General features: G+C 41.5%; 83 protein-coding genes, 2 tRNA genes, 1 pseudogene and 2 CRISPR repeat arrays (1 of these 88 running past the window's edge). Of the genes and pseudogenes, 37 read left to right on the top strand and 49 right to left on the bottom strand.

Annotated elements, in window-relative coordinates; all coding sequences use genetic code 11:
* On the top strand, window positions 1-739 hold the 3' portion of the coding sequence (locus tag G563_RS0125510; RefSeq protein ID WP_028667822.1) for an alpha/beta fold hydrolase. The gene continues 35 nt to the left of window position 1, outside the view; the window shows 739 of its 774 coding nt (coding positions 36-774); its start codon lies off the left edge, out of view; the stop codon is at window positions 737-739.
* A 129-nt stretch (window positions 740-868) separates the two neighbouring features.
* The gene (locus G563_RS0125515; RefSeq protein ID WP_028667823.1) at window positions 869-1,696 is read left to right on the top strand and encodes a lysophospholipid acyltransferase family protein; all 828 of its coding nucleotides are present in this window, start codon (window positions 869-871) and stop codon (window positions 1,694-1,696) included.
* A 2-nt stretch (window positions 1,697-1,698) separates the two neighbouring features.
* On the opposite strand, the gene G563_RS0125520 is transcribed toward G563_RS0125515, so the two are convergent.
* The 5 genes from G563_RS0125520 to eno all read right to left on the bottom strand — a co-directional run bounded on the left by G563_RS0125520 (window position 1,699) and on the right by eno (window position 6,269).
* Window positions 1,699-2,262, bottom strand: coding sequence for a hypothetical protein (locus tag G563_RS0125520; protein WP_028667824.1), 564 nt, complete (start codon window positions 2,260-2,262; stop codon window positions 1,699-1,701).
* A gap of 70 nt (window positions 2,263-2,332) precedes the next feature.
* Window positions 2,333-3,868, bottom strand: coding sequence for a 2,3-bisphosphoglycerate-independent phosphoglycerate mutase (gpmI, locus tag G563_RS0125525; protein WP_028667825.1), 1,536 nt, complete (start codon window positions 3,866-3,868; stop codon window positions 2,333-2,335).
* A gap of 176 nt (window positions 3,869-4,044) precedes the next feature.
* Window positions 4,045-4,533, bottom strand: a complete 489-nt coding sequence (locus G563_RS0125530; RefSeq protein ID WP_028667826.1) for a low molecular weight protein-tyrosine-phosphatase — start codon at window positions 4,531-4,533, stop codon at window positions 4,045-4,047.
* A 50-nt stretch (window positions 4,534-4,583) separates the two neighbouring features.
* Window positions 4,584-4,889: an FtsB family cell division protein gene (locus G563_RS0125535; RefSeq protein ID WP_028667827.1), complete on the bottom strand. Its 306-nt coding sequence runs from the start codon at window positions 4,887-4,889 to the stop codon at window positions 4,584-4,586.
* Between the two features lie 102 nt (window positions 4,890-4,991).
* Window positions 4,992-6,269: a phosphopyruvate hydratase gene (gene eno / locus G563_RS0125540; RefSeq protein WP_028667828.1), complete on the bottom strand. Its 1,278-nt coding sequence runs from the start codon at window positions 6,267-6,269 to the stop codon at window positions 4,992-4,994.
* 388 nt (window positions 6,270-6,657) lie between these two features.
* On the opposite strand from eno, the gene G563_RS0125545 reads away from it, so the two are divergent.
* Window positions 6,658-7,317: a hypothetical protein gene (locus G563_RS0125545; RefSeq protein ID WP_028667829.1), complete on the top strand. Its 660-nt coding sequence runs from the start codon at window positions 6,658-6,660 to the stop codon at window positions 7,315-7,317.
* Here the strand turns inward: G563_RS0125545 and G563_RS0125550 are convergent.
* The 6 genes from G563_RS0125550 to G563_RS0125575 form a co-directional block, all read right to left on the bottom strand.
* Window positions 7,314-8,471, bottom strand: coding sequence for a pyridoxal phosphate-dependent aminotransferase (locus G563_RS0125550; RefSeq protein ID WP_028667830.1), 1,158 nt, complete (start codon window positions 8,469-8,471; stop codon window positions 7,314-7,316). The genes G563_RS0125545 and G563_RS0125550 overlap by 4 nt on opposite strands.
* 61 nt (window positions 8,472-8,532) lie before the next feature.
* Window positions 8,533-9,690, bottom strand: coding sequence for a site-2 protease family protein (locus G563_RS0125555; RefSeq protein WP_028667831.1), 1,158 nt, complete (start codon window positions 9,688-9,690; stop codon window positions 8,533-8,535).
* A gap of 6 nt (window positions 9,691-9,696) precedes the next feature.
* Entirely contained in the window at window positions 9,697-10,323 is a 627-nt protein-coding gene (locus G563_RS0125560) for an HAD family hydrolase (protein WP_028667832.1), read from the bottom strand.
* Entirely contained in the window at window positions 10,324-11,277 is a 954-nt protein-coding gene (locus G563_RS0125565) for an acetyl-CoA carboxylase carboxyltransferase subunit alpha (RefSeq protein ID WP_028667833.1), read from the bottom strand.
* Window positions 11,278-11,289: 12 nt separating this feature from the next.
* Window positions 11,290-12,732 (bottom strand): MBL fold metallo-hydrolase RNA specificity domain-containing protein, encoded by a 1,443-nt coding sequence (locus G563_RS0125570; RefSeq protein ID WP_028667834.1) that lies wholly within the window; start codon window positions 12,730-12,732, stop codon window positions 11,290-11,292.
* Window positions 12,733-12,918: 186 nt separating this feature from the next.
* Complete coding sequence (locus G563_RS0125575) at window positions 12,919-13,395, bottom strand: Lrp/AsnC ligand binding domain-containing protein (protein WP_037328210.1); 477 nt, start codon at window positions 13,393-13,395, stop codon at window positions 12,919-12,921.
* A 628-nt stretch (window positions 13,396-14,023) separates the two neighbouring features.
* Here G563_RS0125575 and G563_RS0125580 point away from each other — a divergent pair.
* From G563_RS0125580 to G563_RS0125600, 5 genes are all read left to right on the top strand, one after another.
* Window positions 14,024-15,259, top strand: a complete 1,236-nt coding sequence (locus G563_RS0125580; RefSeq protein WP_037328212.1) for a DUF819 family protein — start codon at window positions 14,024-14,026, stop codon at window positions 15,257-15,259.
* A 512-nt stretch (window positions 15,260-15,771) separates the two neighbouring features.
* Window positions 15,772-16,644: a helix-turn-helix domain-containing protein gene (locus G563_RS37255; RefSeq protein WP_028667837.1), complete on the top strand. Its 873-nt coding sequence runs from the start codon at window positions 15,772-15,774 to the stop codon at window positions 16,642-16,644.
* A gap of 417 nt (window positions 16,645-17,061) precedes the next feature.
* Window positions 17,062-17,274 carry a hypothetical protein gene (locus G563_RS35885; protein ID WP_051211202.1) on the top strand — a complete coding sequence of 71 codons (213 nt, stop codon included), beginning with the start codon at window positions 17,062-17,064 and terminating at the stop codon, window positions 17,272-17,274.
* A 61-nt stretch (window positions 17,275-17,335) separates the two neighbouring features.
* Window positions 17,336-17,560 (top strand): hypothetical protein, encoded by a 225-nt coding sequence (locus tag G563_RS0125595; protein WP_028667838.1) that lies wholly within the window; start codon window positions 17,336-17,338, stop codon window positions 17,558-17,560.
* 369 nt (window positions 17,561-17,929) lie between these two features.
* Window positions 17,930-18,793: a hypothetical protein gene (locus G563_RS0125600; protein ID WP_028667839.1), complete on the top strand. Its 864-nt coding sequence runs from the start codon at window positions 17,930-17,932 to the stop codon at window positions 18,791-18,793.
* A 66-nt stretch (window positions 18,794-18,859) separates the two neighbouring features.
* Here G563_RS0125600 and G563_RS0125605 read toward each other — a convergent pair whose 3' ends face one another.
* Both G563_RS0125605 and G563_RS0125610 read right to left on the bottom strand, forming a co-directional pair.
* Window positions 18,860-19,285, bottom strand: a complete 426-nt coding sequence (locus tag G563_RS0125605) for a hypothetical protein (RefSeq protein WP_028667840.1) — start codon at window positions 19,283-19,285, stop codon at window positions 18,860-18,862.
* A 496-nt stretch (window positions 19,286-19,781) separates the two neighbouring features.
* Window positions 19,782-19,855, bottom strand: a tRNA-Arg gene (locus G563_RS0125610).
* A gap of 138 nt (window positions 19,856-19,993) precedes the next feature.
* Between G563_RS0125610 and G563_RS0125615 the strand changes: the two genes are divergently transcribed.
* Window positions 19,994-21,157: a galactokinase gene (locus G563_RS0125615; protein ID WP_028667841.1), complete on the top strand. Its 1,164-nt coding sequence runs from the start codon at window positions 19,994-19,996 to the stop codon at window positions 21,155-21,157.
* A gap of 40 nt (window positions 21,158-21,197) precedes the next feature.
* Window positions 21,198-22,832, top strand: a complete 1,635-nt coding sequence (locus tag G563_RS0125620) for a glycerol-3-phosphate dehydrogenase/oxidase (RefSeq protein ID WP_028667842.1) — start codon at window positions 21,198-21,200, stop codon at window positions 22,830-22,832.
* Window positions 22,833-22,838: 6 nt separating this feature from the next.
* Here the strand turns inward: G563_RS0125620 and G563_RS0125625 are convergent, their stop codons facing one another.
* The gene (locus G563_RS0125625; RefSeq protein WP_028667843.1) at window positions 22,839-23,681 is read right to left on the bottom strand and encodes a sugar phosphate isomerase/epimerase family protein; all 843 of its coding nucleotides are present in this window, start codon (window positions 23,679-23,681) and stop codon (window positions 22,839-22,841) included.
* 118 nt (window positions 23,682-23,799) lie between these two features.
* Between G563_RS0125625 and G563_RS0125630 the strand changes: the two genes are divergently transcribed.
* Window positions 23,800-24,126, top strand: a complete 327-nt coding sequence (locus tag G563_RS0125630; protein WP_028667844.1) for a heavy metal-binding domain-containing protein — start codon at window positions 23,800-23,802, stop codon at window positions 24,124-24,126.
* Window positions 24,127-24,173: 47 nt separating this feature from the next.
* Here the strand turns inward: G563_RS0125630 and G563_RS0125635 are convergent, their stop codons facing one another.
* Complete coding sequence (locus G563_RS0125635; protein WP_028667845.1) at window positions 24,174-24,671, bottom strand: phosphoribosyltransferase family protein; 498 nt, start codon at window positions 24,669-24,671, stop codon at window positions 24,174-24,176.
* Between the two features lie 119 nt (window positions 24,672-24,790).
* Between G563_RS0125635 and G563_RS0125640 the strand changes: the two genes are divergently transcribed.
* Window positions 24,791-25,210, top strand: a complete 420-nt coding sequence (locus G563_RS0125640) for a DUF4783 domain-containing protein (protein ID WP_229598565.1) — start codon at window positions 24,791-24,793, stop codon at window positions 25,208-25,210.
* A 42-nt stretch (window positions 25,211-25,252) separates the two neighbouring features.
* Here G563_RS0125640 and G563_RS35890 read toward each other — a convergent pair whose 3' ends face one another.
* Window positions 25,253-26,074 (bottom strand): LolA family protein, encoded by an 822-nt coding sequence (locus G563_RS35890; RefSeq protein WP_037328215.1) that lies wholly within the window; start codon window positions 26,072-26,074, stop codon window positions 25,253-25,255.
* 78 nt (window positions 26,075-26,152) lie between these two features.
* Here G563_RS35890 and G563_RS0125650 point away from each other — a divergent pair, with 78 nt between their 5' ends.
* Window positions 26,153-27,043, top strand: a complete 891-nt coding sequence (locus G563_RS0125650) for a 1-aminocyclopropane-1-carboxylate deaminase/D-cysteine desulfhydrase (RefSeq protein WP_084650981.1) — start codon at window positions 26,153-26,155, stop codon at window positions 27,041-27,043.
* Between the two features lie 56 nt (window positions 27,044-27,099).
* On the opposite strand, the gene G563_RS0125655 is transcribed toward G563_RS0125650, so the two are convergent.
* From G563_RS0125655 to rpsT, 4 genes are all read right to left on the bottom strand, one after another.
* The gene (locus tag G563_RS0125655) at window positions 27,100-27,639 is read right to left on the bottom strand and encodes a DUF6580 family putative transport protein (protein WP_028667848.1); all 540 of its coding nucleotides are present in this window, start codon (window positions 27,637-27,639) and stop codon (window positions 27,100-27,102) included.
* A 203-nt stretch (window positions 27,640-27,842) separates the two neighbouring features.
* Window positions 27,843-28,667: a purine-nucleoside phosphorylase gene (locus G563_RS0125660; RefSeq protein ID WP_037328217.1), complete on the bottom strand. Its 825-nt coding sequence runs from the start codon at window positions 28,665-28,667 to the stop codon at window positions 27,843-27,845.
* 102 nt (window positions 28,668-28,769) lie between these two features.
* Entirely contained in the window at window positions 28,770-30,035 is a 1,266-nt protein-coding gene (locus G563_RS0125665; protein WP_028667850.1) for a beta-propeller fold lactonase family protein, read from the bottom strand.
* 238 nt (window positions 30,036-30,273) lie between these two features.
* Window positions 30,274-30,540 carry a 30S ribosomal protein S20 gene (rpsT, locus tag G563_RS0125670; RefSeq protein ID WP_028667851.1) on the bottom strand — a complete coding sequence of 89 codons (267 nt, stop codon included), beginning with the start codon at window positions 30,538-30,540 and terminating at the stop codon, window positions 30,274-30,276.
* 788 nt (window positions 30,541-31,328) lie between these two features.
* Between rpsT and G563_RS0125675 the strand changes: the two genes are divergently transcribed.
* The 5 genes and pseudogenes from G563_RS0125675 to G563_RS37260 all read left to right on the top strand — a co-directional run.
* Complete coding sequence (locus G563_RS0125675) at window positions 31,329-34,346, top strand: tetratricopeptide repeat protein (protein WP_028667852.1); 3,018 nt, start codon at window positions 31,329-31,331, stop codon at window positions 34,344-34,346.
* Between the two features lie 41 nt (window positions 34,347-34,387).
* Window positions 34,388-36,043 (top strand): TonB-dependent receptor, encoded by a 1,656-nt coding sequence (locus tag G563_RS0125680; protein ID WP_028667853.1) that lies wholly within the window; start codon window positions 34,388-34,390, stop codon window positions 36,041-36,043.
* Between the two features lie 131 nt (window positions 36,044-36,174).
* Window positions 36,175-37,269 carry an HU domain-containing protein gene (locus tag G563_RS0125685; protein WP_028667854.1) on the top strand — a complete coding sequence of 365 codons (1,095 nt, stop codon included), beginning with the start codon at window positions 36,175-36,177 and terminating at the stop codon, window positions 37,267-37,269.
* A 113-nt stretch (window positions 37,270-37,382) separates the two neighbouring features.
* Entirely contained in the window at window positions 37,383-38,312 is a 930-nt protein-coding gene (locus G563_RS0125690) for an energy transducer TonB (protein ID WP_310586568.1), read from the top strand.
* A gap of 92 nt (window positions 38,313-38,404) precedes the next feature.
* Window positions 38,405-39,622 (top strand): annotated as a pseudogene (locus tag G563_RS37260) (bifunctional folylpolyglutamate synthase/dihydrofolate synthase); the annotation flags it as partial.
* Window positions 39,623-39,679: 57 nt separating this feature from the next.
* A CRISPR array of direct repeats spans window positions 39,680-40,641; the repeat unit is 30 nt; unit sequence GTTTCAATTCCTAAATGGTACGATTAAAGC.
* 296 nt (window positions 40,642-40,937) lie between these two features.
* Here the strand turns inward: G563_RS37260 and G563_RS0125700 are convergent.
* A complete protein-coding gene (locus G563_RS0125700) occupies window positions 40,938-42,311 on the bottom strand; it encodes a Gfo/Idh/MocA family protein (protein WP_028667857.1) in 1,374 nt (457 codons plus the stop codon).
* Between the two features lie 193 nt (window positions 42,312-42,504).
* On the opposite strand from G563_RS0125700, the gene trmB reads away from it, so the two are divergent.
* A complete protein-coding gene (trmB, locus tag G563_RS0125705) occupies window positions 42,505-43,179 on the top strand; it encodes a tRNA (guanosine(46)-N7)-methyltransferase TrmB (RefSeq protein WP_028667858.1) in 675 nt (224 codons plus the stop codon).
* A 185-nt stretch (window positions 43,180-43,364) separates the two neighbouring features.
* Here trmB and gap read toward each other — a convergent pair whose 3' ends face one another.
* Window positions 43,365-44,378 (bottom strand): type I glyceraldehyde-3-phosphate dehydrogenase, encoded by a 1,014-nt coding sequence (gene gap / locus G563_RS0125710; RefSeq protein WP_028667859.1) that lies wholly within the window; start codon window positions 44,376-44,378, stop codon window positions 43,365-43,367.
* 606 nt (window positions 44,379-44,984) lie between these two features.
* On the opposite strand from gap, the gene G563_RS0125715 reads away from it, so the two are divergent.
* From G563_RS0125715 to G563_RS0125725, 3 genes are all read left to right on the top strand, one after another.
* Window positions 44,985-45,797 carry a 2,3,4,5-tetrahydropyridine-2,6-dicarboxylate N-succinyltransferase gene (locus tag G563_RS0125715; RefSeq protein ID WP_028667860.1) on the top strand — a complete coding sequence of 271 codons (813 nt, stop codon included), beginning with the start codon at window positions 44,985-44,987 and terminating at the stop codon, window positions 45,795-45,797.
* A 501-nt stretch (window positions 45,798-46,298) separates the two neighbouring features.
* Window positions 46,299-46,838, top strand: a complete 540-nt coding sequence (locus tag G563_RS0125720; protein WP_028667861.1) for a helix-turn-helix transcriptional regulator — start codon at window positions 46,299-46,301, stop codon at window positions 46,836-46,838.
* 560 nt (window positions 46,839-47,398) lie between these two features.
* Window positions 47,399-47,677 carry a hypothetical protein gene (locus G563_RS0125725; protein ID WP_028667862.1) on the top strand — a complete coding sequence of 93 codons (279 nt, stop codon included), beginning with the start codon at window positions 47,399-47,401 and terminating at the stop codon, window positions 47,675-47,677.
* A gap of 527 nt (window positions 47,678-48,204) precedes the next feature.
* Here G563_RS0125725 and G563_RS0125735 read toward each other — a convergent pair.
* From G563_RS0125735 to G563_RS0125755, 5 genes are all read right to left on the bottom strand, one after another.
* Entirely contained in the window at window positions 48,205-49,644 is a 1,440-nt protein-coding gene (locus tag G563_RS0125735; RefSeq protein ID WP_028667863.1) for a tetratricopeptide repeat protein, read from the bottom strand.
* Window positions 49,645-49,809: 165 nt separating this feature from the next.
* Window positions 49,810-52,317 carry a DNA gyrase subunit A gene (gene gyrA / locus G563_RS0125740; protein WP_028667864.1) on the bottom strand — a complete coding sequence of 836 codons (2,508 nt, stop codon included), beginning with the start codon at window positions 52,315-52,317 and terminating at the stop codon, window positions 49,810-49,812.
* 57 nt (window positions 52,318-52,374) lie between these two features.
* Complete coding sequence (locus G563_RS0125745) at window positions 52,375-52,599, bottom strand: hypothetical protein (RefSeq protein WP_028667865.1); 225 nt, start codon at window positions 52,597-52,599, stop codon at window positions 52,375-52,377.
* Window positions 52,600-52,732: 133 nt separating this feature from the next.
* A tRNA-Thr gene (locus tag G563_RS0125750) sits at window positions 52,733-52,808 on the bottom strand.
* Between the two features lie 78 nt (window positions 52,809-52,886).
* Window positions 52,887-54,764: a DUF349 domain-containing protein gene (locus tag G563_RS0125755; protein ID WP_028667866.1), complete on the bottom strand. Its 1,878-nt coding sequence runs from the start codon at window positions 54,762-54,764 to the stop codon at window positions 52,887-52,889.
* A gap of 82 nt (window positions 54,765-54,846) precedes the next feature.
* On the opposite strand from G563_RS0125755, the gene pdxH reads away from it, so the two are divergent.
* Both pdxH and G563_RS0125765 read left to right on the top strand, forming a co-directional pair.
* Entirely contained in the window at window positions 54,847-55,491 is a 645-nt protein-coding gene (gene pdxH, locus G563_RS0125760) for a pyridoxamine 5'-phosphate oxidase (protein WP_028667867.1), read from the top strand.
* Between the two features lie 161 nt (window positions 55,492-55,652).
* Window positions 55,653-56,591 (top strand): NYN domain-containing protein, encoded by a 939-nt coding sequence (locus tag G563_RS0125765; protein ID WP_028667868.1) that lies wholly within the window; start codon window positions 55,653-55,655, stop codon window positions 56,589-56,591.
* Window positions 56,592-56,680: 89 nt separating this feature from the next.
* On the opposite strand, the gene G563_RS0125770 is transcribed toward G563_RS0125765, so the two are convergent.
* On the bottom strand, window positions 56,681-57,859 hold the full coding sequence (locus G563_RS0125770; RefSeq protein WP_028667869.1) for an AGE family epimerase/isomerase: 1,179 nt from the start codon (window positions 57,857-57,859) through the stop codon (window positions 56,681-56,683).
* 72 nt (window positions 57,860-57,931) lie between these two features.
* Complete coding sequence (locus G563_RS0125775) at window positions 57,932-58,900, bottom strand: zinc dependent phospholipase C family protein (RefSeq protein ID WP_229598566.1); 969 nt, start codon at window positions 58,898-58,900, stop codon at window positions 57,932-57,934.
* 413 nt (window positions 58,901-59,313) lie between these two features.
* Between G563_RS0125775 and G563_RS0125785 the strand changes: the two genes are divergently transcribed.
* On the top strand, window positions 59,314-59,712 hold the full coding sequence (locus G563_RS0125785; RefSeq protein WP_028667871.1) for a Dabb family protein: 399 nt from the start codon (window positions 59,314-59,316) through the stop codon (window positions 59,710-59,712).
* Window positions 59,713-59,796: 84 nt separating this feature from the next.
* Here the strand turns inward: G563_RS0125785 and G563_RS0125790 are convergent, their stop codons facing one another.
* Both G563_RS0125790 and G563_RS0125795 read right to left on the bottom strand, forming a co-directional pair.
* Window positions 59,797-60,594, bottom strand: a complete 798-nt coding sequence (locus tag G563_RS0125790) for an anti-sigma factor (RefSeq protein WP_051211204.1) — start codon at window positions 60,592-60,594, stop codon at window positions 59,797-59,799.
* Complete coding sequence (locus tag G563_RS0125795; RefSeq protein ID WP_028667873.1) at window positions 60,591-61,130, bottom strand: RNA polymerase sigma factor; 540 nt, start codon at window positions 61,128-61,130, stop codon at window positions 60,591-60,593. The genes G563_RS0125790 and G563_RS0125795 overlap by 4 nt, the downstream gene beginning before the upstream one ends.
* A gap of 169 nt (window positions 61,131-61,299) precedes the next feature.
* Between G563_RS0125795 and G563_RS0125800 the strand changes: the two genes are divergently transcribed.
* Window positions 61,300-61,731: a heavy-metal-associated domain-containing protein gene (locus G563_RS0125800; protein WP_169579810.1), complete on the top strand. Its 432-nt coding sequence runs from the start codon at window positions 61,300-61,302 to the stop codon at window positions 61,729-61,731.
* Window positions 61,732-61,806: 75 nt separating this feature from the next.
* The gene (locus G563_RS0125805; protein WP_037328220.1) at window positions 61,807-62,271 is read left to right on the top strand and encodes a group I truncated hemoglobin; all 465 of its coding nucleotides are present in this window, start codon (window positions 61,807-61,809) and stop codon (window positions 62,269-62,271) included.
* Window positions 62,272-62,409: 138 nt separating this feature from the next.
* Here G563_RS0125805 and G563_RS0125810 read toward each other — a convergent pair whose 3' ends face one another.
* Window positions 62,410-63,600, bottom strand: a complete 1,191-nt coding sequence (locus G563_RS0125810; RefSeq protein WP_028667876.1) for a class I SAM-dependent rRNA methyltransferase — start codon at window positions 63,598-63,600, stop codon at window positions 62,410-62,412.
* A gap of 118 nt (window positions 63,601-63,718) precedes the next feature.
* On the opposite strand from G563_RS0125810, the gene G563_RS0125815 reads away from it, so the two are divergent.
* A complete protein-coding gene (locus tag G563_RS0125815; RefSeq protein WP_028667877.1) occupies window positions 63,719-64,555 on the top strand; it encodes a sugar phosphate isomerase/epimerase family protein in 837 nt (278 codons plus the stop codon).
* A 9-nt stretch (window positions 64,556-64,564) separates the two neighbouring features.
* On the opposite strand, the gene G563_RS35895 is transcribed toward G563_RS0125815, so the two are convergent.
* The 4 genes from G563_RS35895 to G563_RS0125835 all read right to left on the bottom strand — a co-directional run bounded on the left by G563_RS35895 (window position 64,565) and on the right by G563_RS0125835 (window position 69,809).
* Complete coding sequence (locus tag G563_RS35895) at window positions 64,565-65,227, bottom strand: SanA/YdcF family protein (RefSeq protein WP_051211205.1); 663 nt, start codon at window positions 65,225-65,227, stop codon at window positions 64,565-64,567.
* Window positions 65,228-65,395: 168 nt separating this feature from the next.
* Window positions 65,396-68,032 carry a DNA gyrase/topoisomerase IV subunit A gene (locus G563_RS35900; RefSeq protein ID WP_037328221.1) on the bottom strand — a complete coding sequence of 879 codons (2,637 nt, stop codon included), beginning with the start codon at window positions 68,030-68,032 and terminating at the stop codon, window positions 65,396-65,398.
* A 118-nt stretch (window positions 68,033-68,150) separates the two neighbouring features.
* Window positions 68,151-69,038: an oxygen-dependent coproporphyrinogen oxidase gene (gene hemF / locus G563_RS0125830; protein ID WP_028667879.1), complete on the bottom strand. Its 888-nt coding sequence runs from the start codon at window positions 69,036-69,038 to the stop codon at window positions 68,151-68,153.
* A 51-nt stretch (window positions 69,039-69,089) separates the two neighbouring features.
* Window positions 69,090-69,809 carry a tRNA1(Val) (adenine(37)-N6)-methyltransferase gene (locus tag G563_RS0125835; protein WP_028667880.1) on the bottom strand — a complete coding sequence of 240 codons (720 nt, stop codon included), beginning with the start codon at window positions 69,807-69,809 and terminating at the stop codon, window positions 69,090-69,092.
* Window positions 69,810-70,004: 195 nt separating this feature from the next.
* Here G563_RS0125835 and G563_RS0125845 point away from each other — a divergent pair, with 195 nt between their 5' ends.
* Both G563_RS0125845 and G563_RS0125850 read left to right on the top strand, forming a co-directional pair.
* Window positions 70,005-70,799: a HipA family kinase gene (locus tag G563_RS0125845; protein WP_051211206.1), complete on the top strand. Its 795-nt coding sequence runs from the start codon at window positions 70,005-70,007 to the stop codon at window positions 70,797-70,799.
* A complete protein-coding gene (locus G563_RS0125850) occupies window positions 70,777-71,160 on the top strand; it encodes a DUF3037 domain-containing protein (protein ID WP_028667883.1) in 384 nt (127 codons plus the stop codon). The genes G563_RS0125845 and G563_RS0125850 overlap by 23 nt, the downstream gene beginning before the upstream one ends.
* A gap of 57 nt (window positions 71,161-71,217) precedes the next feature.
* On the opposite strand, the gene G563_RS0125855 is transcribed toward G563_RS0125850, so the two are convergent.
* Window positions 71,218-71,943 (bottom strand): LOG family protein, encoded by a 726-nt coding sequence (locus G563_RS0125855; RefSeq protein ID WP_028667884.1) that lies wholly within the window; start codon window positions 71,941-71,943, stop codon window positions 71,218-71,220.
* A 172-nt stretch (window positions 71,944-72,115) separates the two neighbouring features.
* On the opposite strand from G563_RS0125855, the gene rpiB reads away from it, so the two are divergent.
* On the top strand, window positions 72,116-72,550 hold the full coding sequence (gene rpiB / locus G563_RS0125860; protein WP_028667885.1) for a ribose 5-phosphate isomerase B: 435 nt from the start codon (window positions 72,116-72,118) through the stop codon (window positions 72,548-72,550).
* On the opposite strand, the gene G563_RS0125865 is transcribed toward rpiB, so the two are convergent.
* On the bottom strand, window positions 72,547-73,782 hold the full coding sequence (locus tag G563_RS0125865; RefSeq protein WP_028667886.1) for a spore maturation protein: 1,236 nt from the start codon (window positions 73,780-73,782) through the stop codon (window positions 72,547-72,549). The genes rpiB and G563_RS0125865 overlap by 4 nt on opposite strands.
* 152 nt (window positions 73,783-73,934) lie before the next feature.
* Window positions 73,935-74,957: a hypothetical protein gene (locus tag G563_RS35905; protein ID WP_051211207.1), complete on the bottom strand. Its 1,023-nt coding sequence runs from the start codon at window positions 74,955-74,957 to the stop codon at window positions 73,935-73,937.
* A 196-nt stretch (window positions 74,958-75,153) separates the two neighbouring features.
* Between G563_RS35905 and G563_RS35910 the strand changes: the two genes are divergently transcribed.
* Complete coding sequence (locus tag G563_RS35910; RefSeq protein ID WP_037328223.1) at window positions 75,154-75,876, top strand: DUF4290 domain-containing protein; 723 nt, start codon at window positions 75,154-75,156, stop codon at window positions 75,874-75,876.
* A 70-nt stretch (window positions 75,877-75,946) separates the two neighbouring features.
* Window positions 75,947-77,191 carry a pyridoxal phosphate-dependent aminotransferase gene (locus G563_RS0125885; protein WP_028667887.1) on the top strand — a complete coding sequence of 415 codons (1,245 nt, stop codon included), beginning with the start codon at window positions 75,947-75,949 and terminating at the stop codon, window positions 77,189-77,191.
* Between the two features lie 90 nt (window positions 77,192-77,281).
* On the opposite strand, the gene lon is transcribed toward G563_RS0125885, so the two are convergent.
* The 3 genes from lon to G563_RS0125900 all read right to left on the bottom strand — a co-directional run bounded on the left by lon (window position 77,282) and on the right by G563_RS0125900 (window position 82,192).
* A complete protein-coding gene (lon, locus tag G563_RS0125890; protein WP_028667888.1) occupies window positions 77,282-79,777 on the bottom strand; it encodes an endopeptidase La in 2,496 nt (831 codons plus the stop codon).
* 360 nt (window positions 79,778-80,137) lie between these two features.
* The gene (groL, locus tag G563_RS0125895) at window positions 80,138-81,778 is read right to left on the bottom strand and encodes a chaperonin GroEL (protein ID WP_028667889.1); all 1,641 of its coding nucleotides are present in this window, start codon (window positions 81,776-81,778) and stop codon (window positions 80,138-80,140) included.
* Between the two features lie 123 nt (window positions 81,779-81,901).
* The gene (locus tag G563_RS0125900) at window positions 81,902-82,192 is read right to left on the bottom strand and encodes a co-chaperone GroES (protein WP_028667890.1); all 291 of its coding nucleotides are present in this window, start codon (window positions 82,190-82,192) and stop codon (window positions 81,902-81,904) included.
* Between the two features lie 331 nt (window positions 82,193-82,523).
* Here G563_RS0125900 and G563_RS0125905 point away from each other — a divergent pair, with 331 nt between their 5' ends.
* Window positions 82,524-83,243 carry a hypothetical protein gene (locus G563_RS0125905; RefSeq protein ID WP_028667891.1) on the top strand — a complete coding sequence of 240 codons (720 nt, stop codon included), beginning with the start codon at window positions 82,524-82,526 and terminating at the stop codon, window positions 83,241-83,243.
* Window positions 83,244-83,248: 5 nt separating this feature from the next.
* On the opposite strand, the gene G563_RS0125910 is transcribed toward G563_RS0125905, so the two are convergent.
* Window positions 83,249-83,881 (bottom strand): ribonuclease H1 domain-containing protein, encoded by a 633-nt coding sequence (locus G563_RS0125910; RefSeq protein ID WP_028667892.1) that lies wholly within the window; start codon window positions 83,879-83,881, stop codon window positions 83,249-83,251.
* A 184-nt stretch (window positions 83,882-84,065) separates the two neighbouring features.
* On the opposite strand from G563_RS0125910, the gene G563_RS0125920 reads away from it, so the two are divergent.
* Window positions 84,066-85,097, top strand: coding sequence for a DUF6807 domain-containing protein (locus G563_RS0125920; protein WP_037328227.1), 1,032 nt, complete (start codon window positions 84,066-84,068; stop codon window positions 85,095-85,097).
* A 68-nt stretch (window positions 85,098-85,165) separates the two neighbouring features.
* Here the strand turns inward: G563_RS0125920 and G563_RS0125925 are convergent, their stop codons facing one another.
* Both G563_RS0125925 and G563_RS0125930 read right to left on the bottom strand, forming a co-directional pair.
* Window positions 85,166-85,564, bottom strand: coding sequence for a hypothetical protein (locus G563_RS0125925; protein WP_028667894.1), 399 nt, complete (start codon window positions 85,562-85,564; stop codon window positions 85,166-85,168).
* Between the two features lie 131 nt (window positions 85,565-85,695).
* Complete coding sequence (locus G563_RS0125930; RefSeq protein WP_229598567.1) at window positions 85,696-86,055, bottom strand: hypothetical protein; 360 nt, start codon at window positions 86,053-86,055, stop codon at window positions 85,696-85,698.
* Between the two features lie 191 nt (window positions 86,056-86,246).
* On the opposite strand from G563_RS0125930, the gene G563_RS0125935 reads away from it, so the two are divergent.
* Both G563_RS0125935 and G563_RS0125940 read left to right on the top strand, forming a co-directional pair.
* Window positions 86,247-86,573, top strand: coding sequence for a single-stranded DNA-binding protein (locus G563_RS0125935; protein ID WP_037328228.1), 327 nt, complete (start codon window positions 86,247-86,249; stop codon window positions 86,571-86,573).
* Between the two features lie 314 nt (window positions 86,574-86,887).
* The gene (locus G563_RS0125940) at window positions 86,888-87,796 is read left to right on the top strand and encodes a sugar phosphate isomerase/epimerase family protein (RefSeq protein ID WP_028667897.1); all 909 of its coding nucleotides are present in this window, start codon (window positions 86,888-86,890) and stop codon (window positions 87,794-87,796) included.
* A gap of 93 nt (window positions 87,797-87,889) precedes the next feature.
* Here G563_RS0125940 and G563_RS0125945 read toward each other — a convergent pair whose 3' ends face one another.
* The 4 genes from G563_RS0125945 to G563_RS0125960 form a co-directional block, all read right to left on the bottom strand.
* Window positions 87,890-88,975: a thioredoxin family protein gene (locus G563_RS0125945; protein WP_028667898.1), complete on the bottom strand. Its 1,086-nt coding sequence runs from the start codon at window positions 88,973-88,975 to the stop codon at window positions 87,890-87,892.
* A gap of 196 nt (window positions 88,976-89,171) precedes the next feature.
* Complete coding sequence (locus tag G563_RS0125950; protein WP_028667899.1) at window positions 89,172-89,885, bottom strand: outer membrane lipoprotein-sorting protein; 714 nt, start codon at window positions 89,883-89,885, stop codon at window positions 89,172-89,174.
* Window positions 89,886-89,941: 56 nt separating this feature from the next.
* Window positions 89,942-90,718 (bottom strand): tryptophan synthase subunit alpha, encoded by a 777-nt coding sequence (trpA, locus tag G563_RS0125955; RefSeq protein ID WP_028667900.1) that lies wholly within the window; start codon window positions 90,716-90,718, stop codon window positions 89,942-89,944.
* 139 nt (window positions 90,719-90,857) lie between these two features.
* Window positions 90,858-91,343: a peptide deformylase gene (locus G563_RS0125960; protein ID WP_028667901.1), complete on the bottom strand. Its 486-nt coding sequence runs from the start codon at window positions 91,341-91,343 to the stop codon at window positions 90,858-90,860.
* A 133-nt stretch (window positions 91,344-91,476) separates the two neighbouring features.
* Window positions 91,477-93,096: direct repeats of the CRISPR family, unit length 30 nt; unit sequence GTTTCAATTCCTAAATGGTACAATTAAAAG.
* Window position 93,097: the final 1 nt, after the last annotated feature.

Consider the following 93,097-nt stretch of genomic DNA (forward strand, 5'->3'; position numbering starts at 1 on the left):
ATACATCGATGAAGGGCAAGGAGAGGTACTGTTGCTTCTGCATGGCTTGTTTGGTGCTCTCAGCAACTGGGATGGGGTAATTGACCATTTCAAGAAAGATTACCGCATTATCATTCCTATGCTTCCCATTTATGAAATGAATCCTAGGGAAGCTGGTTTGGAAGCTTTGGTAGCTTTTACGGAAGGGTTTGTAGCTTCGCAACAACTAAGTGATATGACGCTCATTGGCAATTCGCTCGGTGGGCATATTGCGATTTTGTACACTCTCACGCATCCTGAGCAAGTCAAACGTTTGGTACTGACGGGTAGCTCTGGCTTGTTTGAAAACGGCATGGGAGGCTCTTATCCTAAGCGGGGGAGTTATGAATACATTTCTGAGCGCGTAGCTTATACATTTTATGACCCCAAAGTAGCCACTAAAGAGCTGATTGATGAAGTGTTTGAAACTACATCAAGTATCCCAAAATGTATGAGTATCGTAGGGATAGCCAAATCGGCTCAGCGAAACAATGTGGCAAAAGACCTTCACAAAATTCAAGCACCCACATTGTTGGTGTGGGGACTCAATGATACAATCACCCCGCCACATGTAGGGCATGAGTTCAATCGATTGATTTCTAATTCGGAATTATATTTCATTGACAAATGTTGTCATGCTCCCATGATGGAGCATCCTGAGCGTTTCAATGTATTGTTGGAACGGTTTTTAGTGAAACACGCTATTGCAGAGTTGGCATAGTGAGTAGGTCAAAGTTTGTACGACTTGGGTTCAAGCTTTGACTACTTTTTGTTAAGAAATTCCTATCTCTTGTAATTCTACGAGCTTCTATTACTTTTACATCCTTTAAAGTATCTATAGCTTGTAATGATGACATTTCGTCGCCCGCCTTCTCGGTTTAGTTTTCTTCCTAAATGGCTCGCTTTTCTGGATTTCATGGGGATATTTGAGCGAGACCCTTTTGGCAACTCCCTGTTTATCAAGCGTATCTTAATTTCGGTCATTGGTTGGTTTACGTATTGGCGCTTTACGGTGGTCAACAAAATGCAAATCGAAGGTATCGAGCATCTCGAAAATCTTCCTGAAAATGGGGTATTGTTTTTGTCAAATCATCAGACCTATTTTGCAGACGTCATTTCTTTCTATCATATTTTTTCAAGTGTAAAGTGGGGTTTTAAAAGTACGATTGTGCCGCCTCTGTATTTGTTGGCTCCAAGAGCGCGTAGTTATTATGTAGCTGCCAGCGAGACAATGAAAGCCGGAATTGTTCCTAAGCTTTTTGGATTAGGAGGGGCCCTGACGGTGGAGCGCTCGTGGCGTGCCGAAGGAAAAAATGTAAAACGTGAACGCGACGCCTCGGCGGGCAATAAAGTGGCCGAAGCATTGGATCACGGATGGGTGGTGAGTTTTCCGCAAGGTACAACCAGCCCCTACGCGCCTATCCGAAAAGGTACGGCGCATTTAGTCCTTGAAAATCAGCCGATTGTTATTCCTGTGGTCATCAATGGTTTTCGAAGGGCTTTTGACAAAAAAGGCCTGCGTTTCAAGAAACGCAATACCGTCTTAAGCGTAAGATTCAAAGCCCCGATTGTGTTTGATGAGTCGATGTCGGTCGAGGATATTGTCGAAAAAATACGGAGAGAAATAGAACAGGAAATTCCTGAAAAAATGGTTTGGATGAAAAAAGAAGGCGAGTAGGATTATTTGATTTCACCCTTCACCGAAAATGTTTTCTTGTCTGTCAACGTCAAATGTTGAAATCCGCTTATTTCGTAAGTTTTGATTAGCCAAATACCTTCGGGGCGCATGGCACAAGTAAGCAATAGCTTTTTTTCTGACTCAAAAAGTTGATTTTCTTCTTTCAACGTAGCTTCCACAAAGGAGGGTTTTTTAGAAACACCATCAAGGGTGATTTTCAACAACTTAACGGGTAAGTTTTCGCCTTGCTTGAGGGTATATACATAGGTGCTAGCTGTGGGCTGAGAAATATTATAGCTTAATTGATAAGCCTGTTTGTTGAGGTCAGCTTTCAGAAATAGTTCTAGTTCTTTGGCCCAATCAATATGAGTACTGTTGACGACTTCTTTGTCTGCTCCGACCGTCATCTGCTTGCTAACTAGGGGTTTACGTTTGTTTAGCTCGACTATTTGCTGGTCAATAAAACCTTTCAGGTCAAAATAAGAAAGTGCAGAGGTAGTTTCGGCAGGGTTGGTACAACCGAAAGACCCTATCAAAATCAAAATAATAAAAAGTAGTTGTCTCATAAAAAAAGTGCTTCTTGGATTTAACCAGAGAAGCACTCGAAAAGTTCTAAAATTAGATATGTTGTATAGACTACAGCAGACTTTCTCCGGTCATTTCTTGGGGTTGTGCTACGTCCATGAGTGCCAAGATCGTGGGGGCGATGTCGGCTAGTTTGCCATCTTTGGGCTGTCCTTTATACTCATTTCCCACAAATATACAGGGGACTAAATTGGTACTATGGGCGGTATTAGGCGTGCCATCGTCGTTGCGCATATAGTCCGAATTTCCGTGGTCGGCAATAATAATAGACGTATAGCCATGCGCCATTCCAGCCGTAGCAACAGCTTCGGTACATTGGTCGACGGTTTCGCAGGCTTTTACGACTGCCTCAAACACACCCGTATGTCCTACCATATCGGGATTTGCAAAATTGAGACAGATAAAATCGGCAGTTTCGGCTTCTATTTCGGGCAAAATGGCGTTTCTAATGTCAAACGCGGCCATTTCGGGTTTTAAATCGTAGGTTTTTACATCCTTAGGTGAAGGGCACAAAAGCCTTTTTTCACCTTCAAAAGGCACTTCCCGACCTCCCGAAAAGAAAAATGTTACGTGAGGATATTTTTCGGTTTCGGCAATACGGATTTGGGTCTTGCCGGCATTGGCCAATACTTCGCCGAGGGTATTGGAAAGATTGTCTTTGTCATAAATAACTTTGACTCCTACGAAAGCATCGTCGTAATTGGTCATTGTTAGATAATAAAGACTTAGTTTGTGGGTATTTTGCTCAGGGAAATCCTGCTGAGTGAGCATTTCTGTGATTTCGCGACCACGGTCGGTACGGAAATTGAAACAAAGTACCACATCTCCTTCTTCAATTGTGGCTATTGGCGTGCCATCTTGATTCACGGCCACGATAGGCTCAATAAATTCGTCAGTAATATCCGCATTATAAGAAGCTTGCACACTCTCAAGCAATTGGCTAGGGGCTACTTGTGTACCCTCTCCTCTGACCATCGCGTTGTAGGCTTTGGCGACGCGTTCCCAGCGTTTGTCGCGATCCATGGCATAAAAACGCCCGGTGATACTGGCAATTTTTCCGGTCGTTTTAGCGAGGTGTTGTTCCAAATCGGTCAAAAAGCCTAAGCCACTTTTGGGGTCGCAGTCGCGTCCATCTGTAAAAGCGTGCACGTATACATCGCTTAGGCCAGCATTTTGGGCAGCTGTACAAAGCCCTTTTAAGTGATTGATATGAGAGTGAACACCGCCGTCAGAAACTAGCCCGATAAAGTGTACTTTTTTGCCAGCGTTTTTGGCGTAGTTGAAAGCTTCTACCAAAGTAGGTTCTTGCGCAAGGGTGCCATTTTCGACGGCAAGGTTGATTTTTACTAAATCTTGGTATACGATACGACCCGCACCGAGGTTAGTATGACCTACTTCTGAGTTGCCCATTTGTCCGTCGGGCAAGCCCACGGCCAAGCCACTCGCTTCTAGTTTGCTATGAGGGTATTGTTGTAAGATACGATCATAAAAAGGAGTATTGGCAGCGATTACGGCGGAGCGATTTTCTTCGCCAGCTTTGGCAATACCCCATCCGTCCATGATGATTAAAATGACTTTTTGACTCATATTGTGGGTTTATTTTAAACTTCTAAAATTAAGTAAGCAATGTTAATAATGAGCAGCGATAATTAACCGCACTGGCGGTTTCGTGTGCGTAAGAGCTTAATAACGAGTGTTTTATTGTTTATTATTTTCTTTATATCAACAATTTTTTAAACGATTATAGTCTCAGATTTTCAAAATTATAAATGATGTTCTTTAATCAGGTATTCTAAAAAATTCTCTCCGCAACGTAGCACAATCTGATACACATTTTCAAAGGCCGTAATGTCGTCATAGTATGGATCAGGAACATGAGGGCTATCGGCCTGTTCATCAAAATCACGGTAAAGAAATACCCGTCCCTCTTCGGGATAAAAGCCCGTAGAGCGATAACTCTGCGTCTGAATATACTCTAAATTGGATTCATCCATAGCGATGATGTAATCGAAGTTAGCAAAATCGTCGCTAGAAAGTTTGCGCGCTTGGTGGGTAAGTGGGATGCCGTAGTCGGCAGCAACGCGGCGTGAGCGGCGGTCGGGGAGAGAGCCTATATGATAACCATGCGTACCCGCCGAATCGCAGGCAATTTTGGCAGAAAGCCCTTTTTTTTCTATTAAATCTCTGAATGTACCTTCGGCAAGGGGAGAACGGCAAATATTACCTAAACAAACAAATAAGACATTAATCATACCGATGTTGGTATCGATTGTGGTGGTATAAACATCCAACAATCTGTGGGTTACTTTTCAAATGGCTCCCCTTTGGCATCCACAAGTACAAACACATCCTCGCTGTCTTTTTTCATAAAATATTTTTCGCGAGCGTATTTTTCCATGAGCTTGTCGCTACCTAGGGTAGAAGCTTGTTCTTTTTTCAAGGACTCTATTTGGTCTTGGTAATATTCTTTTTGACTTTTGAGCTCTTGTAGTTTAAACCAGTTGCCAATTTGGTCTGGAATGCTGTTGAGCTCAAAAAAGCCTAACCATGCAAACAACATTACTAAACTTGTAAAATAGAAGTTTCTGAACAAACGAAGGTATTTCATAGGTTTAGTTTTGTTTGAGCAGGAAGAAAAAAGTAAACTTACTCTTTAAAATATAACTATGTATTAGCAGTTGGCTCAAGCCAACTGCTAATGAGACAATCCTTAAAAGTTTTTGCCAGGGAAGTAGGCTGTTTCGCCAAGTTCTTCCTCAATGCGTAACAATTGGTTGTATTTGGCCATACGGTCAGAGCGCGAAGCCGAACCAGTTTTGATTTGACCCGTATTAAGTGCTACGGCCAAGTCAGCGATGGTGCTATCTTCGGTTTCGCCTGAGCGGTGGCTCATGATGTTTTTGTAGCTATTGCGTTTTGCTAAGCTTACAGTATCGATAGTTTCGGTCAATGACCCGATTTGGTTCACTTTTACCAATACCGCGTTGGCTACTTGTTGTTCGATACCCATTTGGAGGCGTTTAACGTTGGTCACAAACAAGTCGTCACCTACGAGTTGGCATTTTTTGCCGATAGCCTCAGTGTGTAGTTTCCAACCTGCCCAATCGTCTTCAGCCATACCGTCTTCGATGGAGATAATGGGGTATTTGTTTACCCAATCCGTCCAGAAATCAGCCATTTGGGCAGACGTCAATTCCTCTTTGCTTGATTTCTTGAATACATAACGGCCTTTTTCTTCGTTCCAAAGTTCAGATACGGCAGCATCCATGGCGATAAAGATATCTTCGCCTGGGCGGTATCCTGCTTTTTCGATAGCCGTTAGGATGGTTTCAAGCGCTTCTACGTTCGATTGGATGTTGGGAGCAAAACCACCTTCATCTCCTACGTTGGTAGAGTATCCTTTCGATTTCAACACACCTTTCAATGCATGGAATACTTCCGTACCCATGCGTAGGGCTTGAGAGAAAGTTTCGGCGTTGGTCGGCATTACCATAAACTCCTGGAAGTCAATAGCATTGTCGGCGTGAGCGCCACCGTTCATGATATTCATCATAGGAACAGGAAGGGTGTTGGCATTTACGCCACCTACGTAGCGGAACAATGACAACCCAGCTTCTTGAGCAGCAGCTTTAGCTACGGCGAGCGATACACCCAAGATGGCGTTGGCTCCTAATTTACCTTTATTGGCAGTACCATCAAGCTCAATCATGATTTTGTCAATCTGATTTTGCTCATATACAGAAAGTCCTAATAATTCGGGATAAATAATTTCATTGACGTTTTGAACGGCTTTCAAAACACCTTTGCCCAAATACACGCTCTTGTCATCGTCGCGGAGTTCGACTGCTTCGTGAATGCCGGTAGAAGCGCCTGAAGGTACGGCAGCGCGACCCATGAAGCCATTTTCGGTGCGAACTTCAACTTCTACGGTAGGGTTACCGCGTGAGTCGAGAATTTGACGGGCATGTACCGATTGGATTGTACTCATCTTGTCAGGTAGGTTTTGTTTAATAATTTGAAAATAAGACGTTGACTGGTAGTCGTTTGAAGTACAAAGTAAATCAAAAAAAGCGGGAGCTAAAAAGAAAGCTATTTTTTTAATTGAGCACTTGAAAAAGATAGGGATAGTAGAAGCAGTATCAAGGATATTTTTTTAGTGATTGAGGTAAATATAATAATAGTACAATTATATTTTTTTGAGAGTTTATTGTTGAAAACAAATAATGTTCTATAATTTACACAAATCGTTGATTTTTGTATTGTATTTGTTGATATATTTGAAATATTAGTTTGATTTGCTGATAGTATATATTGTTTTTTCTAATATTATTATTGGCAAAATTATATTTTACACACTTCATCCATTATTAGTTAACATGAAAAAAATTTTACTAAGCATGAGCTTAGTGGGCTGTATGTTTATGGCTCATGCTCAAAGCCGAAATGATTGGTTTAAAGGAGAAATCCTGCTGACTAGTGGCGAACGTTTGGAAGGTAGTTTGGTGTATGCCAACGACGTAGAAGCTGTATCCGTCAAATTGCCAGGAGGTATTCAAAAATCATTTGGAAACACACAACTCCAATCTTTTGAGTTTTGGGATACAAAAAATCAGCGACTTCGCCGTTTTAAGACCAATACTTTACCAGAAAACGGTCGTGTGGCGGTCGTGGAAGTGGTATTGGAGGGAGATATTGAAGTAGTGAGATGCTTCAAAACGAACAAAAAAAACTATGCTCGGTCATTTTACAATCATTTGCCTCTTCAAGAGACGGAGCATAGCTTTTATCGATATTATGTGCACGACGGGGTCAGCCTTACGACTTTAGAGCATTTTTTAAAAAAGAAATATCGCCACAAATCAGCCCATTGGCGAGGTGAGCTTGAGTTGTTTAGAGTCAGAAACGACTTGAACAATGGGGTCTCAAGCTGGTTAAAAACTTTATCTTTCTTCAATACTTTGCAAGAAGATTGGAGGTGGCAACAAAAGCCCGTCCTGCTTAGGGATTCTTTGCAGTGGGCGCGGCAGGTTTATTAGAGTGCTAACCGATCAACTGCCTGCCAAATTCTTTCGGCTGGCATGCAAAGTGACAAGCGAATATATCTTTGTCCTTTGGGGCCAAAAATAAAGCCCGGAGCGATAAAAATATGCTTTTGGTACAGTAAGTCATCTACGAGTTTTTCAGCAGATGTCACTTCTTCAGGAAGCTTGGCCCACAAAAACATGCCTTCTTGGCTTTGATCATAAGTACAATTCAAAGCTTTCAAAAAAGCCTTGGCCGCGTCCAAACGGCTTCGATACACGTTGTTTTGAGCAATGTGCCATTCGTCAGCGTTTTGGAGAGCAGCTACGGCGGCTTGTTGAATTCCCAAAAACATACCAGAGTCTACGTTACTCTTGATAGTGAGGATGGCGTCTATGTAGTCTTTGGCTGCCGATAGCCATCCCACACGCCATCCCGCCATATTGTGAGACTTCGACATAGAATTGAGCTCGATGGCTACCTCGTTGGCTCCTTCAACAGACAGCAGACTAATGGGGGGCTTTTGGTTGAGAATGAGGCTATAAGGATTGTCGTGGCAAAGCAAAATGCGATGCTCTAGGGCAAACTTAACCGCTCTTTCGAATAACTCACGAGTGGCAGGGGCTCCTGTGGGCATATGAGGATAATTGAGCCAAATGATTTTGGTTTTGGGAGTGACCAAGGATTTCATGGCTTCCCAGTCGGGCTGCCATTGTTGGTTTTCCAAAAGAGGGTATTCAATTACTTTGGCTCCTACCATCTCACTTACGGCGCGGTAGGCTGGATAGCCTAGTTCGGGCACAAGTACTTCATCATCAGTATCTAAGAAGGTAAGGCTGATATGCGTGATTCCTTCTTTAGAGCCGATGAGGGGTAAAATCTCAGATTCGGGATTGAGGGCTACGCCATAGACCCGGGCGTACCATTGGGCAATGCCTTGTCGAAGTGCCGGAATTCCTTTATAGGCTTGATAGCCGTGGCTATTGGCAAGAGAAGCGGAGTCGGTGAGTGCTTTGATTGTCGCTTCGGAGGGAGCTTGGTCTGGGTTACCAATCCCCATATTGATGACATCATGGCCGGCTGCAATAAGTTTGCGGACTTCGGCGAGTTTGACCGAGAAATAATATTCTTGGGCTTGAGTGGCGCGTTGAGCGAGTTGGATAATCATTGACTAAATACTGGAACCTGAAAGAGTACAATAGGAAGAAAACCACCCAAACGTACCCATCTTATAATACAACAAACGGTTTGGGACTAAAACAAAGCACAAAGATAATGAGCGAAATCCAACCTAAAATTTGGCGCGTAAGATTTAGGGGTTTGGCATCGTCGGTAGGAGGGTGATAAACGCCCAAAATACGCCCTAATAAAAACCCAAACACTAAAAATCCTGAATAGCCTTCTGCTTGAGGGAAAGCTAACGAAATACCTAACTGAACCGTAACAGACAACAATGCTAACATCCAACTAGTGAGGGAGTTGGATTCGGAAATACGACTAAAGCAGATTTGTAAAAATAAAATGTACAGCCCTAAATAACCCACTTTTTGCCAGAAAATCTCGTCATCGGCAATCGCAAACTCTTCAGGATGATAGACTCCCAAACCAGCGTAGGTAATAAAAATAAAAAATAAAACGGGTGCTACAATTTTAAACTTTTTGCCCCCAATCAGCCCATAAAGTACGTGACCCCCGTCGAGTTGGCCGATTGGAATCAGATTGAGCGAGGTGAAAAACAACGCTAAGTATCCCGCTAAGATAAGAGGATAGTGGATGATTTCTTGAGGGGGAGGGAGGCGAGTGGGGTCTGCTACATAATTTTTAAAGAAAGAAAAGAGCAGATTATCTCCCAGCAGAATATTGCCACTCATATTTTGATTGGCATAGACTACGCGCGCAAATCCCATTCCAAATTTTTTGTATTCGGGATGAATTTTGAAGATATAATCTAAAGTGGGGAGGTTGGCAAAACCGTACCAAAGTACGCCTACTGCTACCACAAAGCCAGCCAAAGGGCCTGCAATCCCAATATCAAAATATTTTTGACGCGAACGGATGAATTCTTTGATGCGAATAAAAGCACCTAAGGTACCGATGGTCTGTCCAAACCCTAGCCACAAAGGAATATAAAAGGGAAGCGTGACGCGAACCTTGTGTTTTTTGGCGGCAAAATAATGACCAAATTCGTGGACTGTCAAAATCCCCAAAAAAGGAATAGAAAATTGAAATCCTTGCCAGAAGTGTTCCCAACCTAGCGGATTTTCAATTTTAAAAAAAGGCAAATCAAATGGGCGTCCAAACATCCACTCTGCCCCCGATAAAGAAGTGGTAATGAGCGTTGTAATAAACAACAGGAGTTGGATGATATGAATGCGTTTGATGTTCATGCTGTGTTAGAAATCGCGTAAGTATTCAATCATCGAAATAGGTTTTTGGACATGAATCGTCTGAATACCGCAAGTAGCGGCTGCTTTGATATTGTCAGCATTATCATCCAAAAATAAGGTTTCATGCGCTGCCAAACGTGCCTGTGCCAGCACCTCCTCATAAATGGCGGGGGTGGGTTTCATGATGCCCATTTCGTAAGAAAGAAAAAGTTTTTCGAAAAGAGAATCGAGTTTTTCGATACCAACCGTACGATAAAGGATTCGGTTTACTTCTTCGACGTGAATAGAACTTGTGTTGCTCAACAAAAACAAACGGTAGCCTTTTTGGGCGAGTTCTTGGAGTTTTTGGATGCGTTGGGGAGGAATGTCGAGCAAAAGTGAGTTCCATGCTTGGTCGATGGTCTCATCGCTCCAAGTATGTTGCTGGAGAAGTTCTCGGATATAGTCCCTAAACTGAACGGCGGATAGCTGTCCAGTTTCAAATTTTTTAAATACTTCGTTTTGATGAATGAGCCCTTGAATTTCGTTCAAGGGCTTTTGGGTCAAAGAAGCAAATGACTGAGCGGCGAGTGGTACATCAATATTGATGATGACATCGCCGAGGTCGAATATGATATTTTTGATATGTTTCATTTACTCAATAAAAACACCCATTGAACAAAACTTATCAATTCGTTGATTGATACGCTCCTCAGGGCTTAGTTTTTGAAGTTCGTTGATATGCTCCAAAATTACTTTTTTGAGGGTGCTAGCCATCGCTTTGTGATCAAGGTGAGCACCACCTAATGGCTCTGGTACAATACCATCTACCAAGCCCGCTTCTTCCATGTCTTTGGCGGTGATTTTCATCGCTTCGGCGGCTTGCTCTTTAAAATTCCAGCTACGCCACAAAATTGTAGAACAGTTTTCGGGAGAAATGACGGAATACCAAGTGTTTTCGAGCATCAGCACACGGTCTCCGATGGCAATTCCTAACGCACCTCCCGAAGCACCTTCACCGATTACGATACAAATCACCGGTACTTTGAGCATAAACATCTCCTTAAGGTTGCGAGCAATGGCCTCGCCTTGGCCGCGTTCTTCGGCCTCAAGCCCCGGAAATGCGCCAGGGGTGTCGATGAGGGTCACGATAGGCTTATTAAATTTCTCAGCCAATTTCATCAGGCGAAGGGCTTTGCGATAGCCTTCTGGATTGGCCATACCAAAGTTGCGTTGCTGGCGTTGCTTGGTATTACGACCTTTTTGCTGGCCAATAATCAAAAGATTTTGCCCATCAATGTTACAAAAACCTCCCACCATAGCGGGGTCGTCGCGTACGGTACGGTCGCCGTGAAGTTCAATAAACTCCTCACACATAAGCTCAATGTAATCGAGCGTGTAAGGGCGGTCTGGATGGCGCGAAAGCTGTACCCGCTGCCATCGAGTGAGGTTTTGGCTTATATCTTGCCTCAATTGTACGATGCTAGTTTCGAGTCTAACGACGGCCTCCGATACATCCACTTGGGTAGTTTCAGCTAGTTTCTTAAGCTCTATAAGCTTGGATTCAAGGTCAGCCACAGGTTTTTCAAAATCTAAATAGGTTGGCATAGCGTAAATTGCTTACAATTCAAAAGTTTGTCCTTTTACAGGAATCTCAACATTTTCGTACCCCATAGAAGTCAAAGTATTTTTAAATGCTTCCATGCTTGGGGCTTCTCCGTGCACGAGAAATATTTTTTTCAGGGTTGTGGGAGATTGTTGTTGTACAAATCTGACGAGGTCATCGCGGTCTCCGTGGCCGCTAAATACGTCAATTTTTTCGATATTGGCCAATACTTGTTCGTCTTTCCCACGAATACGTATCGTAGTTTGGCCGTTGAGAAGGCGCCATCCGAGGGTACCTTCGGCACAGTAGCCTATCAGCAAAATAGTACAGTAAGGATTACTAATGTTCTGAGCTACATGGTATTCGACGCGTCCGCCACGTACCATTCCCGAAGAGGAAATGATAATACACGGCTCTGTGTGGTTTGATACAGATCGACTGGCATCGGTACTTTCAAGATAGATTAAATTTTCGAAATCAAACAAGGTTTCGTTGTCTTCATAAAACTCTCGCGCTTCTCGGTTTAGCATTCGAATGTTGCGCTGATACACCCGAGAACTTTCAAAGGCCAACGGACTATCAGCAAACACTTTGATGGGAGGGAGATGATTGTCAGTGTAGATTTTGTTGAGGGTGTACAAAAGTGCTTGCGTACGTCCCACGCTAAAAGAGGGAATAATAAGACGTCCGGGAATATCGATGCAAGTACGGCGAATGACATCTTCTAAGGCTAATTCGGGAGTGGTTTTGAGATCATGGAGGCGATCTCCATAAGTACTTTCACACACCAAATAATCTACTTGCGACAATGTGCCGGGATCATTGAGTAGGGGATAGCCCTGCCGTCCAATGTCGCCCGAAAAGCCAATCACTTTTTTTTGCCCTTTCTCCCAAGTTTCTACCAAAATATGAGCAGCACCCAATAAATGTCCCGCTGGCACAAAAGTCACAAAACAATCGTCGGCAACTTTAAATCTTCTATTAAACGCTAGTGGTACAAAATTTTCAAGCGCTTCCTTTACTTGTTTTTCGAGATACAGATCTTTAGGAAGGTCTTTCTTTTTTTTGCCTTTTTTACGCTTAGGCCCATTGGCGTTGTTGATTTCGTTGAGGCGTTTTTGATTGAGAATCGCCGCATCTTTAAGCAAAATCGCCGTCAATGAGTAAGTAGAGTCCGTACAGAGGATTTGCCCTTCATAGCCGTCGCGGTATAGGTTGGGGATATTGCCTGAGTGGTCAATGTGGGCGTGGGTCAACAAAACCAAATTGATACTGGAAGCTTCGAAGGGAAAAAGCGCGTTAGGAAAAGGTGTTTCTGTTTCGTTTTGAAGACGTTTGCGGTCGCCACTTTCAAAGTCTGAGCCACAATCTACCAAAATTCGATAATCGTTGTCCAATTCTAGGAGGTACATGCTGCCTGTAACCTGTTGAGCAGCACCCCAAAATGTTAATTTCATATATATTGCTCGCTCCTTGTCCCAAAGGGGGTTATTACATTCCTCTAACGAAGGGACTCAACCAAAGGTTTATAATGTTTGAAGAATGATTGTTACAAAAGTATCAAAAATGATGATATATACCACATTTGGGACATTTATTGAAGCAACAGAAAGCTATTTTGGTAGGATTTTGATTGAGTAAAGTTACTCAGTCAAAGGCACTGAGCGGGCAATACGCTCTTCGAGAGAAATGAAGGTTTCGGTACGTTGGATACCGCCTACTTTTTGGATTTTGTCGTGTAATACTTGGCGGAGATGTTCGGTATCGCGGCAGACTATTTTGGCAAAAATACTATAAATTCCCGTAGTATAATGAATATTGACCACTTCAGGGATACGTTCGAGTTCAATGGCTACTTCTTCGTAAAGTGAACTTTTGTCCAAATAAATCCCTAAAAAAGCGCTTATATCCCAACCTAAGCGGGTTTGGTCAACTAATAATTGAGCTCCTTTGACAATGCCAAGTTGCTCAAGTTTTTTCATACGTACATGTACAGTACCGCCTGATACGTTCACTCTTTTCCCAATTTCGGTGTAAGCCAAATGCGCATCTTCTAACAAAAGTGCCAGAATTTTGAGGTCTGTACTGTCAATTTTGTCAATTTCTAAATTTCGGTCCATGATGAAGTGATAAAATTGAATTTTATTCAACAAAAGTCGTGTTTTATTAAATAAAATCAAAATTTTTAAAATTTTTGCTATGAAATTTGCAATGAAAGATGAAAAGCATTAGTTTTGCATCGTCAATACTACTCACACGAAGTATTTAATAAGTAATGTTGAGTAGGTTTTAGTGACAAAGTTCTTTTATACTGTAGGATGATGAAACTTGGCAGCCATGCCCTCCTGTCTCGGGGGTGGTGACCACAGGATAAACACGATATAATGCCGGCACTCTAGTCGACTGGGGTAGACCACCAAACTTTGTATCGCGGCTAACTGCACCGTGGGCGGTTCGAATCCCCCTCCTACAGCAAGATACTTAAGGATAGCTTGTTGGACGATTTCGCACTGCGAACTATTGAATCTAACAAGTTATCCTTTTAAAATATCCCAAGAGGTAGCGTCGATGACACAACCTCAAAAAATAAAGAAACTATTTGGTTTTTAGTTTGTTGATGAAGTGTAATTGCGACACGCAGGCTCAACTTGAGGCCTGTGTGTTTTTTTTATAAGCTCCAAAACTATAAAATCTAGGAAAGATTGCCTTGATTTGTAGGTCTATCCCTATTTTTCTAAATCTATTTCTATGATTTTTACGTCTGACGCCGTTGTTTTGGGGCTTTTAATGATTACCCTCGCCATTATTTTTTATACTGCTTCTCTTGAGCATCCTTTCTGGAAAAAACTTTATACAATCGTCCCCCCTTTATTGCTTTGTTATTTCATTCCGGGTCTTTATAATTCGTTTGGAATTATTTCGGGCGAAAAATCCAAATTATACCCCGTTGTTTCTCAATATCTACTGCCGGCTTGTTTGGTCTACTTTACGCTTGGCATGGATTTTAAAGCAGTGCTGAGATTAGGCCCCAAGGCACTCATTGTATTTTTTGCGGGTACACTTGGAGTGATGTTGGGTGGTCCTATTGCGGTTGCTATAGTCAAAAGCGTAGCTCCAGAGGTAGTAGGTGGGCAAGGGCCTGAAGCTGTGTGGCGGGGGCTATCGACGATTGCAGGCAGCTGGATAGGAGGCGGTGCCAATCAAACTGCTCTCAAAGAGATATTTCAACCCAGCGACCGCCTGTTTTCGCAGGTGATTGCAGTAGATGTTATCGTGGCTGAGATTTGGATGGCAGTACTTATCTACGGTGCCGGGCAAGCGAGTAAGATTGATACTTTTTTTAAAGCAGATGCCTCTTCTATTGAAGAATTAAAACATAAACTAGAGAATGAACAAAAAGTATCACAGCGCTTGCTCACGCTCAAAGATTTGGTATTGATAGGAGCGGTAGGGTTTGGGGCTACGGGGTTCGCGCACTTTTTTGCCGATTTTATGGCTCCGTGGATTAAGGAGCATTATCCTTCTCTCGAAAAACTAAGCCTTACCTCCAGCTTCTTTTGGGTCGTATCTACAGTGACGTTGATTGGTATTCTGCTTTCTTTTACGCGTTTACGCCAACTTGAGTTTGCGGGAGCTTCCAAAATAGGGAGCCTTTTCTTGTATATTTTGGTCGCAACTATTGGGATGAAAATGGACATTTTTGCAGTTGCCGAAAATCCTGGGCTGTTTGCGGTCGGTATCGTTTGGATGGCGACGCACGTGATTATTACACTAGGTGTTGCCAAGCTTGTCAATGCTCCTTTCTTTTTTACTGCCGTAGGTTCACAAGCCAATGTAGGCGGGGCGGCTTCGGCTCCCGTAGTGGCGGCTGCTTTTCACCCTTCTTTGGCATCTGTAGGGGTTTTGTTATCTATACTAGGATATGCCGTAGGTACTTATGGCGGGTACCTGACTGGCTTGATGATGCAGTGGATTGTGGAATAAAAACCATGTAAAATAAATATTTTGAAGAGTAGATAATCGACATATTATACTTTTCAAAATATTATACCAAAGCATATATTACCTATAACCTGACCAACCTATCTATTTCTATGAAAATTACTACGTATATCTATTCTGACCATTATTACATTTTAAGTACTGCTTTGTGAGCCAACTTCGCCACCGCTAGCTCACTTTCGATTTTTCTATTCTAAAAACCATGGCTAATCAAGCAAACCTGTGAGGGTTTTTAGCAACGTATATATATATGCTTGAGGAAAAAATTAGCTTGCTTTGGCGTTCTGATTATTAGTACTTAGTGGGCTTTTTTGGAGCTGCCTATTTGCTCATCTTATGCACCTTGCATTTTGTAAGTTTTTCATTATGAGGGCTTTGTTGGTTTTTCTGAATTGCCAAGCGGGTACTTATTAATTTGCTATTCAGCATTTTTATTTTTAGCTTACTTCTTTTGATATTATGTCTAACCATCCACACATTTACTCTATTACACCATGGACAATGCTAACCCTCGCCTTGCGTTTCATCAGAACCAAAACCCTTATTATGACCCTATTGTAGTTAATCGAGAGGTGGTAGAAGCTCATTCTTCTCTCAATTGTATTCCTATTTTTGAAGGATTCTATCTGCATTGTCCGTTGGCGGCTATTCAGATTTCTAAAAAAGATATTTGTTTGGTGATAGATAATGTTTTTTGTTCGGCGGCTGATACAGATCTTTGGACGATAGATTCTGTTCCTATTTCGTTGATTTCAATCGCGGTGCCTTGGGAGTGGGCGTATACGAGGTATCCTCTCGAAGTTTTTTATAGTATCAGAGAAAAGTTAAGCCTAGAACTTACCCTGACAACGCTCAGTTTTAGTAGACAAGATTTGCATAACTTGTTGAATATTAGTTTTTTGCAGGACTCTCTGTGCGACAAAGGATTAGCTAAAAAACAAATGATAGGAAGTCTATTGGATGGTTTTTTTGCGGATTATTTACCTGAACTGTTTTTTACGCGAAAAAACGTGGTTGTCGAAGCGAGCACACAAGATGATGAAAAACTTGTCCAACTCTACGACAAGTATATCGCCCAACCTCTGATAAAACTCCCTTCGCTTGAAGACATAGCAGATGAGGCAGGCATGAGTGTGTCAAAATTAAAGAAAGCATTTAAAGCCAAATACGGAAGGCCCGTATTTGAATGTCATACCGAAATAAAACTCAACTATGCGCTGGATTTACTCCAAAATGGATATAAAGTAGAGGACGTGTCAAAACTTTTGGGATATAGTCAACCAATTAAATTCATTAATGTTTTCAAACGATGGTTTCATATCACTCCCGGCAAAGTAAAGAAAAATGTCTCTTCAGACTCAGAATAAGCTTTAAACACAAAAGAGCCTCCTCATAAAATGGAGAGGCTCAAAAAGTCATTACCACTACTTTAATAAGTTAGACAAATATACCAAAAGTATAATTATTTATCAAAATTTTTTTATTTTAAGGTTAAAATAAAAACAATACTTACAGTTTTCTGTGCCACGACTATGAAAGGACAGGCTGCTACGCCACTGACCCGAAGTACTTTTAAAGCCTTTTGCCTGGGTCTTGAGCACAGCGAAAACGGAGGTTTCAATCCTTGTTCTAATGGAAAGTGCTTTTAAAGAGCATATTCACTACAACTACGACTTTCTTGAATCTAATCCTGAATTCTTACAAACATTTTATACTCCCAAAACTTGGTCTCATAATCAAAGTTTCATAACTTGTTAAATAAATGACTCGTAACGTTATTGGGAATGAAACTTACGTTAACATTTTATCCGAAATATCAGCCAAGTATCACGCTTACTGTGGTATATGTTCCTGAGCTCGATAATGCTGGAATGCGTCCTTACTTACATGTATCTAGTAACACCGCTTATGTAGACTGGGAAAACTTTAAAATATTTAATAATACAGACATTAAAGCCAAAAAGGAAGCTTTTCAGCGTCTGCAAAGGATTGATTAAAGGGGGCGCAACAGACGCCCTCATTGTATTTTGAGCCATTTTAAACCATTCTAACCATTCTATGGATAACTCTTTAGGATATTTTCTTGTTGATTTCCTTTATGAAAGTAATGAGGGAAGTGATTCGATTGTAGTATCGCAGGTTGTAAAAAAAGATGATAACTGGGGAAATTTAGTGAAAAATGCCCCCGTCGTGGAGAATTATAGATGTGTGGGTTTTTTTGCAGATATGATTCCCGTAGATTATGATCCTACAAAACATTCGATACTGAAAAAAAAACTTTAACTTATTCTCCAAAAACTTGCTTTCTGAAGTCGTCGTTTTCTTTGGGTGTAGCCGAAAGTAGGCAGTTCGCGATGTGTTTTAGGCTATTGATATTGTATTCTATATTTTTCAAGCTAATGAATAACTAATGTTTGGTTTGTTATAGAGTGTAAGTGTCTGTTTGCCAATATTTTGATATTGGTTTTCGATTGCTTCTTGTAAAATTGTTTATATGATAACTGATTAATTAGAATAGTTATTTGGGGGTTCTAGGAGCTTAGTGGAAAGAAAAAATGAGCCGAGCTCCTTGAACCTTGGCTAGATTTCGATTGCAGTAGTGAGTTTAATTTTGGTGATTTTGTTGATAACACATTGTTTAATTTGTAATATATGACTTTAATAGTTGCCCATAGGAAAAATGGAGACATTACGCTTAGTTCAGATTCAAGAATATGTTTTGGTTTAGACGACGAGTGTTTCGATTTTGGCATAAAAATTTTCTCGTTTGATGTAATTATCCGGAATGGTGGGATAGGGTATTTAGTTGATGGTAGAATTGAAAATTATATTCATCCTTCTATACCTAATATAGATGAATTTCGAAAATATAGTTTAGGAATAGGTGTAGCAGGAAGTGCGGTATTTGCTTATACGATTAAAGAGTTTATAAGTTCTAAACTCAATATTTTATTTCCTATGGGTGACCATAGTGATTTATCTATGGTGGGTGTCATGGAACTTATTAGACATTCCTATCAATTTGTTACTGTTGAGCTTAGGAATGTGCTAGGTTCTCGTGCTAAAAGCAATTTTGTAGTTACTGGATATTGCCATGTTGAGCAAAAGCAAAGAGCATTTTGTTTTTATATTGAAGAGCCTAATGTAGGTAGGGCAAAATTTCTTTATAAAGAAATTCTCCAGAAAGATGGGACAGAGTGTTTTGGTTCTGGGAAAGATATTGCTGAAGAAATATTAAAAGCAAAGCAAGGGATTAAACCTTTAAGATTAGTAAGGGAGGTAATAGAGTCAAAGAAAGACCCAAGAGTTGGAGGGGGAGTACAGCATGGAGGGTTTTTAAAAGAGGGGAAGTGTTTTAGTGTACTTGGGGTCTACGATATAGAACATACGCCCTTAGCTACAGATGATAACGAGTTTAGTCCTGTTTTTGAAAGAGCAAATCCAATACATCTAGACCCGTTACAATATCCTTTTATAAGAACGGGAGGTACTTATGTGGGATTAGATCACGAGTGAGTTATCAAAAATCTACTTTAAGATTATTGAATTCTGTCTTTAGATAAACTTTCAAAAATTTTCAAATTAGAAACCTGAATAATTTGTTACTTTTAGGTCATTTTCAATGCAAAAGTTCAGAAATGTTTTTATTTCATCTCTATAAAATTCATGTTCTGGATGTAGGTTGATGAAAGATTCAATGGCGATTAAAACTTTATCTGCTGAATGATATTCAGGAGTGTAATCATTTGTTTCGAAATCTTCGCCATATTCTTCTTTCATTGATGCTAATTGTTCGTCGTCTAAGTCATAGTCACCACCCACTGAATCCTCTCCATTTAATAAAAAATCAAAAGCATTTTCTTCTAAATTTGAGTCGAGTGCCAATTGTCTGACTTCTTTTTCGTCTGCAACGTTGATAAATTCTCTGAAAAAATCAATTTCGGGCATAGAGGGAGCATTTTTAATTTCCCTGTTTTCTGGGCTTTTATAAGTCAAATACAATTCCATTGGTTACTGTTTTTAGTTTTAAAATTAGTGGTTTTTCAGGTGGTCAAAATAATTATTGCCTGAAAATCCACCGAATATGTTCTTTCTACGATTTTCACTTAAACTATCTCATTTTCAAAGTCTCATTGACTAACTCTATTTCGATGCGATCGTCATTGTACCTAATATTCTAAATAAGCCGTGAAGGTGTCACCTTGGTCAAAATGAAATGGATGGATGCTAGAGGCTAGGGTACTTCAATCTTCATAAGAAACTATACCCGCGAAAGTAGAAAAAAGCAAAACACCAAAAAATACCGTAAAACCAGTATTTTACCGCTTGATAACTTTTTTGTAAAAAAATACACTTCTTCTTCAGTAGGTGGTCAATTATGGATTATTGGGATTCGTTGGCCAATCAAAGGGGAGATGTACTACCAAAAAAACACAAAAAGTGCCTTAAAACCAAGTTTAAGGCACTTTTTTGTAGTAGGACGTATCAGGACGTGACATCCGGGTGATCCCGTTTGGACTCGAACCAAAGACCGACAGATTAGAAATCTGTTGCTCTATCCAACTGAGCTACGGGACCCAACGCTTAACGTGGCGCAAAAGTAAGGTTTTTGTTTAGTTTTAACAACATTCTTTTAAAAAATTGTAATTGCCTTCACAAACTCCCTATTTTTGCAGTCTTAGTGCTGTACATGATTTTACTTTAATCTTATCGCGAGTGAATATCTATCCCGACAAAATAACTGACGTATTCCAAGCCATTTACGCCAAAAATCCCACCCTTATCGTACGTGCTCCGGGTCGTATCAATCTCATCGGCGAGCATACTGACTACAACGACGGTTTTGTGCTTCCGGCGGCTATCGACAAAGCCATCTATTTTGCTATCCGAGCACGCCCCGACCGCCTTTGTAAGCTGTACGCCGCCGATTTGGAACAAGCCTATGAGTTTTCGTTGGATAATGTCCAAAAGTCTTCCGTTAGTTGGGCCAACTACCTCATTGGCATGGTGAGCGAGCTTTCAGCGGCGGGGTTGACGATTCCCTCAGGTTTTGAGGTGGCTTTTGGGGGCGATGTACCCAACGGCGCTGGGCTTTCGTCGTCAGCAGCCGTGGAGAGTGGTATGGGCTATGCCTTGAGTGAGTTATTTGGCTTGAATATCAGTCGGTTAGATTTGGCTTTGACGGCACAGTTGGCCGAGCATCATTTTGCGGGGCTACAGTGCGGCATTATGGACATGTTTGCGTCGATTCATGGTAAGGAGCAATCAGTGATTCGACTCGACTGCCGTGATTTGAGCTATGAGTATTTTCCGTTTGATTTGACAAACTATCGCATTGTACTTTGCAACTCGGGCGTGAAACATACTTTGGCGGAGTCGGCCTACAATACTCGCCGTCAGGAGTGTGAGGAAGGGGTGGCGATTTTAAAAAACTTTTATCCCAGCATTCGGAGCCTAAGAGAGGTAAGTTTAGCCCAAGTAGAAGCTCATCGCGACGATTTGCCTGATAATGTCTACCGTCGTTGCCGTTATGTCACTGGCGAAATCGAACGCGTGGTGGCGGCTTGTGAAGATTTACAACGCGGTGATTTGGGTGCCTTTGGACAAAAAATGTACGAAACCCACGCGGGATTGAGCCAAGATTACGAAGTGAGCTGCGTAGAACTGGATTTTTTGGTCGAGGCCGCTCAAACCTTAGAGGGAGTGATAGGTGCCCGAATGATGGGGGGCGGATTTGGGGGATGTTCGATCAATATCGTCAATACCGAAAAGGTAGAAGATTTTATTGAAGCTATCTCTACGGCTTATCTTAATCAATATCATCGTCCGCTGGTAAGTTATGTAGTAACGATTACCAATGGAGTCGAAAAAATAGGGTAACTTCGCCCGTCTATCGCTAATTACAGTTGATTAATAATATATGAAACGCTCCCTGAATCTCCAGAGATTACAAAATGAAACGTTCGATATCTGTATCATAGGTGGAGGGGCAAGCGGAACGGGCTGCGCGTTGGATGCGGCCTTGCGAGGATTGAAGGTGGCACTGATCGAAAAACAGGATTTTGCGTCTGAGACTTCGTCCAAATCTACCAAGCTCATCCACGGAGGGGTTCGGTATTTGGAACAAGCATTTAAGAACTTTGATTTTGCGCAACTCAAACAAGTACGGCATGGGTTGGAAGAGCGGCAGATTGTGCTCCAAAATGCGCCCCACTTAGCTCGCCCCTTGCCTTTGCTCACGCCGGTGTTTAGTTGGTGGGAGGGGCTTTACTTTAGCATTGGGCTACGGATGTACGATTTTTTTGCCAAAGGCGATGCCTTGCCCAAAAGCCGTTGGTTGAGTAAAAAGGAAACCCTACTGCGAATGCCTTCTTTGGATGCCAAAAAACTTCATAGTGCGGTTTTGTATTTTGATGGTCAGCTTGATGATGCTCGTTACTGCTTGGCCTTGGCACATGCAGCCGATGAAGCGGGAGTGGCTATCGTGAATTATACTGAATTGCTTGATTTTGAAAGAGACAATGCAGGTAAACTTACCACTGCGGTAGTCAAACCGCTAGAGTCTGACTCGTCTTTTGGAATCAAAGCCAAGATTTTTGTCAATTGTACGGGAGCGTTTGCGGATTTTGTGCGACTCAAAGCCAATCCTACGCTTTCTCATCGGATTCGTCCCAGCAAAGGCGTACACGTAGTGTTGCCCTACGAAGTCCTGAAAAGCAATGATGCCATGCTCATTCCCAAAACGAGCGACGGGCGGGTGGTATTTGCGATTCCGTTTGAGGGCCAATTGCTCTTGGGTACTACCGATACCGATTACAAAAATCTAGAGGCAGAGCCTATTTTAGAAGACCAAGAGGTTGATTTCCTTTTGGATACGTTGGCTCCTTATCTGGCCAAACGCCCTGACAAAAGCCAAGTAAAAGCGGGTTTTGGTGGGTTGCGACCTTTGTTGGCCGCGGGTGATTCTAAATCTACCAAAAAACTTGTCCGAGACCATGAAGTGGAGCACGATGAGCATTCTAATTTGGTGAGCTTGCTGGGAGGTAAATGGACTACTTATCGGTACATGGCCAAAGATACTATTGACAAAACCTGCGAATTGTTGAGGCTAGAACGCCCCTGCCAAACGGCCAATCATGTGCTAGTAGGAGGGGAGGATTATGCGTTTGAGGATTGGAAAACAATCCAAATGGTATATCGATTGGCCAAGGACATCTCCAAACATTTGATTCGAAAATACGGAAGTCGGGCGCATAAGGTGGCACGTCTGACGCAAGAAAATATCCGATGGTCACAACGCTTGGTCGAAAAGTATCCCTTCATCCAAGCCGAAGTGATCTATCAAGTAAGAGAGGAAATGGCGCTCACAATACGCGACGTGCTGGCTCGTAGGATGCGTCTCGAAATCATGGATTGGGAAGCTGCTCAAGAAGCTATCCAAGTAGTTGCTGATTTGATGGCGCAGGAACTTGGCTGGACGCCTGCCCAAAAAGAAAGTCAAGTGGCGGATTATTACCAACAGATAGCTTTTTTTGTGAATACAGCGGTTAAATAAAATAGCCTATTTGAGTTTTTGAAGAAAAGCTAAACTCTGAGGAACTTGCGTTTCGGAGCGAGAGGACTCATCTTCGATGATTGCGTACTCGACACCGATTTTAGAAGCTACTTTCATGATAGAGCTGATGTCGATGTCGCCCGTACCAAGGGTGACATTGGTTTCGACGTCGGTTCGCCCATTTTGATTGCCAACTGTCCCGATTTTTCGGTCTTTTAAGTGTAGCAGTGGAAAGCGATTGGGATATTTTTTGAGCATCGCTACGGGGTCTTGTCCTGGGTGTTTAATCCAGTACGTATCCATTTCAAAGTTTACGTATTGGGGGTCTAGTTTTTGGGCTAATTCGTCAAACAGCGTACTTTTTCCATAAGGACGAAATTCATATCCATGAGGATGATAGCAGAACGTAATGCCTTGTTCGCGTAAGATTTTGCCAGCCTTGTTAAAAACCTCCGTGGCTTTCTGAACGTGTCCTATGTTAAAATCATCGCCTTCGTGCGGAATCCAAAAACAAACTACGTACTTCACACCCAGAGCTTTGGCGTCTTTGGCTACTTTTTCGGGCTGAGTAGCTAAGTCCGCAAAATCTGCCCCACTTCCTATGGGAGTAAGATTAAATTGTTGGAGGAGAGCCAAAAATTCTGGGATAGTTTTGCCGTAAGTTCCCGCTAATTCTACGTATTTTACACCCATTGTATTTAATTTAGCCAGTGTAGTAGGTACATCTTTGGCCAATTGTGTTCTGAAACTGTACAATTGTACGGCTATTTTGGGGGCTTGTGCATTACTCATATAAAAGGCAGAGAGCAGGATACCGAGTATAAATGTACGGATGAGGCGCATATTCATGGATAAATTTTCAGTGTTGGTACATTACAAAGACCGTTGTTCCTGTTTTCTATCGAACAATGCCCCGATATAAATAATATTGCGACGACTTTAAACCATTCTCATTCGCTAAACTCTCATGCTTATCACAACTACTAACAACATCGAAGGGAAAAAAATTTTGCAGTATATCGGCTTGGTCAACGGCGAGGCAATCATTGGTGCTAATTTAGTCAAAGACTTTTTTGCAGGTGTCAGAGATGTCGTTGGCGGTCGATCGGGAGCCTACGAGCAGGGATTGCGCGAAGCCAAAAGCATTGCACTCAAAGAGATGATTGAGCAAGCTCAACGTTTGGGAGCTAACGCTATCATTGGGGTAGACCTTGATTATCAAACAATAGGAGGTAATGGTTCTATGCTGATGGTCAGTGCCAATGGTACCGCTATTATTTTTGAAGAGCCCTGAAAAAATCTTCACATAGAGGGAGAGACGTATAAGGCTCTCCCCTTTTTCTAACTCAAGTATACTCCGATTTCGTCGCCAGTGAGTTTGACATGGATGTGCTCACTGAGGGTGGTACTCAGCGAATACCCTACATAGTCAGCCGAAATAGGAAAAGAGTGATGCCCACGATTGACCATCACCGCCACTTGTAGGCGCTTGAGCGCGACTCCCAAAAAAGGCGCTAAGCTATAAGCTAGGGTTCGTCCCGTATTTAAGACGTCGTCGACTACCACAATCGCCTTTCCGGCAAGCATTGTTTTGTCGATGTTGAATTGAATAGGAGCCGTATGAGGATGTTCTTTGTTGAGGTTAATGAGCATCAGAGTCACTTCCATTTGGGAAATACCTTCAATAAATGAGCGAAGTAAACGGGCCATTTCATAACCTTCTCCCGTAATTCCGGCCAAAATAATGTGTTTTTCTTCAAAGTTGCGTTCATAAATCTCAAACGCAATTCGCTTGATTTTTTGCAATGTTTGTTTGTGGGTAAGAATGGCTTGCTGCACAGGTTCTGTTATTTATAGTAGCTAGATGAGATGGGCTCACAATTTTAAAAAAAATCGCGAGTTTGGCACAATTTTAGCCAACAACTATTTGAAATCAAACACTAAATGGTTATTTCCTCATGAGAATCTTTCAAAAAATATGCTTGACGTTGATAATCAGCGGAACTCTATGTAGCTTCATGGGAGGGAGTACTGCACGAGACGTCGAAATTGCAGAAAAAATCAAAGGCTCCTTTAAGAATGGGAATGCGAGTGTGCTAGCTGATTATTTTGAACGAAGTTTGGAATTGGTCATTGATGCTGAAAAGGTCGATTTTAGACGCGTAAGGCATGAACAAGCGGAGTTGATTCTAAAGTCATTTTTTAAAAAATATCCCCCAAAAGACTTTAAATATGGCTTTCAGGGGACAGCTTCTAAGGTGAGATATTGTACTGGAACTTACCAAACAACCAATGGCGTTAAGTTTCAGGTGTACATATTGATGAGGGTAACTAAAAATGATTATTTAATCAATACCCTTCATTTTAAGAAAGAGTAAACAAAATAGGCATCATTATTGATGCCTATTTTGTTTACTCTTTTATTTGATTGTGAAGGTGTTATCTTTAATTCCTTTGTTGACTTTTACCGACGATACCTCCGCTTTAGAACTAAATTGTGCATTGCCTTGCTCGCGGGTAAATGGAATCTTAACCCCAAATCCATCTTTAATCTCTTTGTAGTTGCTCAGGGTGGCATTCATCATACCTCCTCCCATGCCTCCACGCATACCTCCTCTTTGACCACCACCGGGGCCGTTGCCACCACCACTTGGGGGTTGTTGGCCTTCGGGGCGCTGACCTCCACCTGGGCGCATGCCTTCCATGTTTGCCATGCGTTTTACTTTGAGTCCGCTTTCCACGTCAAAAAATTCGTTCCATTTACGACCTTCTGGGATTGCAATTTCTACTTTCCACGCATCTTTGCCATCTAGGGCTTCTTTGCCAAGGACCGTTTTTTGTACGCCATATTCGGCATAGAGTAATTCAGGAAAAGGGACATTTTGGAGAATCATCGCTATGGCGTCTTTGCCTTCAGCGGTGCGTTCGTTGGTATTACCTCCAAAACCAGATACGGTAGCGACTTTGGAACCATCGCTGGTGGAGCGCATGACCTCGTTGCCCATCATATATATAACCGAAGAAAACTTATTAGGCTTTTTGATTTTGACTTCCATCTCCATGGTGCCACGTTGGGTTTCGGAAGTAGTGCCGATGGTCATGTCTTCGATTTTGGCGATGGCGTCTTTTCCGCCAATAGCGTTGAGGTACTTATCGATGATGGCATCGGCTGTGGGGGTGTCTTGTGCGGTTACGGAGAGGGTTAGGCCGATAAACATCGCACTCAAAATTATTTTTTTCATGATTGTTGGACAATTAGGTGAAAGTTGTTGAAACTTGGGTTGAAAACGAACAAATGTACATAAAATGCAATTTTTACCGTGAATCTTGTCGCTACATTTTGGGAAAACACCGCCCAAACTCCACTTCAAATCGTCGAAGACCCTTTTTTGGTCGATAGAGGGATTCGACTTTATATCAAAAGAGACGACCTTATTCATGCGGAAGTCTCTGGTAATAAGTGGAGAAAATTAAAATATAATCTAATCGAAGCCGAGCGGCTTGGATTCAAAACACTTTTTACGTTTGGAGGAGCCTATTCAAATCACATAGCAGCGGTCGCGGCGGCTGGAAAAGAAATGGGCTTTCAGACAATAGGAGTCATTAGAGGAGAAGAATTGTCGGCCGATGCCAATCCTACCTTACGATTTGCGGCAGCTTCTGGTATGGAGTTGATTTTTGTAAGTCGTGAAGCATATCGAGATAAATCAGGCTTGGCGGCTATGTATGGCAATGGATGTTATGTATTGCCCGAAGGTGGGTCAAATCACTTGGCAGTTTTGGGAATGTCTGAAGTAATGTTAGAAATCAAGCAGCAACTCAATGCTCCCATTCACTATATGTGTACCGCTTTTGGGACGGGAGCTACTGCCGCCGGGCTTGCTACGGATGCAGATACCAAAGTGTTGGTTTTTCCAAGTTTGAAATTGAGTTCGGAGGTGGTTAAAAACATGATTGGGAGCTATCTCTCAACTAATGTTAGTAATCTAGAAATAATGAATGATTACCATTTTGGGGGTTATGGACGGACCAATGACCTGCTCTTGGATTTTGTCAAATCTTTTGAAAATCAAACGGGTATTCCATTGGAGGAGGTATATACCGGCAAAATGATGTTTGGTATTTATGATTTAGTAAAAAAAGGCTTTTTTCGCCGGGGAGATACACTCGTAGGTTTGCATACGGGAGGATTACAAGGAAAAAGAAAATAGCCCCGAAATCTCGGGGCTATTTGTCTACCTATTAACAGCCATGAAAACAAATATTTTTATGCCACACTGGGCTTGAAAGCAAATCGTTGGATAAAATAAAAACTACCAAATAGGACACTACAGTAAAACAAATCTCCCATGATAGTGTTGAAAAACAGATTTCCAAAAAATGTAGATTGATAAAATGCAAGACCAGCCACATAACATGCTATCAATCCTTGCCAATTTTGGGGATAAAAAGTACCGTTATACCAGACAAAGAAATTTGTCACTAAAAAAAACAACGTAGAAGCAAGTAAACTTGCTGTTACAATTCTTGTAGGTGTTACTTTCTTCAAAAGTACAAAACCTAATACTGTAATCAAAGCAAAAGAAACATACGAAGGAAGAGAAGGATTACCGATGATTGCATCACTTAGGAGCATTGCCAGCATAGGAATCACGAATGCAAGAGACTTGCGGTTAAAATAAGCCGAGCCAAACAAAGCCATAGCTCCGATAGGAGTGAAGTTGAAAGGATGCGGCACTACCCGAGAAGCAGCGGCTAATAAAATAAGCATAGCCACGGTAGTAAATCTCGATAAACCTGAATTCATGACTGCGGTAAAATATTCTCTCAATAATGTTAGAATTTGGTTGAGTACAAGTTCTTAACAGAACTACGGTGTAAAGATAAAATGATAATTGGCAATTTTCCAAGTAATGTGTCAAAAAAACACTAAAAAAAATGACAAATACTGAACTAATCCTTAAGATAGTTAAACAAAGGGGATTTTAGTCGGTTTTTTGTAGTGGGTATTTAGGGTATTTCGGCTAGTAATGATTTAATCAAAAAAGTCATATGAGGCTCTGCTTTTGCGGCGGCGGCCAGTATTTTTTGAATTTCAGCTTTTTCTAAAGTTTCTGGAATACACATGTCTGTGATGACTGATACGCCAAAAACTTCCAAATTCATATGCCTTGCAACGATTACCTCAGGGACGGTACTCATTCCTACGGCATCTGCTCCGAGCATTCTTAACATTCGGTATTCGGCTTTGGTTTCTAGCTGAGGACCTGTCACGCTGGCATAAGTACCGCTGTGGCTAGCGATTCCTTCGGATTGGAGTATCTGAGTAGCTTTTTCAATCAAACTTAGGGAATATGGCTCACTCATGTCAGGAAAACGATCACCTAGGTTTACCAGTTCGGTTCCCCTGAGTGGATTTTCTGGTAGAAAAAGGCTGATATGGTCATTTATGATCATCAAATCACTGACGCTGAAAGCTGGATTGAGACCACCTGCGGCGTTGGAAACTATCAGTAAATCAATGCCTAACAGTTTCATGACACGCACGGGCAAGGTTACTTGCTGCATAGAATAGCCTTCATAATAATGAAACCGCCCTTGCATACAAATCACTTTTTTGCCGCTAAGAGTTCCAAAAATCAAGCGACCACTATGAGACTCTACGGTCGATACGGGAAAATGAGGAATGCTATCGTAGCTGATACTGTAAGCAATGTCGATGTCGTTGACGAGAGCGCCTAGACCTGTTCCTAATATAATGCCGATGTGAGGTTCGAAATGGTCGGTAGCAGTTTGGAGGTAAGCAGTAGCTTCGTGGATGGCTTGTAGTGACATAGTCAATGAATTGATATAGATACTTGGGCAAATATAACGATAAAACCGCTCCTTAGGAGAGCGGTTTTATCGTTTGACTAAAGGGAGAACAAACAGTCATCATCAAGGGATGATTTTGACCGTATGACATCCTTTAGGAGCGCTGATTTTGGCAGCTTGTTTGGTAAGAGCAGGTGTACCCCCTTTGGTTACTTTGAAAAATTCGATACCACCGTCACGACGACCATAGTCGAAGTATTCATAAAGAGAAACGGCTACGTTATCGCCAGTTTTGTCAAACACGATGCTTTCAGGGGCAATCCCGTCTATTTCGTAGTCCGCTACTTTTGCAAGTGCTCCTTCTTTTGATAGTGTCAACAGAGATACAGAGGCTTTGCTTACATTGCCACTCCAAGGTTGGGCCGAACCATTTTTGTTGGCAACGACTACCAAGGCACCGTCAGGGCTGATAGAGAAGCTCTCTGCACCTACACCTACTGCTACTTGACCTATTACTTTATGCTCCGCAGCTTTAGGGTCTTCGGTTTTGGTATTGAACTGGACTACCGCTATTTCACTAGCAGAGGCTCCGTCTTTTAAATCAGCGACTAAGAAGAAGTTGCCATCAGGCGTAAATGCCCCTGTGCCAGGTTTTCCTGAGAGTTTGGCGGGCGTGCCAAATGCTTCAAAGGTTGCCACTTTGCCTTGGGGATTACGTTTTACTTTGTAAAGCCAAATTTCTTTGGTTTCTTCGACCGTAATCGCAATAAACTCTCCCTCTGGATGCCATGCTACGTCAGTAGCACGGGCGTTTTGTAGGGGGAGAGGAATGGCTACGTTACGAGTAGGTAAGCCACCGGTTCCGATTTCGAGCAAACGAAGTTCTTTGCCCGTTTCTTCGGAAGTAATAACGGCATTGCTGCCCAAAATATCGATAGCGAGGGGGTTTTTGCCAATGGGCGCTTTACGAGCCGAAGGCTTAGTAAGGTTGGAAATATCGACGATGTACAAATTGCTACCTTCGGGGAGATCGGTCGCCACATTTTTGAGTACTTTGGCGCTGTCAGCTGTTTGTCCGCGTGTTTCGAGTACGTAAGCAAAACGATTGTCAGAGGTAAAGGCTACGTTGCGTGTCCAGCCAATCGCGGAGTTAGGGACGGGAGAAGAACCTTCTTCTTGACCGAGTTTGAGAGGTAAGGGATAGATGGTCAACGCATCTTTTACTCCCGTTTCTTTTAAGAGTTTTCCATCCACAACAGCAGAGGCTGCCATATCGCCATCAGATAGTGAAAGAATACCTTTGGCATTGAACTCAATGGTGGGTTTTTGGGCAAAGATAGCGGTGGTACTTAGTAGAGCTATCCCAAATGCTGCACTCAATTTTTTCATGGATTTGTGCGGTGGTTTTTAGGTTTAACAAACGATTAAAAATTGGTTAATTCTGCATAGATACGAAAAAAACCTTTAAAAAGCCGAGTTTTTAAGGTTTTTTATCGATAAAAATGGGATACAAAGGAGAAATAATAGTCGCTAAAATTGGATATTTAAGGGGGAATACCTAAAGGTATAGGCATAAAAAAAACCTTTGAAGAGTATCTTCAAAGGTTTTTTTTATGTGGTTTTGAAACTAGGCTGTTGCAACCGATAAACGGTTAACATGCTTTGCTAATTTTGACTTCAAGTTACCAGCTTTGTTTTTGTGGATGATGTTTTTCTTAGCCAATCTATCCAACATTGACGATACTGTTTTATATAGTTCTGAAGCTACAACTTGGTCTTTGGTATCACGCAACTTACGTACCATTGTACGAGTAGTTTTGTGTTGGTAACGGTTTCTAAGGCGTTTGGTTTCGTTGGCCCGAATTCTTTTTAATGCTGACTTGTGATTTGCCATTGTTATATTGAAAAAAATAATGTATTGTTCAACAAAAGGAGCGCAAAAATAATAGCTTTCAACGAGAAAAACAACTGTATTTCTTGAAATTATGTGTGATTTTCTAGTAAATAGAAGAGAAACAATGACTAACCCATCGTTCAAGTTGATTTTTGAGTGATTACAAACATCTTGTAGTACCTTAAGTGTCAAAGTACAACGGGACTGCTTGGTAGTTAATCGTTAATTGTTGTCTGATATGATTTGTTCATTAAAAATCAATGAATTAGACCTACATAAAAACACCGAAGCTTTTGCGTTACTGTTTGGAAGTACCCTTTGAAATGCGCTTGAGTGGGGTGGTTGATTGATATCAACTAAAGTAAGGATAAGAAAGGGATTGGTAATTTGCACATAAGAAAAAGGGGAAGTTCTCCTTTATGAGGTAACACGTAGTGATTAAAATGAAAATTGTATACGTTTTAGGATAGGTTTTTCGTTGTTTGGCAGAATTAGGGAGGGAGCGTTAAAGAGGGGAAGAATGTGTCAGAGAATATAATTGTGAGCCCTTCGGGGCTTATGGGAGGCAAAGCTGCTGAGGATTAGCGCTTTTTATTAAAGAATCCTTGCCCTTCCTTACGAGTCATCCTAGCAGTATTCAATATTCATTTTGGTTAATACGTTGGAAGTGATTTGTTTTTCGATTTTTTTGTGAAAATTTTAGTAAAAAATCATATAAACCAATTTCTGACCAGTACATTTAGTTAGTGAATAGTATTTCGTACTCGAAAGAAACCATATTTCCTACCATGTTTTTTAAACGCAGCCTTTGTGCATTCTCTCTCAGTTTGCTGTTATGTACGGGTTTACAAGCCCAAAATACCCTAGGTTATACCGAAGCAGATGTTCACTTCAGAAACGGGGTCGAGCTTTTTGAAAAATCGAACTATGCTGCTGCAAAGCAAGAATTCAGGTATTATCTAGAAAAGCGTCCTGCATTGCTCAATACCAATGATTATACGGCCGTCACGGCGGAGTATTACACTACTTTGTGTGCGCTTTATGCAGATGCCCCTGAAGCAGAGCTTGCGGTAGACCGTTTTGTGCGCAATCACCCCGAGCATCCCAAAGCAGCCGTGATTTATAGCGATTTGGGGAAATATTATTTTGACCGTCAGGATTATCAAAATGCTATTACCTATCTTACTAAGGCTTTGGATCGTAGTTCCAACTATTATACTGCTACCGAGACGCGCTATAAATTGGGACTTTCTTATTATAGTACAAGGCAGTACACTCCGGCCCTCAAGTATTTTGCGGAAGTACAGCGCGATGCCACCAGCGATTATTTTGCACCGGCAGCTTATTATGCAGGGGTGATTCAGTATCAAAACGCTAAATACACCGATGCCTACCGTAGTTTTAAGAGTATCGAAAACCATCCCCAGTACAAGGCTGATATTCCCAATTGGATTGTATCTTCTCTGTATCAAGCAGAGCGCTACGATGAGCTGCTTGCGTATGCGGAGCCTTTGCTTCGTCGGTCGCAAGGAGGAGGTGTAAAACTCAATGATGTAGCACTGTACGCGGCTGAGGTGTTGTATGCCCGTGGCGATTATGCCGAGGCGGCTAAGTATTATGGTCAGTATTTCCAATTTAAAGGGCGAGAAGCTGCCATGCCCGCTCCAGTGCAGTTTAGGTTTGGACATTCGCTTTTCAAAACGGGTAATTATGCCGGAGCGATTGACCAGCTCAAGGTAGTGGCTACGCGCAAAGATACTACGGGTCAGTTTGGCTCTTATTTCTTGGGGATTAGCCAGTTACAAAATAAAAACCCTCAGGCAGCACTCACCGCTTTTGACAATGCCTCAAAACTCAAATTTAATCCTATCATACAAGAAGAAGCTACTTTCAATCACGCCAAGGTACAGTTGGAGCTTAACAACTATTCGGCAGCGTTCAAAGAAATGCAGGATTTTATCAAAGCATACCCTAATAGCTCTTTTGAAGAAGAAGCCAATAAGTTAGCCATTTTATCCCTAACTAAATCCAACAACAGTGCCGCTGCGGTGGCTTATATAGAAAACCTTAAAAAACTAGACGAGCCTACTAAAGCAGCTTATCAACGACAAACCATGAATTTGGGGATTGCTGATTTTAATGCCGAACGCTATGCCCAAGCGATTGTTAATTTCGATAAATCGCTCAAATATACCCCCGATAGAAACATCGAACAGGCGGCAATCTTTCAGAAGGGTGAAGCATTTTCGGCCCTCAATCGCTACGGTGAAGCCATTCCGCTCTATAATCAACTCATCCGAAGCAGTGCTAATTCTCCTTATGGCATTCGGAGTCTTTACTCGTTGGGGTATGCTTATTACAACACCAAAGATTATAAAAATGCGCTAACGAATTTTCAGCAGTATGTCAACAAAGGCAAAGGAGTAGGTGAACCCCAAACGCTAGAAGATGCTACTATTAGGATGGCAGACTCCTATTTGACCGACAAAAACTACGCCCAAGCCATGGCTTTGTATGATAAAGCCGTAAACGACGGACGCATTGACCGCGATTATGCGCTTTATCAAAAAGGATTGATTTTGACTTATCAAGAAAAAGACGTGGAGGCAAAGGCTCAGTTTGACAAAGTGATTGCTCAGTTTCCAACGTCTCGTTATGCCGATGATGCTTTGTTTCAATCGGCCAATATTGACTTGACACGTAGCAATTACCAGGCGGCTATCCGGGCATATACTCGCTTAATAAAAGACAAGCCGCGCAGCTACTTAGTGCCACCTGCTCTTCTCAAAAGGGCATTGGCCTACAACAATATTCAGGTCTATGAAGAATCGATTCGCGATTATAAACGCATTTTGAGCGAATTTTCGGATGCTCCTGCCGCCAAAGAAGCTTTGCTTGGCTTACAAGCTACCCTCGAAAATGCCGGCCGCACCGAAGAAATGGGGGAAATATTGAGCGATTATAAGCGTAAAAATCCGCAAAGCACCGAAACCGAAAAACTGGAATTCGAAACTGCGAAAGGCTTGTATGCCGACGGGAAATATCCGCAGGCTATTAAGGCATTACAAACTTTTATTCGCGATTATCCAAACAGCAAGTCAGGTACCGAAGCGCGGTATTTAGGTGGTGAAAGTTATTATCGCTCCAATGACCTTACCAATGCGCTCAAATTGTTTAGGATGGTCATGGAAGAATCTGATGCGAGATTTACGCCCAAAGCTGCTCTTAGAGCGGGGGATATTGAGGCGCAGCAGCAAAATTACCCTCAAGCGGTGCGTAGCTATTATGTAATGTACGCTCAGTCTGATAGCAAAGCTGACCGAGTGACGGGCTTGATGCGTCTGATGGACACCTATTTTGCGATGAAAAAATACGACTCAACTTTGTATTTTGCCAAAGAAGTGATGAATGCCGGAGATGTCATCCCAGGTTCTACCAAAAAAGCACAATTGCAAACTGCGAAGGTCTATTTAGAAAAAGAAGATTATAAGAATGCCGATGCCGAATTTAAGAAAATAGCAGCGGCCAACAAAGATGAGTTTGGGGCAGAAGCTAAATACTGGATAGCGCAGGGGCTATATCGCCAAGAAAAATACAAAGATGCTCAGGCAGCCATCATGGAGCTCAATAAGCAATTTGCAGACTATGAGCGCTGGCGAGTACGGGCCTTTATTTTGTTGGCCGATGTGTACGTAGGTCTTAAAGACCCTGACCAAGCCAAAGCGACCCTCCAGTCGGTCATCGAAAATTCTGATGATACAGAGGCTGTGGAGTTGGCCAAAACCAAGCTAGCCGCTTTGCAGTAACGAATCCCTTTTTCTATTTGTTTATCTTGAGTCCTCATATCATGAAAAAAATAACCGTCTCTCTTTTATTTGCTTACGTATTCATTCAGGCTTTTTCTCCGGTGGCTTTGGCACAAAAGCCCACGGGAGAGATTGATAGTCAAACTTTTGAAATAGAAAAAAGGAAAAAAATTGAGCTACCTCCTGCCAATCGACTTTACAACAAAATCCAGCCTTTTACCAATGAAGAAGACGACCGTAAACTCAATTATGAGTTTCGAACGCCTAAACTTACCTTAGGAACGCCCAAAATGACCCCTAGTGTATTGCCAGTGGATGGCGGGAAAAAAGCCGAAGAAGATGGCAATCTTAACAACTATGCCAAACTCGGCGGCGGTAATTATGGCAAACTTTACGGGGAAGGGTTTTTCGGAAATCAGCTCGAAGATTTGTCTTACGATATTCATTTCAAACACCTTTCTAACCAGACAGGACCCGTAGATGCCAAAAATTCTGCTAACAGCGAAAACCGTCTTAAACTCAATGGACAATACTTGGCTGGAACATTCAAATTGGGAGGGACCGTTTTTTATGATCGCGACAACTATTATTTCTACGCCAATCGCAATCCCGAACTCAATCGTGATAGCTTCCGTCAGACGATTAATACAGTAGGTTTACAGGTTGGTTTTGACAACATCGACAACAGCAAATTCATCGACTATTCGCTCAAAACCTCACTTTATCGCCTGAGTGACCGATACGATGCTGCCGAAACCGATTGGGGAACCAATTTTTCGGGCACTATTCCAATTACCGAAAATATTTTTGCCATCTTACAGGCCGATGCCTACATTTCACAACGGACTGATGCCGAAACCTTCAAACGGAATTTATACAGTGTAAAGCCTGCTTTCAAGTTTGCTTTTGATGCTTTTACGGTAATGGCGGCTTTCAAAGCGGTCAACGAAACCGACGACCGTCTCAATATCAACCGCTCTATCGGCTTTCCTCAGATAGAAGTGGATGCTGTGCCTTTTAGCGGGGTGCATTTATTTGCGGGTTATGGTGGGGATATCAATCGAAATACCCTGCGGTCATTGTTGGGAGAGAATCGTTGGCTAGGCCCCAATGTAACCATCGCAAACACCGAGAAAAGCCGTGATATTTATGGTGGCTTGAAAGGAGAGTTAGGGCCAAGTTTTCAATTTGAAGGAAAAGTGTCTTATGCTACTTTTAAAAATTTCTACGGCTTCAACAACGATTGGCTAGACACCACTAAGTTTGCGGTAGTGTATGACGCTGATTATATTAAAGTTCTGACGGTTTCGGCGCAGGTGGGATACCAATACAAAAACATCGTACGTTCGACTTTGCGGGGCGATTTTTATGATTATGGAATCAAACGTTTGGAGGCTCCTTGGGGACGTCCTCGTACGACGCTGACGTGGAACAATTCTTTTGTATTCAGCAAAAAAATGTTTGCTACCATCGATGCCTATTACATCGGAGGACTCAAAAACAAAAATTTTGTCACCGCTACTACTGTCAATCTAAAACCTATTGTTGACCTAAACCTAAAGATTGATTATTTACTGACCCGTAATTTTTCGGTATTTGCGTCTATCAACAACCTCTTAGGAAAAAACTACGAACGTTATCTGTACTATCCACAACAAGGACTCAACTTCTTGGCAGGTTTGTCGTTTCAGTTTTAGGCTAAAATATAGATCCAACATAATCAGGGCATTATCCTTAATTTGTGAAAGATTAGGATAATGCCCTTGCTTTTTTAGGAACGAAGTTCTACCTTAGTACCCAAATCCCCATAAACTGTTTCATAAACGACATGACTTCGGTACTAGATTACACTCGTAAGTTACTCTACGAACATGACTGCGTTGTTTTACCCGATTTTGGTGGCTTTTTAGCGTATTTTAGCCATGCTTTCTATAGCGAGCAAAATGCCCTTTATCATGCACCACAAAAACGTATTGCTTTCAACGAAGCCCTCAAGCTTGATGATGGGCTACTGGTTCATTATTTGACAATCAACGAGCAGATTCCGCGCGAAGAAGCACAGAAGAAAGTGCGTGCTTTTGTGGAAAATCTTAAAACTACCCTACAAGAAAAAGGAACGTACGTATTGGAAGGCATTGGAGAGCTTTCAAAAAACGAAGAAGGAAAAATCCAATTTGAACCACTTACGCAAGTGAATTTTTATGGGGAAGGTTTTGGCCTTAAATCAATCAAGTTGGATACTACGCCAGCCGCTGAGATGAGTGAGCAGCCGAAAGATTGGACGCAGTCAGATCGCGCTCCTGAAGAGCTTTCGGTAGAGGTGCCACGCCGTCGGCGTTATCGGGTGGGAATGTATTTAGGAGTAATCCTTTTGGTGGGTTCAGCCCTGATTGGCGGATTGACGCAATTCTCCAACCAAAGCTTGACTTCAAGCCTTAACCCTTTTGAACTTGTAACGACTGTAAAGGGGTGGCTGGTTGTTGATAAAAAATCTAACGTTGTTCAGGAGTCAGCTTCTGTAAAAGAGCAAGTTTCTCAAAAAGAAGAAGTTAAAGCCGAAGAAGCTCCGGCAGCCATTACCCCTGAAATTGCGGTTAATCCCGAAGTAATACCGGTGGTCGCGGAACCTAAAAAAGCCCAGAAGCCCGTAATTGAAGAGGCTGTTTCGCTAGCATCAGACGAAAAAATCAACTATTGGGTGATTGCAGGAGGGTTTTCGAAAAAAGAAAATGCCTTGAAATTAGAGAAAAAACTAAAGCGCAATGGATATGAAAGTGCTTCTATTTTGAATCCTGATGCTGCCGAAAATCAATTGATTATCGTGACGGCTATTGGTTGCGAAAATGCAAAAAAAGCGAAGTTACAATTAGCGAGAGTAAGTGCGCTTTCGGGGGCTAGTGCTTATGTGATGCATACTAAATAAAATACAATAACCCTAGGGTACAAAAAAGGAGCATATCGCTCCTTTTTTTGTTTGTCTATACATTTTAGGTTTATTTTGCGTTAATTGGTAGAAAATAAAAAAATTGCAACTGTATGTCAATGCTCCTTTCATCGCAGCACGACCGCGAACACCAAGTGTTGGCTTTTGCTGGATCCACCGTTATTACGTCGATTTTATTGATGCTTTTGTTTTTTGTGAAACTATACCAGACTTTGCCACAAACGGAAGCTATCGAATACATTGAGGTTAATTTTGGAACTGACGAAGCTGGCTACGGCAAAATCCAAACTACCAACAAAGCGAGTGATTCGCCCAGAGCGGAGGATGTAAAAAAATCTGACGATACCCCCAAGGTAAAGGCCACTCCGACTCCTAAAGTGACGCCGCCGACTCCTAAAGTAGAAACGCCTAAACCCGTTAAAGCGGCCCCTGTGAAGCCACCAGTGACTTCCAAAGTAGAAAGTCCCGTAGAAGTAAAAGAAGAAACGCGACCCGTAAAAAATGAGTCTAAAGCTTCTACACCTGCCCCCGTGACTCCTGCAAAGCCTACGCCCGAACCTAAAAAAGTAGATGAGAATGCATTGTTTAAAAAATCATCAGGAGGTGGTAAAGGCAGTAATGGCACAAGTGGTACGGCATCGGGAGTAGGTGGAAACAACAACGGCGACAAACCCGGAACTGTGGGGGATCAAGGCAACCCTAATGGAAGTATTGATGCCAAAAGTTTGTATGGAAAACCGGGAGGCTCAGCCACAGGCGTAGCCCTTAACGTATCAGGGTGGGGAATGGGAGCAAGGCCTCAAGTCAATGATGACTCAGACGAATCGGGCCGGATTGTTTTTGAGCTGACGGTAGATGATACTGGCGACATTGTGAATGTGAGGGTGAAAGAATCAACCGTTAGTCAGTCGGTGGTGGAAGTTTATAAAAGAGCCGTCAATCGAATGAAACTTGTCCCCAAATCTCAAAACGTACCTGCGACATCAAAAGGAACGATTACGTTTATCATCAAATCTCGTTAGGAATTCGAAATTCAATTATAAGAATATTTACGAAAGCGTCAGGAAAACTTCCTTGACGCTTTATTTTTGCACCGCCAAAATCAAAAATATCAATGACATACCAAGAAGCCCTCGCTACTTTATACAATCGCCTTCCTGCTTTTCATCGGCTAGGGGCAAGTGCTATCAAATCAGGTACCAAAAATATTGTGACACTTTGCGAAGCATTAGGTAATCCACATCAACAGTTTAGGAGTATACACGTGGCGGGAACCAACGGCAAGGGAAGTACGAGCCATATGTTGTCGGCGGTGTTACAATCGGCAGGTTATAAAGTTGGCTTACATACCTCACCCCACCTCAAATCCTTTACTGAACGCTTTAAAATCAACGGCGAACCCGCGCCAGAGGAAGAAATAGCCGCCTTTGTGACCCAACATATGGCGCTAATTGAGGCGGTTCAACCATCATTTTTTGAGATAAGTGTCGCGTTGGCATTCGATTATTTTGCCCGTAAGCAAGTAGATGTAGCAGTCATTGAAGTAGGTTTAGGAGGCCGACTTGATTCGACCAACATCATTACGCCAGATTTGTCGGTCATTACCAACATTAGTTTTGACCACATGGATATATTGGGAGATACGCTTGGGAAAATAGCTTACGAAAAAGCGGGCATCATTAAACCAAAGGTCTCCGTGGTGATATCGGAGACGCATCCTGAAACAGCGCCTGTTTTTGTAGAGAAAGCCAATGAAACGCAATCGGATATCATGTTTGCAGACCAGATTTTTGAGGTAGTCGAAAGCGGTTTAGTGGCAGGAGCGTTGCACCTCAGTATAAAGTCTACTAGTTCTGTTATAAACAAATATAAACTAGATTTAGTAGGAGGGTATCAATCTAAAAATATTCTTGGGGTTTTACAATCTGTTGTGGTTTTGAATCAAATCGGGTATCATATTTCAGACGAAGCGTTAAAGAAAGGTTTAGCAGATGCGGCCAAATTGAGTCAACTCAAAGGCAGATGGCAAATATTGGGGCATCAGCCCACGATTGTAGCCGATGTAGCTCATAACTATAGTGGACTTAGTGAAACCATGACCCAAATCAACAGTTATGCATTTGAAAATCTGCACATGGTATTGGGTTTTGTGAAAGACAAAGATATTAGTAGCATTTTGCGTTTATTTCCGAAAGAAGCCTACTATTATTTTTGTGCTGCCGATTTACCGCGCTCGTTAGCTGCTGCCGATTTGGCTGCGTTAGCGCAAAAAGAAGGGTTAGAGGGGGAAATCTACGACTCAGTTCAAGAGGCGGTTTCTGAGGCAAAAAGACGGGCCAAAAAAGGTGATTTTATTTATATAGGCGGAAGTACATTTGTAGTAGCCGAAGTGTAGATTCCTAAATGGTACGATTAAAGCCGGTCTCGCTCATAGTCGCGCTGCTCTAAGGGGTCATGTTTCAATTCCTAAATGGTACGATTAAAGCTTTTTAAAAAATAATTACATCGTGGCCAAATCTGCAATGTTTCAATTCCTAAATGGTACGATTAAAGCTTTTTAAAAAATAATTACATCGTGGCCAAATCTGCAATGTTTCAATTCCTAAATGGTACGATTAAAGCATCTGGTGTTTTTTGTAGAGTGTACAGCTCAGAACGTTTCAATTCCTAAATGGTACGATTAAAGCCCTGTAAGCGTAATACGCAGACGTTGCCAAGCCTAGTTTCAATTCCTAAATGGTACGATTAAAGCCTTTAGTTTGTAATATCCTGCCGTTACATTTGGGCATGTTTCAATTCCTAAATGGTACGATTAAAGCTGGCTCAAGTCGCATTGCCGCGTATAAGTCAGGCTTGTTTCAATTCCTAAATGGTACGATTAAAGCTCAATTACGAAACACTGGGCGAAGGCAAGCTAACCTTGTTTCAATTCCTAAATGGTACGATTAAAGCAATCACTCCGTTTAGCTTGTCTCTATTCTCCTTGCTCGTTTCAATTCCTAAATGGTACGATTAAAGCATTGTCTCTTTTAGATTGTCTTCGTTATAATCCTTGTTTCAATTCCTAAATGGTACGATTAAAGCGCAGTTAACACAATAGATATTCCTACAATCATTTTGTTTCAATTCCTAAATGGTACGATTAAAGCTTGAATAGCAGTATAATCGTCGGTCGAACCGTCGCCTTGTTTCAATTCCTAAATGGTACGATTAAAGCGGAATCTGTGAACTTCTACACATCGGTGAATGATGTAGTTTCAATTCCTAAATGGTACGATTAAAGCGAGGGTTACTCAAAACGGCAAAACAGTTACGTGGGTTGTTTCAATTCCTAAATGGTACGATTAAAGCCCGTCGCAAAAACAGCGATTTTGGCATAATTTTAAGGTTTTTTATCGGTTTTATCAACTAAAAAATCGTCGAAGGCCAATAACTGGATTTCGCCTGACCTTCGACGACTGCTCATTATCAATTACTTACCTAGTTTTATTGCCCTTTTTGAAAAAAATATGTCAATGAACAAGCCCAAGTTCCCTCCTGCGACGACTTGTAGATGCGTCGAAGGGAAGACAGTCAACGTAAAAATAATCAAATTGTAGAACAAGTAGAAAGTATCCGTGCAGGTATCTTTGCTACTTGTTCTACAATCATAGGCTGGCGATTTCCCAGCCCGATCGATACTGCCGACGGAGAAACTTCTCTGCTTCTGGATAATTGGGGAATTTCATTTTTTTTGCGTCCCATTCCAAAAGCTGCCCAGGAACTCGTATCGCTACTGTCCCCAACAGCACTGTTTCGGTCATGGGGCCAGATTGAGCAAAATGAGATTCGGTATTTTCACCCCCTAAACAAGCATCCACAAAATGATGATAATGGTTGCGTTCGGCAAGTGGTGGAGTTGAATAAGATTTAGGATTACCAGTCGGAATGATGATTGGCATTTTTTGATGAGGGATCAACAATGCCCCCTCCGTACCAATCAACATGGCAGATTCGGCAGGGTATTCTCCATCCTTGTACAAATCGCGAATGGCTTGCGGAGGATAAAACTCCCCATCAAACCACTCTACTTGTAAAGTTTTGTGGGCAGTCATTTTATTACCCGGAAATTGCCACGTTATGTGGTCGCCTTGTGGCCACGTATCGGCTCTACGTTCGGGAGAGTCTTGCCAAGACTTTTGCACTTCAGCTACGACCGATAGCGGGGCTTTCAATCCTAAGCCTTTCCAGACGGCATCAAAAATATGACAACCTATGTCTCCTGACCAGCCTGTACCAAAATCTTGCCATGTACGCCAAATCGCAGGGTGATAAATATCAGGTGCGTAAGGTCTGATAGGAGCCGTACCGAGCCATAAGTCCCAGTGGAGGTGGGGAGGGGCCTCCTGACCCTCGGTAGGTCGGGGGCCTGGCAGGCGATAACGAGCGATAGCCCCAGGCCGGTTAGAGCACAAATAAACCTGTTTTATTTTTCCTATGATACCTTGTTTAATCCAATTCACGGCAGTTCTGTCGCCCTGCGATGACGCTACTTGGGTACCGAGCTGAGTGACTACTCCCGCTTTGATAGCTTCTTTGGTAAGTGCCCTTACTTCGGCTACATCATGACACATGGGTTTTTGGCAATAAACGTGTTTTTTGAGATGCAGTGCTTCGAATGCAATCGGGAAGTGATTGTGGTCAGGCACACTGACATTCACCGAATCTATGTGAGCGGCTTCGTGCTTAAACAACTCCCGCCAGTCAGTGTAGGTTTTGGCATTGGGTACAAGTTCGGAGGCGCGTTTGAGATTTTTTTCGTCTACATCACAGAGAGCCACAATTTCCACTTGCTGATGTTTTTTGAATTGTTGTAAATCGCCCCATCCCATTCCACCTACACCGATACAGGCATGCCTGAGTTTGGGGCTGTTGTGAGAGGCTTTGGCTTCTTCATCAAATAAAAGAGGCGCTGCCATTGCTGCAGTGGCAGCTTTGACTAAAAACGCTCGACGAGAGTTTAAGTTGCTTTTTTTTGTCATGGGGATAATCGGTTGAGGAATATTGGGAATCGTATTTCATAAAAAGGGGAGTGAGTATCATTTCTAATGAGGAAGGCAAACGCATAACCAAAGCAGTCAAAAATCTTTATAAAGCCAAATTTTGTACTTTTGCAGTCCGCTGAGAATTGAGCGGAGCGTATCTGTATACTATCACTTCGAAAATATCAAAATCTTGAGCCGTAAGAAACTCATTCGATTTGCCAAAAACACATTGGCTACCAACGTGTTAGAGGTAGGAAAGCCTCTCTACGAAAATATCAAAGGAAAATGGAACGAAAGCCTATTTTTTAACTCAAACCCCATAGTTTTAGAACTTGCCTGTGGAAAAGGGGAATATACGGTTGGGTTGGCCCAAGTCTTCCCCGAAAAAAACTTTATCGGTATCGATGTCAAAGGGGATCGCATCGCAGTGGGAAGTCAGCAGGCGTTTGATCAAGGTTTGACAAACGTAGCTTTTCTTAGGACCAACATTGAGTTTTTACAAAACTTTTTTGCCGAAGGAGAGGTGTCCGAAATCTGGATTACTTTTCCTGATCCTTTCAATCTAAAAAAAAGGATAAGGCGTAGGCTGACGCATCCTCATTTTTTAGAAAAATACCGCTCAGTAATGTGTAGCGAGGGATTATTGCATCTAAAAACCGACAATCGAGAGCTATTTGATTTTACTTTAGAAGAGCTTTCTGCGTTTGGATTTCGAGATTTGGAGTCTACTTACGACTTATACGAGTCTGATTTGAAGGCCGAGCATTTTGGCATAAAGACCCGTTTTGAGCAAATTTTCACCGAAAAAGGGTTCCCTGTGCATTACCTAAAAGGGCGTTTTTCGCGCCAAAATGACACCGCCTGAAATCGTTGTCATAGTGTTATGTATTAAAATGAATAAATATTCAAAAGTGATTTTATATTCATTTTAAGATATAATCACCTGTTAATCAGATTATTAACTTTGAAAGGGTAGGGGTAATGGGTTATTAAAAAAGGGAACGCTGATGCGTTCCCTTTTTTAAAGGTATTTTAAAGAACAACAATTAATTATTGTGAAATCAATTGTGCAAAGTACTTAACAGTACGAACTAGTTGGCTTACGTAGCTCATTTCGTTGTCGTACCAGCTTACAGTTTTTACCATTTGTTTGTCACCTACGTTGATTACTTTTGTTTGAGTGGCATCAAACAAGCTACCAAAAGAAGTGCCGATGATATCGCTACTTACGATTTCGTCTTCATTGTATCCAAAGCTTTCGTTACTTGCGGCTTTCATTACAGCGTTTACTTCTTCGGTTGTAACTTTTTTACCCAATATAACGGTCAATTCGGTCAAACTTCCGGTGATTACAGGGATACGTTGAGCTCCCCCGTCCAATTTGCCTTTTAGTTCAGGCAATACTAACCCAATGGCTTTAGCGGCCCCTGTGCTATTAGGGACGATATTGGCAGCCGCAGCTCTTGCACGTCTTAAATCTCCCTTAGCATGAGGAGCATCAAGGGTATTTTGGTCATTGGTGTAGGCGTGTACTGTGGTCATGCTACCAATTTCGATGGTAAAAGCATCGTTTAATGCTTTTGCCATAGGGGCAAGACAGTTGGTAGTACAGCTAGCGCAGCTGATGATTGTTTCGCTACCGTCCAATATATCGTGGTTTACGTTAAATACCACTGTTTTGAGGTCACCCGTGGCAGGTGCACTGATCACAACTCTTTTAGCACCCGCTGTTAGGTGAGCTTCTGCTTTAGCTTTGTCAGTAAAGAAACCTGTACATTCTAGTACTACATCTACTTCATGTGCTCCCCAAGGAATTTCTGCTGGGTTTCTTTGTGCATAGATACGTACTTCATCTCCATTTACGATGATACTATTATCGGTAGAAGTTACTTCTTCGTTGAATCTTCCCTGTGCTGTATCGTATTTTAATAGATGAGCAAGAACAGACGGGCTTGTAAGGTCGTTGATGGCTACTACATCAATGTCGGGCATGTTATAGATTTGACGGTAGGCTAGTCTTCCGATACGTCCGAAACCATTGATGGCTACTTTTACTTTTGACATGGTTATTTTGGTGGTTTAATGAGACATCTTACTCTTATTTTCGGCAAATATAATTATATATTTCTTATTATGTAGTTTAGTTTTTTAGCAAATTCTATATTTAATAATTACCTACACTTAGTGCATTCACTCCATTTTTAGTAATTAACTTTAGTAATTGCTGATTTATTTAGTATTTATATTGCCTTTTAGCTAAATATTTAGGCAATATGTGCTAATTATTACTAAATAGGTACTAAATTAGCATGATATGCTAAACCACATAAATACTAAAATATACAACTAGAGAAACATTCAATAGAAGATAAGCAACTACTAACAAAATAAAAAGCAAACAGAAAGACATTCTAAGCAATAATATTATTAACTTAGAGTAGGATATAACAAATCAAACCACAAAACATAAACAAGCACACATAATAGAAATATAATAAAACAAAATATAGCCCCAAAAAGCATTTAACCTCCTATAGCGAATCATACAAGAAAATACGGCATAGAAAAGTACATTTTATAGAAAACAGTAAATAATAAATTTATGCCAATATAAAGTGGTGATTTTCAATTATTAAACAAAAAATAAGTAAAGTTTTACTTTAATACCAAATGAAAGAAAAAGTACAAATTGAGCAAGCATGGGACAACAGAGAACTTACCAAAGATCCCTCCATTGTCAATGCGATTGAAAATGTAATACAAGCTTTAAATGACGGACACATTAGAGTAGCCGAGCCAGTGGGGGAGAAGTGGCAAGTAAACGAATGGGTAAAGAAAGCCATTTTGCTATACTTTCCTATTCGTAAAATGGAACTAAAAGAAATAGGTATTTTCGAATACCACGATAAAATGAAACTAAAGACCGGCTACGAATCTTTAGGAGTAAGAGTCGTACCACCGGCTGTAGCAAGGCATGGAGCGTATTTAGCAAAGGGAGTGATACTAATGCCTTCCTATGTCAACATAGGAGCTTACGTAGATGAAGGTACTATGGTAGACACTTGGGCTACGGTAGGCAGCTGTGCACAAGTAGGCAAAAACGTCCACCTCAGTGGAGGCGTTGGAATAGGAGGGGTGCTCGAACCACCACAGGCTTCCCCAGTGATTATAGAAGATGGGGCATTTATTGGATCAAGATGCATCGTAGTCGAAGGAGCTCACATAGGAGCTCGCGCTGTGTTGGGAGCAGGAGTGACCATTACGGGTAGTTCCAAAATCTTAGATGTAACCGGAAACGAAGTAGTAGAATATAAAGGATATGTGCCTGCCGATAGTGTAGTCATTCCAGGTAGTTATCCAAAAACATTTCCCGCTGGCTCATTCCATGTACCTTGCGCCCTTATTATAGGTAAGAGAAAGGCTAGTACAGACCTCAAAACCTCCCTAAATGACGCTTTAAGAGAAAATAATATAGCCGTCTAAATTGGCGACCAATCCCTTAAAACAACAAAAAAGCCTCCTATACAGGAGGCTTTTTTGTGCTTCATTTACCCCATAAATATACTGTCGTCATAGCAAACCACAAGATGTCCAAATAAATCGGCTGATTATTTCATTGACATTCCCACGCCCTTTTCTCTCATTTAATTTATCTATTTGAGTCTTGTGCTCCTTTATTTCGTACACAAATGTACAATACACGGATGTAAACTCCAAGCGTCCGACAAAATAAATTTAAAAATACATTTGGCAACAAAACTTCAATCAGAAAACAGAATACTAGATAAGGGCTTGTTTAACAATACATTCCATGTTTACATAAAAAACATTTGTAAACATAGCAACACAAAGTTTACATAAGTAACAACCTTCAATGTAAACTTTTGTAAACATATAAAATTATTTCTGTAAACATATGCGATTATGAAAGTAAACATGTCTATATTTGTAAATAGATAAAGTTTACAAAAATATCATATTCATATGACAACCTCTTCAGAATACACCGACGCCCGCTATCTAAAAAACAATAAAATAAGGGTCATCTTACACCAAAATGGACTTAATGCTTCTCAATTTGCCGACGCTATAAAAGTCCAACGTTCGACGATTTCTCACATCCTTGCCTATCGAAATAGACCTAGTCATGATATTTTAGAGAAAATTGTGGCTTGGAATGATAAATATAGCCTAGATTGGTTTCGAACTCAGAGCCCAGAAGAGACTCAAATGATATCGGAACTCATTAAAAATCAGACATATGGAGGAGCAAAAGTACATTCGCAAACCCCTTCAGAATCGCGCGAAAAAACGATTCCACCTAAGAATACACCTACATTAGATTCTCGTAACGCTACAATTAAATTTGAAACCTCTTCAAATCAAGCTTCGCAGGTTTCAACTGAGCTATCCAAACCACGAAGAGCAGTGCTTATAACTATTGTTTATGACGACGGAAGTTCTCAAGTCATCCCCGTAGATCCTAATTCAAAATTTAATCAGTTATTAGGCCAATCTCATTAAGATTTTAAGACTTCCTGATACGACCAAATTACAAAGACTTGATGCCGTCGCTGCGGTGTTTTACACTTTACACAGTGCCTTAAACCTACAACAACGGCATCAAAATAAGTAAGAAATGCTAAGAGTGTGTTGGGAAATTGCAAAAGGATTAACATCATGGCTTCTAAGAATGGCGGGCCAATGGCGTAATCTGACTGATGAGTGGCCTAACTGGCGGCGGTCTCACCCCGCATTGTATTGAGCAATGGAAGCAAGATCGAGGTATTGCTCATGTGCATGCGGCCAATAAAGCTGATGGCTCCAGTGCTTTTTCCCTGATTGATAAAGTCGTTTTTTGATTATGCTAAAACACTCTCTCAATAACTAAAAATAAGTTATTAAAATATTTTAATATAAATAATCAATATATCAAGTATACTTATATCAACAACGCCTCAAACTATACACATAAAAAGCTAATATACAGCGCTTTAACAAAGAAATGTTTCACGAATGTTCCACGTGAATTATTTAACTATTTCATTCTCAACGCCTTAATTTATGCCTATTTTACTATCAACATGGAAGACAAAAAAGTTAGACATCTTAAACAGCTTCAAAGACATCTTGAACTCCTGATTGATAAATCAGGCTTCAATAACTCTTTTCTTGCTCAGGAAATTGGTATTCCTACAGCTAACTTTTCGGTGAAAAAACAACGCGCAAGTTGGACAGTAGATGAAATTGAAAAAATACTAACCGTTATCAAAAACCAAAGGTTAGAAGAATATTTTTTGCTTCAGCTGATGCGTACCGAAAAAAATGAAAAACGCCTTCCTGTTTCTGAACTTACCAAATGATTGAAGAGATTGTAAATAAGGGTAGGAGATTGGCGTTAGGTTTAATATATCTATTAATTTGTAAAGTACTTTGTGGAATTGATGTCTCAGGATATAGAATGACTACATCGCAAAAAAATCGGAAGTCGTTTAAAATAAAAAATAATCCAAGTCATTGAAAATAAGGATACCTAAGACTGGCTTTTACTCCAGCAAATGAGAGCTTTTCGAGATGATGAAACCGTAACTTTTGAAGAACTCGAAAAAGAATGGATAATAGCGACAAAGCATTTTCTTAAGCAGCTTAAAAGCGTTCCTCCGAAAGTTCAAAATAGTCTATGAAGTATTAGATGCTAATGATTTTCAAAGCTCTAGAGCGAAGGCCAAAAAATGATTACAGAATAAATTGATGAGCCGTGGCGATGCTTACAAACACTTCCCACCAAAATAAAAGCAGTTGAAATGCTAGTTTATTTGTTTTATAATTTACATTATGTTAAATAGAACATTTAAAAATAAAGAGCAAGTTACCTTGCCCCTTATTTTTACTATTTTACTTCTTCACAAACAACTTTGTTTGTCTCAAAATCTTTCAGTACTGTTTCCAATTGCTTAAGGATTTCAACTACTTGTTCTTCCTCCTTAGCGGCCTTTGCTTTTACGAAATAAGGCTCTGATTGCTTGAATTTACCACAAACCTTCCCTTGAAGCGCTTTTCCTTTGGTATTGTAATCTTTCATATCCATGCTATCGATTTCTTTTTTCATCTCGACAGCTTCGTTGAAATAAAACACGCCCATGTTGAAAAGTGCATCATAATTGTTTGGATCAGCGGCCAAAGCTTTGGTATAAGCCTCTTTTTCGGCAGTCCGAGCCAGAGTTAGCTTTTGATTCAATTCAGCGATTTTAGCACTTACATCTCCAAGCTTAGCGGCTTCTTCCTTTGCTTGGGCCAGTTCCGTTTTTGCTTCTTCCCAAGCAGTTTTATTTTCCTTCAATTTGGTCTCAAGTTCTGCTTTCTGACGCTTTAAATCAGCGTTTTTAGGTTGCTTTGCAATTAACCCTGAAATACGTTTTACTTCATCATTGAAGACTTTTTCTGTCTCTTCGGCCTCTTTGATTTTTTTCTCAATTGGAGCTAATTTTTTACTAGCTTCTGTCAATTTACGAATTTCTGCGGCATGTTGAGTAGCTTCATTTCCATTTATGATACCCAAATTGAGCGCATACTGAGCATTTTTAGGCTCCAGTTCAATGAGTTCTTTTAGGGCTACTTTAGCTTCCTCCAACCGTTGAGTATCAAGAAGTACATTGACACGCTCTGCTTTGAAAGCATTTTTACTTTCAGGCAAAACTTTCATACCTTTATCAAGTACCGCCAACGCCTTATCATTTTGCTTCTCCATACGATAAAGCTGCGCCAAGATCGCAAAGTTACCAGCATCTTTGCCTCCTTTATCGATGTAGCTTTCCATCATTGTAGCAGCTACGTCGTTTTTGTTGCTCTTCATGGCACTATAAGCTCCATACAGAGGCGCCAGAGTATCTTTGGGATTTACTTCTTGTGCAATGTTGAAAAACTTAATTGCACCGTCATAGTTGCCAATCTGAAATTTCTCAGCACCTTGTTTCACCAAAGATGTCCCTAGATTTGTACCAGCATCGTCGGTTCCGCCAGTCAGGTATTTTTGAGCTTCTTTGGTCACTTTGCCAGGCTTTGCGGCATCTACTTCTACTGCTTTTTTGAAGGATTCGTATGCTACAAGTGCTGCACTTGAATCCATTTCGGTATAAAGACGCGCGATTTCATCGTATAGCTTACCACGGTCGAGCCAAGTACTTGATTTAGCCATGGCCTTAGGGTCAGTAATCGCTTTATCGCTTTTTTCTTTGTCCTTTTTTTTCTGCTCTAGCAATAATTTGTCCACTTGCCCAAAGGCAGTGATTGCAAAAAAACTTAAAGCAGATGTTACAATCAACTTTTTCATTTTGAGATAAGTTAGTATGATGTTAAAAATTTGTGCAAAAAACGGGAATTTGTGGGAGATATTATGGAGTTTTAGATTGTTGAGATTGATAAAAATTATGCAAGCTTTTATTTCTAATAAGATACACTCATAATTCTACTTATTTTTTCTCAACAATCTATTCCATTAATCTTCGCTTGATGGCTCAGTTTGTGGGACGGCCCCCTCCTCCCCTGCTTCTAGCTCTTCTTTTTCTATACGCGTCACGGAGGAGATTTCGTCTCCATCGGTAAGTTTAATGAGACGAACTCCTTGAGTATTGCGACCGGCGATTCTGATTTCTGAGACCGACATTCTGATCGCAATTCCTGATTTGTTTATAATCATCAAATCGTCACTTTCCACTACTTCTTTGATAGCAACTAGATTTCCTACTTTATCAGTGATGTTCAACGTAGTTACTCCCTTTGCGCCGCGATTGGTTACACGGTATTCTTCAATAGGCGAACGCTTACCATAACCATTTTCAGAAACTACCAACAATTGCTTATCTAAGCTGCTTACACAAAGCATTCCAATCGCCTTATTGGTAGTGCCTTCTTCTCCTAAGTCGATTCCTTTTACACCGGCAGCGGTACGTCCCATTGGGCGTACTCGACCTTCGTGAAAACGGACTGCTTTTCCTTCTTTTGAGGCAATGATGATTTCGTTGTCGCCATTGGTAAGGGCGACGTCCAAAAGCCGATCACCTTCATTGATCGTGATAGCTGCAATTCCATTCGCACGTGGACGTGAATAAGCCTCAAGTAAAGTCTTTTTGATGGTTCCTTCTTCGGTACACATCACAATGTAGTTGTTATTGATATAATCTGCATTGCTCAGGGTGCGTACATTGATTACGGCTCTTACCTTATCTCCAGACTCAATATTAATCAAGTTTTGAATAGGTCTACCTTTTGCTACTTTGCTTCCTTCTGGTATTTCATACACTTTTAACCAAAACAACTTCCCATATTCAGTAAAAATAAGTAGGTAGTTGAGCATAGTAGCTGAGAAAAGATGTTCGGTAAAGTCATCATCTTTGGTAGTCACACCTCTTGATCCGACTCCTCCCCTGCCCTGTGTACGGTACTCGCCCAGCGGTGTGCGTTTGATGTATCCTTGATGCGAAATCGTAATGAGCATTTCTTCATCCGCAATCATATCTTCGTCGGCAAACTCCTCGGCGGCGTATTCAATTTTTGAACGTCGTTCATCGCCATAGCGCGCCCTTAAATCAACCAATTCATCTTTGATGATTTGGAATTTTCGGGCTTCGTTGGCAAGAATATCCTTCAAATCCTCAATCAGTTTCATGAGGTCTTGATATTCCTGAACGATTTTATCACGCTCCATGCCCGTCAATCGCTGCAAACGCATATCCAAAATCGCCCGCGCTTGCACTTCACTAAGGCCAAATTGTTCGATGAGGCCATTACGAGCTGTTTCGGGGTCTCTTGCACTTCGAATAAGGGAGATTACGGCGTCTAAATTGTCAAGGGCAATCAAAAGCCCTTCCAAGATATGCGCTCTTTTCTCGGCTTCTTTTAGGTCGTATTGGGTACGGCGTGTGACTACTTCCAACCGATGCTCCACATAGTACTTAATGAGGTCTTTTAAATTCAACAGTGCAGGACGCCCTTTTACCAAGGCAACATTGTTGATACTAAACGACGATTGGAGTGGTGTATACTTATAAAGGTGATTTAAGACAATATTGGGGATACTATCTTTCTTGAGCTCAAATACAATCCTAATCCCCTCACGATCCGACTCATCTCTGATAGCCGATATTCCTTCTAGCTTTTTATCGTTAACCATATCAGCGATGCGCTTAATCATCTCTGCTTTGTTAACCATGTAAGGAATTTCGGTAATCACTATTTGGTCGCGACCAGTGCGGGTTTGCTCAAACGTAGCCACCGCCCGCATAATAACCCGGCCACGTCCCGTTTCGTAAGCGGCTCTCACCCCTTGATACCCATATATAATCCCGCCCGTCGGAAAATCAGGGGCTTTGATATATTGTATGAGTTCTTGGATGGTGATATCATTATTTTCAAGATAGGCGATGGTCCCGTCGATTACTTCTGTCAGGTTATGAGGTGCCATGTTGGTTGCCATCCCTACTGCAATACCCGACGAGCCATTGAGCAATAAATTGGGCAGTTTGGCGGGTAAAACGGTAGGTTCTTCGTCCGAGTCGTCGTAGTTGGGCTGGAAGTTAACCGTGTCTTTATTAATATCGGTCAACATTTCTTCGGCAATACGTTTTAGGCGAGACTCTGTATAACGCATCGCTGCGGGCGAGTCACCATCCAACGACCCAAAGTTTCCTTGCCCATCAACCAGCATGTAGCGCATCGACCATGGCTGAGCCAAGCGTACCATGGTATCATAAATAGAGGCATCACCATGAGGGTGGTATTTAGCCATGACGTCTCCAACGGTACGGGCTGATTTTTTGTAGGGGCGGTTATGCAAAAAGCCCGATTCGTACATCGTATAAAGCACCCGACGGTGCACAGGCTTTAGTCCATCACGGGCATCCGGAAGCGCACGCGATATGATAACCGACATTGAATAATCAATATAGGCCGTCCGCATCTCTTCCTCAATGTTAATGGGGATAATGTTGCTGGTGTTTTCTGACATAAACAAAAATTAAATGCTTTTGTACAAAAATACACCAAATACTTCATAAAGGCAAAATTAGGCCTTCTTACGCCGCTTTTCGTTAGCTTGGTTACGTTTTTCGGCGGCAGTTCTCGGTCGTCCAAAAAAATAAGGCTTTGGAAAGGTACCTCGCCCTCGTACAATAGGTCCCCCGTGGCTATGTTCGTGACGAACTTTACAACCTTTAATGGGGCATTGGCGATACCAGCATCCTCCCAAGCCCATCCCTAAAAAAATCAATAGAAGTAGCTTTTTTAACATGATAATAATGGATAGGAATACACTTTTATTTTTTATAACGGCTACGTCATTTAATTTATTGGTTTGTGAAGACGCTACTTATACAGGAGAGGCTATAAAAGCAAAAAACCTGACAAAGATTGTCAGGTTTTCTTGGAGCCCCCAGCCGGGATCAAACCAGCGACCTACTGATTACAAGTCAGTTGCTCTATCAGCTGAGCTATGGAGGCGTTCCGTATTTTGGTGATGCAAAGATACGTGTTTAGTTTATATCACGCAAGCTTTCTTGCAAAAAAATTACACCTTTTTTAAAGAGCTTCACGCAAAATTTTCAGTTGATGCTTTAAATCAGCAAGTTGCTTTTGAGCTACTATAATTTTTTTCTCAAATTCTGCACGCACTTTTTCTCCATTTTTTGAGCGGCCAAAGAATTCGATATTGTTTTGCCATATCGTCAAATCATTTTCGATTTGAGTCATTTTACGACGAATATCTCCTTCTTTACGTTGTAAGCTACGAATTGATTCGCCGTCGGTAGCCATTGCTACTTCATTTTCCAAAATTACCTGCTCCTTCTCTTTAGTAGAGAGCTTTCCGATAGCACTTACATAAGAATTGACGGCATCGATGTAGCGTTTGTTGATACCTTGCATATCTTTTTTGGGTACAAAACCCACACTCGACCACTCTGACTTAAAGGCATTCAAATCATTGAGATTGGCTTCGCCTGGTTTAGCACCGGCTTCTATTTTGGCACAAATTGCTTGTTTCTTAGCCAAGTTTTCAACAAACTCTTTCTCAACTTCTGAGTTTTTAGCGCGTTTGCGATCAAAGTAAGCATCACACGCCTTCTTGAATCTATCAAAGATAGAATCTTTAAATTTCTCTGGTACTTGTCCGATTTGCTTCCATTGCTTCTGTAGTGCAATTACTTTATCAGTATTGGACGAATTATCTTCGCCCGTTGCCAAGATAGCTTCAACGGCTTCACAAAGCTCGGTTTTCAGTTTGAGATTTTGCTCTCTCTTAGCTTCCAATTGGCGGAAAAATTCGCCTTTGTTGTGGAAGAATGTTTTAAGGGTAGCCCAGAATTTTTTGCTTAACTCACGTCCTTCTTCACGTAGCATTTGTCCTTTGGCACTTACCCACTGCTCTTGAAGTGCTACTACCTCTTTGGTCTTGTCATTCCATTCATTGATACTATTGGAATTGAAAGAAGTATAAGGCACCAAAGTTTCGTATATCTTCGATTTGACTTCGTAGTTTTGGGCTAGTACTTGTTTTTGCTCTTCGGATTGAGCTCTACGAGCATCATAGAGAGAGTCAAGCGCAGTTTTCATGCGTTGCCACAACAACTCTTGTTCTGCTTTGGGGCCTGGCCCGATGTGCTTATATTCCTCAAACAAGCTATTAGCTTCTTCGAGCGCAGCTTTACCTAGTGACTTTTCCTTGAGATTCTCAGCGATAGCTTCTACCTTCTCCACCAGCTCAGCCTTCAATTGAAGGTTTTTCTTGCGATCCAGCTCTTTAAGTTCAAAATAGATATTTCTATTGCTATAATATCTATCAATAAGAGCATGATAAGTGGCCCACAAGGTACTATTATGCGGAGAGGCGATATTGCCCGCAGCTTTCCATTCGTCCTGAATTTTCTTAAACTCTTGCCAGCTAGTACCTGGATTTTTGGTATTGACTTCGTCGGCGTCCACTAGTTCTCTCAAGCGTTGAAGAAGCTGTGTTTTAAGGGCGAAGTTTTTATCTTTAGATTTTTCTAAATCTTGAAAATAATGATTTTTAATGTCCTTGATTTGACGATAGAGCGTTTCAAAGCGCTGCGTCAAGTCATCGGGCTTGAATTCAAATCCGTCTTCTGAGTCATTCTCTGCAACAAACCGTTGCAATGCTTCCTCCCGTTCAGATTTTTTTATTTGGTCAAAAAAGACCTTTGCCTCCTTTAGGACTTCATCTACCCGTTTAAAATCACCAGGCTTGGCATTTTCATTTTTTGCAATTGCCAATTGGTTTTCCAACAAGTTTACAAAGCCGTTTTTGTCTAGTTGACTATAGTCAACTGACTGTTCCTCAACCACTTCAAAATCTTCCATGGCATCGACACTCTGTTGAGTGAGTTGTTCGCTTTCGCTTAGTTCTGCTCCGTCGTTAATCATCGTAAATGTGGTAGTCATCGCTTAGATTTGCAAAAATAATAAATATAGCCGTTTTTCGGTGTTTAAAATAGGTTTTTAGTTTTTCAAAAAAATTATACGAATGCCAACCTCCAAAATTGCAAACCTCCGAAAAGATTATTCATTAAACGGATTTTCAGAACAAGATGTTTTAGAAAACCCGATTGACCAATTTAAAAGATGGTTTGACGAAGCCCTAAACGCCCAAGTAATCGAGCCTAACGCTATGCATCTAAGTACTGTTGATAGTGAAGGGCAACCCCACGGCCGTATTGTTTTACTGAAAGAGGTAGACAATTTTAGTTTTGTTTTTTATACCAATTATAATAGCAATAAAAGTGCCGATTTAGAAAAAAATCCCCTTGCCTCACTCACCTTTTGGTGGGCCGAACTAGAAAGACAAGTGCGGATTTTGGGTAAAGTCGAAAAAGTAAGTGATGCTGAGTCTGACGCTTACTTTGCCATTCGTCCGCGAGGAAGTCAGATAGGAGCTTGGGTATCTGATCAAAGCAAAGTAATAGAAAGCCGAGATGTACTGAATCAAAAACTTGCTTTTTATGAGGCCAAGTTTGCTAACACTTCTATTCCTAGGCCTCCTCATTGGGGCGGTTATCGTCTGATTCCCAGCGAGATAGAATTTTGGCAAGGACGACCCAACCGACTCCATGATCGGATTAGATATCAATTCTACGAGCAAAATTGGCAATTCGAACGTTTATCTCCTTAAATAAGACCAAAGCCTTCTAAGGCTATTTCTCAAACAATCCGTCTTCAATCACTGTTAAAGTTTTTGAAGCAGACTACTTGTATTCTTGTTTTAATCAGTATATTATTACCAAATTACCCGCAATCATACCCTACTTTCAACTTATATATTTACTTAAAATTATGTTTAACAAAAACCCCAATAGTCTAACCCGTATCGGCGTATTTTATGACGGCAACTATTTTTTGCATGTAAGTAATTACTATAATTACACTCACGAACGTCGCAGTCGAATTAGTATCAATGGCCTTCATGATTTTGTCAGGCAGAAAGTAGCCGAATTAGAAAATAGCGAACCTAGATTATGTCAAATTGTTGATGCCCATTATTTTCGGGGGCGCCTCACCGCAGGCGAAGCTAGCCAAAGAGGAGATTTACTGTATTATGAACGCGTTTTTGACGATATCTTAATGTCAGAAGGTGTCACGACTCATTATCTTCCAGTAAGAAGCTCACTTGGAAAAAAATACGAAAAAGGAATTGACGTTTGGCTTGCACTCGAAGCTTTTGAAATGGCTTTTTACAAACGTTTTGATGTGTTGGTATTGATTGCAGCTGATGGCGACTATGTACCTCTCGTTCGAAAACTTAATACCCTAGGCACTCGTGTCATGGTATTGGGTTGGGATTTTGAATATACCGACGAGGATGGTAGCCGATTTTATACGCGCACTTCTCAAGACTTGCTAGCCGAAGTCACCTACCCTGTTGCGATGCAAGATGTCATTAATGGTCGTGACGAAGCACTTACTAATCAACTATTTGTACCTAGAAACAAAGGAAAGATATTTACCAAACAAGGAGAAGTAGCTTCCGAAAGCACCTCAGAGGTCTCGCCCGATACTGACTTAACGGGCGACCACCGTAAAGAAAGTTATATTTTATCTTTAAAAGAAGGTTTTGGATTTATAAAGTATCCTCCCAACAACGTATTCTTCCATTATACAAGTCTTCGTGATTATGATTTCAATGACTTACTCATTGGGGATCGGGTGCAATTCACCCTCGACGAAAAAGAAGGCGGTAGAGCAGTTGGGTATGATGTAGTGGTTTTACAATAGTACTTTAAATTTTACACCAAAAACCTCCCTAGGGTGCACAACCCAAGGGAGGTTTTTGTATTTGGAATAATACTTCCTACATTTTTCATTTAGTGTTTATTACTTAATCGCCGCACTACTTCGTAGCAAGCGCGACTGTTGTGATAAGGGCATTTCCAAAAACTTACTTTATCGCCCTTTACCTGACTATGGTCTACTTTGACAGTACCGTACCAATCTCCCTTTTGACGATCAATAAAATACATCTTGATAAACTCCCAACTCTTATCGGCTTTTGCACGATAGTGGCTTTCTCCGCTGAGTTGATACGCATTCAAAAACCCTACCATCTGCTCAGCGAGTACCCACCAGCTTTGGTCTTGGTTGCGGTGGCCAGTAGCGGGGTCAAACTCATAATCCAACGCTCCGTCTTCGCCAAGTCCGCTACATGCGGCTTCGGCCATTTTAAGACATACTTTTTTGACGCGTTCGCTACGCTCCTGGTCTCCAAGTACTTCGGCGGTCTCCCACAAAAGCCAAGAAGCTTCAATATCATGCCCATAAGAAATCGTCTCATCTTTGGGTTTCCAATTTTGGTCAAAAAACAAACGCAATCGATAAGTATCGGGACTTATTAATTTATCCAAAAAAGCATCTGTAAGATGAACCACCCGCTGACGCAGCAGCGCGTCAGGCCACACTCTATACAAATTAGTAAAAGCTTCGATGATATGTAAATGCGTATTTTGGGATTTGTTCCAAGGCATCTTACTCAATATCAAATCATCTACTACACTCCAATCACTGCCAAAAGCCTCAAAATACCCTCCTTGAGACGAATCATACCCATGCTTATCTACGACTTGAAAAAGCTCCTTGGCAAAATCCAACGCAGGCAAAAACTTGGATGCCGCATAGTACTCACTCAACCCATAGATAGCAAAAGCATGCCCATAAAGCTGCTTACGGGTTTCGAGCGGCGCGCCCAAAGCCGTAACCGACCAGTAGACTCCGCCGTTTTTAGAATCACGAAAATGATTATAGAGATAATGATAAGCTCTATCGGCCAATACCAAATACTTCCGTCGTTTGAAATGACGGTAAGCCAATGAGAATGTCCATAATACGCGACTCATAAGAATAATAGACCGAGGCGCGTCTAGCACAGGCTGATTTTCGTAGGTAACACGACCGTGAAACCCTCCCCGCTCATAATCGGGCGTGTATTTTTCCCAATATGCCAATATACGTTTCCATTCAGCAAGGTTTTCGCGGGCGAGAGTTTCCATATGTTTGCGAATTAGCATTAGTTTTGTTGTCCATTCCTAAAGAAGCACATCCTATATATATAATCACTCATTTTAGTTTTCTGCTTCCGAACGTACATTCAGTAAGCGTTTTAGCCAGTTTTGTTTTTCATTCTCTTCTGCCGTCTGTTCTTCTTGATTTTCTTTCAGCGTTGCCAAAGACACCATATCAGGCTGTCCTGCATCTACCCAGCATGTATACCAAAAATCACCTATCATCTTAACCGATGCCCTCATTTGCCGCTCTACTTGTCGGTCGAGCATTTGATGGTACTTTTGGCTAAATTCGCGAGAATACGTTTTTACAATTACCCCATTTCGGTCTTTAAGTACAAACTTTTGCTCTGGTCTTATTTTCTGAGACAACTCACGCTCGAATCGTAACACACTGTCTAAAGCGGCATTGGCCTGACGTACCGCTTGCCATGCCCTATGTGCTACTTTGGGCTCATAAGAAGCCGCTCCTACAAACATATCATATTCTTCGGCAAACAGCTCCGCTAGACGCGATTCCCAAAAAGCGTGTATTCCTTCCTGCCCAGTAAGCTGTCCGTTGTAGTTGCGAGTAGTATGCAAGGGCACATTGGCATCGGCAATATAATGACCCAAATCAGCGGCTACCCGCAGAATACGACGTGCATTTCGCTGCCGAAATGCCTCGGTAAGCTGATATTTATACATCTGAATGGCCCAAGGGACTATTCCATGAAGTGCCAAGGTATCTTCTCCGTATCGTTTGACGGCATCTGCCCAATAATAGGGCAGCTTATACAAAGCACTATCGCCATACGCTTCTGCGTCGATATAATGCCGAGGAGCTTCTCCTACGACTGCATAGCGACGCTTATCGGGATTGACGGCATTTTCGGTAAGATATGCGATATGTTTTTTGAAAAAAGGCTGCATTTCAATGGGCAATGTAAATACGGCCAAGCGGTTGATACGCTGATGCGCCCAAAAACCCCACATCATTCGCTCTTTTGCGCCTAAAAGCAACAAACTGAGCCCAATGATGAGGTACATTTTATAATTAATCGGCCTCAGTATCCTCAAAAAAAGGATTCTCCAACAAAATTTTATTTTGTTTTGACTCAAAAGCCTATATTGTAAAATTGTGATTTTTGGCTTCATAAAATATGATTTCTATAAAAAAAATTGAATCAAACATAAAAATTACCCTTACAAAACAACTGATATTCAGAAAAATGAGCACTTTTTGGTTTTTTTCACTTAAAACAGTAGTCAGCAATCTAAAAAGAGTGTTTTGAACATTTTAATATCATCATAATTTGATTTGGCAAAATTGTATATATACAAAATAGATACAATTATTTATTAAAAATATGCAATTTTATTTTTTAAAAACGTTAATTTTGCAACGTATTCTAAAAATCAGTTTTTACCGTTATTTCAATCGATTCAATAAGTTTTCAATCATGAACAAGAAAAAAATCATCGGATACATCAAACCAATCTTTGGACTTTGTGTTTTTATGCTCATCATTTATGGTGCATATACTCCAAGCCAAAAAGCAAACATCCAAAAAATCGTTTGTATCAAGTTCAAAAGCGATGCTTCAGTGGCTGACATTGAGCGTCACATGAACGAATTTGCACAACTACGCCGCGAAATTCCTCAAATGGTAGCTTATTCAGGAGGTAAAACTTTGAGCGTAGCTAGTAAGCCTGAATACGATGCGATGCACTATCTTACTTTTCGTAGCCAAGATGACATAACTGCTTTCCAAAATCACCCTAAGTACCAAGATTTTGTTAAAAACAACCAGAATATTTGGGAAAAAGAGCTGGTAATTGATGCCAATATCCTAAAGTAAGAGACGCTGATTATCAAAAAAGTCACAAAAAAAACTCCGCTACTAGTAGCGGAGTTTTTTTTGTTTGTTCCTAAAAGGAAGCAACTAGCTAGTCACCTTACCCATCACATACAACTCCGATAAAGTAGGCACCGGACTTCCTCCTTTGCGTTCGAGGGTCACGGCAAAAGCGTCCGCTTGCGGAATTGCCTTCATCTTTTGTAGGGAACCCGTCACATCAAACACCCCCAAATCTACCGGTTTGCCGCCTACTAATGCCCACAGCTGATATTGCTTATCGGAGGCTGGCGTAGGCAATGAAAGCACATTTAACTGTACTTCTTGGGTTTTGGCATTCCACACTACTCTCACCGCACTGCTAGGTGACTTGTCTACGCCTTTCAGCGTCACAAATTGATTATCGACACTGCTCAGCCCTGCTAGTAGGTCAGTTTGCTGTTGGAGCTGTTGTGTTTGTTGTTGCAACTCAGTTTGCTGCTTTGCTACCGTTTGGGAGAGGGTATCTACTTTAGCATTAAAGTACACTACTGAGCCAATCAATGCCGCTACCGAAGCTGCTGCTACCCACCCCCACTGAAACGAATTATTGCGGGAGTTGAGCGGTAATACCGGCGTTTCATCTTCGATACTTACTTCTTCTTGAACTTCTTCCTCTTTAAATTCCAATTGCGCCATAATTTTCTCCTTAAGCGACGCAGGAGGAGATACGCTATGGGCAAAAGCATAGCGTTCGACTGCTTCACTAAGTTGTTCAAGCTCAGCCTTTATTTCAGGATAGATTTTGGAAAGACACTCCACTTCTCGACGCTCTTGTTCTGAAACATTGCCCGAAAGGTAGTCTTCCAAAACCCCCGATTCGATATATTCTTTTATGTTAATCATGAACTAAAAAATTTTCTTAAATCCCTGAGGGCACTTCTTACACGAGTTTTTACCGTTCCAAGGGGCATGCTCAGCCGCTGGGCGGCTTCCTCATGCGTGTAACCTCCCCAATATACCATTTCAATCAGCGTCTGCTGCTCCGGTTTGAGTTGCGAAACTATTTCACGCAGCTCGTTGCTATCTAGCTCGTTGTAGATGTTTTGATTTCCTTCTACCCAATATACGGCAGAATCAATCTCTTGGATTTCTGGACGATTGACCCTTAAGTAGTCGATAGAAGTGTTACGTGCGATATTGAGCATCCAAGTAAACAACCGTCCTTTTCCCACATCGTATTGGGAAATATTTTTCCAGATTTTAACGAAGATTTCTTGCAACAAGTCTTGTGCCGTTTCTTCTGAGCGAACGACCTTCAACACTATGCCGTACAAAGCATCGGAGTAGTTGTCGTATAGATAATTGAATGCTTGACGATCTTGCCTTCGTAGCATTTCAACCAATTCGCCTTCATTGTATTTTGGCAATTTTCCTCCCATATAAAGGTTTTAGAGTCTTTCAAATTGTACTTATGTACACTTATCGTTAAAAGAGAATGGATTAATGTATTTATTCATTTTGTGGAGACGCAATTTCAAAAAAAAAAACCAACCCACGAAATCTATTTTAAGGCCACTTGCCGTAAGTACGACAAAACAACCTCCAATCATGAAAGCAATCTTATCAAAAACACTAAAAACGTCGGCTTATACCTTGGCCATACTCTTTGGCGCTTTTGTGGTATATGCCAATTGGGAACCTGCTCCTATGCATGCTTACGTAAAACCCATAAGCATGACTATTTTGAAGGTAAACGGTCTTACTGATCTAGGTGAAGCTAATGAAGTAAAGGAAAAAGTAAGCAAAACTTCTGGCGTGACCGCTTGCGCAGCCAATCCTGCTAGCCAGCTCGTAAGTATTACTTTTGACCCAGAGCAAACATCCGCCCAATCGCTTACGCAACTCGTAAGCAACATTACCAATACAGATGTTCAAAACGCTTCCTTTGAAGGTGTGGAGCCGTCGGGACCTGAATGCCCTGTTCCGCATGAGTATATTTTAGCTTTTGAGCGCGCCAAGTATGCCCTTTGTTTTCGATAAACAAACCCCTCCAAAAAGACAACTATCCCAAACGTATGTTTTTATTAACACCAAACAATTAAAATTTTAAAGAACATGAAAAAGACATTATTGATTTTCTCGGTAGCATTAGTAACCTTGATGAGTTCTTGCAAAAAAGAAGAAGAGACTCCCGCACCTACCTTATACGAACGCCTCGGAGGTGTCAATGCCATCTCGGCCGTAGTTGACCAATTCATCGCAAACGTAGCCGCCAATCCCAAAATGGTGCGTACTTTTAAACCATTGCTCGATGAAGTAGCGGCTGGAAAAACGACTCGTGTAACTGCCTTACGCAACAATCTCATCGATCAGATCGGCCAAGCAAGTGGAGGTCCACAAGTATATAAAGGCAAAGACATGGTGACAGCCCACAAAGGAATGAAAATCACCGACGATGAATTTAACTCCCTCGTCAATGATTTGGTAATGGCACTTGACAAGTTTAAAGTACCTACTACCGAAAAAAATGAGCTACTTGGCGTATTGGGAGGATTGAAAGGAATGATTGTAAACCAATAAAAAAGTACCAAACAGGTCATGCTACTGATGCAAGTCCTTCGTAGGTACTTCTACATAGATAGTTTTCAAGTAAGTAGTAAGAGGGTTGGATAGTTGAGTGTTACATCAGGGTCTTACTGAAAGACCCTGATGTTTTTGCTATTCAACCCATAGTACCAAGCCTTTAAGGTAGCTTCCTTCGGGGTGAAAAAGATTGACTGGATGGTCGGGGGGCTGGGTAATCTGATGCAGTACCCGCACCTGACGCCCTGCTTCGATAGCTGCCGCCACTACTGTATTATAAAACAACTCTCGATCTACTACCTGCGAGCACGAAAAGGTAAACAAAATACCGTTGGATTTAAGATGGCGAATCCCCTCTGCATTGAGTCTTTTATAGCCCTGAACTGCCCTATGCCGCGCCGACATACTTTTGGCAAAAGCAGGAGGATCTAGTACCATTACGTCATAAGTATCAGAAGTTTTTTTCAAAAAAGCCATTACATCTTCCGCATAGGCTTGGTGGCGCTGTTCTTCTCCGAAATTAGCTTCAACGTTTTTGTTGGTTAGTTCAATGGCTTTCTTTGAGACATCTACCGAATCTACTGACTTGGCTCCCGCTGCTAGCGCATAGATGGAAAACCCTCCCGAATAGCAGAAAGCATTTAAAACGTCTTTATCTTTGACATACCTCCCCAATAGTTGACGATTGTCGCGCTGATCTAGGAAAAAACCCGTTTTTTGTCCTGTCTCCCAGTCTATCATAAAAGTATGACCGTTTTCTTTGACGCCATGCGGCACTTGACTTGTACCCATCAAATATTGATTTTGAATCGTTTGTCCAAATTGTTCGGGCAAGGTATCGGCACTTTTGTTGTAGATAGCCTTGAGTTCTGTACCAAACACCTCAGCTAAAGCTTGACTTATCTCTCCCAACGAACGGTACATTCCTATCGAATGGGCTTGTATTACCAATACCCCGTCATAATAATCAACAATGAGTCCTGGTAAGCCATCTCCTTCGCCGTGAACAAGCCGATAGCAGTTGGTAATATTTTCTACAATGCCTTCATGTAAGATTGATTTTCTTAGCATCCAAGCTTTGTGAAGCTTTTGTTTCCAAAACAAAACATCTGGAGTAACCTGCTGAAAACTAAAAATTTTAACGGCAATATTGCCTTGGTGAAAATGCCCCGTAGCAAGATACGCTCCTTTGCTGTCACATACTTCTACTACGTCGCCATCTTGGGGCTGACCTTTGATGCGCCCTATGGCTCCCGAAAACACCCAAGGATGAAAACGCCGAATAGCTTCGTCTCGATGAGGCTTTAAAATAACTTGATGAAACAAGGACACAGTTTTTAGATTGATTGGTTTGAGGCGACAAAAATACTTAGACCCATGCAAGTAGAATGCTTTTTATTCGTTTTTTTGTTTTTTGAATACATCACCAATCAACTTATTATTCATGAATCGTCGCGATTTTATTAAGCAGTCTACCGCACTTGGAGCGGGTATTGTCCTAAGTAGCAGCCTTTTTGCAGAAGCCAAACGTCTCAAAAAATTTGGAGTACAATTATATAGCGTTCGTGATTTGATGCCCAAAGACCCCAAAGGCACCATGAAACAACTCGCCGAAATGGGCTATACTCAATTCGAAAGCTACGGTGGGCCTGATTTTTTGTGGGGAATGAGCCCTAAAGAATGCAAAACATTTCTGGGTGATTTGGGGGTAAAAATGGTCAGTACCCACTTCGATATGAACAAAGACCTTGACAAAAACATCGAAAGAGGAGCTGAAGCAGGTCTAAAGTATATGCTGTGCCCCTATTTGGGTCCCCAAAAAAGCCTTGACGAATGGAAGAAAAAAGCGGAACTCTTCAATCAAGTAGGTGAAAAAGTAACCAAAGCTGGAATGAAATTTGGGTATCACAACCACGACTACTCATTTAAGGCAATGGAAGGTCAAATCCCTCAAGAATTGTTGCTTGCCAATACCGACCCCAAATATGTAATGTTTGAGCTAGATTTGTGCTGGATTGTAGCCTCGGGACAAAATGCCGTAGCTCACCTCGAAAAGTACAGTAAACGTTATGAACTAGTTCATATCAAAGATATGGTACTAGACAATGGCCGCGTATCCCAAAAGGATTTGGGCAAAGGCGCTATGGATTTTGATACCATTTTAAAAGCGGCAAAAAAAGCTGGAATTAAGTACTACATTGTTGAGCAAGAACAATACCCTAGCTCTTCGATTGAAAGTATGAAAGTAGATGCTGAGTGGATGAAACAGCTTTCGATATAAGAAGCCTACTTACTTTCCGAAAGCCTTAGCGGCTTTCGGAAAGTCAAATATTTGGGTTTCTCTTACTCCTGCTTCAGGCTTCAATACATACACATCGAGCATTGCTTTGGGGCGCGCGAGGTATTCTCGAATGAGCGTTCTGACTGAATAACCTTCTGGCACATCTTGTGCCGCAAACCCAATGGCATCAAGGCCTTCGTGCTCGGCCAAATACAGAGCACGGGCGTTGTGAAAATTTTGCGAAATCACCGTTACACGCTCTTGCCCATACACCTCTCTACACCGAACCACCGAGTCATAAGTACGGTAGCCTGCTGTATCTAAAAGCATAGCGTCTTCGGGTACGCCTAGCTGCGTGAGTGCCTGCTTCATGGCTTTAGGTTCGTCGTAAGTTTCGGCTTCTTTGTTACCACTCAATATTAAGTATTTTACTTTTCCCTCTTTGTAAAGAAGTGCCGAGGCTTCCATACGATACCTAAAAAACAAATTTTCTTTTCCTCTTGCCACGTACTTGCTCGTTCCCAGTACCAAACCCACATCTGTAGAGGGAAGTGATTTTAGATCAAAATAAACTTTATTACGGGTGGTATCAACCACAATCCAATTACACAAAAGCACTAGCACGACCACACAAAAGCCTACCCACAAACCAGCCTTAACGAGTTTTTTCATCAAAGAAACTCGAAGCCTACGCGAATAAAGAAACGCCCTAATATGGAGGAGTCCTGCTTTCAAAGTCAATTACACAAAATGAACCAAATCCAATAATTAATCTTCCTAAAGTACACTCTTTTAGGTAATATCCCTAAAATTCTAACACTATTAAAAAATTGTACACACCTAAAATAAACCTAGCTGCCCATTGTCATTTGGGGTCTCATCGCCGCCGCTTCTAGTCTTACCTTCTTCATTATCAACACCATTGACAAGTTTTTCTTTTTTGATTTCTGGCAATGAGCTAATCTGTTTAATCTCCTTAATTTTAAAATTAGATATTTTATTGCCCAATGCTTTCCACCCCCTTACCTCTACCAAAGCATCGAGTGCCATTGTTTCTTTTTGGATTTCGTGCTTGCTTTTTTCAATGACTACCTCCATACGAGGGTGGGCGTCGGTCGATACAAACACTATCTTTGAGCCTTTGGTATCTCCAATAAAAGAAAACTTCTTATCTACTGTCGAAGTTTCTATTTTAAAACGTTTGGCAAAATACTGTTTTTGCCCTGCTTCAAAATACACCACTGTGATAGGGCAATCTGGCTCAAACTTTTCTAGGTGGACAATATCTTTCGGCTCATAACGGTTCGTGATATCAAAGCTCGTCAATTCATAACTACCTTCTTTGTAAAGTACAAGTATCAAATCACCATTGTCGAAGTTTCCCAGGTAAGTACCGCGTTCGTCACGATTAAGTCTTCCTATCACCTCATCGTACCACAGATCCACTCCGCCCAAAGTAGACGCTCCTGCCGACTTAAAGGCTAGTTTTCGTACAGGATACTTAGTCAAAACATTGCCCATAGCAGAGCGGTTTTTGACTGACAACTGTGCAAAGCTAAAATCAAACACTTTGATACGTGCCGTAGACTGAGCCGTAAGGTTGACTGTAATCACCTCCGCTTCTCCGTTGTCGTTGGCACTAAAATACGTAATTTTTGATTTGTTGGTCCCCAATGTTACGTCATATTCCTTATCTCGGGTAATACCCGTAACCGCAAAACGCTTCACATAAGACACTCCAGACTTACCATCTAAATAAGCCAAATTGTAGACTTTACGTTCATCATTTTTCTTGAAAACTGAAACATAAATAATGTCTTTTCCCACAAAGACTTTGTCCGAAACCCTTACTATTTTGTATTTGCCATCACGTCTAAAAATAATAATATCATCAATATCAGAGCAGTCCATGACATACTCGTCTTTTTTGAGTCCGTAACCGATAAACCCTTCTTCCCGATTGACGTACAGCTTTTGGTTGGCCGCCGCCACTACTGTGGCCGCAATAGTATTAAAGGAACGAATTTCGGTACGGCGTTCGCGATTTTTTCCGTATTTTTTGAGTAAATCTTTGTAATAATTAATCGCAAAACGGGTAAGATTCGCTAGATTGTCTTCTACTTCTTTCAACTCTTCTTCTAGCTTTTTCATGGCTTCATCGGCCTTGAAGGCATCAAACTTTGAAATACGCTTGATTCGAATTTCGGTCAAACGAATGATGTCTTCGTCGGTAATCTCGCGATAGAAATCCGATTTGTAGGGTGTCAAACCCGCATCAATCGTCCGAATAACTGCCTCAAAACTCTCACATTCCTCAATGTCTCGATAAATTCGATTTTCAATAAAAATCTTCTCTAATGAACTGTGCAGAAGCTTTTCTTTCAACTCAAACCGCCGGATTTCTAATTCTCGCTTAAGGAGATGAACCGTTTGGTCATTGCAATCTCTTAAGATTTGAGAGACCGTTACAAAATGTGGTTTTTCATCAATGATGACACAGGCATTGGGCGAAATACTCACTTCGCATTCCGTAAAAGCATAGAGCGCGTCAATCGTAATATCTGGAGATACACCAGGAGCCAAGTGAATCACAATCTCCACATCTCGGGCCGTGAGGTCTTCAACGGCCTGCATCCCTTTTTCGGGCTTTTTGATTTTGATTTTACCTTCTTCACTGGCTTTGATGATAGAGTCTTTGACGGAGGTAGTGGTAGTACTAAATGGTATATCTTTGATGACCAACGTTTTTTTATCAACCTCCTCGATTTTGGCCCTCACCCTAACTTTACCACCACGAAGGCCGTCGTTATAGTTGCTCACATCTATATAGCCACCCGTCGGAAAATCGGGATACAAAGCATAAGGCTGTCCTTTCAAAAGGGCGATAGAAGCTTCGATAAGTTCTACAAAATTGTGAGGCAAGATTTTGGTAGAAAGCCCCACCGCAATTCCCTCCACTCCTGTAGCCAATAGCAACGGAAACTTGACAGGCAAAGTAACAGGCTCTCGTTTACGCCCGTCATAACTCATTTGCCACTCGGTAGTGTCTTCGTTGAAAACAACCTCATTACCAAACTTCGACAATCTCACCTCAATATAACGAGCCGCCGCGGCACCATCCCCGGTACGTATGTCTCCCCAGCTTCCTTGGGTATCAAATAGTAAGTCTTTTTGTCCCATGTTGACAATCGCTTCGTTGATAGAAGCATCGCCATGTGGGTGGTATTGCATGGTAGCACCGATGACATTAGCAACCTTATTGAAACGGCCATCGTCCATTTCTTTGAGGGCGTGCAATATACGCCTTTGCACGGGCTTAAGGCCATCTTCTATGTTGGGGACTGCACGTTCTAGAATAACATATGAAGCATACTCTAAAAACCAATTTTGGTACATATCCGCCACAGCCAACTGGTCGTGTAGTGCGTCGTTATCAGGGTCTTTGTCTTCAGGTTGGGTTTGGTAGCTCTCGTTCATATTGGAAAAATGTGACTTGCAAAAGGTACGTTTAATGCATCGAAAATCACCGTTTGCAATCAGCTTAGGCACTAAATTTAAAGTGTAAATATACGAAAAAAAGTCCAGATTTTAGCGTTTAAACCCAAGCAATCCCTTTTTTTAAAAGCGAAAGTGTATGGGCTTCTGGAGTATCAGGCTGGGGGCTATGATTGTACTCCCACTGCGCCTGAGGTGGAAGACTCATCAAGATAGATTCGGTACGGCCACCCGTTTCGAGGCCAAATTTTGTACCTCTATCCCACACCAGGTTAAACTCCGCATAGCGACCTCTGCGTAGGTATTGCCAGTGTTTTTGGTCTTCTCCAAAAGGCAATGATTTGTTTTTGGACATTAAATGTGTGTAGGTAGGCGCAAAGGTCTCACCCACGGCTTTCACAAATTCAAACAGCTCTTCGGTGGTTTGTTGTGATGGTTTGAGATAATCAAAGAAAATCCCACCCACACCCCGCGTTTCTTGACGATGGGGAATATAGAAATAATCGTCGGCCCATTTTTTGAAGCGGGGGTAATATTCGGGATGGTACCTATCACAGGTATTTTTTAATTGTTGGTGAAACCACCGTGCATCATCTTCTATTACATAATGCGGCGTGAGGTCTATCCCCCCCCCAAACCAATTGATGCCATTAGACATCTCAAAATACCGCACATTCATGTGAATAATAGGCACCATGGGGCTTTGGGTATGCATCACAATCGACACCCCCGTGGCAAAATAATCGGCACGCTCAGACAGATTCATCTGACGCATTAGGGCCTCTGAAGTTTGACCTTCTACTGCGGAGAAATTGACCCCACCTTTTTCGATAATATCGCCATGCTGAATCACCCTAGTACGTCCACCACCACCACTATGATGCTCCCATTTATCCTCCTGAAACTTCCCCGTACCATCAGTCAGTTCGATAGCCTGACAAATCTGATCTTGTAATTGTTGAAAATACGTAGCTATAATTTCTCTCATGAGTTCATTTTTTTTGTTTTTTCTGTCCTTATTTTTCAGAAAATACAGTAGTTAAAAATTCAAATAATAGTCTTGCAATAAATCTTTAAAACTTTGAGCATAAGTACCGTCTACATTATGAATATAGAGATTTTCGACCTCGCAAGGCTGATTTTCTTGTCCAAATGTTGTAATCTGCCGAAACAGTGGTTTGTCTGGTTTTTGATAGACATTACATTGTCTAACAGGGAAAAAAGCCGTTTTGTTAGCCACTTCAACCAAACGTTGTGTTTCGTAAGGAGGAAGTAATACCACAAAACGGCCATTTGGAGCAATCAAACGCATCACACTCTCCCACAACTCCGCTAAAGTAAGCGTTTCGGTATGCAAGGCGCGGTTACGACTTTGATGGGTTGAGGGCAAATGATTCGTAAAAAAAGGCGGATTACTTACAATAAGCTCATAAAGGCCGGAATGTTTGGGTTCCCAATCCTGAATAGAGCTATGGTACAATTTTATTTGCGACCCAAAATCACTTTGTTGCACATTCATAGTGGCTTGCCGATAAGACGCCTCATCAATTTCGACGGCGCTGATTTCAATCGCTCTGTTGCGCTGAGCCATCATCAACGATAGCAAACCCGTTCCCGCTCCAATATCAAGTCCGTATCTAACACCTTCTACTGATACATACGCTCCTAATATACACGCCTCAGTGCACACTTTCAGCGCGCTTTGGTCGTGCCAAACCGTAAATTGCTTGAATCTAAAAAAAGGATTTTTGGTGCGCATTGTCTGTTTTCAAAATGCCAAAATTACCTATTTTAACCGCTAAAGCACAAAACAAATGCCACATACCTACCAAAATACTCTTTTGACGAAGGCATGCGATTATTTTTTGGAAATCAAAAAGTATCCTACTTTTGCATCCATAGATTTCTAAGGCATTAGAGATTTTGTTTTTAAACACCCCAAACTTCTCCATTTGTGAGCACCAGTCTTCTCTTGCGTTCTGTCAATGTGACACGCTACGTCACTCCTCTACGAGAAGGAGGTTCTTTGCCTGCCATCGTCGACGCCGACGATGATTTCATGTACGTGATGAAATTTAGAGGCGCAGGCCAAGGCCCTAAAGCCCTTGTTGCAGAGCTTATTTCGGGCGAAATCGCCCGCGCATTGGGGCTTCGAGTACCCGAAATTGTATTTGGCTATCTCGACGAAGCCTTTAGCCGTACCGAGCCTGACGAAGAAATCCAAGACCTCCTCAAAGCAAGTGTAGGTCTCAACTTGGGAGTACATTATTTGTCGGGGGCCATTACTTTTGATGCTCTTGTTACTAACGTCGGGAATCGACTCGCCTCCCAAATCGTGTGGCTAGATTGCCTCATTACCAACGTAGACCGCACCCCACGCAATACCAATATGCTGATGTGGCACCGCGATTTGTGGCTGATAGACCACGGTGCTTCACTTTATTTTCATCATAACTGGGATACATGGGCAAGCCAGTGTCGCCGCCCGTTTACGGCCATCAAAGACCATGTATTGCTTCCACGTGCGGCCGAATTAGAAGTAGTAGATGAAGAGTACCGTGCCATTTTGACACCTGCCCTAATCGAAAACATCGTGGCACTTGTTCCTGACGAATGGCTGAGCGACGACTCCAGTAGCATGTCGCCCCAAGAGCGTCGTCATGTATATGTCCAATTTTTAAATGAGCGCCTAGCCGCCTCTTCTATTTTTGTCAACGAAGCACAAAATGCAAGAAAGACACTTATTTGAGTACGCCGTCATTCGGGTAGTGCCTCGCGTAGAACGCGAAGAGTTCATCAATGTAGGCGTCATTGTATATTGCGCCTCTCAAGGATTTTTACAAACTAAGTTTGAAATCAACGAAGAAAAACTCAAAGCTTTTTCTTGCCAGCTTGATAGCCCTGAACTCTATGAGCGGCTTCGTTCGTTTGAACGTATCTGTGCTGGTCGCAAAGAAGGGGGAGTGATTGGTCAACTTCCAATTGCTTCTCGTTTTCGCTGGCTGACTGCCGCACGCAGCACCGTAGTCCAAACCTCCGCAGTACATCCGGGTATGTGCATCAATGCTGAGCATACACTTAGCCAATTGTTTTCGCAACTAGTCCAATAACACCAAAGAGGCTACTCAAAAAGTAATTGGACAGCCTCTTTGCAGCAAGTGTTTTTATTAGAAATTGGGTTTCAACAAATACTTGGCATAAAAATCATCAATTACTTTGACAGCCTCGTCAGCAGTATCTACCAAGCTAAAGAGCTTAAGGTCTTCGGGATTGATGTTTCGCTCCGTCTCCAGCATTGCCTCTTTGATCCAATCAATCAGCCCCGACCAATACGCCCGTCCCACCATCACAATCGGGAAGCGTCCAATTTTTTTGGTTTGAATCAAAGTTAAAGCTTCAAAAAGTTCATCCAAAGTCCCAAATCCTCCGGGCATCACAATAAAACCCTGAGAGTACTTGACAAACATTACCTTGCGAACAAAGAAGAAATCAAAGTTGATGTTTTTGTCAGGATCGATGTACAAGTTGCTATGTTGTTCAAAAGGCAATTTGATATTGAGTCCAACCGACTTACCTCCCTGTTCAAACGCTCCTTTGTTACCAGCTTCCATGATACCAGGCCCACCACCGGTGATTACGCCGTAGCCATGCCGTACCAACTTAGCGGCAATCTCTTCGGTCATTTTGAAATAGGGATGATCTGGTTTGGTACGGGCCGAACCAAAAATAGATACACAAGGGCCTATTTTTGCTAATTTGTCAAATCCTTCCACAAATTCCGCCAACACTTTGAATATTACCCATGAATCGGCGGTTTTTATTTCATTCCAGTTTTTATCTTCAAAAGCTTCTCTGATTCGTTTTTCTTCATTTAATAATTCAATTTCTGACATGGCTTTTTTCTTGCGTTTAAGGGTCTACTTATTTTTGTAGTTTCCATAAAGAAACTCAAAAACACTGACTTTGGTTACAAAAATATTAAACTAGCAGGGTTTTTCGTGTGCATTACACTCGTACCTTTGCAGGACAACAATAACGAAAATAATTCTTAATATAGTTCAATTCATGGCTAAAAAAATTGCAATAGGTGGTGACCACGCAGGTTTTTTCCTCAAGCAGCCTTTGGTAGAGTGGCTTACCCAACAAGGATATGAAGTAAAAGACTTTGGTACCTTCAGTGCCGACTCGGCCGACTACGCCGATTTTGCCCACCCAGTAGCCTCAGCTGTCGAAAAAGGCGAATTTGACCAAGGCGTATTGGTATGTGGCAGTGGGCAAGGTGTGGCTATCACCGCCAACAAACACCAAGGTATTAGGGCTGCACTGGTATGGGACACTCCTTTGGCGGCGTTGGCTCGTCAGCACAACGACGCCAATATTATCTGTCTACCTGCCAGGTTTATTGCCCAAGAGACCGCGTTTGAGTGCGTTAGGATTTTTCTCACTACCGAATTTGAAGGAGGGCGTCACGCTATTCGCGTTGGTAAAATTGCTTGTTAATGAAAAAAGAAATAGGCTAAAAATATAGCCGCCGTCACGCCAATAAAATCAGCAATCAAACCTGCTATAATCGCATAGCGGGTTTTTTTGATACCTACCGATCCAAAATAAAGCGCTACAATATAAAAAGTAGTATCTGCCGAACTCTGAAACATACACGACAATCGCCCCACAAACGAATCAGCACCAAATTGCTTCATCGAATCTATCATGAGTGCCCGCGCGGCACTCCCACTGATAGGACGCATCAAAGCCACGGGCATGGCATCCGTAAAATCGGTGTTAATCCCCGTAAGCGCAATTACGTATTTGAAACCTTCTACCACATAGCTCATCACTCCCGCATTACGAAAGGCGCTGATTGCTACTAGCATTCCTACTAGATAAGGGATAATTTTTACGGAAGTTTCAAAACCTGCCTTGGCTCCGTCGACAAAAGTCCCAAACAAGTCGATTTTTTTGCGCAGTCCTCCAAGCAAAAATGCCACCACTATGACTAGCAAGATTAGATTCCCACCTACTTTTGAAATGACTTCTATTTGCTCCTTCGATTGTTGAGACAAATACCACAACAACAAACCTAAGAGAAGGCTTATTCCACCGACCCAAGTCACAAAAATTCGATTGAAGAGATTGATTTTTTGCCAAATTCCCGTAATCACCATACTTGCCACAGTAGCGATATAAGTAGCGATAAGACAAGGTATGAGGATATCGGAAGGATCTTGGGCACCCAAAATCGACCGCTGAGCCATCACCCCCAAAGGTATAATCGTAAGCCCCGATGTATGCAATACCAAAAACATGATTTGGGCGTTGGAAGCGGTCTCTTTGCTAGGATTAAGCTCTTGCAAACTCTGCATAGCCCGCAATCCAAAAGGAGTAGCGGCATTGTCAAGCCCTAGCATATTGGCCGAAAAATTCATAATCATCTGCCCATTAGCGGGGTGATTTTTAGGGACTTCAGGAAAAAGCTGGTGAAAAAAGGGGCCAATAATCCTAGCCAAAAAATTGATGGCGCCTGCTTTTTCTCCAATATTGAGCAACCCCAAAAAAAATGTCATCACCCCAGCCAAAGGAAGTGCAATATCCATCACTGCCACTTTGGCCGAATCAAACATCCCTTCGACAATCAGCTTGAATATTTCGGTATCTCCTAAGAAAATAAATTTGAGAAGTGCTACTACAAATGCAATCAAAAAAAACGCAAGCCAGATATAATTAAGAGCCATAAGTGATGAAGGTGGTTAGGAAAAGCTAAAGATAAAGAAATGTGTTAATCAGAGAATCAGAAAATAGGGAATAAAATTTTGCTTATAAAAACAACAAAGCACTCAATTGATAGCAAGCCGCTAAAAATTGAGCGCTTTGTAGACTGTCTTATTTAGGCTTTACCGATTACTTTTTTGGCAAATCCATACGTATGAATGATACCGAGCCATACTTTACGCTTGATGGTATCGTAGGTATTGGCGCGGTTTACGTACGAACTAAAACGAAGTGGGCCAAAGTTTTCGTTGATGTATTTCTCGGCATTTTTTTCAGCATTCCAATAAGTCTCAGAGCTTGAATTGGCTTTGGTACCACTACCAGTAGTATCAAAAGCTGCATGACGCGTATAATCTTCCAAAGTCAAATGCTTGAAGGTATAGCCTCTTTGGTACATATCATGCGACCAAATCGTAGCCGTATCCACGCCTTTCCAGCCTCCGCCGTAGCAGCCAATATCACCCTGTGGCAAGGTTTCTTTGCGATATTTTTCTACATCAATCATCGCACAATATTCATTGAGGCGGCATTCGGGCAAGATATGCACACGCCCTGCTTTAAGCACCCGGAGCTGAATATCTTTACGAGGGGTGTCGTGCGCCTCTGCCAAGGCAATGGCTTCTGCTTGCGTAGGCACGTACTGCTCAAATTTTGTCGAATCACACTTATTGCCCCAAGTTGGTCCCGCTGGGCAGCTCCAACATTGGCCAATCGACCCTACGCCCGCTAGATTTTTAGGGCCTTTTTCAAACTCCTTGAGCATGTCTCCAATCATATCTCCGTAAAAAAGCATATCATTGTGCATAATACAGAGGTATTTCTTATCGGTCATTTCCAAAGGATATTGGTACAAAATACTATGCCGAAAACGGGTATCATTTTTAGCTCGCTCATAATCCGACACCCCAAGTCCCAAAAAATGATGAGGATATTGAATTTCTAGCTTTACATCCGTGTTTCGGAAGTAATCGATGATTTTGTAAATACCTATATAATCATTGTGGGGTTGGAGACGCTCGCGTGATATATAAATTTTGTCAATGTGCTGGCCACTATATTTCATCAAAGTCTTGATTGTGATAATGGCCTGATAGGGCTTTCCGTAAAAAGCAATACTGACATCTACTTTTTTACTCATTTGTGAGGGAGAATTGTGGTTTGTTTTGCTTAGATTCGCATTTATAAAAATTAAAAGGTCAAAATTACAACGAGTGACTCATTTTGCCAAAGTAAGTTGATTTTTCGTAACTTTACGGCAAGCAACAATTTGGCTTTTATTCACAAAATCGCTTTTTTGTTAAAAAAATACAAAAGTACTTAAACAGTCCTCTCCCTTGAAAGAATACGGAAGCAACGTCCAAAAATTAGCTGACTACCTTGTCAATATCCAAGACCGTGAAAAGCGTACTTTATATGCGCATATCTTGGTCGAGTTGATGCGGCAAATACACCCCAATATGCGCGATGGCCAAGATTATTCCCAAAAACTTTGGGATGATCTCTACATTATGACCAATTTCAAACTTGATGTAGATAGCCCTTTCCCTCCTCCTTCGCCCGAAGCGGTAGGAAAAAAGCCCTTACAAGTACCTTATAGCCAATCTGCTATCAGATATAAACAATACGGTAAAAGCCTATTGCTGCTGGTCGAAAAAGCAATCAATTGCACTGACCGTGAAGAAAAATTGGCTTTTATTTCTTATTTGATTCGTCAAATGAGAACATTTTACAACACTTGGAACAAGGATAATCCCGATGATAATGTCGTTTTTACGCAATTAGACGAAATCTCCAAAGGGCATCTCAGCGAAGAATTGGCTTATCTAAGACAAAATGGACTGGTAGAATCTACCCCTCGCGACAAAGGTACCAATGTAGAACGCTACCAACGCAACTTACAAAACAACCAGCGGAATTTTAATAACAATAACAACCGCGACCGTAGCAACAACAACAATCGCAGTAATAATAATAACAACAACAACAATAGTAATAATAATAATAACAACCGCAATCGCGACAAATTCCGTAACAACAAGAATAATCGCAGACGATGATTGTGTTTGGTATGGGGTTTGAGAGGAGTCTATAAAACTCGTTTCAGGCTCATTTTATCTGGTACTGATTATGCAAATCCTAAAAAGCAACCGCCTCGAACATCTCCGCTACGATATCCGAGGCCCTATCTACGAAAAAGCTTTAGAGCTTGAAAGTCAAGGATATAAGATTATCAATCTCAATATCGGCAACCCAGCCCCCTTTGGGTTTGATGCGCCCGATGAGATTATTCACGACATCATTCTTAATATCCGAAACGCCCAAGGATACGTTGACTCAAGAGGATTGTTTGCCGCGCGCAAGGCGGTGATGCATTATACCCAAACCCAAGGCATCAAAGGGGTAGAAATCAATGATGTTTATATCGGTAATGGGGTCAGTGAATTGATTGTGATGGCCATGCAAGCCTTACTCAATGAAGGAGACGAAATTTTGGTACCCTCGCCAGATTATCCTCTGTGGACTACATCGGTAGCCCTAAGTGGCGGCAAACCAGTGCATTATATTTGCGACGAACAAAGTGACTGGAATCCAGACCTTGATGACTTAGAAAGGAAAATCACGCCCAAAACCAAGGGGATTGTGATGATAAACCCCAACAATCCAACGGGAGCGGTTTACGAAAAGGAGACAATTCAGCGCATTGCCGAAATCGCCGAAAGACATCGTTTGATTTTATTTTCAGACGAAATCTACGACAAAATCCTCTTCGACGGAGCCAAGCATTATCCCGTTGCCACGATGGTTCAAGATACCCTTTGTGTTACTTTTGGGGGATTATCAAAAAACTACCGCTCGGCAGGCTTCCGAGGTGGTTGGCTTATTTTGAGCGGTGCTAAACACAAAGCAAAATCATACATTGAAGGACTGACGTTTTTGGCAAGTATGCGTTTATGCGCCAACGTACCTACCCAATATGCCATCCAAACTGCCTTGGGAGGCTATCAAAGTATCAATGACTTGGTACTACCCACAGGTCGGCTTCATAAACAGATGAATCTGGTTTACGAACGACTCGTTTCGATTCCGGGCATTAGCTGCGTCAAACCCAAAGGTGCCTTGTATGTTTTCCCAAAAATCGACCTGCGTAAGTTTGATTTCAAAAACGATGAAGATTTTGTTTTTCAACTTCTCAACGACCAAAAAGTATTACTTGTAGCTGGTACAGGCTTTAATTATATTACGCCCGACCACTTCAGGATTGTGTTTTTACCCACAGTCGATGAATTGACAACGGCCATGAACCGTATTGAAACTTTTTTGCACAATACTAGCATTCATGCCGAAAGCACCGTAGAAGAATACCTGCTTTAGATTTCACGAAGTGTTTGGCCATCAAAAAAGGGAACTGTATCAGTTCCCTTTTTTGATAATGCTATTTTCTGTTCTACATCAAATTTCTCATTAATTCAATTCGGTTTCAAGAAGATTGGACTTTTTTTCATCTGAGAAAACAAAAGTCATCGGCTTGTCTACTTTTTCGGGCAAAAGCGCGATCGCCAATACTTCTTCTACATTATCTACATAGTGAAATTTGAGGTCTTTCACATAAGACGCCTTGATTTCTTCTACATCTTTCCGATTTTTATAACACATGATGATTTCGGTGACACCGGCGCGCGAAGCAGCCAAAATCTTCTCCTTAATCCCTCCTACTGGCAATACTTTACCACGGAGCGTGATTTCGCCGGTCATCGCAATCTGCGCTTTTACACGACGCTGCGTAAAAATCGAAGCAATCGACGTAAGCATGGTGATACCCGCCGAAGGACCATCTTTAGGAACAGCCCCCGCTGGAATATGGATGTGTAAATCGTAATTACTAAAAATCCGATAATCAATATCCAAAGTATCAGAATGTGCTTTGAGGTATGACAATGCCGTTATGGCCGATTCTTTCATCACATCTCCCAACTGTCCCGACAACGTCAAAGCACCCTTCCCACGGCTTAAGCTCGACTCAATAAACAGAATTTCGCCTCCTACCGACGTCCAAGCCAAGCCGGTTACAATCCCTGCGGTATGGTTGTCTTGGTACAAATCCTTGTCGAAAATCTCAGGACCTAGCAGTTTTTCGATATGCTCAGCTTTGATGATTTTGGGATATTCCTCTTCCATGGCAATCGATTTAGCCACTTTTCGGATCAGCGTTCCAATCTTCTGTTCTAGGTTTCGTACTCCTGACTCACGGGTGTAATACTCTATTACTTTCAAAATAGCTTTATCGTCCAAGCTAAAAGATTTAGTATCCAAACCGTGGTCTTTACGTTGTTTTGGAACAAGGTATTTTTTTGCGATTTGTAGTTTTTCTTCGACCGTGTAACCTGTCAGCTCAATAATCTCCATCCGATCACGAAGAGCAGGATGAATGGTATCGAGCGAGTTGGCAGTAGCAATAAAAAGTACTTTTGACAAATCATACTCTACCTCAAGGTAGTTGTCATTAAAAGCATTATTTTGCTCAGGGTCAAGCACTTCCAAAAGAGCCGAGGCAGGGTCACCCCTAAAATCAGAACCTACTTTATCAATCTCGTCCAGAATAAATACCGGATTGGAAGAGCCTGCTTTTTTGACATTCTGAATCAATTTGCCAGGCATTGCTCCGATATATGTTTTACGGTGGCCTCTAATCTCCGCTTCATCGTGCAAGCCTCCAAGGGCCATTCTGATATATTTACGTCCGAGTGCTTTGGCAACTGATTTTCCCAAGGAGGTTTTACCCACACCCGGAGGGCCGTACAAGCATAAGATAGGTGCTTTTAGGCTATTTTTCAATTTCAATACGGCAAGGTACTCGATGATACGCTCTTTGACTTTTTCGAGTCCAAAGTGATCAGAGTCCAATATCTTCTGAGCACGCTTCAGGTCAAAATTATCTTTGGTATATTCTCCCCAAGGCAAATCCACCATGAGCTCAAGGTAATTGAGCGTCACAGGATAATCGGGCGCCATGGGATTGATGCGTTGTAATTTTTGGGTTTCTTTATCAAAGTGTTTTTGTACCGTTTCCGACCATTTTTTCTTTGAAGCCCGGAAACGAATATCCTCAAGCTCGCGCTCGGGAGTTTCCATGCCAAGTTCATCTTGCAACACTTTGATTTGCTGACGCAAAAAATAATCACGTTGTTGTTGGTCAATATCTGAGCTAGCTTTACTCTGAATATCGCGCTTGAGCTCCAACATCTGAATTTCTTTCAGCATAAATTCCAGCAGCTTTGTGGCCTGTTCTGGAATGGTAGGTTTTTCAAGAAGCTCTTGTTTATCAGACACTTCCGCATTGATATTGGACGACAAAAAATGCGTCAAGAAAGTAGGGCTTTCGATATTGTCAAGGGCAATTCTAGCTTCTTGTGGAATATCGGGATTAAGCCTTAATATTTTATGGGCCGAATCTTTAAGCGTCTGAATCAACGCCTTCGACTCTTTTTTGTTCTGATTTGGAAAATAATCTTCTATTGGCGACACCTTCGCAATCATGTAAGGCTCTTCACGAACGTAATCTTTGATTCTAAAACGCTGACGCCCTTGAAGGATAATCGTAGTGTTGCCATCAGGAAGTGTAATCATTTTGATGATATGCCCCATGGTTCCGACTGTATACAAATCTGTACTAGCGGGCTCGGCTTTATCTTGGTTTTGCTGAGCAATCACCCCAATGATACGATCTCCTTTGTAAGCTTTTTTGACAAGTCTGATAGATTTTTGTCGACCCACCGTCACAGGAATTACCATTCCCGGGAATAAAACGGTGTTTCGGAGTGGGAGAATAGAAAGCTCTTCGGGCATTTCGATGGGTTCGTCATCACCTTCACGTCCTCCTAATGGTACGATTTCGAGGCTATCTAAATCTGAATCGGCAAGCATCAGTCGTGTATATAATTCGTTTGGATCAAGATTCATACGCAGGGCTGTCAATTTGACAGAAAAGTTTGGACAATATAACGAAAATTTCTATCGGGTTAAAGGATTCTAAATAACAAAAACATAATATGACAAAAACAGATACTTTACAAACAAATTTCTGTCTCCTTCTCAACTTTCTGTCTTTGTAAAAAATTAAGTTTTCACGATGCTGCAAAATAATGGTTTGAACAGAAAGTAACCCGCTGCGCGGTGCTATATTCTTTATAAAAAATAGGTATAACTTTGATATAAATCCCCCTTTACTTCAAATCAGCTAAATAACTATCCAAACAAACTTAAAAAAAGCCCCCGGAAGTCCGAGGGCTTTCGTATAATGAATAAGGCTAAAGCCGACTATTACATCATGCCACCCATTCCACCGCCGTGTCCGTGACCAGCTGCAGCTGCGCCAGCATTTTCTTCTGGCTCGTCAGCAATCATACATTCTGTGGTCAACAACAAACCTGCGATAGAAGCAGCGTTTTCGAGGGCTAGACGAGTTACTTTTTTAGGATCGATGATACCTGCTGCAAAAAGATCTTCGTAAGTATCATTTTTTGCATTGTATCCATAACCACCTTCACCTTCTTTGATTTTGTTGATTACAACAGAACCTTCGCCACCTGCGTTGGCAACGATTGTACGAAGAGGTGATTCCAAAGCCTGACGGATGATGTTGATACCTGTAGTTTCGTCATCATTGATACCTTCAAGGCTATCCAATGCAGAGATAGCACGGATAAGAGCCACCCCACCACCAGTCACGATACCTTCTTCTACGGCAGCGCGAGTAGCATGAAGGGCGTCATCTACGCGGTCTTTTTTCTCTTTCATTTCTACTTCAGTAGCCGCACCAATATAAAGGATAGCTACTCCACCCGACAATTTCGCCAAACGCTCTTGCAATTTTTCGCGATCGTAGTCAGAAGTAGTATTTTCGATTTGTGACTTGATTTGGTTAACTCGAGCCTTGATTTGCTCTTGATCCCCCGAACCGTTCACGATAGTTGTATTGTCTTTGTCGATAATGATTTTTTCGCAGTGACCAAGGTAAGAAAGGTCAGCGTTTTCGAGTTTGAATCCACGCTCTTCGGCGATTACAGTTCCACCGGTCAAGATAGCGATGTCTTCCAACATAGCTTTGCGACGATCGCCAAAGCCTGGCGCTTTTACGGCACATACTTTCAATGCACCACGGATTTTGTTGACTACCAACGTAGCAAGGGCTTCGCCATCTACGTCTTCAGCAATGATCAACAAAGGACGGCCAGTTTGAGCTACGCCTTCCAATACAGGAAGCAACTCTTTCATGGAAGATACTTTCTTCTCAGAAATCAAGATGAAAGGCTTCTCCAATTCGGCTTCCATTTTTTCGGCGTTTGTCACGAAATAAGGCGACAAATAACCACGGTCAAACTGCATACCTTCTACAGTCTTAACCTCTGTTTCGGTACCACGTGCTTCTTCTACGGTGATTACACCTTCTGTACCTACTTTTTTCATCGCATCGGCAATCATGTTACCGATTTCTTCGTCGTGATTGGCAGAAATAGTAGCAACTTGAGCGATTTTGCTAAAGTCATCACCTACAGTTTGAGCTTGGGCAGCTAAGTTAGCAACAACCGCTCCAACAGCCTTATCTACACCACGTTTCAAATCCATTGGATTGGCACCAGCGGCTACGTTTTTAGATCCGATTGTATAAATAGCTTGCGCCAAAACAGTAGCTGTAGTAGTACCGTCACCTGCGGCATCCGCAGTTTTTGAAGCTACTTCTTTCACGAGTTGAGCACCCATGTTTTCCATAGCATCTTTCAATTCGATTTCTTTAGCTACAGTTACACCGTCTTTGGTAATAGCTGGTGAGCCGAATTTTTTATCGATGATAACATTCCGACCTTTAGGACCAAGCGTCACTTTAACGGCATTTGCAAGGGTATCAACACCCTTCTTTATTTTGTCACGTGCTTCGGTATCGAAAAATATTTTCTTAGCCATTTTTTTAAAATTAAAAATTTGTGAATTTGTGAATTTGAAAATAAAACAATTGAAAGTTTGAATCAGTAACTGAACCACAATTACCGAATTTCCAAATTGTCACATTATGCGTTAATTAAAGATTTAGATAATAGCGAAAATGTCAGATTCGCGCATAATGAGATACTCTTGACCTTCTACAGTAATCTCAGTGCCTGCATATTTGCCGTAGAGAATAGTATCCCCTACTTTCACAGTAAGAGGCTCGTCTTTTTTACCAGGGCCTACTGCTACTACGGTTCCACGTTGGGGTTTCTCTTTCGCAGTATCAGGGATGATGATACCAAAAGCGGTTTTTTCTTCTGCAGGTGCGGTCTGAACGAGCACGCGATCTGCTAACGGCTTAACATTTACTTTTTCTGCAACTGCTGACATAGTTATCAGGGGTTTTAATTAGTTTTATAATTGTTGAAACTTACCGATAAGTTTTCCGAGGGCAAATATAGCATTTTCTATGCCAACGGTACATTAAGCCGATTTTCTGCCATTTTTGCAGTAACAAGAAAATCTTATCTACAAACTCTGCCATACCCGGAATAATCGTTGGCGGTATCAATATTTTTGTTGTATTTTATTTGGCAATATTGTTTTTTTTCATAAATTGACTTATAATTATCTACGAAGCATCATTTTACGAAGATTTTATTGAATATTCAGGCTATTGATGCTGTATACGACCAGAGTAGTTTTTTAAAAGTATATATCTATGGCTAGTTTAAAACAAGATTGGATAACCGAAGGATGGATTGACTTCGAATACAAAAAATACACCTTAATGGCTTATTTACAGGGAGTTAAACAAAATTTCAAGCAATCGCGCCTATTCCCTGACCTGCCGTCTGTAGAGAAACACTACGAAGCAGCATTAAACCTCAAAGATTCTAAAGAGCAAATCGTGGCTTCTTTCCCAAAAAAACTCAAAGGAATAGACCTCAAAAAAAAACAATTTATTTACGAAAAATTTCAGGAAAGCGAACACTTGTCCGAAATTGACAGCATTTTGGAGTATTCTCTGCCACTTTTTCAGCAAACGCTGACAGAAGGCCAATCTCAATATGCCGACATTGAAGCCAAACTCAATTTTATGCCCGTGGGCATTATTCCCCTCCACCTTAAAGAAGGATATGTGTTTATATATCGGGGTCACAATAGCGAAACCCTAATCTACCAGTATCAAATTCGACTCGTCGAACACAACAATCAAAGCAGCGTAGACACAACGCTCGTAGACACGGTACGCAAAAGTTTTACGACTACGTTTGAAAACCTTAAATTGAACCTTATCCATAAGCGTCGCGAGCTTCCAAACCCTGCCACCTACTTGGTCGAATCTCCTACGGACTATCCTGTGCAAGAAACACTACTGCCCATTGCCAAAAAATGGATTGTCAATTTTGATAAACAACACACGATTCGGCAAAGATAGGATTTCTATTTTCGCCCAAAATCGGCTGGGTTTTCGCCCCAATATTCCGTCTCCCATTTGAGAATAGGATTAGCATACTTGTTTTTGGACAACCACTCTTCGGCTCGTTGAAGCAACTCGAAGAGTGGTTTATTTTCGGGCGTCACTTCTAGTTTTGTGTTGGCATGTTTGCGTTTTATCCAACTAATCGCCGTTTTAGAATCCGAATAAATCGGCAGGTTGCTTTGGTGCTTTTGAAGATAGGCCAACCCGTGAACGATAGCCAAAAATTCTCCGATATTGTTGGTACCATCTTTAAATGGCCCTTGATGAAATATTTTTTGCCCTGTACGAAGGTATACTCCTTGGTATTCTACATCTCCCGTGGCGGTGTTCCAAGCAGCATCTACGGCTATACTATCCAAATTGGGTTTGCCTACACTTGCTGGAGCCTCTTTTACAGTAGGTTTGGCGGTTTTGGGGGATATATATTCCCAATAACTTTTTTGTAACGCTTCTTCCGCTTCCTTTAGATTGTCAAATGATTTGTATTTTGCCTCTGCAAAGCCCTTGATTTGCGCCTCGCATTCTTCCCACTCCGTAAATACCCCTCGCTTACGCCCTTCCCATACTACATAAAATTTTCTTTTCTTTGCCATGCTGCAAACTTACATAAAGTGAAGTAAAAAAAGGCGTTTTGCCACTTTTGAATAGTACATTAATACTGATATAGCGTATTGTAAGGGCATATTTTGGAAAGCCAAAACGTTCAAAACCCTTCATTAATTCCTAACTGTACTGTACAACAAAACCCAGCTTGTATTTTTCAGCTCTTCAAAAAAAATGATAAAATCTCTTTCAACTCTTACATTGGCGCTTGTTGCCACCGTTGGTTTTACCCAACAACCAGTCGTACTTACCAACAACCCCACCGACAAAAAAGTAGAGGTAACGATTGATGGTAAACCCTTTACAGCCTATTTTTATCCCGGACCCGATGTACTCAAGAAGGCTGTTTTGTATCCCTTACGAACCGTCAATGGCACTGATATTACGCGTGGGTGGCCCATCAATCCACGTCCAGGCGAGCGTGTGGATCACCCTCACCACGTGGGTATGTGGCTCAACTATGAAGATGCCAATGGGCATGACTTCTGGAACAATTCTCTATCTGTAAATCATGGCAAAAATACCTACGGCACAATCGTTCATACCGGCATCAAGAGTATAAAAAGTGGTAAAAAACAGGGAGAGCTCACCGTTACAGCCGACTGGCTCGACAAAAACGGAGGTCTTATGCTGACCGAAACCACCACCTATATATTTAAAGGAGATGCCCAAACTCGCACCGTAGATCGTATCACAACCCTAACGGCCAAAACCGACGTTACGTTTAAGGACGTAAAAGATGGCTTCTTTGCGATTAGAGTAGCCAGAGAATTGGAACATCCGTCGGACAAACCTGAGGTATTTACGGATGCGAGCGGTATCGCGACCAAAGTCCCTGTCATGAACAACGCCGGTGTCACTGGTAGCTACCGCAATAGCGAAGGGGTAGAAGGCGAAGCCGTATGGAGCAAAAGAGCCAAATGGTGCAATCTACGCGGCAAAATGGGCAACGAAACCGTCAACTTAGTGATAATAGACCACCCCAAAAATGTGGGTTATCCTACTTACTGGCACGCCCGAGGCTATGGGCTTTTTGCGGCAAATCCTCTAGGACAAAAAATATTTAGCAATGGTGCTGAGGAGCTTAACCTAAAGCTCAAAACAGGAGAATCAACCACGTTTCGCTATCGTACCGTTATTGCCTCAGCGTCTTTGAGTGATGCTCAAATTAATACTATGGCCGCTGATTTTGGAAAAACTAAATAATCAGCAATCTACCCACATAAAAGTCGCCGTGATAGAGATATTACGGCGACTTTTATATGGGTAGCAAGTTATTGTTTTTTTCTTAGTTCGACTGTCCCAAGATCCAAATATTGGATTACGATTTTGTCGCAACTATTTTCTTTGATTATATACTCCAACGACAACGCATTAAACCCTTTGCTTACCCGCAAAATGAGTCTATTGGCTTCTATCTTCCAAGTTCTGTCGGTCAGCACAATGTCATTGATTTCGCCACCCAACAATAGCTCCTCGGGGTCAGCATAAGTACCGTCTTCATTAAAAGTTACATCAAAAGGGTCGGAGGTTAAATCATCGACTTTGGCAATACCAGACCAAGCCCCCAAAATATTTTTTTCGACGGCAGGGGGAATGCATTCTTCTTCTTTGTCTTTGTTGCAAGCAACCAACGCAAATACTAGAAATAAAAAAAGGAGACTTTTTTTCATAAAAATAAATAAATGGTGATTAAAGAAATGTGGGTTCAAAACTAAACATTTAGCTGAACAATCACTAAGAAAATTATCTTTCAATCACTTTATTAATATGAAATAGCACCCCAAAAAGCTGATTATAAGCACTATCGTCTATCATCTTTTACGATCAAAAACAAATCATTTTCGAGCGACAAATAGCCGTATTCGTACACAAAAAAGTAAGTAGCTCCTTTTTGAGTGGTGCGCGTACTCGTAAAATAAGTAAAATCAAAGCCTTCCCTTTGAAGGGTATTTTTGGAAACTTTTGCTTTATCATCGGGGCAAATTTCTTCCAAAATCCGTCGATTTTTGCGCAATTTATTATTGATATTTCTGACAAAATTGTTGGAATCTGAATTAAGCTTGTTATTGTAGGCATTGCGACATAGATCCGAACAAAACTTTTTATCTGCTCGCCCTATAATCTTCTCACCGCATTCTAAACATTCTTTCACTGCTGTCATTGGTAGGATTAATGTATTGTTTTACACTGCAATATACAAAAAACATTATCCGTTTACAAACGACTACAAATAATTTCATCCATATAGAAACGAATACCAACCGAATCGAGCGACTTGGATGCTGCACCTTTGTATCGCCGATTCAGCAAGACGGCCGAAACAAATATCAAACACATAAATTTTTAAGGAACATGAACAAGGTAACATTGATTGGCAACGTAGGCAAAGACGCTCAAGTACGTAATTTTGATAATGGCAAATTGGCTTCATTTACGCTCGTCACAAAAGAAACCTACACAAACAAAAATAATGAAGAAATTACCAGCACTACATGGCACAATGTGGTGGCATTTGGGAAAGTAGCGGAAGTGTGTAAACGTCTCGCGTTTAAAGGAAAAGCGGTTTCGGTAGAAGGCAAGCTCAACTATCGTTCTTACAAAAACAAAGAAAATAAAACGGTCTATGTCACCGAAATACAGGTGTATAGAATCGAACCTGTCAATACGGTAGAAAACTAATCTACCTTTTATGAGTCTCCTATTAACAGCCCAAAAAGTAATCTATTAACAGCCCTTTTTTCGTTTCAAGTACCCCGTAAATGCGTTGGTTGTGGGAGCTAGTCTCCCCTCCAACGTTTAGGCCAAGTAGGTAGCATAACGCTGGTAAGGTTTTGAACCTTACCAGCGTTTATTACAAGCGTTATTACAAAGTCCAAAACCTTACCAGCGTTTATTACAAAGTCCAATCTTCATCAAAACAAAATATATTATTGCTTTGCAGTAGAGACCTTGCTAAGCAATACTTTGTAATAAAAACAAACCACTTTTAACGGATGACTTCTTTTGAAACTCACCACTCCCGACGAAATTTTGTAAAAAACCTCACTGGAGTCATTGCTGGCGTAATAACTACCAACGCTTGGGCACAGTCAGAATCTCTACTGGAAAGCCGTAAAGGACTATCTCTTCCGCTCGGTATCTGTACTTCTTACGACAAAGCTGATTTTCTTAAAAGCCTAGGATATTCGTTTATTGAAGAAAATGTAGGTCGTTTTTTGATTCCAGAAGCGGGTGATGCTCAATATCAAAAAAACTTAGAATTACTCAAAGCGCATCAATTTCCAGTACGCTCGTATGTGAGTTTTTTTCCGGGTAGTCTAAAATCAGTCGGTAACGACACCCACCACGATGCCATTCTCCAACGCGCCGATTTGGCTCTTAAAAGAGCCAAAGAATGCGGTTCGTCGCATATTGTGTTTGGCAGTGGCGGCTCGCGTGCCATTCCAGATGGCTTTGACCGCCAAAGAGCCAAAGAGCAACATATTGAATTGAGCAAAAAAATGGCACTTTTGGCCGAAAAACACGGTGTCACACTGGCAATAGAGCCGCTCAACCGAAGCGAGACCAATTTTATCAATAGCCTAAGCGAAGGCGTCGAAATCATCGAAGCTGTCAATCATCCTCGTTTTAGATTGCTCTGCGACATTTATCATATGATGAAAGACAACGAAGGCCCCGAAGAAATCGTAAAATATGGCAAATACATCACCCACTGCCACATTGCCGAAAAGCAAGGCCGCACCGCTCCCGGCGCCCAAGGCGACGATTTCACGGCTTATTTCAAAGCCCTCAAAAAAATAAAATACAAGGGGGGATTGTCTATCGAATGCCGTTGGAAAGATTTTGACAATGAAGCCAAAAAAGCAGTAGAAGTATTAAAAACACAACTAGCTTCGGTCTAGTTGTTTATCATAGAGAATGTCCGTCTATCTGAAAAACAATAGCTATTGTTTTTCAGATAGACGGACATTTTTTTTAAAGCGATAGCGTACTCTCTATTTTCGGGCGTTGATTTTGGCCAACTCGGCTTTCAACTCTTGTGCGTCTGAGCTATTGGCAGCCGTCAAGGTGAGGGCTTTGTTGACCCATTTTCTAGCCGTCGGAACAAAACTCGCATCCGAGGCACGGTTGTTAAAAAGCTTGATGATGTACATATAATCAGGCAATTGTGCTTTGGCATTGTTGAGATAATCTTCTGCACGCGCCGTAGCCTGAGCGGTTTGGCGTTTGGCAAAATAATAATTCACTTCAGGCAACAAGGTACGGGCATTGGCAGCCGATGGCTCAATGCCGATTTTGATCAAATACTGACGCATTTGCTGAATTTTAGCCGCGTCGTATTTGGCTCCTCTCCCACTATACAACGACCCCATGATGAGATTTTCGGCCACGATTTTCACTTCTTTGGCGCCATATTTAGCTTTGTAAGCCCCCATGTTGTTGATAAGGTATTTTGACATCGGATTCTCAACATCCATGACCAACTTCGAAATCGCCAACCAATTGTTTTTGTCTGCGTATTGAGCGGGGGTTTTTCGGCGGGCATATTCTTCCATAATTTTGATATTGAGCGTCGTATCACATACCACTCTGCAATACATAGCCATATCAATCAAAAAATTGTCGCTTCGCTCACCTGAAGCATAACGACTCCGAAAAGTAGCCGCTCGTACCGATGGATTGAGCGCATTTTGGGCGTGTTTGATAGTTTCGGCGGCGGTAGGGTTGCTCATAGCAAAGTGAAGCAAGTTTTCGTTGCCGTCAAAAAACAAAAACAAAGGCAGCGATGGCGCATACAAACGTTTAGGAGTCAGAAAGTTGCGCACATCAGGACTTGTTACTTCCAATTTATAAGAAATAAAATTTTTATTGTAAAAATCAGCGACGGCCTTTTCTTTGAAAATAGGCTCAAAAGCCGCGCAATGCTCGCAAGTTTTAGAATATACTTCCACAAAAACCAATTTTCCCTGTGCTCGCGCCATGTTGAATGCCTGACGAATGTCGTTGGTAAAGAAATTGATTTGTTGGGCAGAAACAGAAAGCTGAAAAAGCAAGCAACTTAATAAAAGGAGTTTTTTCACGATTAGTACAGATTATAGACTTTCTAAGGATAAAGTTCAGAAAGCTTCGTTTGCAAATTAATTTAACCACTTTACCGAAAAACAATTCCCGCAGTTTGCGGAGTTCGACAAATTTCGCTGATAGTATCAACAAAATTTACGCCAATCTGCAAAATCTGCGGGAAAAAGTAATTCGTAATTTTGGAAAGAATACCTTTTAGTTTTTGGGCTGCACAAAAATACTCTCATCCACGGTCGGATTCACTTCGAGTTTTTTGGTATTAACCACCACTGCTCCCTGAGGAGAGTTTACTTCCATCAAAAACGGAAATGCAATGCCATCAATCACTCGATAATCCGACATCTTGGTTTGAGCACTAACCGCCTGCCCATTCACTTCGCCCGACATATCCATTCTGATAGGATAGAAATTTTTAGCGCTAATGAAGTAAGTCGATACCCCACCTTCTTTGGTCGTCATTTTGATTTTGTAGGCATCGTTGCCGTCTACGGCCTCTTTCCCGAGCAATTCTACGGTAGCTCCAGCCGCTTTGTAGTTGGCCATACCCGAAAGATCCATTTGACTCATCGAGCTTTTGAGTTGGTCGTCGGGCAGCGGAATGGGCGTGGTTGAGCCAGTCATGGGATTAACCATCCAACCTTTATTTCCGTCGACCCCTACCACTATTTTTTGGCCCATCACTTCGGTTTCGTTACGCATTCCACGTTTATGGACAATCACCGACGTAGAGGGTATCTCCATACCCATCACGCTGATTACGTTTTCCATACGCATCGATTTGAGGGCGTTTAGTTTTGCCGCTCCTCCACGTGCTTCTATCGACTTGGCGATAATTTCATCAGCGGTTTGGGCGGTAGCAGCCGTGATAGTACTCAGCACTATTACGAGCGAAACAACAATTTTTTTCATGTTTTCAAGCATCATTATTTATTAATTATTGTCGAAAGGTAAGACGAAAAAAGGATTTATTTACCTTTTACGCTCATTACGTAAGATGCAATTCCTTTTTCTAAATCTTCACTTTCTTGAAGCACTCTGATAAAAGCACTACCGATAATAGCCCCACTGGCATGTTGGCAGGCTTTGGCAAAAGTCTCATGGTCTTTGATTCCAAAGCCAATCAAGCGAGGATTGCGAAGCTGCATGGCATTGACCCTTTCAAAGTACGCTTCCATGTCATGACTTACTCCAGACTGAGAGCCTGTCACGCTGGCCGACGATACCATATAGATAAACCCTTCGCTGTTGTCATCAATCTGCCGAATGCGTTTTTCGGAAGTTTGAGGCGTAATTAAGAAAATATTGAGAATACCGTATTTATCAAAAATAGGTTTGTACTCTTGCATATATTCATCTACTGGCATATCTGGCAAAATAAGGCCATCCACCCCCACTTCGGCACAATGTTGACAGAAGTTTTCGATTCCAAACTGAAGCACAGGATTGACATAGCCCATAAGCAATACAGGCAGTGATATTTCATCGCGCATCCCCTTCAACTGGGCAAACAGCTCTTTCACGCTCATTCCATTTTCGAGCGCCTTTTGATTGCTCAATTGGATGGTTTCGCCGTCGGCTACGGGGTCAGAGTAAGGCATGCCGATTTCGACCAAATCAGCCCCTGATGCTTGCAAAGCTTTCAGGATGCGACGGGTGTCGGTAAGTTGTGGAAAACCAGCGGTGAAGTATACGTTAAGGTTGTGAGTAGCTTGACGTTGGAAAAGTTGAACGATTCGATTCATGAAATCCTGAAAAAATGATTAGTATTTGATTAGGGAAAAATGACGGCAGTCTTTACCAAAAAACCACGGCAAAAGTAGTTTTTTAGACAACGACAACCAAAGAAACAAACGGACTTTGACTAGGATAAAGCTAAAAAGGTCAGCGACGCCATCGAAAGGATTTGTCGTCGATAGCACGCATCGTACATAGTACTCCGTTGAGATGATCATACTCATGTTGCAGCAATTCAGCGAGGCTATCGTGCATAGTCCAGCTTTGGGGCTGCCAGTGTTGGTCAAGATAGTGGACAGTAATTGATTGGTATCTTTTGACTTTCACCAACAAATTGGGAAAGCTCATGCAATCGTCCCAAAGCTCGAAAAGTTCGTCACTTAAATCAGTAAGCGTAGGATTGATAAAGACCACAGGCTGGTCAATATTCATATAAATGAGCCGTTTCATAATACCAAGTTGAGGCGCGGCGATAGCTCTTCCGAAGCCATATTTAGCGCGTACCTCTTGCATCACATTGTGAAGATCTGCGACCCAACCGCCCACCAAGTGTTTTTCAGTAGGCAATATAGGCTCACAGTTTTGGTACAAACGTGGGTCGCCCAACAACAACAAATCGGCTAAAGTTTTCATGTAAAGAGATTGGGGGTTTCTTGGTTAACTCTTTTTTCTTCCCACAAATTCACTCACCACCAAAATCTTTCAATTCCTACAATGGTACAATTAAAAGGATACATAGCACAGGACACCGCAGCCGCTTAAACCGATTTCAATTCCTAAATGGTACAATTAAAAGATAAGGCAGATAGATTATACAAGCTTAGGGTTGCCTGTTTCAATTCCTAAATGGTACAATTAAAAGCTAGATATGGGCTATTTTTAGAGGATGTTAAACCTGTTTCAATTCCTAAATGGTACAATTAAAAGTCTTCTTCGGCCTTCCTTCTAGCCTCTGCCTCTTCGTGTTTCAATTCCTAAATGGTACAATTAAAAGACTACGGTAGATGTCGAAGGGGAGGAATTGACAGCCTGTTTCAATTCCTAAATGGTACAATTAAAAGTCCTTGAGAACGCAAAAAGCTTATTCGATTACGATCGTTTCAATTCCTAAATGGTACAATTAAAAGAAAATACGAAACACAGCTAAGTTGCGCGAAAGCACTGTTTCAATTCCTAAATGGTACAATTAAAAGAGTTTGTGGGGTGGGGAGTAGCCTTTGCGCAAGCTCTACGTTTCAATTCCTAAATGGTACAATTAAAAGGAAATAGTGGCCTTGCACCACGCCGTACCTAGGGAGGTTTCAATTCCTAAATGGTACAATTAAAAGCCGAAAATTGATTTTGCAAGGCAACTGCCTTTTCTTGGTTTCAATTCCTAAATGGTACAATTAAAAGTCTACTCGGGCGATAAGCGCGAAATAGTTTGCAAGTTGTTTCAATTCCTAAATGGTACAATTAAAAGCCTCGTTTTTGACTAGCCAAAACTGTCCGTCGCAATGTTTCAATTCCTAAATGGTACAATTAAAAGGAAGCATCTACATAGGACAGCCGAATCGTGGGTGAATGTTTCAATTCCTAAATGGTACAATTAAAAGTAATTGAAAATCTTTCATTGTTATGAATTAGCTATGTTTCAATTCCTAAATGGTACAATTAAAAGATGCCTGAAAGCTTAGAGTTTTACGAGTTTGAGCTGTTTCAATTCCTAAATGGTACAATTAAAAGTAATAGCCATGTTGTAGTTAGACTGAGACATACCAATGTTTCAATTCCTAAATGGTACAATTAAAAGCTAGCCTACTTTTCCACGAATAAGAAGCAAGTGCCTTGTTTCAATTCCTAAATGGTACAATTAAAAGCCTACATAGCCTCCTCGAAAGTTGTATTCCTGATTTGTTTCAATTCCTAAATGGTACAATTAAAAGAACCGCTAAGGAAGAAACTGAAGACACGGAGGAGCGTTTCAATTCCTAAATGGTACAATTAAAAGAAAAAAAACGCAAGGTGAAATTGAAGTTTTCACCATGTTTCAATTCCTAAATGGTACAATTAAAAGCTTTTTTTCGGTACATTCAATACATGCTTTAGAAAAGTTTCAATTCCTAAATGGTACAATTAAAAGAGTCACGCCACTCCTTGGTACCAACCCATACTTTATTGTTTCAATTCCTAAATGGTACAATTAAAAGTGCCCACTTCTGGAAATCGCACGTAATTGTTTTCACGTTTCAATTCCTAAATGGTACAATTAAAAGTGCCCACTATTCGTGAAGCTATGACTAAGCAGCAATGTTTCAATTCCTAAATGGTACAATTAAAAGTTTGTTGCTTTGGATTTGTGGATTGGTTTCTATTTGTTTCAATTCCTAAATGGTACAATTAAAAGA

The organism is Runella zeae DSM 19591 (assembly GCF_000423565.1).
GTDB classification, from domain to species: Bacteria; Bacteroidota; Bacteroidia; order Cytophagales; family Spirosomataceae; genus Runella; species Runella zeae.

Bases quoted from the DNA above. Each gene is read 5' to 3' on its own strand.
- eno (WP_028667828.1), bottom strand. From the start codon at position 6,269: ATGAGTACAATCCAATCGGTACATGCCCGTCAAATTCTCGACTCACGC.
- G563_RS0125815 (WP_028667877.1), top strand. From the start codon at position 63,719: ATGAATCGTCGCGATTTTATTAAGCAGTCTACCGCACTTGGAGCGGGT.
- G563_RS0125630 (WP_028667844.1), top strand. From the start codon at position 23,800: ATGCTTATCACAACTACTAACAACATCGAAGGGAAAAAAATTTTGCAG.
- G563_RS0125805 (WP_037328220.1), top strand. From the start codon at position 61,807: ATGAAAAAGACATTATTGATTTTCTCGGTAGCATTAGTAACCTTGATG.
- G563_RS0125550 (WP_028667830.1), bottom strand. From the start codon at position 8,471: ATGATTATCCAACTCGCTCAACGCGCCACTCAAGCCCAAGAATATTAT.
- G563_RS0125790 (WP_051211204.1), bottom strand. From the start codon at position 60,594: ATGATTAACATAAAAGAATATATCGAATCGGGGGTTTTGGAAGACTAC.
- G563_RS0125660 (WP_037328217.1), bottom strand. From the start codon at position 28,667: ATGTCACTACAAGCCATCCACGAAGCTACTGCTTACCTCCAAACTGCT.
- G563_RS35890 (WP_037328215.1), bottom strand. From the start codon at position 26,074: ATGAAAAAAATAATTTTGAGTGCGATGTTTATCGGCCTAACCCTCTCC.
- G563_RS0125910 (WP_028667892.1), bottom strand. From the start codon at position 83,881: ATGGCAAAGAAAAGAAAATTTTATGTAGTATGGGAAGGGCGTAAGCGA.
- G563_RS0125960 (WP_028667901.1), bottom strand. From the start codon at position 91,343: ATGAAAACTTTAGCCGATTTGTTGTTGTTGGGCGACCCACGTTTGTAC.
- G563_RS0125625 (WP_028667843.1), bottom strand. From the start codon at position 23,681: ATGAATATGCGCCTCATCCGTACATTTATACTCGGTATCCTGCTCTCT.
- hemF (WP_028667879.1), bottom strand. From the start codon at position 69,038: ATGAGAGAAATTATAGCTACGTATTTTCAACAATTACAAGATCAGATT.
- G563_RS37255 (WP_028667837.1), top strand. From the start codon at position 15,772: ATGGACAATGCTAACCCTCGCCTTGCGTTTCATCAGAACCAAAACCCT.
- G563_RS0125555 (WP_028667831.1), bottom strand. From the start codon at position 9,690: ATGAACATCAAACGCATTCATATCATCCAACTCCTGTTGTTTATTACA.
- G563_RS0125835 (WP_028667880.1), bottom strand. From the start codon at position 69,809: ATGCGCACCAAAAATCCTTTTTTTAGATTCAAGCAATTTACGGTTTGG.
- G563_RS0125700 (WP_028667857.1), bottom strand. From the start codon at position 42,311: ATGACAAAAAAAAGCAACTTAAACTCTCGTCGAGCGTTTTTAGTCAAA.
- G563_RS0125515 (WP_028667823.1), top strand. From the start codon at position 869: ATGACATTTCGTCGCCCGCCTTCTCGGTTTAGTTTTCTTCCTAAATGG.
- G563_RS0125765 (WP_028667868.1), top strand. From the start codon at position 55,653: ATGTTTAACAAAAACCCCAATAGTCTAACCCGTATCGGCGTATTTTAT.
- G563_RS0125775 (WP_229598566.1), bottom strand. From the start codon at position 58,900: ATGTACCTCATCATTGGGCTCAGTTTGTTGCTTTTAGGCGCAAAAGAG.
- G563_RS0125560 (WP_028667832.1), bottom strand. From the start codon at position 10,323: ATGAAACATATCAAAAATATCATATTCGACCTCGGCGATGTCATCATC.
- G563_RS0125865 (WP_028667886.1), bottom strand. From the start codon at position 73,782: ATGGCTCTTAATTATATCTGGCTTGCGTTTTTTTTGATTGCATTTGTA.
- G563_RS0125850 (WP_028667883.1), top strand. From the start codon at position 70,777: ATGCAAGAAAGACACTTATTTGAGTACGCCGTCATTCGGGTAGTGCCT.
- G563_RS0125530 (WP_028667826.1), bottom strand. From the start codon at position 4,533: ATGATTAATGTCTTATTTGTTTGTTTAGGTAATATTTGCCGTTCTCCC.
- G563_RS35895 (WP_051211205.1), bottom strand. From the start codon at position 65,227: ATGAAAAAACTCGTTAAGGCTGGTTTGTGGGTAGGCTTTTGTGTGGTC.
- G563_RS0125800 (WP_169579810.1), top strand. From the start codon at position 61,300: ATGAAAGCAATCTTATCAAAAACACTAAAAACGTCGGCTTATACCTTG.
- G563_RS0125685 (WP_028667854.1), top strand. From the start codon at position 36,175: ATGACTTCGGTACTAGATTACACTCGTAAGTTACTCTACGAACATGAC.
- G563_RS0125795 (WP_028667873.1), bottom strand. From the start codon at position 61,130: ATGGGAGGAAAATTGCCAAAATACAATGAAGGCGAATTGGTTGAAATG.
- G563_RS0125595 (WP_028667838.1), top strand. From the start codon at position 17,336: ATGGATAACTCTTTAGGATATTTTCTTGTTGATTTCCTTTATGAAAGT.
- G563_RS0125680 (WP_028667853.1), top strand. From the start codon at position 34,388: ATGAAAAAAATAACCGTCTCTCTTTTATTTGCTTACGTATTCATTCAG.
- G563_RS0125605 (WP_028667840.1), bottom strand. From the start codon at position 19,285: ATGGAATTGTATTTGACTTATAAAAGCCCAGAAAACAGGGAAATTAAA.
- G563_RS0125725 (WP_028667862.1), top strand. From the start codon at position 47,399: ATGGAAGACAAAAAAGTTAGACATCTTAAACAGCTTCAAAGACATCTT.
- groL (WP_028667889.1), bottom strand. From the start codon at position 81,778: ATGGCTAAGAAAATATTTTTCGATACCGAAGCACGTGACAAAATAAAG.
- G563_RS0125905 (WP_028667891.1), top strand. From the start codon at position 82,524: ATGGCTAGTTTAAAACAAGATTGGATAACCGAAGGATGGATTGACTTC.
- lon (WP_028667888.1), bottom strand. From the start codon at position 79,777: ATGAATCTTGATCCAAACGAATTATATACACGACTGATGCTTGCCGAT.
- G563_RS0125935 (WP_037328228.1), top strand. From the start codon at position 86,247: ATGAACAAGGTAACATTGATTGGCAACGTAGGCAAAGACGCTCAAGTA.
- G563_RS0125855 (WP_028667884.1), bottom strand. From the start codon at position 71,943: ATGTCAGAAATTGAATTATTAAATGAAGAAAAACGAATCAGAGAAGCT.
- G563_RS0125950 (WP_028667899.1), bottom strand. From the start codon at position 89,885: ATGAAAAAAATTGTTGTTTCGCTCGTAATAGTGCTGAGTACTATCACG.
- rpsT (WP_028667851.1), bottom strand. From the start codon at position 30,540: ATGGCAAATCACAAGTCAGCATTAAAAAGAATTCGGGCCAACGAAACC.
- G563_RS0125600 (WP_028667839.1), top strand. From the start codon at position 17,930: ATGACTTTAATAGTTGCCCATAGGAAAAATGGAGACATTACGCTTAGT.
- G563_RS35905 (WP_051211207.1), bottom strand. From the start codon at position 74,957: ATGAGTAAAAAAGTAGATGTCAGTATTGCTTTTTACGGAAAGCCCTAT.
- gpmI (WP_028667825.1), bottom strand. From the start codon at position 3,868: ATGAGTCAAAAAGTCATTTTAATCATCATGGACGGATGGGGTATTGCC.
- gyrA (WP_028667864.1), bottom strand. From the start codon at position 52,317: ATGTCAGAAAACACCAGCAACATTATCCCCATTAACATTGAGGAAGAG.
- G563_RS0125640 (WP_229598565.1), top strand. From the start codon at position 24,791: ATGAGAATCTTTCAAAAAATATGCTTGACGTTGATAATCAGCGGAACT.
- G563_RS0125520 (WP_028667824.1), bottom strand. From the start codon at position 2,262: ATGAGACAACTACTTTTTATTATTTTGATTTTGATAGGGTCTTTCGGT.
- G563_RS0125665 (WP_028667850.1), bottom strand. From the start codon at position 30,035: ATGAAAAAATTGAGTGCAGCATTTGGGATAGCTCTACTAAGTACCACC.
- G563_RS0125930 (WP_229598567.1), bottom strand. From the start codon at position 86,055: ATGACAGCAGTGAAAGAATGTTTAGAATGCGGTGAGAAGATTATAGGG.
- trpA (WP_028667900.1), bottom strand. From the start codon at position 90,718: ATGAATCGAATCGTTCAACTTTTCCAACGTCAAGCTACTCACAACCTT.
- G563_RS0125785 (WP_028667871.1), top strand. From the start codon at position 59,314: ATGAACAAGAAAAAAATCATCGGATACATCAAACCAATCTTTGGACTT.
- G563_RS0125755 (WP_028667866.1), bottom strand. From the start codon at position 54,764: ATGACTACCACATTTACGATGATTAACGACGGAGCAGAACTAAGCGAA.
- G563_RS0125720 (WP_028667861.1), top strand. From the start codon at position 46,299: ATGACAACCTCTTCAGAATACACCGACGCCCGCTATCTAAAAAACAAT.
- gap (WP_028667859.1), bottom strand. From the start codon at position 44,378: ATGTCAAAAGTAAAAGTAGCCATCAATGGTTTCGGACGTATCGGAAGA.
- rpiB (WP_028667885.1), top strand. From the start codon at position 72,116: ATGGCTAAAAAAATTGCAATAGGTGGTGACCACGCAGGTTTTTTCCTC.
- G563_RS0125900 (WP_028667890.1), bottom strand. From the start codon at position 82,192: ATGTCAGCAGTTGCAGAAAAAGTAAATGTTAAGCCGTTAGCAGATCGC.
- G563_RS0125575 (WP_037328210.1), bottom strand. From the start codon at position 13,395: ATGGACCGAAATTTAGAAATTGACAAAATTGACAGTACAGACCTCAAA.
- G563_RS35900 (WP_037328221.1), bottom strand. From the start codon at position 68,032: ATGAACGAGAGCTACCAAACCCAACCTGAAGACAAAGACCCTGATAAC.
- G563_RS0125570 (WP_028667834.1), bottom strand. From the start codon at position 12,732: ATGAAATTAACATTTTGGGGTGCTGCTCAACAGGTTACAGGCAGCATG.
- G563_RS0125545 (WP_028667829.1), top strand. From the start codon at position 6,658: ATGAAAAAAATTTTACTAAGCATGAGCTTAGTGGGCTGTATGTTTATG.
- G563_RS0125940 (WP_028667897.1), top strand. From the start codon at position 86,888: ATGACTTCTTTTGAAACTCACCACTCCCGACGAAATTTTGTAAAAAAC.
- G563_RS0125770 (WP_028667869.1), bottom strand. From the start codon at position 57,859: ATGGAAACTCTCGCCCGCGAAAACCTTGCTGAATGGAAACGTATATTG.
- G563_RS0125565 (WP_028667833.1), bottom strand. From the start codon at position 11,277: ATGCCAACCTATTTAGATTTTGAAAAACCTGTGGCTGACCTTGAATCC.
- G563_RS0125715 (WP_028667860.1), top strand. From the start codon at position 44,985: ATGAAAGAAAAAGTACAAATTGAGCAAGCATGGGACAACAGAGAACTT.
- pdxH (WP_028667867.1), top strand. From the start codon at position 54,847: ATGCCAACCTCCAAAATTGCAAACCTCCGAAAAGATTATTCATTAAAC.
- G563_RS0125920 (WP_037328227.1), top strand. From the start codon at position 84,066: ATGATAAAATCTCTTTCAACTCTTACATTGGCGCTTGTTGCCACCGTT.
- G563_RS35885 (WP_051211202.1), top strand. From the start codon at position 17,062: ATGAAACTTACGTTAACATTTTATCCGAAATATCAGCCAAGTATCACG.
- G563_RS0125925 (WP_028667894.1), bottom strand. From the start codon at position 85,564: ATGAAAAAAAGTCTCCTTTTTTTATTTCTAGTATTTGCGTTGGTTGCT.
- G563_RS0125690 (WP_310586568.1), top strand. From the start codon at position 37,383: ATGTCAATGCTCCTTTCATCGCAGCACGACCGCGAACACCAAGTGTTG.
- G563_RS0125580 (WP_037328212.1), top strand. From the start codon at position 14,024: ATGATTTTTACGTCTGACGCCGTTGTTTTGGGGCTTTTAATGATTACC.
- G563_RS0125620 (WP_028667842.1), top strand. From the start codon at position 21,198: ATGAAACGCTCCCTGAATCTCCAGAGATTACAAAATGAAACGTTCGAT.
- G563_RS0125885 (WP_028667887.1), top strand. From the start codon at position 75,947: ATGCAAATCCTAAAAAGCAACCGCCTCGAACATCTCCGCTACGATATC.
- G563_RS0125535 (WP_028667827.1), bottom strand. From the start codon at position 4,889: ATGAAATACCTTCGTTTGTTCAGAAACTTCTATTTTACAAGTTTAGTA.
- G563_RS0125675 (WP_028667852.1), top strand. From the start codon at position 31,329: ATGTTTTTTAAACGCAGCCTTTGTGCATTCTCTCTCAGTTTGCTGTTA.
- G563_RS0125735 (WP_028667863.1), bottom strand. From the start codon at position 49,644: ATGAAAAAGTTGATTGTAACATCTGCTTTAAGTTTTTTTGCAATCACT.
- G563_RS0125745 (WP_028667865.1), bottom strand. From the start codon at position 52,599: ATGTTAAAAAAGCTACTTCTATTGATTTTTTTAGGGATGGGCTTGGGA.
- G563_RS0125655 (WP_028667848.1), bottom strand. From the start codon at position 27,639: ATGAATTCAGGTTTATCGAGATTTACTACCGTGGCTATGCTTATTTTA.